The 101,794-nt window shown below is 43.2% G+C and carries 94 protein-coding genes and 1 tRNA gene (1 of these 95 running past the window's edge); 80 read left to right on the top strand and 15 right to left on the bottom strand.

The features are described from left to right. Nucleotides 1–17: 17 nt before the first annotated feature. Nucleotides 18–1,352, bottom strand: a complete 1,335-nt coding sequence (xseA, locus tag GCHA_RS16130) for an exodeoxyribonuclease VII large subunit (RefSeq protein WP_007990110.1) — start codon at nucleotides 1,350–1,352, stop codon at nucleotides 18–20. Between the two features lie 103 nt (nucleotides 1,353–1,455). Between xseA and guaB the strand changes: the two genes are divergently transcribed. From guaB to GCHA_RS16110, 4 genes are all read left to right on the top strand, one after another. Then, nucleotides 1,456–2,925 (top strand): IMP dehydrogenase, encoded by a 1,470-nt coding sequence (guaB, locus tag GCHA_RS16125; protein WP_007990108.1) that lies wholly within the window; start codon nucleotides 1,456–1,458, stop codon nucleotides 2,923–2,925. Between the two features lie 77 nt (nucleotides 2,926–3,002). Continuing rightward, a complete protein-coding gene (gene guaA, locus GCHA_RS16120; RefSeq protein ID WP_007990106.1) occupies nucleotides 3,003–4,580 on the top strand; it encodes a glutamine-hydrolyzing GMP synthase in 1,578 nt (525 codons plus the stop codon). Nucleotides 4,581–4,657: 77 nt separating this feature from the next. Further along, a complete protein-coding gene (locus GCHA_RS16115; RefSeq protein WP_007990104.1) occupies nucleotides 4,658–5,191 on the top strand; it encodes a YaeQ family protein in 534 nt (177 codons plus the stop codon). A gap of 170 nt (nucleotides 5,192–5,361) precedes the next feature. Continuing rightward, on the top strand, nucleotides 5,362–6,504 hold the full coding sequence (locus tag GCHA_RS16110; protein WP_007990102.1) for a 1-acyl-sn-glycerol-3-phosphate acyltransferase: 1,143 nt from the start codon (nucleotides 5,362–5,364) through the stop codon (nucleotides 6,502–6,504). A gap of 124 nt (nucleotides 6,505–6,628) precedes the next feature. On the opposite strand, the gene GCHA_RS16105 is transcribed toward GCHA_RS16110, so the two are convergent. Continuing rightward, a complete protein-coding gene (locus GCHA_RS16105; protein WP_007990100.1) occupies nucleotides 6,629–6,862 on the bottom strand; it encodes a hypothetical protein in 234 nt (77 codons plus the stop codon). Between the two features lie 205 nt (nucleotides 6,863–7,067). Here GCHA_RS16105 and tadA point away from each other — a divergent pair, with 205 nt between their 5' ends. After that, complete coding sequence (tadA, locus tag GCHA_RS16100; RefSeq protein ID WP_007990099.1) at nucleotides 7,068–7,556, top strand: tRNA adenosine(34) deaminase TadA; 489 nt, start codon at nucleotides 7,068–7,070, stop codon at nucleotides 7,554–7,556. Here the strand turns inward: tadA and GCHA_RS23055 are convergent. Together GCHA_RS23055 and mltF are read right to left on the bottom strand one after the other, a co-directional pair. Beyond that, a complete protein-coding gene (locus GCHA_RS23055) occupies nucleotides 7,553–7,711 on the bottom strand; it encodes a hypothetical protein (protein ID WP_007990098.1) in 159 nt (52 codons plus the stop codon). The genes tadA and GCHA_RS23055 overlap by 4 nt on opposite strands. Before the next feature lie 257 nt (nucleotides 7,712–7,968). Then, on the bottom strand, nucleotides 7,969–9,678 hold the full coding sequence (mltF, locus tag GCHA_RS16095; RefSeq protein WP_272998325.1) for a membrane-bound lytic murein transglycosylase MltF: 1,710 nt from the start codon (nucleotides 9,676–9,678) through the stop codon (nucleotides 7,969–7,971). 262 nt (nucleotides 9,679–9,940) lie between these two features. Between mltF and purL the strand changes: the two genes are divergently transcribed. Further along, nucleotides 9,941–13,828, top strand: a complete 3,888-nt coding sequence (gene purL, locus GCHA_RS16090; RefSeq protein ID WP_007990096.1) for a phosphoribosylformylglycinamidine synthase — start codon at nucleotides 9,941–9,943, stop codon at nucleotides 13,826–13,828. A gap of 374 nt (nucleotides 13,829–14,202) precedes the next feature. After that, complete coding sequence (locus GCHA_RS23050; protein WP_007990095.1) at nucleotides 14,203–14,364, top strand: hypothetical protein; 162 nt, start codon at nucleotides 14,203–14,205, stop codon at nucleotides 14,362–14,364. An 88-nt stretch (nucleotides 14,365–14,452) separates the two neighbouring features. Here the strand turns inward: GCHA_RS23050 and smrA are convergent, their stop codons facing one another. Continuing rightward, a complete protein-coding gene (smrA, locus tag GCHA_RS16085; protein ID WP_007990094.1) occupies nucleotides 14,453–15,037 on the bottom strand; it encodes a DNA endonuclease SmrA in 585 nt (194 codons plus the stop codon). Between the two features lie 171 nt (nucleotides 15,038–15,208). Between smrA and GCHA_RS16080 the strand changes: the two genes are divergently transcribed. After that, nucleotides 15,209–17,110, top strand: a complete 1,902-nt coding sequence (locus GCHA_RS16080) for a M1 family metallopeptidase (RefSeq protein ID WP_007990093.1) — start codon at nucleotides 15,209–15,211, stop codon at nucleotides 17,108–17,110. 129 nt (nucleotides 17,111–17,239) lie between these two features. Here the strand turns inward: GCHA_RS16080 and GCHA_RS16075 are convergent, their stop codons facing one another. The 4 genes from GCHA_RS16075 to GCHA_RS16060 all read right to left on the bottom strand — a co-directional run bounded on the left by GCHA_RS16075 (nucleotide 17,240) and on the right by GCHA_RS16060 (nucleotide 22,460). After that, nucleotides 17,240–18,010, bottom strand: coding sequence for a coiled-coil domain-containing protein (locus GCHA_RS16075; RefSeq protein ID WP_007990091.1), 771 nt, complete (start codon nucleotides 18,008–18,010; stop codon nucleotides 17,240–17,242). A gap of 299 nt (nucleotides 18,011–18,309) precedes the next feature. Next, complete coding sequence (locus GCHA_RS16070) at nucleotides 18,310–20,526, bottom strand: TonB-dependent receptor family protein (RefSeq protein WP_007990088.1); 2,217 nt, start codon at nucleotides 20,524–20,526, stop codon at nucleotides 18,310–18,312. A 624-nt stretch (nucleotides 20,527–21,150) separates the two neighbouring features. Beyond that, nucleotides 21,151–21,225 (bottom strand) — tRNA-Arg (locus GCHA_RS16065). A 65-nt stretch (nucleotides 21,226–21,290) separates the two neighbouring features. Beyond that, entirely contained in the window at nucleotides 21,291–22,460 is a 1,170-nt protein-coding gene (locus tag GCHA_RS16060) for a flagella assembly protein FlgT (RefSeq protein WP_007990087.1), read from the bottom strand. Between the two features lie 269 nt (nucleotides 22,461–22,729). Between GCHA_RS16060 and GCHA_RS16055 the strand changes: the two genes are divergently transcribed. Further along, on the top strand, nucleotides 22,730–23,191 hold the full coding sequence (locus GCHA_RS16055) for an LPP20 family lipoprotein (protein ID WP_007990083.1): 462 nt from the start codon (nucleotides 22,730–22,732) through the stop codon (nucleotides 23,189–23,191). Between the two features lie 195 nt (nucleotides 23,192–23,386). On the opposite strand, the gene flgN is transcribed toward GCHA_RS16055, so the two are convergent. The 3 genes from flgN to flgA form a co-directional block, all read right to left on the bottom strand. Then, complete coding sequence (flgN, locus tag GCHA_RS16050; RefSeq protein WP_007990081.1) at nucleotides 23,387–23,815, bottom strand: flagellar export chaperone FlgN; 429 nt, start codon at nucleotides 23,813–23,815, stop codon at nucleotides 23,387–23,389. 44 nt (nucleotides 23,816–23,859) lie between these two features. Continuing rightward, on the bottom strand, nucleotides 23,860–24,186 hold the full coding sequence (gene flgM, locus GCHA_RS16045) for a flagellar biosynthesis anti-sigma factor FlgM (RefSeq protein WP_007990079.1): 327 nt from the start codon (nucleotides 24,184–24,186) through the stop codon (nucleotides 23,860–23,862). Nucleotides 24,187–24,293: 107 nt separating this feature from the next. After that, entirely contained in the window at nucleotides 24,294–25,004 is a 711-nt protein-coding gene (flgA, locus tag GCHA_RS16040; protein ID WP_007990078.1) for a flagellar basal body P-ring formation chaperone FlgA, read from the bottom strand. Nucleotides 25,005–25,156: 152 nt separating this feature from the next. On the opposite strand from flgA, the gene GCHA_RS16035 reads away from it, so the two are divergent. From GCHA_RS16035 to flgL, 13 genes are all read left to right on the top strand, one after another. Beyond that, the gene (locus GCHA_RS16035) at nucleotides 25,157–26,077 is read left to right on the top strand and encodes a chemotaxis protein CheV (RefSeq protein ID WP_007990075.1); all 921 of its coding nucleotides are present in this window, start codon (nucleotides 25,157–25,159) and stop codon (nucleotides 26,075–26,077) included. A gap of 17 nt (nucleotides 26,078–26,094) precedes the next feature. Further along, nucleotides 26,095–26,931 carry a CheR family methyltransferase gene (locus tag GCHA_RS16030; RefSeq protein WP_007990074.1) on the top strand — a complete coding sequence of 279 codons (837 nt, stop codon included), beginning with the start codon at nucleotides 26,095–26,097 and terminating at the stop codon, nucleotides 26,929–26,931. Nucleotides 26,932–27,023: 92 nt separating this feature from the next. Further along, entirely contained in the window at nucleotides 27,024–27,425 is a 402-nt protein-coding gene (flgB, locus tag GCHA_RS16025; RefSeq protein ID WP_007990072.1) for a flagellar basal body rod protein FlgB, read from the top strand. Then, a complete protein-coding gene (gene flgC, locus GCHA_RS16020; protein ID WP_007990070.1) occupies nucleotides 27,425–27,847 on the top strand; it encodes a flagellar basal body rod protein FlgC in 423 nt (140 codons plus the stop codon). Before flgB ends, flgC begins: the two co-directional genes overlap by 1 nt. 33 nt (nucleotides 27,848–27,880) lie before the next feature. Next, nucleotides 27,881–28,567, top strand: a complete 687-nt coding sequence (flgD, locus tag GCHA_RS16015; RefSeq protein WP_007990068.1) for a flagellar hook assembly protein FlgD — start codon at nucleotides 27,881–27,883, stop codon at nucleotides 28,565–28,567. A 14-nt stretch (nucleotides 28,568–28,581) separates the two neighbouring features. Beyond that, a complete protein-coding gene (flgE, locus tag GCHA_RS16010) occupies nucleotides 28,582–29,964 on the top strand; it encodes a flagellar hook protein FlgE (protein ID WP_007990067.1) in 1,383 nt (460 codons plus the stop codon). Nucleotides 29,965–30,142: 178 nt separating this feature from the next. Next, nucleotides 30,143–30,886 (top strand): flagellar basal body rod protein FlgF, encoded by a 744-nt coding sequence (locus GCHA_RS16005; protein ID WP_007990064.1) that lies wholly within the window; start codon nucleotides 30,143–30,145, stop codon nucleotides 30,884–30,886. Nucleotides 30,887–30,949: 63 nt separating this feature from the next. Continuing rightward, entirely contained in the window at nucleotides 30,950–31,738 is a 789-nt protein-coding gene (gene flgG / locus GCHA_RS16000) for a flagellar basal-body rod protein FlgG (protein ID WP_007990062.1), read from the top strand. A gap of 11 nt (nucleotides 31,739–31,749) precedes the next feature. After that, complete coding sequence (gene flgH, locus GCHA_RS15995) at nucleotides 31,750–32,430, top strand: flagellar basal body L-ring protein FlgH (protein WP_007990061.1); 681 nt, start codon at nucleotides 31,750–31,752, stop codon at nucleotides 32,428–32,430. 13 nt (nucleotides 32,431–32,443) lie between these two features. Next, complete coding sequence (locus GCHA_RS15990; protein ID WP_007990060.1) at nucleotides 32,444–33,556, top strand: flagellar basal body P-ring protein FlgI; 1,113 nt, start codon at nucleotides 32,444–32,446, stop codon at nucleotides 33,554–33,556. A gap of 28 nt (nucleotides 33,557–33,584) precedes the next feature. Then, nucleotides 33,585–34,541 carry a flagellar assembly peptidoglycan hydrolase FlgJ gene (gene flgJ, locus GCHA_RS15985; RefSeq protein WP_007990059.1) on the top strand — a complete coding sequence of 319 codons (957 nt, stop codon included), beginning with the start codon at nucleotides 33,585–33,587 and terminating at the stop codon, nucleotides 34,539–34,541. Nucleotides 34,542–34,568: 27 nt separating this feature from the next. Beyond that, nucleotides 34,569–36,698 (top strand): FlgK family flagellar hook-associated protein, encoded by a 2,130-nt coding sequence (locus tag GCHA_RS15980; protein WP_007990058.1) that lies wholly within the window; start codon nucleotides 34,569–34,571, stop codon nucleotides 36,696–36,698. A gap of 22 nt (nucleotides 36,699–36,720) precedes the next feature. Further along, the gene (gene flgL / locus GCHA_RS15975; RefSeq protein WP_007990057.1) at nucleotides 36,721–37,947 is read left to right on the top strand and encodes a flagellar hook-associated protein FlgL; all 1,227 of its coding nucleotides are present in this window, start codon (nucleotides 36,721–36,723) and stop codon (nucleotides 37,945–37,947) included. A 60-nt stretch (nucleotides 37,948–38,007) separates the two neighbouring features. Here the strand turns inward: flgL and GCHA_RS15970 are convergent, their stop codons facing one another. Beyond that, nucleotides 38,008–38,946, bottom strand: coding sequence for a hypothetical protein (locus tag GCHA_RS15970; protein ID WP_007990056.1), 939 nt, complete (start codon nucleotides 38,944–38,946; stop codon nucleotides 38,008–38,010). A 256-nt stretch (nucleotides 38,947–39,202) separates the two neighbouring features. Between GCHA_RS15970 and GCHA_RS15965 the strand changes: the two genes are divergently transcribed. From GCHA_RS15965 to rffA, 32 genes are all read left to right on the top strand, one after another. Beyond that, nucleotides 39,203–40,027 carry a flagellin N-terminal helical domain-containing protein gene (locus GCHA_RS15965; RefSeq protein ID WP_007990055.1) on the top strand — a complete coding sequence of 275 codons (825 nt, stop codon included), beginning with the start codon at nucleotides 39,203–39,205 and terminating at the stop codon, nucleotides 40,025–40,027. Between the two features lie 398 nt (nucleotides 40,028–40,425). Next, nucleotides 40,426–41,256, top strand: a complete 831-nt coding sequence (locus GCHA_RS15960) for a flagellin N-terminal helical domain-containing protein (RefSeq protein ID WP_007990054.1) — start codon at nucleotides 40,426–40,428, stop codon at nucleotides 41,254–41,256. 1,307 nt (nucleotides 41,257–42,563) lie between these two features. Beyond that, nucleotides 42,564–43,388 (top strand): flagellin N-terminal helical domain-containing protein, encoded by an 825-nt coding sequence (locus GCHA_RS15955; protein ID WP_007990053.1) that lies wholly within the window; start codon nucleotides 42,564–42,566, stop codon nucleotides 43,386–43,388. A gap of 127 nt (nucleotides 43,389–43,515) precedes the next feature. Next, a complete protein-coding gene (locus GCHA_RS15950; protein WP_007990052.1) occupies nucleotides 43,516–43,956 on the top strand; it encodes a flagellar protein FlaG in 441 nt (146 codons plus the stop codon). A gap of 28 nt (nucleotides 43,957–43,984) precedes the next feature. After that, nucleotides 43,985–45,466, top strand: coding sequence for a flagellar filament capping protein FliD (gene fliD, locus GCHA_RS15945; RefSeq protein WP_007990051.1), 1,482 nt, complete (start codon nucleotides 43,985–43,987; stop codon nucleotides 45,464–45,466). 19 nt (nucleotides 45,467–45,485) lie between these two features. Then, nucleotides 45,486–45,917: a flagellar export chaperone FliS gene (gene fliS / locus GCHA_RS15940; RefSeq protein WP_007990050.1), complete on the top strand. Its 432-nt coding sequence runs from the start codon at nucleotides 45,486–45,488 to the stop codon at nucleotides 45,915–45,917. After that, a complete protein-coding gene (locus GCHA_RS15935; RefSeq protein WP_007990048.1) occupies nucleotides 45,914–46,222 on the top strand; it encodes a hypothetical protein in 309 nt (102 codons plus the stop codon). Before fliS ends, GCHA_RS15935 begins: the two co-directional genes overlap by 4 nt. A 129-nt stretch (nucleotides 46,223–46,351) precedes the next feature. Next, nucleotides 46,352–47,350: a UDP-N-acetylglucosamine 4,6-dehydratase (inverting) gene (pseB, locus tag GCHA_RS15930; protein WP_007990046.1), complete on the top strand. Its 999-nt coding sequence runs from the start codon at nucleotides 46,352–46,354 to the stop codon at nucleotides 47,348–47,350. A gap of 8 nt (nucleotides 47,351–47,358) precedes the next feature. After that, a complete protein-coding gene (gene pseC, locus GCHA_RS15925; RefSeq protein ID WP_007990044.1) occupies nucleotides 47,359–48,495 on the top strand; it encodes a UDP-4-amino-4,6-dideoxy-N-acetyl-beta-L-altrosamine transaminase in 1,137 nt (378 codons plus the stop codon). Nucleotides 48,496–48,505: 10 nt separating this feature from the next. Beyond that, complete coding sequence (gene pseF / locus GCHA_RS15920; protein WP_007990042.1) at nucleotides 48,506–49,207, top strand: pseudaminic acid cytidylyltransferase; 702 nt, start codon at nucleotides 48,506–48,508, stop codon at nucleotides 49,205–49,207. A gap of 1 nt (nucleotide 49,208) precedes the next feature. Further along, complete coding sequence (locus tag GCHA_RS15915) at nucleotides 49,209–50,294, top strand: glycosyltransferase family 9 protein (RefSeq protein ID WP_007990040.1); 1,086 nt, start codon at nucleotides 49,209–49,211, stop codon at nucleotides 50,292–50,294. Between the two features lie 39 nt (nucleotides 50,295–50,333). Next, the gene (gene pseI, locus GCHA_RS15910; RefSeq protein WP_007990039.1) at nucleotides 50,334–51,407 is read left to right on the top strand and encodes a pseudaminic acid synthase; all 1,074 of its coding nucleotides are present in this window, start codon (nucleotides 50,334–50,336) and stop codon (nucleotides 51,405–51,407) included. Continuing rightward, nucleotides 51,391–52,533, top strand: coding sequence for a UDP-2,4-diacetamido-2,4,6-trideoxy-beta-L-altropyranose hydrolase (pseG, locus tag GCHA_RS15905; RefSeq protein ID WP_052018002.1), 1,143 nt, complete (start codon nucleotides 51,391–51,393; stop codon nucleotides 52,531–52,533). Before pseI ends, pseG begins: the two co-directional genes overlap by 17 nt. Then, nucleotides 52,526–53,137 carry a UDP-4-amino-4,6-dideoxy-N-acetyl-beta-L-altrosamine N-acetyltransferase gene (pseH, locus tag GCHA_RS15900; RefSeq protein ID WP_007990034.1) on the top strand — a complete coding sequence of 204 codons (612 nt, stop codon included), beginning with the start codon at nucleotides 52,526–52,528 and terminating at the stop codon, nucleotides 53,135–53,137. Before pseG ends, pseH begins: the two co-directional genes overlap by 8 nt. Then, nucleotides 53,134–53,394: an acyl carrier protein gene (locus GCHA_RS15895; protein ID WP_007990032.1), complete on the top strand. Its 261-nt coding sequence runs from the start codon at nucleotides 53,134–53,136 to the stop codon at nucleotides 53,392–53,394. Before pseH ends, GCHA_RS15895 begins: the two co-directional genes overlap by 4 nt. Then, nucleotides 53,394–54,764, top strand: coding sequence for an AMP-binding protein (locus GCHA_RS15890; RefSeq protein ID WP_007990031.1), 1,371 nt, complete (start codon nucleotides 53,394–53,396; stop codon nucleotides 54,762–54,764). The genes GCHA_RS15895 and GCHA_RS15890 overlap by 1 nt, the downstream gene beginning before the upstream one ends. Next, the gene (locus GCHA_RS15885) at nucleotides 54,757–55,482 is read left to right on the top strand and encodes an SDR family NAD(P)-dependent oxidoreductase (protein WP_007990029.1); all 726 of its coding nucleotides are present in this window, start codon (nucleotides 54,757–54,759) and stop codon (nucleotides 55,480–55,482) included. Before GCHA_RS15890 ends, GCHA_RS15885 begins: the two co-directional genes overlap by 8 nt. A gap of 84 nt (nucleotides 55,483–55,566) precedes the next feature. Beyond that, nucleotides 55,567–56,520, top strand: a complete 954-nt coding sequence (locus GCHA_RS15880) for a glycosyltransferase family 2 protein (protein WP_007990027.1) — start codon at nucleotides 55,567–55,569, stop codon at nucleotides 56,518–56,520. Further along, nucleotides 56,521–57,678, top strand: coding sequence for a UDP-galactopyranose mutase (glf, locus tag GCHA_RS15875; RefSeq protein WP_007990025.1), 1,158 nt, complete (start codon nucleotides 56,521–56,523; stop codon nucleotides 57,676–57,678). A 5-nt stretch (nucleotides 57,679–57,683) separates the two neighbouring features. Further along, on the top strand, nucleotides 57,684–58,979 hold the full coding sequence (locus GCHA_RS15870) for a capsular polysaccharide export protein, LipB/KpsS family (RefSeq protein ID WP_007990024.1): 1,296 nt from the start codon (nucleotides 57,684–57,686) through the stop codon (nucleotides 58,977–58,979). Beyond that, nucleotides 58,976–60,085: a class I SAM-dependent methyltransferase gene (locus tag GCHA_RS15865; protein ID WP_007990022.1), complete on the top strand. Its 1,110-nt coding sequence runs from the start codon at nucleotides 58,976–58,978 to the stop codon at nucleotides 60,083–60,085. Before GCHA_RS15870 ends, GCHA_RS15865 begins: the two co-directional genes overlap by 4 nt. Before the next feature lies 1 nt (nucleotide 60,086). Beyond that, entirely contained in the window at nucleotides 60,087–61,295 is a 1,209-nt protein-coding gene (locus tag GCHA_RS15860; RefSeq protein ID WP_007990020.1) for a glycosyltransferase family 2 protein, read from the top strand. Nucleotides 61,296–61,356: 61 nt separating this feature from the next. Beyond that, a complete protein-coding gene (locus tag GCHA_RS15855) occupies nucleotides 61,357–62,058 on the top strand; it encodes a class I SAM-dependent methyltransferase (RefSeq protein WP_007990018.1) in 702 nt (233 codons plus the stop codon). Nucleotides 62,059–62,156: 98 nt separating this feature from the next. Beyond that, nucleotides 62,157–63,137: a TDP-N-acetylfucosamine:lipid II N-acetylfucosaminyltransferase family protein gene (locus GCHA_RS15850; RefSeq protein WP_007990015.1), complete on the top strand. Its 981-nt coding sequence runs from the start codon at nucleotides 62,157–62,159 to the stop codon at nucleotides 63,135–63,137. A gap of 17 nt (nucleotides 63,138–63,154) precedes the next feature. Further along, nucleotides 63,155–63,883 (top strand): WbqC family protein, encoded by a 729-nt coding sequence (locus GCHA_RS15845; RefSeq protein WP_007990014.1) that lies wholly within the window; start codon nucleotides 63,155–63,157, stop codon nucleotides 63,881–63,883. Further along, a complete protein-coding gene (locus GCHA_RS15840; RefSeq protein WP_007990011.1) occupies nucleotides 63,880–64,422 on the top strand; it encodes a hypothetical protein in 543 nt (180 codons plus the stop codon). Before GCHA_RS15845 ends, GCHA_RS15840 begins: the two co-directional genes overlap by 4 nt. Nucleotides 64,423–64,457: 35 nt before the next feature. Further along, nucleotides 64,458–64,649, top strand: coding sequence for a hypothetical protein (locus tag GCHA_RS22920; protein ID WP_153810716.1), 192 nt, complete (start codon nucleotides 64,458–64,460; stop codon nucleotides 64,647–64,649). Then, nucleotides 64,650–65,360: an FkbM family methyltransferase gene (locus tag GCHA_RS15835; protein ID WP_007990008.1), complete on the top strand. Its 711-nt coding sequence runs from the start codon at nucleotides 64,650–64,652 to the stop codon at nucleotides 65,358–65,360. Then, the gene (locus GCHA_RS15830; protein WP_229816467.1) at nucleotides 65,345–66,031 is read left to right on the top strand and encodes a class I SAM-dependent methyltransferase; all 687 of its coding nucleotides are present in this window, start codon (nucleotides 65,345–65,347) and stop codon (nucleotides 66,029–66,031) included. The genes GCHA_RS15835 and GCHA_RS15830 overlap by 16 nt, the downstream gene beginning before the upstream one ends. Before the next feature lies 1 nt (nucleotide 66,032). Then, entirely contained in the window at nucleotides 66,033–66,698 is a 666-nt protein-coding gene (locus GCHA_RS15825) for an acetyltransferase (protein WP_007990005.1), read from the top strand. After that, the gene (locus GCHA_RS15820) at nucleotides 66,695–67,621 is read left to right on the top strand and encodes a glycoside hydrolase family protein (RefSeq protein ID WP_007990003.1); all 927 of its coding nucleotides are present in this window, start codon (nucleotides 66,695–66,697) and stop codon (nucleotides 67,619–67,621) included. The genes GCHA_RS15825 and GCHA_RS15820 overlap by 4 nt, the downstream gene beginning before the upstream one ends. Then, on the top strand, nucleotides 67,618–68,754 hold the full coding sequence (rffA, locus tag GCHA_RS15815; RefSeq protein ID WP_007990000.1) for a dTDP-4-amino-4,6-dideoxygalactose transaminase: 1,137 nt from the start codon (nucleotides 67,618–67,620) through the stop codon (nucleotides 68,752–68,754). Before GCHA_RS15820 ends, rffA begins: the two co-directional genes overlap by 4 nt. A gap of 11 nt (nucleotides 68,755–68,765) precedes the next feature. Here the strand turns inward: rffA and GCHA_RS23230 are convergent, their stop codons facing one another. Beyond that, nucleotides 68,766–69,677, bottom strand: coding sequence for a class I SAM-dependent methyltransferase (locus GCHA_RS23230; protein WP_007989998.1), 912 nt, complete (start codon nucleotides 69,675–69,677; stop codon nucleotides 68,766–68,768). 55 nt (nucleotides 69,678–69,732) lie between these two features. Further along, nucleotides 69,733–73,260 carry a 6-hydroxymethylpterin diphosphokinase MptE-like protein gene (locus GCHA_RS15805; RefSeq protein ID WP_007989996.1) on the bottom strand — a complete coding sequence of 1,176 codons (3,528 nt, stop codon included), beginning with the start codon at nucleotides 73,258–73,260 and terminating at the stop codon, nucleotides 69,733–69,735. A 377-nt stretch (nucleotides 73,261–73,637) separates the two neighbouring features. Between GCHA_RS15805 and GCHA_RS15800 the strand changes: the two genes are divergently transcribed. The 26 genes from GCHA_RS15800 to GCHA_RS15675 all read left to right on the top strand — a co-directional run. Further along, a complete protein-coding gene (locus GCHA_RS15800) occupies nucleotides 73,638–74,441 on the top strand; it encodes a flagellin N-terminal helical domain-containing protein (protein ID WP_007989994.1) in 804 nt (267 codons plus the stop codon). Nucleotides 74,442–74,855: 414 nt separating this feature from the next. Next, the gene (locus tag GCHA_RS15795) at nucleotides 74,856–76,286 is read left to right on the top strand and encodes a sigma-54 dependent transcriptional regulator (RefSeq protein ID WP_007989992.1); all 1,431 of its coding nucleotides are present in this window, start codon (nucleotides 74,856–74,858) and stop codon (nucleotides 76,284–76,286) included. A gap of 144 nt (nucleotides 76,287–76,430) precedes the next feature. Beyond that, nucleotides 76,431–77,618 carry a sensor histidine kinase gene (locus GCHA_RS15790; RefSeq protein WP_007989990.1) on the top strand — a complete coding sequence of 396 codons (1,188 nt, stop codon included), beginning with the start codon at nucleotides 76,431–76,433 and terminating at the stop codon, nucleotides 77,616–77,618. 16 nt (nucleotides 77,619–77,634) lie between these two features. Then, entirely contained in the window at nucleotides 77,635–78,978 is a 1,344-nt protein-coding gene (locus GCHA_RS15785) for a sigma-54-dependent transcriptional regulator (protein ID WP_007989988.1), read from the top strand. 349 nt (nucleotides 78,979–79,327) lie between these two features. Then, a complete protein-coding gene (fliE, locus tag GCHA_RS15780; protein ID WP_007989986.1) occupies nucleotides 79,328–79,669 on the top strand; it encodes a flagellar hook-basal body complex protein FliE in 342 nt (113 codons plus the stop codon). 10 nt (nucleotides 79,670–79,679) lie between these two features. Then, nucleotides 79,680–81,386, top strand: a complete 1,707-nt coding sequence (fliF, locus tag GCHA_RS15775) for a flagellar basal-body MS-ring/collar protein FliF (RefSeq protein ID WP_007989984.1) — start codon at nucleotides 79,680–79,682, stop codon at nucleotides 81,384–81,386. A gap of 44 nt (nucleotides 81,387–81,430) precedes the next feature. After that, nucleotides 81,431–82,486, top strand: coding sequence for a flagellar motor switch protein FliG (fliG, locus tag GCHA_RS15770; RefSeq protein ID WP_007989982.1), 1,056 nt, complete (start codon nucleotides 81,431–81,433; stop codon nucleotides 82,484–82,486). A gap of 33 nt (nucleotides 82,487–82,519) precedes the next feature. Further along, nucleotides 82,520–83,323 carry a flagellar assembly protein FliH gene (gene fliH / locus GCHA_RS15765; RefSeq protein ID WP_007989980.1) on the top strand — a complete coding sequence of 268 codons (804 nt, stop codon included), beginning with the start codon at nucleotides 82,520–82,522 and terminating at the stop codon, nucleotides 83,321–83,323. 6 nt (nucleotides 83,324–83,329) lie between these two features. Next, complete coding sequence (fliI, locus tag GCHA_RS15760) at nucleotides 83,330–84,664, top strand: flagellar protein export ATPase FliI (protein WP_007989978.1); 1,335 nt, start codon at nucleotides 83,330–83,332, stop codon at nucleotides 84,662–84,664. Nucleotides 84,665–84,739: 75 nt separating this feature from the next. After that, nucleotides 84,740–85,180, top strand: a complete 441-nt coding sequence (gene fliJ, locus GCHA_RS15755; protein WP_007989976.1) for a flagellar export protein FliJ — start codon at nucleotides 84,740–84,742, stop codon at nucleotides 85,178–85,180. 272 nt (nucleotides 85,181–85,452) lie between these two features. After that, nucleotides 85,453–87,774, top strand: coding sequence for a flagellar hook-length control protein FliK (locus GCHA_RS15750; RefSeq protein ID WP_007989974.1), 2,322 nt, complete (start codon nucleotides 85,453–85,455; stop codon nucleotides 87,772–87,774). Between the two features lie 79 nt (nucleotides 87,775–87,853). Then, nucleotides 87,854–88,381 (top strand): flagellar basal body-associated protein FliL, encoded by a 528-nt coding sequence (gene fliL, locus GCHA_RS15745; RefSeq protein WP_007989973.1) that lies wholly within the window; start codon nucleotides 87,854–87,856, stop codon nucleotides 88,379–88,381. An 18-nt stretch (nucleotides 88,382–88,399) separates the two neighbouring features. Further along, complete coding sequence (fliM, locus tag GCHA_RS15740) at nucleotides 88,400–89,458, top strand: flagellar motor switch protein FliM (protein ID WP_007989971.1); 1,059 nt, start codon at nucleotides 88,400–88,402, stop codon at nucleotides 89,456–89,458. Nucleotides 89,459–89,478: 20 nt separating this feature from the next. Continuing rightward, nucleotides 89,479–89,874 (top strand): flagellar motor switch protein FliN, encoded by a 396-nt coding sequence (gene fliN, locus GCHA_RS15735; protein WP_007989969.1) that lies wholly within the window; start codon nucleotides 89,479–89,481, stop codon nucleotides 89,872–89,874. Continuing rightward, nucleotides 89,834–90,334 carry a flagellar biosynthetic protein FliO gene (gene fliO / locus GCHA_RS15730; protein WP_013753232.1) on the top strand — a complete coding sequence of 167 codons (501 nt, stop codon included), beginning with the start codon at nucleotides 89,834–89,836 and terminating at the stop codon, nucleotides 90,332–90,334. Before fliN ends, fliO begins: the two co-directional genes overlap by 41 nt. Continuing rightward, entirely contained in the window at nucleotides 90,327–91,082 is a 756-nt protein-coding gene (gene fliP, locus GCHA_RS15725; protein ID WP_007989963.1) for a flagellar type III secretion system pore protein FliP, read from the top strand. Before fliO ends, fliP begins: the two co-directional genes overlap by 8 nt. A gap of 2 nt (nucleotides 91,083–91,084) precedes the next feature. After that, nucleotides 91,085–91,354, top strand: a complete 270-nt coding sequence (fliQ, locus tag GCHA_RS15720; protein WP_006993711.1) for a flagellar biosynthesis protein FliQ — start codon at nucleotides 91,085–91,087, stop codon at nucleotides 91,352–91,354. Between the two features lies 1 nt (nucleotide 91,355). Then, entirely contained in the window at nucleotides 91,356–92,135 is a 780-nt protein-coding gene (gene fliR / locus GCHA_RS15715) for a flagellar biosynthetic protein FliR (RefSeq protein ID WP_007989961.1), read from the top strand. Nucleotides 92,136–92,211: 76 nt separating this feature from the next. Further along, the gene (flhB, locus tag GCHA_RS15710; RefSeq protein ID WP_007989959.1) at nucleotides 92,212–93,336 is read left to right on the top strand and encodes a flagellar biosynthesis protein FlhB; all 1,125 of its coding nucleotides are present in this window, start codon (nucleotides 92,212–92,214) and stop codon (nucleotides 93,334–93,336) included. Between the two features lie 121 nt (nucleotides 93,337–93,457). Beyond that, the gene (gene flhA / locus GCHA_RS15705; RefSeq protein ID WP_039992633.1) at nucleotides 93,458–95,560 is read left to right on the top strand and encodes a flagellar biosynthesis protein FlhA; all 2,103 of its coding nucleotides are present in this window, start codon (nucleotides 93,458–93,460) and stop codon (nucleotides 95,558–95,560) included. A gap of 34 nt (nucleotides 95,561–95,594) precedes the next feature. After that, entirely contained in the window at nucleotides 95,595–96,923 is a 1,329-nt protein-coding gene (gene flhF, locus GCHA_RS15700; protein ID WP_007989956.1) for a flagellar biosynthesis GTPase FlhF, read from the top strand. After that, nucleotides 96,920–97,786 carry a MinD/ParA family ATP-binding protein gene (locus GCHA_RS15695; RefSeq protein ID WP_013753233.1) on the top strand — a complete coding sequence of 289 codons (867 nt, stop codon included), beginning with the start codon at nucleotides 96,920–96,922 and terminating at the stop codon, nucleotides 97,784–97,786. The genes flhF and GCHA_RS15695 overlap by 4 nt, the downstream gene beginning before the upstream one ends. Then, nucleotides 97,783–98,511, top strand: a complete 729-nt coding sequence (locus GCHA_RS15690) for an RNA polymerase sigma factor FliA (protein WP_007989951.1) — start codon at nucleotides 97,783–97,785, stop codon at nucleotides 98,509–98,511. Before GCHA_RS15695 ends, GCHA_RS15690 begins: the two co-directional genes overlap by 4 nt. 47 nt (nucleotides 98,512–98,558) lie before the next feature. After that, nucleotides 98,559–98,942 (top strand): chemotaxis response regulator CheY, encoded by a 384-nt coding sequence (gene cheY / locus GCHA_RS15685; protein WP_011575779.1) that lies wholly within the window; start codon nucleotides 98,559–98,561, stop codon nucleotides 98,940–98,942. A gap of 30 nt (nucleotides 98,943–98,972) precedes the next feature. Next, nucleotides 98,973–99,716 carry a protein phosphatase CheZ gene (locus GCHA_RS15680; RefSeq protein WP_007989948.1) on the top strand — a complete coding sequence of 248 codons (744 nt, stop codon included), beginning with the start codon at nucleotides 98,973–98,975 and terminating at the stop codon, nucleotides 99,714–99,716. Between the two features lie 12 nt (nucleotides 99,717–99,728). Then, nucleotides 99,729–101,794: the 5' portion of a chemotaxis protein CheA gene (locus tag GCHA_RS15675; protein ID WP_007989946.1), read on the top strand. Its footprint extends 190 nt past the window's final position; 2,066 of the gene's 2,256 nt are visible here — the first part of the coding sequence; it begins with the start codon at nucleotides 99,729–99,731; its stop codon lies beyond the right edge, outside the window.

Here is a 101,794-nt window from a genome sequence, read left to right as displayed (position 1 = left end):
ATTAACGTGGAATGGTATTACTTCACCGTGCTTTTTACTTCCCCGTCCGCAAAACGGTTGGTGATCACGTCGCCTTCAATGAGAGCTTTTTGGCTTTTCACCACCTTATCGTCTTTAAAGGTAATACTGTACCCTCGTGCTAACGTCGATAATGGGCTGACGGTGTCCAGTAAATGGCTTGCGTTGGCGAGGGTTAATTGACGCTGCTCTAAGCCGCGCTGCCAAGCTTGGGTGAGGCGCTGAGATAACATGCTATGTGTTTGTTGTTTTTCTTTTAATAAAGCTTTAGGCGAAAACTGCGACAGTTTACTGCTGAGATTAATGCTCGACTGCTTAGCACGCATCAAGCGAGTTGACATGTTATGGGTGATCGCAGTGAGTTGGTTATCAACCCGTTGCATATGTTGGCGAAGTTGGTTCTTCGGATGATAAGCATGAAGTTCTTGGCTGAGGGATTGTTGTTGATATTGCAGCTCTTTAATCAAAGTCCGCGCATTTTTATATAAGCGATCGCGTTTCGCTAAAAGTGTGTTGAGCATCTCTACTTGTGACTGGCTAACGAGCTCTGCAGCTGCTGATGGGGTAGGGGCGCGCAAGTCCGCGACAAAGTCAGCGATGGTAACATCTACTTCATGGCCTACGGCACTGACAATGGGTAACACGCTGTTATGAATAGCCCATGCAACATTTTCTTCGTTGAAGCACCATAAGTCTTCCAACGAGCCGCCACCACGGCCAACAATGAGAACGTCTACCTCTTTGCGCTGGTTGGCAATCCCTATCGCGCGGCAAATCTGCCGACTGGCGCTAACACCCTGCACCTGAGTGGGATAAATAACGACCTCTACCGCCGGATTACGGCGTTTCAACACGGTGAGAATATCATGCAGCGCAGCGCCTGTAGCTGAAGTGACTACGCCAATACGACTAATATGATTAGGGAGCGGTTGTTTGTTTTGACTGGCAAACAATCCCTGTGCAGACAGCGCTTGCTTTAAGGCTTCGAATTGGCGTTTGAGTTGACCTTCGCCCTCAGGCTCAAGATGTTCAACAATTAGTTGATAGTCGCCTCTAGGCTCGTAAATACTTAAATTTGCCCGCACCAACACCTTGTCGCCCTCTTTAGGGCGAGTCATCACCTTACGGTTAGCACCTTTAAACATAGCGCTCTTGATTTGAGCTCGGTTATCTTTGAGGGTGAAATACCAATGCCCTGAGCTAGCAGCCACGAAATTTGATATTTCAGCGCTCAACCAAACTTGGCCAATTTCAGATTCTAAAACTGAGCGAGCTAGATGATTAAGCTTACTAACAGTAAAGATATTTCGGTTTGCGGGTGACGCACTAAACATAAGGCACAAAATCTTTAATAAATAATAGGAATGCAGTTTACCTGATAAGGTAAAGCCGCTACAATTGCGCCGCAATAAAAACCCATTTAACAGGTGTTGTTGCATGTTACGGATCGCTAAAGAAGCTCTTACGTTTGATGATGTGTTGTTAGTGCCCGGGCACTCAACCGTTCTCCCCCATACCGCAGATTTGAAAACCAAATTGACACGCGGTGTGACCTTAAATATTCCTCTAATTTCAGCCGCTATGGATACAGTATCCGAAGCGCGTTTAGCCATTGCCTTAGCGCAAGAAGGCGGAATTGGTTTTATTCATAAAAATATGCCAGCAGAGGCTCAGGCCGATCACGTTCGTATGGTGAAAAAATATGAAAGTGGTGTGGTGTCAGATCCCGTTACTGTATCGCCAAATGCGACTATCGGTGAAATTAATACACTGAGTAAGCATCATGGTTTTTCAGGGTTCCCTGTAGTAGATAAAGACAATGCCTTGGTCGGAATTGTAACAGGCCGCGATTTACGCTTTGAAAGTCGCTTAGACCAACCTATTTCATCTGTGATGACTGGCAAAGACGATTTAGTCACTGTAAAAGAAGGCGCTGATTCAGACCTAGTGCTTGAATTGATGCACGAACACCGAATCGAAAAAATCTTAGTGGTTGATGACGCATTTCGATTGACCGGTTTGATTACCGTTAAAGATTTCCAAAAAGCGGAAAGTAAGCCTAATGCCTGTAAAGACGAATTAGGTCGTTTACGTGTTGGCGCTGCAGTAAGCGTGGGCGCCGGTACTGACGAGCGCATTAAATTGCTAGTTGAAGCCGGCGTTGATGTTTTGTTGATTGATACTTCACACGGCCATTCACAAGGCGTTATCGACAGAGTGAAGAAGGTGCGTGCTGACTTTCCTGATGTACAACTAATTGCCGGTAACGTAGCCACAGGCGCAGGAGCGAAAGCATTAGCTGATGCTGGTGTTGATGCAGTGAAAGTAGGCATTGGTCCAGGGTCAATCTGTACTACGCGTATTGTGACTGGCTGCGGTGTTCCGCAAATTACCGCCGTTTCAGATGCGGTAGAAGCGCTTAAAGACACTGATGTGCCAGTCATTGCCGATGGTGGAATTCGATTCTCTGGTGATATCGCCAAAGCGATTGCCGCTGGTGCAAGTTCAGTTATGGTCGGCAGTATGCTAGCCGGTACTGAAGAAGCACCTGGTGAAGTTGAGTTATATCAAGGTCGCTACTATAAGTCATACCGCGGCATGGGCTCACTTGGCGCGATGGATCAAAACAACGGTTCTTCAGATCGTTACTTTCAAGACAGTAATAGTGCTGAAAAGCTTGTACCTGAAGGTATTGAAGGTCGCGTTGCATACAAAGGCCCAATCTCAACCATTATTCATCAGCAAATGGGCGGCCTGCGCTCTGCAATGGGCTTAACCGGTTCTGCTACTATTGACGATATGCGCACAAAAGCCATGTTCGTTAAAGTGACTGCAGCGGGCATGGGCGAGTCTCATGTGCACGACGTGAGTATCACCAAAGAAGCACCAAACTACCGCTTAGGTTAATGATTAATCCCGAATATTGGGCTGGTTTTTAACCAGCCTTTTTTTATCGCCATTGCGCTAATAACACGAGTACCAAGATGACAACAAACATTCACGATCAACGCATACTTATTCTCGACTTCGGCTCACAGTACACCCAACTTATTGCACGTAGAGTGCGTGAAATAGGTGTGTACTGTGAATTATGGGCATCGGATGTGACCGAAGAGCAAATTCGTGAATTTAATCCTAACGGTATTATTTTATCCGGTGGGCCGGAATCTGTTCACGCGATAGATTCGCCACGAGCACCGCAATATGTATTTGAAGCCGGTGTGCCTGTATTTGGCATTTGTTACGGCATGCAAACCATGGCCGAGCAACTAGGTGGTGCAGTGCTAGGGTCAGATATGCGTGAGTTTGGTTATGCGCAAGTTGAAGTGGTTGAGCAAATGGCGTTACTGGATAACATTGAGGATCATGTTAGTCCAAATGGTAACGCATTACTTGATGTGTGGATGAGTCACGGCGACAAAGTCGCAGCGGTGCCAGAAGGGTTTATCACCGCGGCGAAAACAGATAGTTGTCCGTTTGCGGCAATTGTTCACCCTGAAAAGCAATTCTACGGTGTGCAATTTCACCCAGAAGTCACCCACACACGCCAAGGGCAGCGCATGTTGTCGCATTTCGTATTAGACATATGTCAATGCGAAAAGCTTTGGACTCCGGGCGCGATCATCGAAGATGCGGTTGAACGCATGAAAGAACAAATCGGTGATGATGAAGTGATCCTAGGTTTATCTGGTGGGGTTGATTCCTCCGTGGTGGCCATGTTGTTGCACCGAGCGATAGGCAAGAACTTAACGTGCGTATTTGTAGACAACGGTTTACTTCGGTTAAACGAAGGTCAACAAGTCATGGACATGTTTGGCGATCATTTTGGTTTAAATATCATCAAAATTGACGCAGAAGAACGTTTCTTATCTGCATTAGCCGGTACTGACGAACCTGAAGCGAAACGTAAAATCATTGGCCGTGTCTTTGTCGAAGTGTTCGATGAAGAATCGAAGAAACTAAAAAATGCTAAGTGGTTAGCTCAGGGCACCATTTACCCAGATGTCATCGAATCTGCTGGTTCTGCGACCGGCAAAGCGCATGTGATTAAATCTCACCATAATGTTGGCGGCCTACCTGCAGATATGCAAATGGGTTTGGTTGAGCCTTTACGTGAGTTATTCAAAGATGAAGTGCGTAAAATTGGTCTCGAACTCGGTTTACCCTATGACATGCTTTATCGCCACCCTTTCCCTGGTCCAGGTTTAGGTGTGCGCGTATTGGGTGAAATTAAGAAAGAATATTGCGATCTATTGCGCAAAGCAGATGCCATATTTATCGACGAGCTACACAAACATGACTTGTACAACAAGGTTAGCCAAGCATTTACCGTATTCTTGCCGGTCAAATCAGTTGGGGTTATGGGTGATGCACGCAAATACGATTGGGTTGTTTCGTTACGAGCAGTAGAAACTATTGATTTCATGACAGCACATTGGGCACATTTACCTTATGAGTTTTTAGGTAAGGTTTCGAATCGCATTATCAATGAAATTGACGGCATTTCTCGTGTTGTATATGACATTTCTGGAAAGCCACCCGCAACCATAGAGTGGGAATAAGCTAAAACAATTCCTAAATTTAGGCCAGTTTCACTGGCCTTTTTTATTTTCTCACCTATTCATTTTGAGTGACTCCTATGGCTATTAAGCCCACTATTTATAAATTTAAAATATCATTGTCAGACCTAAATCGCGATTATTACACTGCCCTGAACCTGACAGTTGCACAGCATCCGTCGGAAACGGTTGAACGAATGATGAGCCGGGTTTTAGCGTATTGCTTAAACGCTGATGAACAGCTTAGTTTTACCAAAGGCTTAAGTTCAGTCGATGAGCCCGACATTTGGTTGCGTGGTTTGGATGATCAATTGCATCTTTGGATTGATGTGGGAGAGCCAGCTCAAGAGAGAGTGAAGAAAGCCAGTCGTATGGCGAAAGCCACTAAAATATATAGTTTTAACAGTAAATCAGATACATGGTGGAAGCAAAGTCACAGTGGCTTTGCTTCTTTATCAGTCAAGGTTTATCAGTTTGAGTGGCAAGATATACAAAGGTTGGCCCAGTTGGTTTCGCGCACGTGTGATATGTCATTTACTATCACTGGAGATTCAACGTACATCACAGCGGATAACGGCGAAGTGGAAATTATTTGCCGCGAACTTCAAGGGTAAGCCATGGTCTGTGATAGTGTTAGGTTAAAAGTGCAATCTAATGCAGAAGAGTTTGCTAGTGGTATGAACAGAACCGTTGGTAGCCTATTTACGCTAAATTAGGATTGCTGATTGTTTCTTTCGCAGGCAAAATGCGCCCCCTTTTTATTTTCTTTGAGTAGCTTTTTTTCATGAATGCAAAATTTGACTCAATTCGTCCGTTTAACGATTGTGATTTACCTCAGGTATTGTCGCGCCTGATCCGCAATCGGCAGCTGATGGATAGCTTAGTCGCTTTTCGCTTTTCAACTTGGCCGCGTTTTACTTATCCTTTGTTGAGAGGGATTACGCGTTTGTATTTGTCTAAACGACGCTCCAGTATCAAAAGCTTACGCGATTTTCAGGTTTTAGTTGAGCCTTACATGGAGCGCATGATTGAGCAAACGACAGATAGCTTTAGCGTATCTGGGCTCGAGGATTTAGATTTAAGCCAACCCTGTATTTTTGTGAGCAATCACAGGGACATTGCACTAGACCCAGCGTTTGTAAATTGGTCTTTGCATCAAAATGGTCAGGACACGGTTCGAATAGCGGTTGGGGATAACCTACTGAAACAGGATTGGGTAGCTGATTTAATTCGCCTAAATAAGTGCTTTATCGTAAACCGCAGTGCCAAAGATAGACGACAGAAGCTGGCTGATGCCAAACTCCTCAGTGAATATATTTTTCATACCTTAAAGAATGATGCCCAGCATATTTGGATTGCGCAAAGGGAAGGGCGGGCGAAAGACGGGGTGGATGCTACCAACCCTGCGATTATTTCTATGCTCAGTCTGAACAAGCCTAAAGCGCAGTCGCTGACAGATTACGTTCGTAGCTTACGTATCGTGCCTGTGTCTATTTCTTATGAGTTCGACCCCTGCGATTTAAGTAAAGCAAAGGAGCTGCATACAACAGAAGTCGAAGGCAGCTATGATAAAGCCGATAGCGAAGATATTCGTAGCATAGTAGATGGAATAGTGGGTTATAAGGGCAATGTTCACGTCGCATTTGGCAAAATATTAGATGACGAGTTTGACAGTGCTAAAGCGGTCGCCGAGCAAATTGATGTACAGATAAAACAAAACTATAAACAGTTTCCTAGTGCAGATGCCGCGGTTCAATTAATGGGGCGTGATAATTGCGCAAATTCCGATTCTTATAGCCAAACTAAAATTGATGAAGCAAAATTGCATTTGTCGTCTCGTTTATGTGATGAATCAGAAGAGATTAAACATAAAGTGTTGTCTATGTATGCGGTGCCTATCACCCATAATGCTCATTCCAATAAATAATTAACCGCTCAGTGAAAATTTAATGGCAATGGCGTAAGTAATTTGTGAGCGCGGCAAAGCAATAAAAAAGGGCCAAACTCGGTGTGAGATGGCCCTTTTTTTTAGGATTTTGCTCTTGTTGGCTTTAAGCCACTTTATCTTTTTTTAGATCATCGAACTGACGGTGCAAGTCATACTTTTCATCGGTTACAATTTTTTCTAATGTTTCGACGCGCTCTTTTAATTCTGTGACCTGTTGTTCAAGTTCAGTTTCTTTTTGTTGGCTAACTTTGCTTTTTTTCTTGGTTTTTGCGCCATTGGTTAATTCAACAATAGCCCAACAAATGATAGCGACAATGGCGATGGCAGTGATGTTCATGTCTATTCCTCAAATCTATGTGTTAAAATAGTATCCATATTTGAATAGTATTAAGCAATTCGTTGACCATAATTAAAAAGTTAATTTAATCAAAGAGTTAGTTGTTGGTAGGTAATGCCTTTCGTAATGAGGTTGGTTAATTTGACGAAATAATTAATCTATTTCACCAATTTCATGACCAGCAAACCGTTAATTAAAGAGTAAGATGACTTTAGAACAAGATCAACTTTGGATGCGCCACGCATTAGCCTTGGCCACTAAAGCCGCTGACGCTGGCGAAATCCCAGTAGGAGCAGTGTTGGTAAAAGACCAACAGGTAATAGGTGAAGGTTGGAACCAATCAATCATGCTTAACGACCCATCAGCCCACGCTGAAATGCAGGCGATTCGTCAAGCTGGAGAGTTTATTCAGAATTATCGCCTGATTGGCACCACTTTGTATGTCACGCTAGAACCATGCACTATGTGTGCTGGATTGCTGGTTCATAGTCGGATAGAACGCTTGGTATTTGGCGCTCACGATGCGAAAACAGGGGCAGCAGGAAGCATAATGGACGTGCTCAGAGATACTCGCCTTAATCATCAAGTCGAAGTAGTAGGAGGCGTATTGGGTGAGCAGTGCGGTGAAACAATATCAGCTTTTTTTCGCAAGCGACGTGCGCAAATTAAAGCCAATAAGCAAAAAAAAGCTTAGTTGGCTATTGCGCTGGCCCACTCTTGTGCTAACTCTGTCATTTGGTATTGCTGACGTCGACTGATGACTTTGCTGTGCACACGTTTTAAAAGTTGACGGCGTCTGCTGGTATTCGCAACTCTGCTGCGATTGTTAATAGTGGCTCTCTTTTTCATTCATTTTTCCTTCTGTCTTTTCAGTATTTTGCGCAAACATATTCTCGTTAAAACTAAGATATCAACTTTATACTGTCAAATCGCTCGATAGGATTTATAGTCGACACCTTAAAGAGTCGTTATGTTCACTAAAATATAATCTAACAGTTTGTTATGAATGAAAAATGACAAGCGATTTAACTAAAAAGCGTAATCGTAAATCAAACTTTACTGTGGGTTTTCATTAGTGCTTTTCATTAGTATTGGGGCGTTAAAAGTTAACGCTCTTGATTGGTTTCATCTTGCAGTAAATCTGCGCTTTCTTCAGGCTGACTGTCGCTATCAGCTTGTTTCTCTGCGTCTGGGGTATCGGATGCGTTGTTCTTGCTGGCTCCGTTCTTACCTGCTTTGTCTTGCTCGGGGCCGGTCTCTGGGGCTTGGCTCTGAGCGGTTTCATTCTTGCTAGTTTGTTTCTGGCTAGGCGCGTTCTGGCTCGTTTGGTTCTCGACTGTATCGCCCCCGTCAGCTTTGTCTTCGATAGTTTCGCTCTTTGTGCCATTAATTTTTGGAGCGTCTGGCGTAGACGTGCGTTCATTGATGTCATTCTCAGTTTCGTCGTCACCGCTTACATCGCCCAGCTGAACATCGCTTTGTTCCTCTTGCAGCTCTACTGGCATTAGCTCAGGCTGCTGCTCTTTAAGCCACACTAAGGTGTCGTAGTATCGACGAATATTATCCACATAGATAACCGCTTCGTTGCCTCGGGCGTAACCGTAACGTGTGGTTTTGTAATATCGTTTTTGTCTTAATTGCGGCAAGCGCTTTTTCACGTCAACCCACATGTCTGGGTTTCCACCTTGGCGCTCTGTTAATACACGTGCATCTTCTAAATGCCCTAAACCTACATTATACGCGGCTAGTGCGAACCATAGTCTGTCAGGATGAGGTATGCGCTCGGGAATACGCGTTAGTAACGTCGCTAGATATTCTGAACCACCGCGAATGCTTTGTTCTGGGTCAAGGCGCGAAGTAACACCTAAGTCTTTTGCGGTATTCAAGGTTAACATCATCAAACCACGCACCCCAGTAACGGATTTTGCCTTAGGGTTCCAGTGACTTTCTTGATAACTCAGGGCTGCCAATAAACGCCAGTCGAGTTCATTCGCATATTGTTCAAACAAGGGTTGATACTGCGGCAATTTTTCGGCTGCTGAGCGAATAAAATCTCGTGTATCCACGTAGTTAAATTGGCGTACATGGCCAAAATGTTTGTCTTCTAATGCCGCTAACGTGCCGTTTTGATGGATTTTGCCGAAGTACTCAATCAAGGCCGCGCGTAATGCGTCATCGCCTTTTTTGCTGGTGGCCCAAGCGATACCCTGTGATTGACTCAAGGAAAAGCCGATGCTCAGTTCTGGATAGCGGCGACGCATTAACGCTAAAATATTTGAATCTACTACTGTGTAGTCAAGCTCGTCAGCCAATACTGCCTCAAGTAGTTCTTCTGAGTCTTTATCATTGGTTTCTTGCCAGCTTAGGTCAGGATGTTCGGCTTTAAAATTACGTAAGGTTTCACTGTGTCCGCTGCCTGCAACCACCATAAAGTTGCCGGTGAGATCTTCTAACTCTCTTGGTCTCACGTCTCCTTGTTTAAAAACCAATTTTTGACTGACGTTTTGATAAGCAGGCCCGAAGCGGAATTGGGAATAACGTTCAGGGCTGACATTGATACCCGCGGCAATCACGTCAAAATGGGCATTGTCTAGTTGAGGAAAGAGTTCATTAACAGTGTAGTAGGGGAAGATCTCAAGCTTAACACCTAAGTAATCTGCAAAACCTGCGGCTAATTCGTATTCGAATCCTTCGGGGCCGTTGGGACCATTATAATAGGTGGTTAAGCCGTAAATAGTGCCCACTCGCAATATGCCAGTATCAAGCACCTGCTGAAGGCTATCCTGCTTTTTGGGTTCATCACATGCGCTGAGTATAAGAGAAACAGCAAGTACAAAACCATAACGAAAAGACCAACGAAAAAAAATACTACACCCCTTAAAAAACCATCAATGGATATTGTGACCAAAAGTAATGAATTCATCCAGATATTTATCATTTAATAAAAGTCTTTCTTCAGGTGGTTTATCGCTTATCAATTGCACGAAAATCAGTATATAATCCTGCGCTTAAAATTTTCCCGAAAATCGGTTTGCCATCACGAAAGTGGGTGAGCCCTGCAACTTGGTGATTACCTTTATGCTTGTCCTTCGCGGCGCTCCAGCCCTTTCTGAATTTCGTACTAAAAAACTCATGCAGTCTATTGAGGCCCTTAATATCCCCGTTCATGCTTTGTTTGCTGAATTTGTGCATTTTGCTCAAGTGAGTCAACCGTTAAGCGAGAGTGATACACAGGTATTAGATAAACTTCTTACCTACGGGCCTAAAATTGAAGAAAAACAGCACAAAGGGCTGTTATTACTTGTTATTCCGCGTGCGGGAACGATTTCACCCTGGTCTTCAAAGGCCACTGATATTGCGCATAATTGTGGGCTGACGTCGGTTGAACGTTTAGAGCGGGGTTGCGCATTTTATGTTGATGCTGATCCGTTAAATGTTACTCAGTTAGCGCAGCTAAAGAATGTATTACACGATCGCATGACACAAAGTGTGGTCAGTGAACTGCAAGATGCCAGTGTTTTGTTTAAGCATGAAGCACCTAAGCCGTTAACCTCTATAGATATTTTAGCTGGTGGGCGTGAAGAGCTTGTCAGTGCTAATGTGCGCTTAGGGTTGGCCTTAGCCGAAGATGAAGTGGATTACTTAGTCAGCAGTTTTGAAAAGCTAGGGCGTAATCCTAATGATATTGAGCTTTATATGTTTGCCCAAGCAAACTCAGAGCATTGTCGACATAAAATTTTCAATGCAGATTGGACAATAGACGGGCAAGTGCAACCTAAGTCTTTGTTCAAAATGATAAAAAACACCTACGAAAAATGTCCTGATTTCGTACATTCAGCGTACGCTGATAACGCCGCAGTGATGGAAGGCAGTTTTGCCGGACGCTTTTTCCCTGAAGCAGACAACAACCAGTATCGCTATCATCATGAAGATATCGATATTCTGATGAAAGTCGAAACTCACAATCACCCCACTGCCATTGCCCCTTTTAGCGGTGCAGCAACTGGCTCTGGTGGTGAAATTCGTGATGAAGGCGCAACGGGCCGCGGGTCTAAACCCAAAGCGGGATTAGTTGGTTTTTCAGTGTCTAACTTACGTATTCCTGGATTTGAGCAGCCTTGGGAGAGCGAATACGGTAAACCAGAACGTATTGTTTCTGCTTTCGATATTATGCTTGATGGTCCACTTGGCGGTGCAGCCTTTAACAATGAATTTGGCCGTCCGAATATTCTTGGTTACTTCCGTACTTACGAGCAACAAGTGGTAAGTTTTAACGGGGAAGAAGTACGTGGTTATCACAAGCCTATTATGCTTGCCGGTGGTTTAGGTAATATTCGTAAGCAGCATACGCAAAAAGGTGAGATCACCGTTGGGGCTAAACTAATTGCCTTAGGCGGCCCTGCCATGAACATAGGCTTGGGGGGCGGTGCAGCATCCTCAATGACATCGGGTGAGTCTAATGAAGATTTAGACTTTGCTTCCGTGCAGCGAGACAACCCAGAAATGGAGCGCCGTTGCCAAGAAGTGATCGACAAATGCTGGCAATTGGGTGAAAACAACCCTATCCAATTTATTCATGATGTAGGTGCTGGCGGTTTATCAAATGCATTTCCTGAGCTGGTGAATGACGGTGGGCGTGGCGCCAACTTTTCATTACGCAATGTACCAAACGATGAACCAGGTATGACGCCCTTAGAGGTGTGGTGTAATGAATCGCAAGAGCGTTACGTGATGTCGGTAGCGCCTGAAAACTTAGCCACCTTTGCAGATATTTGTGCGCGTGAAAGAGCACCGTTCGCTGTGGTTGGTGAAGCAACCGAAGCACGCCATTTAACCTTGGATGACAGTCACTTCAACAACAAACCGATTGATATGCCATTGGACGTATTGTTAGGAAAAGCACCTAAAATGCACCGTGATGTACAATCAAAGTCGCTCACGGGAAGCGCATTTGACCTGGCGCAAATTGATTTAGATGAAGCGGCGTTACGCTTATTGCATTTACCCGCGGTTGCTGAAAAAACCTTTTTGATCACCATAGGCGATCGCTCTGTTACTGGCTTGGTTAATCGGGATCAAATGGTTGGCCCTTGGCAAATTCCTGTGGCTGATGTCGCGGTCACCGCTGCTGCTTTCGACTCCTATCAAGGTGAAGCAATGTCGTTAGGTGAACGCACACCTGCGGCATTATTAAATTATGGCGCGTCGGCGCGCTTGGCTGTAGGCGAAGCGTTAACCAATATTGCTGCTGCAGATATTGGTGATTTGAAACGCATTAAGTTATCAGCTAATTGGATGGCGGCAGCGGGTCACCCAGGAGAAGATGCGGGTCTTTATGAAGCGGTGAAAGCCGTAGGCGAAGAGCTATGCCCGGCTCTAGGGCTCACCATTCCGGTGGGTAAAGATTCGATGTCGATGAAAACACAATGGCAAGATGCGCAAGGTGATAAAGCCGTTACGTCGCCGATGTCATTAGTGATCACGGCTTTTGGTGCGGTACAAGACGTACGTAAAACCCTCACCCCTGAATTGAGTACCGAAGGTGATACTCGCCTGATGTTAATTGACCTAGGAGCAGGTCAAAACCGTATGGGCGCTTCTTGTTTAGCGCAGGTTTATCAGCAGCTTGGTGATAAAACGCCAGACGTTGATTCCGCTGAATTGCTCAAAGGTTTCTTCGTGGCCATACAACAACTTGTACATGAAAAAGCACTGCATGCTTATCATGACCGCTCAGATGGCGGCTTGTTCACAACATTAGTGGAAATGGCGTTTGCCGGAAATACCGGTTTGAAGATTGAACTTGATAAACTTGCTGGTGACAACGCCAGTGCCTTGTTTAACGAAGAGTTAGGCGCAGTTATCCAGTTCGATGCCGATAAGTTAAGTCACGTAGAGTCGGTATTGGCGAACAATGGTTTAACGAATGTGAGCCATGTGATTGGCACACTATCAAACGATGACCAGATTAGTTTTTCTCGTAATGGTCAACCTGTATTGCAAAGCAGTCGTGGGGTTTATCGCAACGCATGGGCACAAACCACACACCACATGCAAAGACTGCGCGACAACCCTGAGTGTGCGGAGCAAGAACTGGCGACTAAAAATGATCTGAGTAATCCAGGTTTGCACTCAGCGTTGACATTTGATGTGACTGAAGATGTTGCTGCACCTTATATAGCCAAAGGCGTTGCGCCTAAAATGGCTATTTTGCGAGAGCAAGGCGTGAACTCACATGTTGAAATGGCTGCTGCCTTTGACCGTGCAGGTTTTGCCTCTGTCGACGTTCATATGAGCGATATACTGGCAGGTCGGGTTTCGTTAAGTGAGTTTCAAGGTCTTGTCGCCTGTGGTGGTTTCTCCTACGGTGACGTGCTCGGTGCTGGCGAAGGGTGGGCTAAATCAATATTGTTCAACGCAATGGCGCGTGATGAGTTTTCAGCTTTCTTTGCGCGCAAAGAAACCTTCAGTTTGGGTGTGTGTAACGGCTGCCAGATGCTATCTAACCTCAAGTCACTAATTCCTGGTGCGGAACATTGGCCGCATTTTGTGACCAATCAATCAGAGCGTTTCGAAGCACGGGTGGCCATGCTTGAGGTGAAAGATTCACCATCAATATTCTTCAAGGGTATGCAAGGCTCCAAAATGCCGATTGCGGTATCTCATGGTGAAGGTCGCGCTGAATTTGCCCAAGCGTCTGGGCTAGATACCACACTGAATAACAATACAGTTGCACTTCAGTACATCGATAACTACGGGAAGGTGACTCAACAGTATCCAGCTAATCCGAATGGTTCTCCTGCTGGAATTTCAGGTTTAACCAGTCTTGATGGCCGTGCAACAATCATGATGCCGCACCCAGAACGGGTATTTAGAACGGTTGCCAACTCTTGGCACCCTGATGATTGGCAAGAAGACAGCCCGTGGATGCGTATGTTTAGAAATGCACGGGTTTATTTAGGATAAACCGTAATAGGCAGTCGACTTGTCGATTACGTTATCTTGTTGAATTTTAGTGGTAAATAAAGTTCACGACTGAAAAAGCCCCGTTTCCGGGGCTTTTTTAAATTTCTTTTTAGGTATTAATAAGTTACGACTTTTACTCAGTTGCAAAATACTAAAAATCAGCTAGTGTTTAAAAAACAAACAAAAAGTTCCCCGATTTATAAAAAAAAATTCACCCTCAATTCTTTGATTTTCCTTAATAAAAACTTGTAACCTTGGATGAATCTGATTATTATTCGTTCGTTTCTTGACAGAAGTTTACAATTCTGCTTGTAAAAAGGATGTTAAGATTTTAGGGCAGGATGCAAGTACCCATAAAATAATAAGAGACTGATATGAATCGTTCATCTAAAGGTTTTGGTTTGGCAGGCGTTTTGGCTACTGTCGTATTTCTCATTGTTGCCGCAATTTTTAGCGCATCAGCAAAATCACAACCGATTCCGACGAATATGGCAACGTACGCAACAGGCGACGCCATCGCGCTAGCTGAAAAATAAGTCGTTCAATTGCACAAATATTGTTGTCTTAGATAGCAAGCACATCCCGCTGTATATATTGCGCATTACAATTTCGCCTAAAGAACGCCTATTTTTTACGATGTAATTCTCTGTTATGCGTTTTTTGCTGTTCGCTTTTCTTCAGTAAGGCATATACAGAGGCGCTACCACCATGATGAAGCTGGGCGCTGTGAAAGGCGATCACTTGGGGTAACTGCACTAACCATTGGTTGACAGCACTTTTCAAATAACCCGCAATGGGTTTACTTTGCTCGCCACGTCCGTGCTTTATTAGCATGCATCGAATGCCTTTTTCTTGATTCAGCCTGATCCTATCAAACAGTGACTGGCGAGATTTTTCGAAACCACCTTGTTGTACATTAAGTACATCGTCTATTGGGTATTTCCCCAAGCGCAAGTTTTTATACACACCCTCTTGTACGCCGTCTTGTTTAAAGCCAATTATGTCATTAGGCGCCACCAAGTGCGTAATTTCAGTGGACAAGAAATTATTTGCTTTGTTTAGTTGTTGCTCTAAGGCTTTTCGTTTTAATTGCTGGGCAAGCGTTTTTTGCGTTTGGGTTGTATTGACCTTGTCGTCAGGGCCTAACGGAGTGACATCACTCATGGCAGATAAAAAATCTTCACCTAGATATTTTTCGTCAAATGACATACTTCTCTCCATTCGATTATGAGCGGGATGCATGGAGCTCACTAATACCAATATAAGGGTTAGCGAAGAAATTTCAATTTACAAAATTCTGTATACCTAGCAAAGGGTAATAGTTCTGTTCTTGGGTTGTCTATGCCACAATTTGTAACGGACTAACCATTAGGACTAACAATGAAGTCAGCAATTTTAGCAACAACCATATCGGCCATTTTTGCGCTAGGCGGATGTGCAGGACAGAGTAATAGCAGCCAACCAAGTCAGCCCGGCTCTTCTAAGGCTTTGAGCAATACAGCAGTGAATATCGAGGCAGGTAAAGATTACCACTCTTTTTCTAACCCAGAACAAATCAGTGTGACGCATTTGGCACTGGATTTAGATGTCAACTTCGATAAAAAAATCATCTCAGGGGATGTGGAATTATCTGTAAAGCGCAAGCAAGAGGGCAACAACACTTTAATTCTTGATACCCGTGACTTAACAATAAAGGCAGTGACGGCCAATGGTATGCCTGTTCCGTACTCCTTAGGCAAAGCGGATTCTTTTCTAGGTGCGCCGCTGACAATCACTATTCCTGAGGGAGCAAATAAGGTCACTGTGTCGTATCACACTTCACCTCAAGCCTCAGGTGTACAGTGGTTGACGCCAGCACAAACGGCAGGTAAACAGCATCCCTTCCTGTTTACTCAGTCTCAGGCAATTCATGCGCGCAGTTTTATACCGGTGCAAGATTCACCTCAAGTACGAGTGACTTACAGTGCAACTGTACATACGCCGAAAGAGCTATTGGCGGTCATGAGTGCCTCGAACGACCCTGAGACAGCCCGCGATGGTGTGTATGAGTTTAATATGCCCCAGGCAATACCTGCCTATTTGATTGCCTTGGCTGTGGGGGATTTAAAGTTTAAATCCATGGGTAAACGCACTGGTGTGTATGCTGAGCCCGCATTGCTTGATGCGGCAGCAGATGAGTTTGCCGATACGGAGTCTATGCTTGAGGTGACGGAAAAAACCTATGGCCCGTATCGCTGGGATCGTTACGATTTGTTGATTCTACCTCCGTCATTTCCGTTTGGCGGCATGGAAAACCCGCGCTTGTCGTTTATTACGCCGACCGTAATCGCAGGTGATAAAAGTCTCGTGTCTTTGATTGCGCATGAATTAGCGCATTCTTGGTCAGGGAATACTGTCACTAATGCTACGTGGCGCGACCTATGGTTGAACGAAGGTTTTACTACTTATTTGACCTACCGCATCATGCAAATGGTTTACGGTGATGACAGATACAACATGGAAGCCGTACTTGGTCGCCAAGACTTGCAAGCTGATATAGAGAGTTTACCGCCGGAGGATCAGATCTTGGCTATCGATCTTCGCGGACGTGATCCCGATGCTGTATTCAGTAATATTCCTTATGAGAAGGGCGCCCTGTTTTTGCGTGAGCTTGAGCAAAAAGTAGGACGTGAAAACTTCGATAAATTTTTGCTAAATTATTTTGAGCACTTTGCGTTTCAAAGTATCACCACTGATCAGTTCATGGCTTACTTAAACGCTACTTTATTAACGGATTATGCTGATGCGTTGTCTGCAGAGCGAATTCACCAATGGATATTTGAACCAGGGATCCCTAAAGGTGCACCTGCTGCGCACTCAAACGCATTTAAAATTGTCGATGAGGCCCGTAACCAATGGCTAAATGGCGAAATACATGCCAAGGATATCGATGCAGATGATTGGGTAGTACATCAGTGGCTGTACTTCTTGAATAATATGCCAGACAGTTTGACCCAGCAGCAACTGACTGAATTGGATGCCGCATTTGATTTAACCCAGAGTAAAAATAACGAAATAGCGCATAGCTGGTTGCTAATGGCGGTAGAAAATTGGTATGAACCTGCATTACCTCGCGTGCATAGCTACTTGGTTAGCATTGGTCGTAACAAGCTGGTTAAACCCATTTACAAAGCGTTGTCGCAAACACCAAAAGGCAAGATGTTGGCGCAAAAAGCCTTCGCAGAAGCCAAGCCTGGTTATCACCCACTAACGGTAAAAGCCAATGAAGGGTTCGTTGAGTAACCTGTTGTCGTAATTGATAGCACTATGATTGAAAAAGGAGACCACGGTCTCCTTTTTTGTCTTTATCTAGCGGGGCGCTAACGGCCTATAGCCTTATCGGCTTGCAGGCTCCGGCTGTTTGAACAGGCGCTATGGTGTTGTGTTTACTGGTTGGCTCGCCGCTTTTAATTGATCCTCAGCGCGTTTACGCCATTTCTCAAGTTCAGCTAAACGACCAGTCAAGCCATTGCTTGCTATCGCGGTAGACATGAGTTTTTCCTGCAAGCTGTTGACCTGCTGTTCAGTATCTATGCCTGTTTGTTCAACTTTATTCAACAGTTCAGCCAAACGATTAGCGGTATTATTGGTGCTGTCTAATTGTTCCTGTAAAAGGCCAACGGTGGTTGCATTAACATCGGTTTCCCCTTTCACCGCGCTGATAGATTGCTCAAGAGCGCTTTTTTGGGACTTCATGCTCGCTTCTAAATCTTTGATCTCAGATTGATTTCTGCGCCATGCTGATGCCCAAAGCTTGTCCATTTGTTCCCACAGTTCTTGGGTTTTGGCACTTAGTTCCGTCACTTTAACTTGCAACGCAACAGCCGACTGGTCCATTTCCTCACCTGTGGCCGAAAGTCGATTCTCTAAATCTCCAATTCGTTTTTGCGCTTCAATAATCACCAACTTTTGTTGTTCAATGGTGTAAGCGGTGTAGCCAATGCCTGCTGCTAAAATAATGATGAAAAAAAGCATGGATAACCAAGAAGGACCCGAACCTTTGCTTTTTGGCTCTTTTGTCTTGGTGGTAGATGACTTGCTCTTGTTCGACGGGGCAGGGCCGCGATTACGACGATAAGAATCGAGATCGTCTTTATCCAATACCATGGATGGCATTTCATCTTTTGTATTATCATTCGACATAAACTGGTATTCATCCTCTAGCGAATTACAACTGGCCCGATTATAACGTTGATCGAATGGAAATTACCAAGTCAGTATCGATTATGACTTTGATTTAACAAATATTTGGGTTCAACGACATCGTTCGAGCAGTATGTGGTAGCAAAGCGTCATTCCTTCGATGGAAGGTGTTGCTAAAAGTACTGATAGGGAAAATACAGATAAGTGGATAACAAAGAAACAAAAAATCGCCCTAATGCAGTACTAACTGTATTTAGGGCGATAATTTTACTTAAATCGCTGTTGGCAACTCTCGCAATTTAGAAGCTGTACGTGATACCCACAGATGCAGTACGGGATTTGTTAGGGCGTGCACCATAAGGCTGACGGCTGACAATATCTTCTTCATCGGTTAGGTTTTCAATACGAGCAAAAACACGTAAGTCTGCATTCACATTATACGAGCCTGACAAGTCGAGGATAAATGAGCTGTCAGTGGCTTCAAATGCATCGCATGAGGCGCGGGTACATACGCTATCAACGAAAACTGCATTAAGGTACGTCGCCCACTTATCGCCTTCTAAGCCTAGAGTCACTTGACCCTGACTTTCTGGAATGTATGGGATACTGTCGCCAGCCGAGACATCGCCAAAGAAGTCAGTACCTGAAATATCGGTATCAAATTCACTATCGATGTAGCTATACGTTAAGTTGAACGGGATGCGAATACCGTTGAATTGGCCGAGCTCGGTTTTCAGTAAGAACTCAATACCTTGCACAGTAGCCGCGTCACCGTTGAACGCATCGCCGATTTCACAATCACTGCCTGAAGAGGCGGTACATACTCCCACTATGTTGTCGTAATCACTGAGGAAATAAACAAGTTCGGCGTTAAAAGCGTCATTGTTGTAGCGAAAACCAAGTTCATAGTTAACCGCTTCTTCTTCTTTTGCACCAGGGGAGTTACTTGGGGCAGTGAAGCCTTTATGGGCGCCTGCGATAAGGTTTAGATTGCTATCGATTTTATACAACACACCTAAACCGGGTAACAAGACTGTGGTGTCGTTTTCTCTATCATCTCTAAACACGCGATCAGCGCCATTGGTGTAGCGGGTGCGGCTTTGGCTGATATCTTCAAACCGTAAACCTGGGGTGAATACCCAATCACCCAATTCAATGCGATCGTAAACATGTACTGCTAATGCATCAGCGTCTTGTACACGGTTCCCCGCGTTACCAAGCTCGCCTAAATCACTTAACAGCAACTGACCGTCTACCTGCTGGTAAGTACTGTTGCGCTGAAGGCGATCTTCTTCATCTTCATGCAGGCGTACACCGAATTCAATGTGGTGTTTCGCGTCTCCAAATTGTTTATTCCAATTCAATCCGAATTGAATACCACGCGAATAGTACTCACGGCTATTCGAGCGCAATTGAATACTGCCTGCCTCGGTATCTATGGTCCCATCTAAAATGCCTTGCAGCATGGCTACGCTCGTTTCGCCGATTGCTTCATTATTGTTGATAGCTGAAATAACATTTGACCAACTGGTACGTGAGTAGTCTTGAGCGTTGTCGCTTCCATCTAAGTCAATGCCTTCGGTTTTAAACCAATCGCGCTCATGCGTATTGTTATAAGCAACTGCGGTAAAATTCAGCTCTTTATTGATTTGAAATGCGTAGTTCAGCATGACTTGTGTATGTTCAGTGCTGATATTATCCAGCGCTGACAAACCATAGCGACGCTGGGCATCGTTGGCAAAATCAGCATCTGTTAAACCTAAGTAGCTTTGCTCGGAATCTTGATCTGTGTATTGCAATTTAAGTTCAACGCTATGGCGCGAATTCTTCGGTGCATAGGCTAATTTCATCGTAAGATCCGTTACATCTAAACCTGTGTCGTTGCTGCTACGGTCAATGTCCTGAAATCCGTCCGATTGCCATTGGTGTGCCTCAAGCAAGTAACCAAACCCATTATCATTTTTCCCGCCTATCGTGGCGTGCGCTCGATAGGTTGCATCTTGGCCGGCTTCTAAAGTGACCTGCCCACTTTGAGTATTTGGAATTGGGGTGGAGAGCATATTGATTGCACCACCTATGGTATAAGGCCCCTGTGTAATGGCCGCTGGGCCTTTGACCACTTCAAAAGCACTCATGCGCCCAGCAGTAGGGAAGTAATAAGCCGATGGCGCAGAGTAAGGGGCTGGGGCAATCAACACGTTATCTTCGAGTAATGTTATACGACCGCTACGTTCTGTGGCGACACCACGAATACTAATATTAGGGCGAAGACCATAACCATCTTCTACTTGCAGAGATACACCTGGTGCTTGCCTAATAATGCGCTGAATATCTGTATAAGCGAATTTTTCTAGGTCTTGCTCTCCTATGTACTGAGCTGCTCCTGTCGCTTCCTGCGCCTTGAGTTGATTACCGTAAATTGTAACGGTTTCAATGGCTTTATTATTAGGTGTTTCTTGTGCAATGGCAGAGAACATTGTCAGTGCAATAGACGTAGCGAGTAGCGATCTTTTCATTTTAATTTAGGTATCCGTTACTTTTGTGTTGATAGTGTGTCAAGCATGTTAAAAAGCGCAGGGATAATATGTAAAGACAAAGGGTAATGCAAACTATTATCAATAACTTAGATAATGCTGGTAGGTCTTTATTTTCCATCGCTTAGAGGAATATTTTGCTGATTGATATATAGGGTGCAAAAAATATCGCCAATTAGGTTAAAGCTAGTGAGTTGGTAGTGTTTTGTGATGTTTTCGTTATTTATGAAAATAAAAAATTAAGTGTACAAAAATACTGAAGATAATAGGCAAGGCTGAACTTTTGCGTCTGTGATATACCACTCACCTAGTACGTGATGAAGCATCAAACGAGCATGTTTGTAGATAAAAGCTTAAAGAAATAAGCCAAAAAGGACATGACATGCAGGGTGAGGTAGCCCAAGCAGCGCTGGATTGCCTAGCAATAACACGTTATTACGTTAGGCAATCGGTCTTGCTATCCACGAAAATTTCGTCACCGAGTGAGAATTCAGATTAGGTATTTGGATAATCGTGATTAAGCTATTGAATTATATTGTTAAAACATAGCTTGAAGGATATTTCTTATCCAGAAATTAGGTTAAGTTGATTGTTCATAATGCAATTTGGTATCCCCACCTGGAATCGAACCAAGATCTAGCCCTTAGGAGGGGCTCGTTTTATCCATTAAACTACGGGGACAGCCTAAGCATTATCATTTTTGCTACCCCCGCTATTATTGCTTAGCCCCACTAAGAATGAAAGCGCTACTGGCGTGCAACGAAGTCGTTTGCTTGAACATTCGCCAATGGTGCGCCAGATATTGATCCTAGCAAGGCTGTGTCGTTAAATACGCGTATCACCTTTAGCTGATTTGGGTGAAGCTGTAATTGTTGATGAAGGTTGCCTATCGGGTCAACGAATTGTGCATGTTTAAACAGAGTGACTTCGTCGCCTACTTGCACACCATCTTGCTTGCCAATGTTTATCGTAACCTGTTCATTATCTACCCGTAAAACGCGTGCGTATGTAGGTAAGCAGTTTAATGCTTCATCTACTAATGTCGCTTGTTCTGCTATCGCCGCTGTCACCGCTTTACCATATTGCGATTGCCATAACTGTTGACTAGTAGGACTAACTTGCTGGTGTAATTCGAACTCCCATGGGCTATGGATTGCGATGTTTTCTTGTTTAAGTAAAGCGGCGGTATTGCCATCAAAGAGGAATAACTCTAAACGAAAGTTTCTGGTCAATGGCGCGTCTTGCCAAAAGAGTAGGGCATTTCGTGAAGTGCGCTCTACTGATAGCTCGGTAATCTCTCCAATTAACACATATTGGCTGTCAGTGCGCCGTGCAAGCGTGATGATGTCGTTTGTGATGTCAGGGCTTTGCGTTGACAAATAGTAGGGCTTGCGGTGAGTTATGCGGGCGAATCGACTCGTTTGATTGAATTGACGTTCAAAGCGCTCGCTAATGGTTTGGCCAAATTCTGTTAGCCCGCCGGTAAGACCTTGTTGGCGATCGCGAATAGGAAACCATGTGCTGACCAAGCGTTTTTTGTATTGTGCTGCTGCACATTGGTTCTGGTGCGCGAATATGTCCGCTCGAATGGTAATCGTCACATAGTCATCGTGGTAGGTTTCGCTGATAAGCGCTAAATCATTTACTTCACCACCGCTTCGCACTTCGAAGCGGTCATTTTCTAATAACCCGTTCGACATTTCTTGAACACTGGTGATAGAAGCCCCTGCAAACATCAACGCTTGCTTAACGGCTTCTTGTGTTGCTTGTTTTTTGGCTAAAGCTTTATTGCCATTATTAATTATTGCTTGCCCCGTCGCTTTAAACCACGCTGCATTCGCCAGCATAGGTAAAGAAGTCGCTGCCAACACCATTAAAGTGACAGCAGTAGCTAGAGATTGACGTAACTTAGGCATAAAGAGTTTACTCGCATATGGTGTTGGCAGTAGGTCCTTTTGTGCCCAGTACTGGTGGTGCAGGGGACAAAACTAGACATTAGGCGCCTTTGTGTAATTCCATTGGTTAAGCATTTTTCATACCTATACCGAGCCTTTAAGCAGAATTTTTATTGGTTGCTGTAAAACGGCTAAATAAAGGTGCGGTTCTTGCTATACCCGATACCATACACATGATAATGGCCACAAAGCGGCAATAGCTTGCTCGGCCTGTTAGCACTGGAATCAATATGAAAAGATTATATTTTACCTTAATGAGCTTAAGCTTGGTGCTTGGCGGATGTTCCTCTGTGTTCGATAAACAGGTTGAGTGGGAGGTGGTAGAGCCACAAGAGTACCCTGTGTTATCCGCTATTGGCTATGCACCCATCAAAGGGCAACGGGGCAATACAGACTCAACTAAAATGCTAATGGCGATTAAAGCCTCAAAGCTCGATGCATATCGTGAACTTACTGAGCAGGTGTATGGCCAAAAAGTTGACGGTAGCCAGACATTATCTAATTTTTTACTATCTGATGAGCGTTTATCGAGTTCAGTACAAGGGGTTATTCGTGGCGCGAGGGTAATCAAAAGTTACCCAGTGGGGGACGACTTATATGCCACTGAATTAGAGTTAGATTTCAAACGTGTGTACGACATATATCTTTCTACGGCTCGGCCTAAACGCGTAAAGGACGTTCATTACTACTAACGTTAATATACGCTCGCGGCAGGTTTCCTTTTACAGCCTAGCAGTATTGTCATTTATGGTGTTTTGCGGCAAGAGCTTGCCGCCATTAGGCTGATTCAACATCATCGAAACAATGAATACGCTTAGCGTGCATCATTGTGGTTAAACAAAGAAGAATGCAATAAAGGAAGGTTTAAAGGCCTCAGTCTTTGTAGACTAAGCGCTGATCCCTCGACCGCTCTTACCGCCACGTGCTTTTCCGCTCTTGTCATAGGTCATGGACTCTTTAGCGCGAGACTCAAGTAACAAGGTGCGTAAATGCTCAAGTCGAAGTTGACCTTGTTCAACAGCGGTTTGATTTATTTTGGTACGGTATTCACACTCTGAGACTAGCTTTTTCGCTTGTTCAAATAGCGCAGTAACTTCTTCGCTTGTGCGCTCTTGCTCAGTGGCGGCATTGAATGCTTGGCTTATGGCGTCGTCTTGCTGTTGAATATTCGTCAGCAATTCTTCTTTATTTTTGAGCAGGTTTATCAGGGCTTCTGCATCTCTGGTGCTAATAAGATGCAGCTCAGCGTCAAGCGCTTGAATGAGGTTTTCGAGATGGTCGAACTGTATTTTTATTGCTTTTATTAATTCTGACATTCGCTTTGCCTGTTGTTTAGTAGGCAATCATTATGCTGCCGATACTAGTTTCTGCCAAATATATCTGATTCTTGCAATGCAATATTCTTCGCAAGGTTCTCAGGATTTACACTGTATTCACCGCTTTGAATCGCTTTTTTCAATCTATCAACCTTTTCTTGATTGACTGGTGCTTCAGTACTCTTTTTCTGTACTTGCGCTAGTTGCTGTGCAGATTGCGTTAACGACACAGAATCTTGACGTACAGGTTGCGCTGAAGTGCTCTTTGCAGCGGCTTCACTCGCTTGATGGTTTTGCGACTGTTGTTGATTAACTTTTTGGTTATCAATAACTTGCTTTTGACCATTGTTGTTAACATTGTTAATAGACATAATGACTACCTGACCTTAATAAACTTTCCTCAAATATTGTATCGGCATCCTAGAACAAATCTTTAGGGCGACTTACACAATTTTTGTATGCTGTACGGGTGTTTCACCTATATATTAACAACGACTTCGCTGGTACTGGCAACGCGTGCATTAATTTGCTTTTTAGAACGGCTGTTGGTGACGCTGATCGTGTCTCCAATATTACCATCTTGCATTGCAACTCCCGTCGCTTTGACTTGCATCATTGGATTTGAAGCATTGATGACAATTGTATCACCCTTGCAGACAAAACATAAATTATTCGGTGTAATGGGTTGGCCAGGTCGTACGCGTCTTTTGATCCTAGCGCCTAGGACATCATCCAGTGTTGAGAATGTCGTGCGCCTCAATAGTGCCCGGTTCATATCGACCAACTTAATGTTACTCTGGTTTAATATTGTACCTGGGCTTACCGCGTTTGATATCACCACCACTGGCTGCATTTGTTTTACGTTTACCATTAAATACATATACCAATTTGTTTGCTGGCATAGCGCCTTGACCGCTATATTACTCTGCTGTAAAGAGTCGGCATTGACACTATACACAATTGGCGTGGGGCAAATAGGTAGGTTTACCCGCTGATCAATGTCAGCCGTGCTAATGTTTAAGTGAGCATCTGCCGATGTATTGATTTGTGATGCCACGTATTGCTCTGCACCAGTAATTAACTGTGCTGAGCGCGTTTTATGACTGCTTGTGCTTGCAAAGCCCACTGAATGGGTAAAAGCCAGTAGGGTGATTGCTACAAGCACTTTATAAATAACATTATTATTCATTTTCACTTGAGACCGATTTGTCTATGCTTAGGCAAATACAGGCTGAGCATAGCGTCAAAAATTAGACGATTTAGCGTAATGAGCGAAGTATTTGCCGCGATATTAAGGTCAAAGCAACTATTAAGCCGATTTTAATTTTCACGGAGTTTTACATGTCTGAAATTATGAATTCAGTTAACCAGCGTACCCAGTTAGTGGGGCAGAATCGCTTAGAGTTATTATTATTCAGATTGAACGGTCGGCAAAAATTTGGCATTAACGTGTTTAAGGTACGAGAAGTACTGCAATGTCCAAAATTGACCTCTATTCCAAAGTTAAATTCCTATATTCGCGGAATCGCTCATATCCGAGGGCAAACCATTTCTGTTATCGACATGAGCATGGCGACCGGTGGCAAACCAATTCACGATTTAAACTCTGCTTTTGTTGTTATCGCTGAATACAATAGTTCAGTGCAGGGGTTTTTAGTCGGCGCCGTTGAACGGATCATCAATACCAATTGGGAGGCGATTATGCCGCCGCCTAAAGGCAGTGGGCGGGCGAGTTACTTAACGGCAGTCACCGAGTTTGAAAAAGAACTTATTGAAATATTAGATGTTGAAAAGATTTTAAATGAGATTTCACCCATTAGCACTGATGTCAGTGAAGACGTATCGAGCATCTCGGTTGAAAACAAACGTGAAAAGATTATTTTTATTGCTGATGACTCCTCTGTAGCGCGCAATCAGGTTAAGAAAGCCTTGTCTACGCTAGGGTTAGAAATTGAGATGGCTAAAAATGGCCTTGAGGCGTTGAACCGCTTAAAAGCATTAGCTGAAGAGACCGGCAATATTACAGATAAGGTTGGTATTCTGGTATCTGACATTGAAATGCCTGAAATGGACGGCTATACCCTTACTGCCGAGATTAAAAATAATCCAGCGTTACAGGATTTGCACGTGGTGTTACATACATCTTTAAGCGGTGTCTTTAATCAGGCCATGGTTCAAAAGGTGGGAGCAGATGATTTTATTGCTAAATTCCACCCAGATGAACTGGTGACCTCAGTGCAAAAGTGGTTCGACAGTAAATAACCATCAAGGAAAATCTATTGAGCCGTCAAACACTTGATGAGCAGGAATACAGAGTATTTTGCCGTTATCTAGAAAATCGATGCGGCATTGTTTTAGGGGACAACAAGCAATATTTAGTGATCAGCCGTCTTTCGCCTTTAGTGTTAAAGTTTAATCATCCATCTTTATCTGAATTGATTAAACGGACGACTTCAGGCTATGACGTGACATTAATGAATGCAGTTGTTAACGCCATGACCACAAATGAAACCCTGTGGTTTAGAGATGGCTACCCGTTTGAAATTCTACAAAATACCTTATTGCCTTCACTAGCCAAAGCTAAAAAACCGGTCAAAGTATGGAGTGCCGCCTGCTCTTCAGGGCAGGAGCCATATTCTATTGCTATGGCAGTGCTTGAATACAAGGCCCGGAACCCAGGCGCATTTTCTGCTGGTATTGAAATTATCGCAACGGATATATCCAGTGACATGTTGAGTTTGGCGAAGGAAGCTAAGTACGACAACTTATCCCTTTCAAGAGGGTTATCGGCTGAGCGATTAGCACGGTTTTTTGACACCCCACCGGGGGCGAACAGTAGCATATTGAAGCAAAGCGTACGTAGTTTGGTTACTTTTAGACCTATTAACTTGCTAACGCCGTTTTCTACTGCGGTTCGCTATGATGTGGTATTTTGCCGTAACGTACTGATTTATTTTTCGGCAAGTGCCAAGGCATCCATACTGCAAAAAGTTGCCGCTTGCCTGCAACCGCAAGGGGTTCTTTTTGTTGGCGCCTCGGAGTCGCTGACCGGAATTTCCACCGATTTCGACATGAATCGTAGTGGTAGTGGTCTTTATTACGTTAAAAAAACTTAATAATTTCAAACTCTTAATTAAAATTCTCACCACCGCCAAATATTTTGTGGCATAGCTATTGCTTTACTCCCGACGAATGAGGAGTAAAGCAAATGGCAATCAGTTTAGATAAATTAATGGGATTCACTCACAAGGCTGTGCAAGTTCGCACTGAGCGTATGGAAGTGTTAGCTGGCAATTTGGCCAACGCCAATACACCCGGATACAAGGCACGTGACATTAATTTTCAAGATGCTATGCGCAGTGCACAAAGTGGGCGTAGCCAAAATCTTACCCGCACTCATGAAAACCATATTAAAGGCAACATGCAAGGCTCAGGTGAAATGCAATTTCGCATAAGCAATCAACCTGATACAGGCGATGGCAACAACGTTGATGTACAAGTTGAACGTAACGCATTTCTGGACAATGGCTTGCGTTACCAAGCGAGCGTAGAGTTTCTCAACGGTAAAATTAAAGGCATGAAAAAAGCCATCAGCGGAGGTCAAAGCTAATGAGTTTATTTAACGTAATGGATATCGCCAGCACGGGCATGAGTGCGCAAAGTGTGCGCTTAAATACCACAGCAAGTAACGTGGCGAATGCGAACTCTGTCAGTAGCAGTTATGACCAAACTTACAAGGCTCGTCATCCTGTTTTTGCCGCTGAATTGCAACGTGCTTCTCAAGATCAAAATGCAGGTACAGGTGTACAAGTGTTAGGCGTCGTCGAGAGCCAAGCACCATTGCAAATCGAGTATAGCCCTGGTCACCCGATGGCGGATGAAAACGGCTATATCTATAAACCAAACGTGAACATAGTTGAAGAAATGGCCGACATGATGTCTGCGTCAAAAGCCTATGAAACCAATGTTCAAGTAGCGGATACGACTAAACGTTTGTTTAGAAACGTATTGCGTTTAGGCCAAGGCAGCTAAGCGCTCGCACACCGGATAATTTGAGGTACAGACGTGGATACATTAGTTAAAAACGGCTTAAACAGCGACCTATACTGGCAACCAGAAACGGTGCCGGTGGCTGACGATAGCAATCAGAATTTGTCACAAGAGGATTTTTTCTCATTATTGACCGAGCAACTGGCGAATCAGGACCCGAGTAAGCCGGTGGACAATGATCAGATGGTGGCTCAGATGACCAGTTTCACAATGGCAGACGGCATTAGCCAGCTTAATGAAAAATTTGAGACGTTTGCTACTTCCATGACATCAAATCAAGCGCTGCAAGCGTCTAGTTTGATAGGTCAGCAAGTTTTACTACAAGGTGATGTGGCTCATATGGCCAGCGAAGGGCAAGGTGTTTCAGGCGTTGTTATTAACGACACCACGACACTTAATACCAAAATTACCATTGAAAATGAATCGGGCAGCATAGTTAAAACTATTGATATAGGCACGCAACCTGCGGGCAATATTCAGTTTAATTGGGATGGTAAAGATGCAAGCGGTAATTTTATGCCCCCTGGCAATTATGTAGTGAAAGCACAAGGTAATGTTTCAGGCGAACCCCAACAGCTTGTTACAGCGGTCAATCGGCATGTTGATAGCGTCAGCCTCGCTGGCAGCAGCCAAGGTGTCATTTTAAATCTAGATGGTGATGTCAGTGTCAAACTCGACGACGTCATTCAACTTGGTGGTTAACAGGAGAAAATAACATGTCTTTTAATATTGCATTGAGTGGCGTTTCCGCTGCGCAAAGAGACTTAGATACAACGGCTAACAACATTGCTAACGTCAATACTGTAGGTTTTAAAGAGTCACGTGCAGAGTTCGGTGATGTTTATGCATCATCCCTGTTAGCAGGCGGTAAAACCAAGGTAGGTGACGGCGTAATAACGCAAGAAGTTGCTCAACAATTCTCGCAAGGTAGCTTGCAATTTACCAATAACTCACTGGATCTTGCGGTAACAGGTAATGGTTTCTTTGCCACGATCCCTGAAATTGATTCACGTGAATTTTCTTTTACCCGTGCAGGTATGTTCAAGCTTGATGCTGAAAATTTTGTGGTTAACTCTAACGGTGACAACTTACTTGGTTTCCCTGTTAACCCAGATGGAACCTCTTCGTCTGTTGCATTAAGCACCACTCAGCCTGTACGTATCCCTGACTCGTCAGGTTCACCTCAGCCAACGTCTGAAGTATCACTGAAAATGAACTTGCCAGCGGGGGATGATGCGGTCAACTTGGATCTTTTCGACCCATCAGATCCACTTACTTATAATGCTGCAACCTCTGTTACCGTGTTTGATTCACTCGGTGATAGCCACGTTATGACGTATTACTTTATGAAAGATTCGGCTGCTGCCAGTAATGAGTGGGTCGTTGCAACTTACATGGACGAACAACCGCTTAACACAGAAGGGGACACGATTGGTAACCCACCAGCCACAGGGCCAAATGTAGTGGGGGAAACGTCTCTTGGTACAGGTGTTGCTGGATATCGTATGACCTTTAGCGCAGGGGGGGATTTTACTGAAATTCAAAATGCTGATGGTACCCCAAGTCCAACAGGCGATATTACATCCGTTGCATTAGGCGGAACTATTCTAGCCAATGGTTCAGATCCATCTCAAACAATATCAACCAACTTTGCCTTTGATCCCAATGTGGCAACGGCAGATGAGCCGACCCAATTTGCCTCTGCTTTTGAAGTCACTTCATTGGAGCAAGATGGTTTAGCAGTAGGCCGGTTAACAGGTATTGATATTGGTGCTGATGGTCTAGTAAGAGCAACCTACTCTAATGGTACATCAGAGCCGATTATCCGAGTGGCCTTGGTACGCTTTGCCAATGATCAAGGGTTGACGCAACAAAGTAATACCCAGTGGCAAGAAAGTATCTTATCCGGTGAAGCACTTGCCGGTGAGGCAACCACTGGTACGTTTGGGGATATTAACTCTTCAGCGTTAGAACAAGCAAACGTGAATTTGACCACTGAATTGATTGATTTGATCATCGCTCAGCGGAACTTCCAAGCGAACTCACGTGCCCTTGAAGTTAACAACCAACTTAACCAGACTATCTTGAATATTCGTTAATAATTTCAAACATTTATTATCCTAAGGCCACGTTATGTGGCCTTTTTTATAGGTTGAATTTAACTGGGTTTAAACTAGGGCCTTCATTCAACCACTGCTTAATTAATATGCTGTTTGCTATGAATGGCACTTTATTTGCACAGTTCTTAGTAAATTCACTTTTCGTCAAGAAGTTGTCATGGATAAATTGCTTTATATTGCCGCCAGCGGGGCTAAACAAGATCTCCTTGGGACCGCTGTTCGCGCAAATAATCTTGCCAATACGCAAACTACGGGTTTTCGAGCTCAGCTAGAGCAGGCGCGCAGTATGCCAGCGTTTGGTGACGGCTTACCGACTCGGGTTTTTTCCATGACAGAGAACCCTGCCAACAACTTTGAAGGCGGGGCTATGATTCAAACCGAACGAAACTTAGACGTCGCTATTCAAGGTGAAGGTTGGTTATCCGTACTAGATGCTAATGGCGCTGAAGCGTATAGCCGTAATGGTAGTTTGCAGATAAGTGCCGATGGGCAATTACAAGATTCATCTGGAAATTCTATTGTCGGCGAGTTTGGCCCAGTATTTCTGCCAATACCACTATCGAACATCAACATTGCAGGTGATGGAACCATTTCAGTTAGGCCACAAGGTGCGCCTGAAACCGTGCTTGAAGAAGTGGGTAGATTGAAATTAGTCAATCCAGATTTAGACAACGTTGAGCGGGGCAACGATGGTTTGTTCCGTCAAAAAGACGGCGAGTTAGCGCAATTTGACCCTACGGTCAGCATTCGCAACGGCATGCTAGAAGGCAGCAACGTGAACCCAGTGGAAGAAATGGTCGATATGATCAGCTTACAGCGCCACTACGAAATGCAAGTGAAATTCATGAAAGAAGCCAGTGATTTAGATTCCAGAGCGAATCAGCTACTGCGCATTGTTTAGTTCTAGTTGAACAACTGATTATTAGCGACAGGCTTAAAATAAATTTAATAGAGGAGGTGTCCTATGCACCCAGCATTATGGATTAGCAAAACCGGACTCGATGCAGCACAGACTGATGTGGCTGTTATTTCAAATAACCTGGCAAACGCCAGTACTGTTGGCTTTAAAAAAGATAGAGCGATTTTCGAAGACTTGCTTTATCAAAATATTAACCAGCCGGGTGGTCGTTCATCAGCGGATACTGAGTTACCGTCGGGTTTGATGTTAGGTGCAGGTAGTAAAGTGGTCGCCACACAAAAAGCCCATACCCAAGGCAATATGCTGACCACAGAAAATGCGCTGGACATGTCCATCCAAGGGCGTGGGTTTTTCGAAATTCAGCAACCAGATGGCACAATTGCGTATACACGTAATGGTCAATTTACCCTTAATGACGAAGGGCAGATTGTTACGCCTGGTGCGGGCTTTTTACTTCAGCCCAACATTACTGTGCCTGAAGACGCCCAGCAAATTACGATTTCTCAAGACGGCGAGGTATCGGCCTCCATTCGTGGTCAAGCAGACCCACAAGTGTTAGGCCAAATCAGCTTATCTGATTTCGTTAACATGACAGGTTTACAACCTATTGGTCAAAACCTGTATGTGGAAACTGCTACTAGTGGCGCGCCTATCCAAGGGGTTCCAGGCCTTGAAGGATTAGGCACTGTTGTTCAGGGAGCGCTGGAAACATCCAACGTTAATGTTACTGAAGAACTGGTCAATCTGATTGAAAGTCAGCGACTTTACGAAATGAATTCCAAAGTGATTTCAGCTGTGGATTCAATGTTGGGTCAGGTTATTCAACAACTTTAATGGTTAATATTATGAAAGCCTTATATGTCATTGGATTAAGTGGATTACTCAGCGCCTGTCAAAGCACGCCTGAGCCGGATATCATGCCGAACGACCCTTACTATGCACCTATTACGGCAGAGTTACCGCGGCAGAAAATTGCCGAGGATGGCTCAATCTTTCAGGCCGATATGGCAAATAGCTTGTATTCCGACGTCAAAGCGCGTCGAGTAGGCGACATCATTACGGTGAGCTTACAAGAAAATACCAGTGCCACGAAATCGGCAGGTACTACCACCTCTAAAGAATCGGCACTCGATGTGAATCCAATTATTGGGTTAGGCGGCAATGCGCTCAATATTGGCTCACAATCTGTGCAGCTCGGTGTCGACAGTTCAAATGAATTCACCGGCGATGCGTCAGCCAATCAAAGCAATAATTTAAGTGGTGATATCTCTGTCACCGTGATGAAAGTATTCCCTAATCAGAATTTATTAGTGCGCGGAGAAAAATGGCTCACGTTAAATAATGGCAATGAATATATTCGTTTAACGGGAGTTGTGCGTCCTGCGGATATCAGCCCAACCAATGAAGTTATATCAACTAAAATTGCCAATGCTCGCATTCAGTATAGTGGTACAGGCACCTTTGCATCTGCACAGAAAGAAGGCTGGCTCACACAATTCTTTTCTTCCGAGTACTGGCCTTTTTAGGCAGGAGTCACAAATGAAATTTCTGTTATTCATACTAATTATCTCAGCTGTAGTGATTGCCCCTATAGGCCAAGCTCAGCGGATAAAAGACTTAGCAAGCGTGCAAGGAGTGAGAAGTAACCAATTGGTAGGCTATGGTCTGGTGGTCGGTTTGCCGGGTACAGGTGAGCAAAGCCCTTTTACCGAACAAAGCTTTCGTACCATGTTAACCAATTTTGGTATCAGTTTAGATAGCAGCTTAAAACCGAAAATAAAAAACGTAGCCGCAGTGGCGGTTCATGCCGAACTACCGCCTTTTTTAAAGCCGGGGCAAACAATCGATGTGACTGTAAGCTCTGTGGGTGAGGCGGCAAGTTTACGTGGTGGAACGCTATTGCAAACCTTTTTAAAAGGGCTTGATGGGAAAGTATATGCCGTTGCTCAAGGGAGTTTGGTTGTCAGTGGTTTTGGTGCTCAAGGCGCCGATGGCTCTAGAATAGTTGCTAACACACCAACGGTCGGACGTATCGCTAATGGCGCGTTAATCGAACGGGCCGTTCCCAGTGGTTTTATGCAAAACGACTTTTTGACGTTGAATCTAAATTACCCTGATTTTTCAACGGCAAAAATCCTAGCTGACACGATTAACCAGCGTTTAGGGGCAGATCCAGATAAAGGATATATTATTGCCACTCCAGTTGATGCGGCGTCGGTTCGGGTTTCTGCACCTAGGGATGTGGGCCAGCGTGTAGGGTTTCTAGCCACCCTTGAGAATTTTGAGTTTATGCCGGCCAAAGCGCCCGCACGCATCGTTATTAATAGCCGAACCGGCACGATTGTGATTGGTCAAGATGTGCGTTTATTGCCTGCGGCCATTACCCATGGTGGCTTGACCGTGACAATCAGTGAAAACCAACAAGTCTCTCAACCTAACCCTTTGGCAGAAGGTGAGACGGTAGTAACGGATCAGTCGATCATCGATGTTAATTTAGATGATACGCGCATGTTTAAATTTGACCCTGGGGTGACCTTAGACCAATTAGTTCGCGCAGTGAATGAAGTGGGCGCAGCGCCTGGCGATTTAATGGCGATCCTTGAAGCGCTTAGTGAAGCAGGCGCTTTACAAGGTGAGTTGGTGGTGATTTAACATGATTGACTGGGTTGAGGCGTAGCCGATGGATAGCATAGACAACAGCATTAAGTTTCAAGGTCAGTTTGATATGTCGCGCAATGCGAATGACATTCAGGGCCTAGACAAACTGCGCCGTGCGGCACAAAGCGGCGATGACGCTGCATTACAAGAAGCGGCGAAGCAATTCGAAGCGATTTTTGTACAAATGATGCTCAAGTCTATGCGTAAAGCACAAGATGTTATGGCCGACAAAGACAGCCCATTTAATTCAGAGCAGGTAAAGTTTTACCGCGACATGCATGATCAACAATTAGCCACCGACATGTCGAATAACGGCAGTATCGGTTTAGCTGACATCATAGTTAAACAATTGAGTAAAGGTGGCAATGGATTTACGCCTTCTAGTGTTATTCGTAACGATGCAAATCTGTCAGATATTAATCGTCATAGCGCACAAAGTATTGAACAGGCGCAACAGCTTGTGTTACCAGAAAGTGTATCGTCAAATGCGGGCTACAAAGACGCAGCCTTTCGTGATCAAAATGAATTTTTAGATACGCTTTATCCTGTAGCGCAGCAAGTGGCTAAAGAACTCGGTATCGATCCTAAAGCGTTGTTAGCGCAAGCCGCAGTAGAGACTGGCTGGGGGCAATACATGATGCACACTGATAAGGGAAATACTCACAACTTATTTGGAATAAAAGCCGGTAATGGTTGGCAGGGCGACACCGCAAATGTGAGTACAATCGAGTTTGAGCAAGGATTGGCCGCCCCGAAAAAAGCCAAATTTAGAGCATACAACTCTTTTAACGATGCGATGCAAGATTATGCATCGTTCGTAAAAGACAACCCGCGCTACCAGCAAGCACTGGAGCATACCGGCGACCCTAAAAATTATTTTAACGAATTACAACAAGCGGGTTATGCCACCGATCCTGCTTATGCTGACAAAATACTGTCTGTATTGAACAGCGGTTCGTTGCGGCAGTATCAACCATGAACAGCATCAGTTTGCGGAGTATAAAAAATGATTAGAACGGCGGATTTAGTATCCATTGCCCGCTCTGGTGTTGAGGCAAGTAACCAATTACTTAGTACCACAGGTAACAATATTGCCAATGTGAACACTGACGGTTATGTGCGGGAACGTACAAGCTTTGTTGCTCAGTTAACGGGTGGGGTTGGGCAATACACGACAGAGCGGGTCATGAATACCTTTGCGCAAAACCAATTGCGCCGTGACACGACTAACCTTGCTGAGCACGAAGCTTATTGGACTAAAACCGCTGTTTTAGATAATGTGTTTGCGAGTGAAGCAAACAGTATTTCAGCGAGTATGAGTCGCTTCTTCGCTTCCCTACAAACCGCAAATGATGACCCAACGAATATGTCAGCGCGTCAACTTGTGCTAGGTGATGCTGAGTCCATGCTTGGGCAAATGGGAACCTTATCAACGTTTTTGACGAACAAAGAGCGCGAGATTAACTTTGAATTCACTGATTCCTTAAATAAGGTCAACTCGTTAGTTGAATCGATTGCATCGTTTAACGAGTCTATTCGTATCGCCCAGGCGAATAACCGTCATGATGTGCCTGGCGCACTAATGAACGAGCGAGATGCCGCAGTCTTAGAATTGAGTAGTTTAGTATCGATTGAAACGCGTGAGAGCTCCAATAACGATGGCTCCATTATGATTAACCTCACCTCAGGTGAATCATTGGTGATGCAAGATGGTACTTTTAGCGTATTTGAAGTCAACAATAGCGCCGATCTTAGCTACAAATCATTGCAGCTAACCAGTAATGGCAAACCCACTTCATTAAATTTAAGTGAGACTGAGCTGGGGGGCACTATCGGCGGCTTGTTTCGGTATCGCGATGAGGTTTTAGAGCCAAGTCGTCGAGAGCTCGGTCAGATAGCGCTGGCAGTAACTGAAGCGGTGAACACGCAAAACCGAGCAGGTATGGATTTTGACCAGCAATTAGGGGGAGAAATTTTTACGCGCCCCATTACCACAGGTTTAAATTACCCTACTAATACCGATAACACGTCTATCGTCAATGGTCGTATCTCTCAAGGCGGGGCGAGCGATATTACCAGTGCAGATTATCATGTCACTATTGATGGCGTGACAGCGGGCGTTCCGCCCACTATAGATGTAACGGTGGCCTTGCTAAACATTGATGGTTCACCGGTAACGGATGTTGATGGTGTACCGATTTCTCAAAGTTACCCAGGTCTAACGGCCCAAAGCGGTGTGTTTAGTGAGGTGCTTGGGGGCATGGAGTTAGAGTTCTCTAAAGGAACGGGGTATGCAGTCGGCGATCAATTTTTGCTACAGCCGACTAAAGACGTGGCTGACAAAATCGAAGTGTTTACAACCCGTCCCGAAGATTTAGCACTTGCCAGTCCAATTAGGGTGGAAGCCGGTGATGACAATCTGGGCGGAGCGGAATTAGTATCAACAACCGTGACCAACACCTTTGTAGATACTTCGCCTTTTGATGCGCGCTCTTCAGGTTTTGATGGTGCTGGTGGAATTCATGCTCCAGGAGCGGCGCCAGGCGGTAGTGTAGGCGCACCAGCATCGGTGCGTTTTAATTCAGCCACTGAATATGAAGTACTTGATAGCGCAGGCACTATTATTACAACGGTCAGCGGTATTTCCTCTTTAGACAATTTGCTGGCACAAGCAGCAGATACCCCAGGTTGGCCAGCTGCATTTGATGCGCTAGACAATTACCCTGGTTATGACTTTACGTTACAGGGAGAACCTAAAGCTGGGGATACCTTTGCAATTGGCTACAATGCAAATGGCTTAAATGATAACCGCAACGGTTTGATTATGGCTAATTTACAAAATGTAAACGGAATGCAATTGAATAATGCTGGCTCAGGCGATCCGGTGAGTTTTCATGAAGCGTATGCAAACATTGTTGGCGATATAGGGCAAAAGTCTGCGAATGCCGATATTGCTGTTAAGGCGGGAGAGGCATTAAAGCTTCAATCTCAAGACTGGTTTGATTCGGTATCAGGGGTAAGTTTAGATGAAGAAGCTGCTAACTTGGTGCGATTTCAGCAATCGTATGCAGCATCAGCGCGTTTGTTAAATACTGCGCAAGAAATGTTCGATACCATTTTGAGTATGGTGAGATAATGAAACACGTGAGAGGTTTATAATGCGAATTTCCACTGGTCAGTTATACGATAGAAGCATTCGTGCTGTACTGGATAATCAAGACGATTTATCTGATGTTCAGCAACAGCTATCGACAGGTAAAAAATTACTTCGACCGTCGGATGATCCGGTCGGATCAGCTCAAGTTATTCGCTTAACGGAAGAAATCGACTTAATCAATCAATACAACAAAAACAACAATTTGTTGACCAATAGTATTGAGCAGGAAGAAACCATACTCGGCAATGTTACGGATAATATTCAGCGAGCTCGTCAGCTTATGATCCAGGCTGGCAACGGTATTCTTGATGTTGACGACCGAAAAGCCATTGCGATTGAAATTGGTCAAATTCGAGATCAAATCTTTGACGCCATGAATAGCCAAAGTGCAAATGGCGAGTATATTTTTGCTGGGTATCAATCTGCTACCCCTGCGTTTAGCTATACTGCCGGGGCTTCGGGTAACAAATATGCGTTTGAAGGAGATGAAGGCTTAAACGAAATTCGAATCTCGAATACGTTTTCTCTTGCCATGAATAATTCTGGACAGACTGTATTTGAAGACGTTTACGCGCGCCTAGATAGCCAAATCACTTCTTCAAGTGGTGTAGCGTCTGCGTCGACGCGGATCAGCACACAAAATGAATTCGATCAGTTTCATTCACAAAATTATGATCCTGTCGTCGCCGCAAACAACGAGTTTCAAATCAGTATTAGCGCGGCTGATCAAGTCACGATTACCAATGTTGGCACGGGAGCTGTGGTCGGTACCCAGCCTTTCATAAGTGGTGAGCCGTTTGAATTTAAAGGACAAGAGTTCACCATCGAAGGGGTGGTAGGTGATACGGTTAATTATGCTCTACAAAAGCCAGAAAAGAAGAATATTGCCGAAACGCTGAACGATTTTTATAACAGTCTTAACGATGAAAATATATCGGATCAAGATTATGCTCAGGCTATTAGTGATGCATTGATTGGCGTTGACAACAGCTTAACCAGCATAGCGGACTCTATTTCATTGCTGGGCGGGAAACTCAATGTCGCTCAGTCGGTGTTTGCTTCAAATTTAGATCTCGAAATATCGAACAAAACAGCCAGAGCAAATATCGAAGAAGTCGATTATGCCGAGGCTGTGTCTGAATTAAGCAAACAAGAGGCTGCTCTGCAAGCTGCCCAAGCCACATTCGCGAAAGTGACAGGGCTTTCGCTTTTTGATTACATCAGTTAGGGGGATTTAGCTATCTCAGGATAAGTCGTTGTATATAGCGTAGTGGTGCGTTTTCGACGCCTAAAGCGTTAACTCCGCTAAATATATGTGGGCCTGCTGGTCTTGATGAGCTGAATAATAGCTAACGAATAAGGTATTTCCGCGCCTAACCATGCCAGGGTAGCTGTTATCGCCTGACGATGGCAGTATTTTGAGCGGTGTCACTCTGGCACTTTTGAATTCTATCTTCAGCACTGCTGTAACCAGCTTATTTTTGTACAAAACTCTTCCCGCTAGCAACGCGCTTTGCTCATCAAGCTTGAGCATGTTTGGCCCACCTAAGTAAAAGCCTAAATCTGTCCAGTGCCATTGCGTGTAAGGCGCTTGGCTTACTCCAAGTTGTGCGCTGTATGTATCACTGTCTCTGCGCAAAATAACATAAGCGGTTCCGTTATCTGTAAAGCACATATCACTTTCGTTGGGGTAGCCCCTGTTATGCGTTTGCAAACTAAATACATTGCTTTTAACACGATGAAAACTTTGTTTAGGTTGGCCTGAGTACAAATGCACTGCATTTGCTGAGCGGTTGTATGCCAAACCATAGGCGCTATTGTTATGCCAACGTAAACGCCACAGCCACCAATGTTTCTCACCTATGTTTGTCGGACTAGACCAGCTGAGACCATCTTGTGATGTCCAGATGACGGGGGTATTTTCTCCCAACAGCCCTAAACGGTGGGAAGATGCCGATCTACGCGCATAAGCTAACAGCATCAACTCACCCTTTGGGGTAATACTTAACTTAGGGTCCCGCAGATCTGTGCTGGGAAGACTAATACGCTGTGTATATTTCACCTCAGTATTCGTGGTTAAAGTGACGATATTTATTACACCATCACCACTTACATGGTTGCTTGCCACTCGATAGCAGCAATATAGCGCCCCCCTAAAGTCGCATAAATCGGTAAATGCATGATGCTTGTGAGCGTAAGTTAGGCGCTTAATATTTTTAATTTGCATTATTTTTAATCATTTTGGTTCAATAAAACCATTGAAACTCAATTGGTTAGCAATTGCAAAGCGGCAATAGTTTGCCGTTTTCTTAAAAAACGGCAAATTTTTGTTAAAGAGAATTTTCCTACCGTCGATAACATTTCTGAGAGAGCCAGTAATGATGATTTATTTAACAAGTCATCATACTAATTAGTGTTATTTAACCACCGATTTAGATTTTCGGTTGCCAGTGAAAACTGGACTGAGAGTGTAGGAGAAAACCATGGGTTTATTCGTAAATACCAACGTGTCGTCTTTGAACGCACAACGCCAATTATTCAATTCAGCTTCTAGCTTGAATACTTCTTTTGAACGTCTTTCATCAGGATTTCGTATTAACCGTGCAGCAGATGACGCTGCAGGTCTTCAAATCACTGACCGTTTGACCACGCAGATACAGGGCTTAGACCAAGCAGCAAGAAACGCTAACGATGCGATTTCATTGACGCAAACCGCTGAAGGTGCATTGGGTGAAGTTACTTCTTCACTACAACGTATTCGTCAGTTGGCGGTTCAATCTCAGAATGGGATTAACTCATCTGCGGACCGTGTTGCTTTGCAAAAAGAAGTGTCTGCGCTTAAATCTGAAATTACACGTATTTCAACTGATTCACAGTTCGGTACAACGGATATTCTAGATGGAACCTTTTCCGCTAAATTCCTTGTTGGTGCGAACGGTGGACAAAACATTTCAGTAAACTTGTCTCGCCCCGATGGTTTTGGTGCTGCAGGATTGAACATTGACGATTTAAACATCGACACTGTTGAAGGTGCATCAGCTGCGTTGACGGCAATATCAGAAGCCATATCTTCAGTTGGTGGCGTTAGAGCTGATTTGGGTGCGCTGCAAAACCGTTTCCAATCAACTATTCGTAACTTATCAAATATTTCTGAGAACGTATCAGGTGCACGTTCACGAATTCGTGACACTGATTTCGCCTCAGAAACTGCAGAATTGACGCGTAACCAAATCATTCAGCAGGCAAGTTTAACCGTACTGAGCCAGGCTAATCAGCGTCCTCAGTCAGCTTTATCTTTACTAGGTTAATTGGTTAGTTAACCTAGGTTTCGAGACCCTACTGCTTGGGGCTTTGAAGCCAGGAGGTAGTGCACCAGGTTAAAAAGAACCAATCAGTTGAGAGTCCGCTCACTCTCTCCTAACGTAAGAGCGTTAAGCCGAAGGTTATCCTTCGGCTTTTTTTGCAATTATTTTTACTCGTAACCTAATGAATTAAAAAAGAAAAAATATTTAGTCATTTTTTTTGCTAAAGGATTTTCTGTGTCCGTTCGATAACTTAAACATAGTCGCTAGGTAACTCATAAAAATAATAAGCCAGCGCTAGAACAGAGACCAATAATAATTAAAGCAAGGTCCTGTGTTCACCACGACAATAATAAAATCAATAGTCGGGTGATGGTTTAAAAAAAATCGTTAGGAGAAAGAAAATGAGCTTATTCGTTAATACGAATGTGTCGTCGTTGAATGCTACCCGTCAATTATTCACGTCGAACAACAACTTAAATACGTCGTTTGAAAGATTGTCATCTGGTTTTAGAATTAATAGCGCCAAAGATGACGCGGCAGGATTGCAAATATCTAACCGACTCACTACTCAAGTTTTAGGTCTTAATATGGCTGTCCGAAACGCCAACGATGGCATTTCCTTAGCGCAAACCGCTGAAGGCGCGTTAGGCGAAGTGACTACAGCGTTACAGCGTATTCGAGTGCTTGCAGTACAGGCCCAAAATGGGATCAATGCATCCGCAGATCGTTTAGCTCTGCAAAAAGAAGTCGACGCGTTGAAATTTGAAATGAGCCGTATTGCCGCTACCACGCAGTTTGGTGGGGTAAATATCTTGGGTGGTGATTACTCGTCGGCTTTTCTAGTCGGAGCAAACCCAGGTCAAACTATCAGTATAAACATATCGCGTACCAACGGTTTTGGTGCTGCAGGTTTATTTGACGGGGAAGACATATCCGTGGCAACAGTCGCTGATGCTTCAAGGGCCATGGTTGCAGTATTAGAAGCCATTTCTATCATCGATGCAAAGCGCGCTGATCTCGGTGCAATACAAAATAGATTCCAGTCTACAATACGTAACTTAAGTAATATTTCTGAGAATGTTTCAGCAGCACGTAGTCGAATTAGAGATACTGATTTTGCCGTAGAAACCGCAGAGCTTACGCGTTGGCAGATTATCCAACAGGCGAGTATCACTGTGTTAGGCCAGGCGAACCAAAGACCTCAGTCAGCACTGCAATTGTTGCAAGGATAAAGCTAAATGGTGCTGCTTACTCTATGGTGTAGGTGGCATTTGATGATGAAAATGAAGTAACTTAGAAATGGCTGACAGACAAGGAAGACGCCAGGAGGTAGTGAGGTTTTGAGGTTTAGGCCATCAAACCTGCCTGTCAGCTAGAGCTTTCGCTCGATACATTTTGCTGTGTGGTAACACAGACAAAACATGCCAACCAGGGTACCAGTTGGCGATATAGTAAAGCAGGTTGTGTGCCAAAACGAGTTTCAGGAAAATTTGCTCTACGTGATAATTGGTTAGAGCCACCTTGTTTTAGCACTATGGATTAATTAATGAAATTCAGTTTAGAGCAAGCTGTTGTTAGGAATGTACCGAAACACTATTTATAAAATGTAGGACCGTTGCTTCCTTTATAAGAGTTTGCCAGAAAATTGATACCGAATACTCTTCGTACTAGCGTTTCAATGAAGCAATGAAACGTAAGTCTTAGGTAGTCACTATAAAGATGATTGAAATAGGCCGTATGAACTGATGAGTGAATATAATTTAATCATCAGGGGAGTTTCATAAACGCCCCGTTCGTTCTCAATAAGTGGCGATGAGCGGCAAAGTTTGGCAACTTATTTTACAAAATTTGCCGTCTAACCGGCAGTATTGACCTGTTAGGTGCTGCGATACTCTCATTATCGCTGACATGCACGATGTACAGTTAACCTATTAGTTAAATGTCATTTGCTAAAGAATTACTCAGAGGGTAGGAAATGAGAGGCCACCCTGAAAGTAACCAAGGACGGTTGCTTCATTTTGTCAGGGAAGATGCGTGACTGGAGTTGCGCAAAAACGCCGACCAACAGAACTGAGAGTGTAGAAGTTTGGTTGAGAGGCCAGTATTCATTCTCTGATCTGCCAGTCGGACAGAAACTTTTTTGCTCGTTCTCCTAACGTGAGCAATTTGGTCGGGTCATTTGGCCCGGCCTTTTTTATTTCCCCGCCAAGTTCTTGGCGTTTCTCAATTTTTTATTGCATCACCCTTCTGGATAAGCACTTTGCGTGCCAATAAGTTTCTATTGCGTTGTTTTATATATTCCGATCTGGCAGAAATTTTTTTCAAAAAAAGTCGTATAAAAATTAAAGTTGCTGAAGTTGTGGTCGATAACATTAGTTGAGGGGTGATCTAACTAATCACTTGTAGCGTTTTTGTGAGGTAGAGGTACCAAGCAAAAACGTAGTGAGGCGGTTTCAATGAGGAGGCTCATTGCAACTGAATTTTGAGGCGGGCTTACTGAGCTTAATAGGCTAAAGGTAGGTTTCCAGGAGGTTTTATCATGGCATTATTCGTAAATACTAACGTACCGTCATTGAATGCTCAGCGTCAGTTGTTCAATTCAGGCGCGTCACTCAATACGTCGTTTGAGCGTTTATCATCAGGGTTTCGTATTAACCGAGCGGCAGATGATGCAGCAGGGTTACAAATATCCGATCGTTTAACAACCCAAATACAAGGGCTAGATCAAGCAGCAAGAAACGCAAACGACGCTATTTCGTTAGCGCAAACCGCTGAGGGCGCCTTAGGAGAAGTAACGTCTTCTCTACAACGTATTCGTCAGCTAGCTGTGCAATCTCAGAACGGCATTAACTCAGATGCCGATAGAGCTGCCCTGCAAAAAGAAGTGTCCGCTCTTAAGTCTGAAATTACACGTATTTCAACCGACACACAGTTCGGAACGACGGATATTTTGGTAGGTACCTTCTCAGCTAGCTTTTTGGTGGGCGCAAACGGTAACCAAAATATTTCAGTGAATCTGTCACGCAATGATGGTTTTGGGGCTACAGGTTTAAATATCGATGATTTAAACGTGGATACGGTTGATGGTGCGTCAGCCGCATTGCAGGCTATTTCCGAAGCGATTTCGGTTGTTGGTGGGGTTCGTGCTGACTTAGGTGCGTTGCAAAATCGCTTCCAATCGACCATTCGTAACTTAAGCAATATATCTGAGAATATATCCAGTGCACGCTCACGTATACGCGATACGGATTTTGCTGCAGAGACCGCTGAATTGACTCGTAATCAAATTATTCAGCAAGCATCACTTTCGGTTTTGAGTCAAGCAAATCAGGCTCCCCAAACCGCCTTAAGCCTCTTAGGATAATTGCCTTACTCAGTGGTCATTTAAAAATAGTTTATACTGAATAATAGTGTTCGGTTGATAGGATTTATGAAGAGGGAACATAGGATATTAACATGCCATGTTCCCTTCCTTGTTTTAGGGGGACATTATGGATATTAATCTTTCACAAGTTGGCAAGAATGTTGCTATTTTTGCAGACGATACAAACTCTGAAAACGTAGCTGCTTCTCGGCAAACCAGTGCAACTTTATTTGAATCGAATTCAGTAAAGGAAGCCAATATCGAGCAAGCTAAAGAGATTTTGCTAACCGCCGATAAAGAACTAGATGAGGCGTTGCAACCAAATCAGCAAAACTTGGAAGAAGCGATTTCAGAGGTGATTGAGTTTGTTCAAACGAGAAATAAGCAGTTGAATTTTTCGGTGGATGACGATAGTGGTAAACAAGTGGTTAAGGTGACCGACTCTGATAGTGGGGATATTATTAGACAAATCCCGACTGAAGAGGTGTTGAGTTTATCACGGCGTATCAAAGAGTTGCAGATGGATGTTGGTTCAGCAGTAGGTATGTTTTTTGATAAGCAGGCATAACGCATGTGTATCTAAATAAGAGGTAATTATGTCAATTCAATCGCTAGGAGTCGGCTCAGGACTTGATTTAGAGGCTTTAGTGAGTCAATTGTTAGAGGCAGAACGTGCCCCTAAGCAAGAACGACTAGATTCACAAGAAGAGTCTTATGACGCTGAAATTTCGAGTATTGGCACGCTAAAATCTAAAATGAAAGAGTTTTTGGATAGCGTGGACGAACTGCGAAGCGATGCGAACTTAAAAGGTCGCGAACCGACTATTAAAAACCCTAGCGAAAATATAGAGCCGTTTACCGCGGATGCTTCAAATAGTGCCGTTGAAGCAACCTATGCTATCGCTGTGACACAAATAGCCAGTGGTAGTCGTATTGAAACTGACAATGCCGCTGACGGTGGTTTTTCCAGTACCAGCGATCCTGTTTATACCCAACCCACTTTACTTGACCCGCCTTCTGGAAGTTTAACATTTAAGATTGGCGCGACCAGCGATAGTTTCTCCATTGATGTGAATGCAGGAATGACATTGCAGCAACTTAGCTCAGCTATTAACAGCGCTGATGATAATTTCGGCGTGCGCTCGAGTATTATCGATACCGGTACTGCATCTGGTGGCGCTAAGCTAGTATTTACCTCCTCTGTTGAAGGGGAAGGGAATGATTTGGTTATCGTCAACGACAATGATTTGGCAGAGCTCAATAGAGTGGCTACTACCAACTCTACTGAAACCGTTGACTATCTATCTCCCGTCAAAAATGCACAAAATTCTAAGGCGACCATCGATGGGATCGCAGTTGAAAGTAGCACCACTGTATTTGAGAATGTGATTGAGAACGTATCATTTACTGTTTCTCAGCTATCAGAATTGGGAGAGGATGGTGTCACACCTCTCACATCTAGCTTAAAAATCGGTTTTGATTCAGAAGGTCTAGAGGGAAAAATACGTGATTTTGTAGACAACTTTAATGCGTTGAATACCCAAATTACTGCACTTACTCGTTATGGCCTTTCAGATTTAGAAGAAGATGGCGCCCTTGCCGGCGACTCGATGATTCGGGGAATTCAGCAGGGACTGTCGAACATGATTAGCTCTAGTGTCTCTTCGTCTGGTTTAGGGACACTATTCCAATTGGGAATCGAGTTTAATGACGACGGAGACTTAGAAATTGGTTCGTCAGATAAGTATGGTTTTGGTAGCGGTGAGGACAGACTGCGCGACGCCCTTGAAGATAATTTTGATGATATAGCTGCATTATTCGCTGATGAAGAGCAAGGTGTTGCTGTTCGCATGTACGAATATGTGGAGCAATATACGAATTTTAGTGGTCTGCTGTCGTCTAGGGAACGCTCCGTTCGAGATCAGAAAGACCAGTTAGCGAATGAAAGAGAGCAATTCGAATTACGAATGGCCTCATCAGAACAGATTTTACGCGACAAATATTTGAATCTAGATCAGACTGTGGCACAGCTTAACCAAACGGGTTCAGCGTTGGTCGCTGCTTTGGGTTCAGCTTAGAGTTTAAAGGATAATTAACATGGCTTTAAAAGGTATCAATGCTTATAAAAAAGGTAATTTAAAACAAGAAATTGCCCAGGCAGATCCACACAAATTAACCTTGATGCTAATGCAAGGCGCGCTTGAGCGTATGGCTTACGCGAAAGGCTGTATAGAACGGCAAGAGTATGCGGAGAAGGCGCAGCACATTGGTAGATGTACAGCAATATTGATTAATCTTCGTGACACGCTCGATTTAAGCAATGATGCAGAAGTCGCTGAAAATTTATTCTCATTGTATGATTACATGGCGCAAAGATTAACTGACGCGACCGTACAAAACAGTGTGCAAATAATGGACGAAGTCATTAATTTGATGTTACCGATTAAAACAGCTTGGGCGCAGATCCCTGAAGCGGCTAAGCAAGAAGCTTATGACGCCCAGCGACAAAAGCGTCAATCCGTAGTGTGAATAAAATTAACCTTGAACACCCATTTACTCCGCCTGAATTATCTGTGCTTAATCAGGAAATTACCGCCTTGCTTAACAGTGAAGCATTGGATGAGCAATCATTTCACTCTCTGTCAGTTAAGCGTGACCGGTGTATTAACAATTATTTAAGCACATTAGATCAAGCACAAAAGGCCCAATTTTGCGAAGCAGAAATTAAAGTGAATGATGCATTGGTCGATTGCGCGCAACGGCTATTTAATCAATCGTTAAAGGAATTGAGTGGGTTAATTCGAGGGCGCAAAGCAGTAAAGAAATATTATTAACAATCACCAAATAGTTAGTACCAATATTCGTATATTATTGAATTAGTCGTATCTTGTTAATATCCTTAATATTCATAGTCATATACACTAAGATAAACCCCAATCAGCTTAACCCTTGGTGATGGAAAAATGTTCAACAATAAATCAATTCTTATTACCGGCGGTACCGGCTCATTTGGTAAGCGCTTTGTTTCTTTCCTTTTAAAGCACTTTCAACCGCAAAAACTTATCATTTATTCACGCGATGAACTTAAGCAATTTGAAATGCAGCAGGTGTTTGATGCGCCTTGTATGCGTTATTTTATTGGTGATGTACGTGACAAAGATCGGATGATTTCGGCCATGCGAGACGTTGATTTTGTCGTGCATGCTGCCGCGTTAAAACAGGTCCCTGCAGCGGAATATAATCCAAACGAATGTATTAAAACCAATATCAATGGCGCGCAAAATGTCATTGATGCGGCTATAGCGACGAATGTGAGTCGCGTGATTGCCTTATCAACCGACAAGGCCGCAAATCCGGTCAACCTCTACGGCGCTACCAAGCTCGCTTCAGATAAGCTGTTTGTGGCAGCAAATAACATTTCTGGAGCCAAAGGGCCGCGCTTCTCAGTGGTACGTTATGGCAATGTTGTTGGTTCTCGTGGCTCGGTTGTGCCCTTTTATCGCTCTTTATTGGAGCAAGGTAAAACAAGTTTACCTGTCACTCATGCGGAAATGACCCGCTTTTGGATCACATTAGATGAAGGTGTTGAATTTGTTGTTAGGAATTTTCAACGAATGCAAGGCGGGGAGATTTTCGTGCCGAAAATTCCTTCAGTATCAATCCTTGATTTAGTGGAGTCTATGAGCGGCACACGCGATCATGATCTTGTAGGTATTCGCCCAGGCGAGAAGCTACACGAAGTGATGGTGCCTGAAGAAATGGCACATCATTCGTTAGAGTTTGATGACCACTATGTCATCACACCCGCTATTTTATTTTTTGAAAAGAACATAAACTACAAACGCAATAAACTTGGGGAAATCGGTAAACCTGTAGAAGAGAAATTTGAGTATCATTCTGGCACTAATCCTCATTTTTTATCGGTTGAAGAACTTCGCAAGTTAGATAAAGTCACGGAATAGCTTTGAATATGTTGCCATATGGGCGCCATGCTGTAGATCAAGAGGATATTGATGCGGTAGTTAACGTCCTCCAAAATCAGTTCCTCACTCAGGGGATAGCAGTACCTGCATTTGAAAAGGCCCTGTGTGAGTACACACATGCCCAGTTTGCGTTGGCTGTAAACAGCGGTACCTCTGGTCTTCATGTTGCCTGTTTAGCGGCGGGGGTGGGGCCGACTGATCTCGTTTGGACAGTTCCAAATTCATTTGTTGCTTCAGCAAATTGCGCGCGTTATTGCGCAGCTGAGGTTGATTTTGTCGATATAAACCCTCTGACACGCAATATCTGTGTAGAACAATTAGAGAGCAAACTTGCTCGTTGCAAGAAAATCCCTAAGGTATTGATTGTTGTGCACTTTTCAGGCGCTAGTTGTGATATGCAAGCTATTGCAGCGCTGACAGAAAAATACAATATTACGCTAATTGAAGATGCAGCTCACGCGCTTGGGGCGACGTATCAAGGTAAACCTGTGGGTTGTTGTCAATACAGCGATATGACGGTGCTAAGTTTTCATCCCGTGAAATCGATAACGTCGGCAGAAGGCGGCGCAATAACAACAAACGATAACAACTTACTAGAACGCTTAACCTTGTTTGCTAAGCATGGTATCACTCGCGAGCCATCCTTACTTGATGATAAAGAGCAAGGTGCTTGGTACTACGAGCAGCACGAATTAGGCTATAACTACCGGATGAGCGACCTGCATGGGGCTTTGGGGTTATCGCAGTTGAACAAATTAGATGAGTTTATTCAGCACAGACGTGAGAAAGCTATTGTTTATGTAAATGCATTGCGTGCATTGCCTGTAAAGCTACCTAATGAGGAAGCGCTTGCTAGCAGTGCGTGGCATCTTTTTATGATTGAGCTGTTGGAACATGATCGCAAGCAGGTGTTTGACGAACTAAGGGCCCGAGGGATTGGCGTTAACGTCCACTACATCCCTATTCATCAACAACCTTATTATCAGAAGTTAGGTTTTCAGACAGGGGACTTCCCTCATGCTGAACAGTTTTATCAAGGTGCTATAACCCTGCCGTTATTTCCAGCTATGACGGAGTCTGAGCAGCGGCATGTAATTGATAGCCTGCATGAAGTGTTACAGTGAGTCTCGTTAAATGAACCTTGCCGTTATCCCCGCTAGGGGCGGAAGTAAGCGTATCCCAGGTAAAAACAGTAAAATGTTCTGTGGGAAACCTTTAATTGCTTATTCTATTGAAGCGGCACAGAATTCTGGATTGTTTGACAAGATTATTGTATCTACCGACAGTGAACAAATAGCACAAATAGCGAAGGACTATGGCGCGGAAATACCGTTTTTGAGACCGGGCGATCTGTCTGATGATTTTACCGGAACAACGCCTGTTGTTCAGCATGCGATTAAGGAAATGCAAGCACGAGGAACAAACCCACGTTATACATGCTGCATTTACGCAACAGCGCCGTTTATCCAAATCTCGGCATTACAAGAAGGGCTCCAAAGGCTAACTTCTGATAGTTTAAAACATTTTGCCTTTTCCGTGACTAGTTTTCCTTTCCCTATACAGCGGGCACTTAAAATGCAAAACGGCGGTGTGTTTCCTTTTTTTCCTCAAGACATTCCAAAACGCTCTCAGGATTTAGCAGAGGCCTATCATGATGCAGGGCAATTTTACTGGGGAACAAGCGAAGCTTTTTTAAAAGGAATTCCTACTTTCAGTGAAACCAGTATTCCTATTGTGTTGCCCCGCCACCTAGTGCAAGACATCGACACGCTTGAGGATTGGGTTCGCGCTGAGCTAATGTATAAAGCGTTTATCCAATTCAACAAGGGGGAATAGAATGAACGAGTCAGCATCGCTAAAGTCCGAGCGTATATTGCTTATCCGTATGTTGAGTGTAAAAGATGCTGCCACAATCGGCGTAGCGGCGTTTCGGCATTTTCGCCAAGCATTCCCAGACAGCCATATTGATTTTCTCACCTTTGGTGATGGTGTTGATATCATCAAGCTGATTGACCCAGATATTACAACATTTAGCCTACCTGCTCATGCGTGGCCAAATGATTTATTGGTCGCAATTGAAGCCTTTCTGGGATTGGCAGAAAAGATCATTCCCAATCAATATAGCCAAATAGTGAACCTTGATACGGCATTTATGCCGTGTTTTTTAGCACGTTTTCTTCACGATGCAGGCGAAAATGTCGCTGGCGATATGTTGAATATTTCAGTGCAAAGTTTATTCAGTCAATTTAAAGAGCAAAGCCTGAAACCTGAATTTGTGCAGTCAACAGAGTATTACATGCAAAGCACATTCAGTGGTATGAGTCGTTTACATAGTCGCTGGTGGGATACCCAGCAACAGTTTGACGCTGGCTTTACTGAGTTTTATTTACGGGAATGCTGTGGCTTTAAAAATATCGACATTGATGTACGCATACCGACTGAGCATCTTCCTGCGGCTAAGTCTCCTATTTTTTTAAATGACAAAGGAAATTCGGGTGTTCAAGACTCGATTGAACACCCGAAGACAATTGCCTTGTGCCTAACCGATGCCCATGACGGATATGCTTATCCATATGTCTTAGAGTTGAAACACGTGCTTGAAGCCAAAGGGTATAGGGTTTGGACAAATGCCCAGAGTAAATTGCCACTACTGGAAATGTTAAGTAAAGTTTCTGCTGCCGACTTGGTGGTGACAAAGCCCGGGGAATCACAATGGTATGGTACAGCCGTAGGCTGTTTAACCTTGTTAATCAGCGCTAGCGAATCTCCGTTATTGAGTATGCCAGACTACGCAACTGAGCAAACCGAGCGCTGTCCGGTTCATTGCCCCTTTACTCAAAGTAACCACGAGCAATGTTGTTGTGATAAACCTGAAGAGCTCGCTGATGGCATAGAATCAATTTTTACCGAGCTAAGTCGATAACCTAAACGTTAGAACGAATCACAAGCTAAGAACGAATTTATGTCGATAGATAAACACCACACTATATTCATTGGAAATACAGCTGTAGGAGCTGAGCATCCTCCTTTTATTATTGCAGAGCTTAGCGGTAATCATAATCAGCAGATTGATTTGGCGCTTGCCATGGTGGATGCTGCGGCGGCGGCGGGTGCTCATGCAATTAAACTTCAGACGTTTACCGCTGATAGCATGACTTTAGACGTTAATTCAGCTGACTTCGTTATTCAGGAAAAGAACAATTTATGGCATGGCGCTTCATTACATGGGTTATATGCTAAAGCGGCCACTCCATACGAATGGCACAGTGTGTTATTCGAACGAGCAAAGGCGCAAGGCATGCTGGCATTTAGCTCGCCTTTTGATGCCTCGGCTGTTGATTTTCTCGCTGAATTAGACGTGCCTTGCTACAAAATAGCGTCGTTTGAGTTGACAGATATTCCGCTGATAACTAAAGCCGCATCGATGGGTAAACCCCTGATTATGTCTACAGGGATGGCATCCTTGAGCGAAATTGAGTTAGCTGTAAATACAGCTAAATCTGCGGGTTGCCAAGACATTATTTTACTTAAATGTACGAGCACTTATCCGGCGCAACCTTCAAATACAAATTTATTCACTCTTCCTCATCTTCGTGAAGCATTTAATTGTCAAGTGGGGTTGTCTGATCACACTGCTGGGGTTGGTGTATCGGTCGCATCGGTAGCATTAGGTGCGAATGTTATCGAAAAACACTTCGTGCTGGATAGGCAAGCCGGTGGGGTTGATGCAGCCTTTTCCTTAGAGCCTGCTGAGTTTAAAATGCTGGTGGATGAAACCGAACGGGCATGGCAAGCGCTTGGTGAGGTCAAGTACGGAGGGAGTGACGTTGAGCAAGAGTCAAAGCAGTATAGGCGCTCAATTTATGCCTGCGAAAATATACAAGCCGGAGAGTTATTCACTGAGCAAAACCTTCGAGTGGTTCGCCCCGCATTTGGCCTAGCCCCTAAGTACTGGCAAGCGGTGCAGGGTAAGCACGCTAAGCAAGATATCCCCAAAGGAACAGCGTTAAATTGGACTCATGTCGATTATTCCTAACCCTATGCGATGTGTTGTTATTCGAGTCGAAGCGAGTGTTGATATTGGCTTAGGGCACCTTATGCGCTGTCTCGCGTTAGCGCAAGGGCTAGTTAAATGCCAAGTACGAGTGATATTCGCTCTTAGTAATACGAGTTTAGAGCATTGCCAAAAGCGTGATGATTGGGTAGGGGAAATATACTTACTTTCAAGTCGCACCGCGGCGAACGAACAACAGGAATTAAAGCAACTATGTAGTGATGAGCAAGCAAATTGGCTTATTCTAGACGGTTATCAATTCGATTTTGATTATCGAAGATTTCTGGATTTGAAGGGGTGTAGACTTGCGATGTTTGATGATGGTCAGCTTTTGGATGCAAAGCGCCAAGATAGCAAATTGGCTATGGTTATTAATTGGGCAAATGGAGCGGATAGCTTGGCCTATGATAGGCTTTTGCCCAATGCGCTGCATTGCACTGGGGCTAAGTATCGCGTATTGCGACGAGAGTTTTATCAAGTCACAGAGATACCGTTTGAAATGCGAACGAGGTTAATTATAACTTTCGGCGGCAGTGACCCCAGTGAACTCACATTACCTTTGTTGCAGCACTTTGAGGCTTCGGCTATTCGGTTGCCAATTACTGTAATCACCGGGAGTGGTTATCAACAATTAGATGAGCTAGAAAGGTTTTTAAACGTTAGCCGTCTCTCGATTGAGCATATTCATGACTGCCACAAGATGGCCGAAGTTTACCAGCAGGGGCGTTTGGCTGTTTCTGCGGCGGGTGGGAGTCAGTTTGAGTTACTGCATTGTGCTGCGCCATCAATATTGGTGGTTTCGGCTGAGAATCAGTTGTTTGCGAGTGAGCAAGCAAGTACGCAAGGGTGGTGCTATGTTAGTCATGCTATTGCTCTTGCTCTTGCTCAGTTGCGACAACCGCAAAAGGACGCTGTTAGGGAAGCAAAAGAGCAGCTTCTTGAACAGTTACTGCAAAAAACATTGGCGCTGTGGCACCAACCAGAGCAACTTCAAAACATGCATAGCAAAGCAAAAGATGTTCGTCAGCAAAACGGATTGGAGCATATTTACACTGCGCTTTATCCGGAATCACCCAATCACTCCCCTGAGGCAAGCATCGATGAATAGAGTTGCCGTAGAACATGATTTTATACCTATTGATGCATCGCATTTATTGACTGTTTGGCAGTGGCGAAATAGCGATAGAGTGCGAGAAAATATGCACTACGACAAGCTAATCACTTGGGATGAGCATGAGCATTGGTTCGAGGCTTTGTTGCAAGATGTCAACCGTGAATGCTGGATTTACCGCCAGCACTTACGCCCGGTTGGTGTGCTAAATTTTAGTGATACTCAGCAGGCTACAATGCAGTGGGGGTGCTACTTAGGTGAGGTGAATTGTGCGCCTGGTAGTGGGCTTATTCTCGAATGGGCTGCACTAGAATACGCATTGCAACACGTAGGTTGTGAAGCGCTAGAAGCCCAAGTATTGTCCTTTAACACATCGGCTTTAAAACTGCATAAGCTATTTGATTACGAACGAATAAAAATTGAAGCGGGTGGTCTGCGTCACCGCACAGACCAAACCGCTGTATCAGAATACAAAATTCATTTTTTTTATTATGCAATGCGAAAGTGGCAAGCGCACAGAGAAAAGGTGCTAGCCAAATTACCAAAACCCATTCAAAGAGGGTGTCAGCAAGTGACATTTTTGAGCAAGGAAACAGTGTGAATATAGAACAAACCGTTAAACGGGCGATGCATGATGTTGCCGAGCTAAGCGACTGTCAGCTAATCGAACCAATTAAATCTGATACCTTATTGCTTCAATCAGGGCTTGATTCTTTGGGGTATGCGATGTTGGTTGCTCAGTTGGAAGAAGAACTAGGTATTGATCCTTTCACGGAGTTAGCGATAACGGTATATCCTGCTACATTTGCTGAGTTTGTTGCCGTATATGCTAAAGGGTTAGAGCAACAGAGTCAGTAATGAATAATCTTGTTGGACTGCTCGGCGAGCATGGTGCGAACGCCAATATCGTTGGCGCAGTTGAAACCTATACTGTTCACCAATTGATGGTCTACGCGAACGCGTATCGCCAAACCTATTCACACCTTAGCAAACAACCTGCAGCATTGATTTACACCAACGCAGCTTCTTTCGTTGTAGGCATGCTGGCTTTTGATGGTCACTGCAGTCGCCTCTATTTATGCTCAGCCGTGTTGGCTAAAGACCTTGATGCAAGTATCACGCGTATTACTATCGATCTAGCAGATGCTTCTGCAACGAAAAGCCCAAATACTGAGTCTGTAGTTCAAAGCTCTATTGATGAAGACCAAAAGCAAGAGCGACTAAGCGGGCGGGTGACAACAGATAGCCAATGCTCAAATGTAGTGACGCAATGGTATTTAGCCACATCAGGTACTACGGGCAAACCTAAGTGGTTTGCCCATACGCTGGCTTCACTTACCCGTAACAGTAAGGCATCGCTCACGCTTGGGGACTTATGTTGGGCAAACCTCTATCAAGCATACAGATATGCTGGTTTGCAGGTTTTGCTGCAAGTGCTTATCAGTGGCGCGACACTGGTAGATGACGATAGCGATGATTTGCTGTTAAAAATACAATGCTGGGTCAACACTAACGTTAATGCTATTTCGGCTACGCCGAGTATGTGGCGGCAAATGCTGATGAGTAACCACTTACACAATGTACCTTTGCAACGCATTACGCTTGGTGGCGAAATTGTTGATCAACCCCTATTAGACAAATTAGCTAAGTTACATCCCACCGCCAGCATTGCTCATATATACGCCTCTACTGAAGCGGGAGTTGGGTTTGTAGTAAAAGATCAATTAGCCGGATTTCCTGCTAGTTGGTTACAGCAAGGTGTAAGCAACGCACAGTTAGCCGTAGATGAAAAACAACACTTACGCATAAAACCCAAGCATGAGCTAGATGCGCAACTTGATACACTTATCGATGACAAAGGGTATCTTGATACGCAGGACATCGTGCGCTTAGAGGGGGATAGAGTGATCTTTCTTGGCCGGGCAAGCGGGGTTATCAATGTGGGTGGAAATAAAGTACCGCCAGAAAAAGTCGAATCAGTCATTTTGTCGGTTGAAGGTGTGTCTCAGGCAAAAGTGTATGGGCAGCCCAATAGCGTGCTAGGTAATCTTGTGGTGGCTGATATCGTTATTGAACCTAATCTTGAGTGGGTGAATATCAGCCAAACTATTCGCTCTCAGTGCAAATTATTTCTGCAACGCTTTGAAATTCCTGTAAAATTGCGCAAAATTGACAGTTTAGTGATGAGCCCAACAGGCAAACTAAACAGGAGCGATGATCATGTCTAACTACGTTGTGGTAACAGGGGCGAGCAGGGGACTAGGCTTAGCCATTTGCCGAGATATTCTTAACTCTGGAATGGCAGTGGTTGCCGTCGCTCGCACGTATAGTACTGAACTGCAAGATTTAGTAGCCTCATTTCCTGAGCTTTGCCACTTTATCCAGGCCGACTTGGCAGAACTGGACGCTATACCTGCAGTGTGTAAAAGCATAGTGAAAGAGTTTGGTCGTCCATACGGTTTGGTAAACAATGCGGCGGCGGGGCATGATGGCGTATTGGCCACTATGCCAAATGGGGAAATTGACAGTTTAATGCGGTTGAATGTGCAGTCTCCCATGTTGTTAAGTAAGTACTTGCTACGCTCTATGCTGCTAAATAAAAAAGGCCGCATTGTAAACATATCTTCGATCATCGCCAAAACGGGCTTCAATGGTTTGAGTGTTTATGCTGCTAGTAAAGCCGCGTTAGAGGGTTTTAGTAAATCGCTCGCCAGAGAAGTGGGAAAAGCAGGCATTACCGTGAATTGTGTGGCACCCGGTTATATGCAAACTGACATGACCGGCGATTTACAGGGTGAGAAGCTTGCTTCGATACAACGCAGAAGCCCATTAGGCAAACTAGCCAGTGTAGAAGACGCTGCTGCTATGGTGAGCTTCTTGTTAAGTGAAAAAGCTAGCGCCATCACCGGGGCTGTGATGACGGTGGATGCGGGCAGTACTGCTTAGTTAAGTTTCGCTTAAAAAGGCCGATAAGATAAGTATAAATATTAAAAACTAATTTAGTGAATAGACGTTTAAGGTATAGCCTGTATGAAACTTTCAGTTCTTGTTCCTGCATATAATTTGCAAAGTTTTATTGCTGAATGTTTACTGTCAGTGCTTGAACAAGAGACCGATTTTGATTTTGAAGTCATTGTTTGTGACGACGCATCTACAGACAAGACTCCGGCGCTTATAGCAACCCTTGAAACATTGTTTCCAAACAAACTAAACGCTATATACAAGCCTGAAAACCAAGGCTTAGCGGCTAACATGCGCACCTTGCTTGCAGCGGCTAAAGGCAAATATATTGCCTATATAGATGGAGATGATATTGCGTTGCCTTCTAAATTACAGCGCCAAGTGGATTATTTAGATACACACAACGATTGTCATATGGTCTATCACGAATCCGATATGTTTGATTCGGTTACAGACAGAACAATTAAACTATATTCGAAAGAGTTTTATAATTGGTCATATATTCCAGCACGTTCAACAATTGAGCATATGATTAAATACGGCACCTACATGCAAGCCAGTAGCGTGATGTTTAAAAATCATTCAAACCTTATCACTACAGTTTCGCCCGATTGTAAAATTATTTTTGATTATGCTTTTTATATTAATAACGCTGGTTATTTATCAGCAAATGTTGATTTTATCCCAGAAGTGTTAGGCCGTTATCGGATCCATGAAAACAGTTTTGGCCAGCAAACCAGCCGTTCTTATGCCAGACGCGAACAATCATTGATGGATATTGAATTAGCCTGCCAACAAGCTGCGCAGTTTGGTGTTAGTCAAACAATCATCGATGCAGGTATTGCTCATCATAGATTTGCTGCAGCATTATATTTTCTGACCAGAGGAGCGAACGAGCTCTTTATTAAATACATAGAACTAGCCTCTAAAAAAGATTGTTTTTTTAATGACAAACATCGCGCAGTGTTTGAAAGTAGACATGATGCTGAGCAACTAAAACTGCTGTTAAGTGAAGCTGCTTAAATGTCTGATTTTGATGTCATAGTTGTTGGCGCTGGTTTTTCTGGTGCGGTAATGGCCGAACGTTTTGCCAGCCAGCAAAATAAAAAGGTTTTAGTGTTAGAACAGCGACCTCATATTGCCGGTAATTGTTATGACTACACCGATGACTCGGGTATTACTGTACATCATTATGGGCCTCATTTGTTTCACACCAATAAAGAGCATGTGTGGCAATATCTGAGTCAGTTTGCCAAATGGACGCCATACGAGCATAAAGTATTGGGCTCTATTGATGGTAAATTGGTGCCCATCCCGTTTAATTTGAATACTTTGCATCAACTCTTTCCAAATGTTCAAGCTCAGGAAATCGAAAGCTTGTTAATTGAACATTATGGGGCTGGGGGCAAAGTACCCATTCTAGAGCTAAGAAAAAGCCCCTATACGACACTGCAACAACTAGCAGAATTAGTTTATGAAAAATTTTTTGTAAATTATACGACTAAGCAATGGGGTTGTTCACCTGAAGATATTTCACCTGAGGTCACTGCCAGAGTACCGATTGTCATCTCCCGAGATGACCGCTATTTTCATGATAAATATCAAGCTATTCCTAGTCAGGGTTATACTCAGCTTATCGCCAATATATTAAATCATGACAATATAGAGGTGCGACTAAATACCGACGCAACTAGTTTAATTCGCTTAATTGATGCAACTAAATCAGTGGAATTTAAGGGGCAAGAATTCAATGGTAAATTGGTTTTTACTGGCATGTTAGATCAATTATTTGACTACTCTGATGGCGAATTACCCTACAGATCACTACAGTTTGATTTTCAAACCTTGGATACACCAGAGTTTCAACCTAATACCACAGTCAATTACCCCAACGAACACGCTTATACGCGGATCACCGAGTTTAAACATATTCTTAAACAAGGATCAGATCAAACTGTGATTGTAAAAGAATACCCCCAATATTATGACCGGAATGATCCCACAAAAAACGTGCCTTATTACCCGATTTTTAATCAGGATAATCAACAAAAATTTGATCAATATAAAAAGCGCTTGGCATATTTTAAAAACATTATCAGTGCTGGGCGATTAGCTGATTATAAGTATTACAATATGGATGATGCGGTGGGTAATGTTCTGTCGTATTTTGAGTCAGAATAGTCAGTATGTTAAATAAAGCAAGCGCCCTTGAAGCGGCGGCTAAAAGAACGCAATGTGATTTAGCAGACCTAAATCATTATCATTACATCCTAGTTGGCGGCGGGGCTTATGTGGATGAGTTATTGCGCCAACTTATTGAAATGAAGATAAGGCTGCCGGAATATATTCTTGTGCCAGAAAAGATGACATTAGCTGTTGATATTGAGCAACGAATTGATGACGGTATAAGCCTTATCAATGCATCACATATTCTATTAGGTACAGGCTCTTTTCAGCTAGAAATGGTCAGTAGGTTGGTGTCTAGATGTGAAGGGAATAGCGTTTTCTTAGATGTGATGCAATGTGCACCTAAGGCTTTGAGAACTTTGGGGAGCGCGCAGGATTACATTGTTTATGTGGACTTATACAGTGATATCAATATTCCTAAATATTTAGTCAATTTTTTCAAATTTTTGAACCTAAAGGGTTTCAGAGTGGACATGTTTCATCCTCTAGAGAAATTAACTGATGAATACTTAAGAAATGCCAAAGGAATAATAGTTTGGAACGGCTCTTTGCCAGCCTTTGTCCCGGTTTTATCCCAAGCGAAAAAGTTATCCCAAAAACTCACTTTTGCAGAATGTGGGTTTTTCCCGCAGCATCAGTTTTTTTATTTGGATAAAAAAGGCGTGAATAACCAAAGCCAATTGCAAATAGATGATTTAAGCTGGGTTGGCTCTGAGCAGTTTACGGCACTTGAAATGGTTCGTAGTTCGTTTGATTTAGCTGTCGCACCTTATGCCGATTCAGATTATATTTTTGTGCCCTTACAAGTTCCTAATGATACGAATATTCTTAATCACTCTCGTTTTACTTCAGGCATGCAGGCGTTTATTGATTTTATTGAAGATAAATATTCGAGTGAAAAAATTATTTTTAAGGCGCATCCCAAAGACCGGATGAAGTCCTCATATAGCTTAAAACATGGCGTTTTTTCAGAAGATGATAGCCGCAGTTTAATCATGTCATCAAAACTAGTGCATGGCATAAACACCTCTGTTTTGTACGAAGCGGCACTATTAGGCAAGCCAGTGAAAATAGAGGGCGAATGTTTGCTTAAAAAACACCTCAATCAAATTAATAAATTGTTAGCTGCAATCTGCTATCGCCAATTTAAGGTTATAGACAAACGTTTTGATGCTGCAAAGTTAAAACAATTTAGTTTTCTAGAGCCAGAATTGCTTGAGTATAAACTAGCGACTCGTGCCGAGTACAAAGCAACAACAGAAAACAATTCGCAAGAGTCGGAGAACCTAGAGTGAAAAATTACCAGCTAGTGCGAGATGAGCTGCAATATTGGTTACAAACTGAAAACCGCCAAACACTGTTAGCCAACGCGTGGGAACAATTTAGCGACAAAAATACTATTGATTGCTTAGAAGTGAATAACGTATTGCCTTACTTGAGCAGTATGGAAGCCGATTTAGCCATGTTGACTTGGTTTGATGCGTTGAGTATTGGCGGCAGTATTTTACTAAAGGTGCCTAATACCGATTATTTTATAGAGTTATGGCAAAAAGCTAGTTGGGATAATAATCAACTGTTAAATGCTGAATCAAATGCACGTATTGCCTTCGCAGGATTATGGGGAGGCCAAGAAAATGCTAACCCTAGAGACGACATTTATCAGCCAAGTTTACAAAATGTGTATAAATCTGGCTACAACGCTGCTCGTTTAACTTTACTGCTAGAGCGGGCAGGTTTTTGTGAGTTGCAAGTTACCAGCGATGGCCCAGTTGTGAACGCAATTGCCAAAAAAACCATGAACCGAGGTGAAAGGCAAATTTCCACCCAATATGATCAAATACGTCCCGACCATTTAAATCGTTACGAGTTTGCTTGCCAACAAATTGGGAAACTAACACGGCAAAACAAAATATTGGATTTAGCTTGTGGCATTGGTTATGGCACTTTGTTGTTAGCCAATAAAACCAAAGCACGACTAACAGGCGTAGACATTGAACAAGCCGCAATAGCTCACGCCAAACAGCATTTTAGTAATGACCATACCCAGTTTATATGTCAAGACGCAAAGTTATTAGACATTAGCGCTAATTCGCAAGATGCCGTAGTGTCGTTTGAAACCATAGAGCATGTGAATTTTGATCAGCAACTACTGGAGATATTTTTTAAAGTGTTAAAGCCAGGTGGTCATTTAATTTGCTCTACGCCTAATCAAGACGTGATGCCCTTTGATCCTGATAAATTTGAATACCACTTAAAGCATTATACCAACGACGAATTAACTGATTTGTTACAAAACGCTGGGTTTCAGCAAATACAACTGTATGCTCAACATGATCCCGTAGCAGGAAGTGTAGTAGCCGGAACAGATGGATGTTTTACAATAGCTGTTGCCATTAAATAAAATGTTGTTATTTAGCATAATCATACCTGTTTTTAATCGTGAAAAAGCCTTAAGAAGTGCGCTTGAATCTGTGTTATCTCAAACTATGCAAAATTATGAAGTGTTGATTATTGATGATGGTTCGACTCCGGCAATAGCTGCGCAAATTCAACACCTAGTGGATAGCTTCGAAGACACAAGATTTAAGTTGTTGCGACATAAAATCAATAAAAACGGCGCAGCAGCTAGAAATACGGGTATTCATGCCGCTAGTGGGCAATATATTTGTTTTTTAGATTCAGATGATTATTGGTTACCTAATAAACTTGAGTTGGTATTCAATTGCATAAAAACGAAAATCAGCGACGAGTATTTTTTAATACATCATCAATACCGTAATAGTAGCAATGGGATCTTGGCTGAAGCTTTACCTAAAACGCCTAAAAGAAAAACTCAGTCAGTGGCACATTATTCCTTTGTCATCAACAATGTTGGTGGTATCCAATCTAGTACCATCTGCGTTCCAGTTAAATTAGCTAGACTTTGTCTATTCGATGAAAGGTTTTCGGGCCATCAAGATTGGGATTTTGCGATGAAGGTAGGCGTATTAACCCGAAGCTTTCGATTTATTGACCAATCGTTAACTATTCGTTGTAAGGATTCTGACGATAGTGTAGCGGATTGTTTAGGTTGGAAGTATTCACTTTGGTTTTATAGCCAAATGCACCAATACTTTGGCAGTGAATCTGCTCTTTATTTTTTCCGCCGAGTTGTTTTGAGAAAGGCAACATTATCGTCTGGGATTCTACCTGTTTTTTTTAACCAACTATGTCTGAGACTATTGCTAGCCAAACCATATTCAACGCTTAAGCTATTATTTACGTTTATAAGTCAGGTCTTTCGACTAAAAAAGCGATTACGCAAGATAGAACTATTTTGTAAAAAAAATGGTGTTAAAGACGTTATGATTTGGGGCGCTAATGATTATGCAAAATTATTAATACTGCATTTAAATCAACGAATGAGTATCACTAAAATAATTGACTCAAAGACAATATTTAACGATAGCCTACTTTTAGGTGTAAACATTTTACCAATTCAGGCGATAACAAGAAATGAATTAGAAAATGTTGATGCCCTAATACTGGCAACTGACAAACATCAAAAGTCGATGAAAGATGAATTGTCTGTAATATCTTCAACACTCTTAGATAAGGTTATCGAGTTCTAAGTAGGTTATTGGTATTTGAGTGTTAAGAATTAAGCAAGTACTTAACTAGTAAGGAGCTTAGATGAAAGATGACTTTAGTGGTGTTTTTTGCCCAATATGTTGCGCTAGTTTTCAAATATTTAATCCTTTTGGCTTAAACAAAAGAGAAAACGCTCAATGTGGTAATTGTGGGTCTTTAGAACGTCATAGGCTGTTATGGCTATATATGAACGAAAAAACTACTATTTTTGATGGTGATGCTCCTAAAAAATTACTTCACTTTGCTCCAGAGAAAATATTCTACGAGCGTTTCTCCGACTTACAATATGTTGAGTATTTTCCATGTGATCTTGACGAAGAGAAATTTGATAAACTTAAAGGCAAAGTTGTAAGTCATGCAGACATCACTAATATTCCATTTGAAGATAACTTCTTCGATTTCATAATGTGTAATCATGTGCTTGAACACATTCCAGACGACGGCTTAGCAATGCGAGAGCTTCGTAGAGTTTTGAAGACCAGTGGTTGCGCAATTCTTCAGGTCCCAATCGACTACAGATTAGAAACAACTTATGAAGACTTCTCCATCAATACACCCGAAGGAAGAACCAAAGCTTTTGGTCAGCATGATCATGTTCGGTGGTACGGCAGAGACTACAAAAGTAAGTTGGAAAACGAAGGATTTAAAGTAGTCGAAGATTCTTTCGTGAAAAAATTTTCAGATGGAGAGCTTTATAAATATGGTATGTTTGACAATGAATTGGTTTATTTTTGTCGAAAATAGCGCTTTTAATACTAGTAGGAATTATCTATTTTGAATCTTTCTATTTACTGCGGTAGTAACTTAGATTGGATACTATTTATCTGATGGTTCTGCACATAATGGTCCTTGATAAATTTATGGTTCCTTTTATCGATTTTATTAGAGCTCGTTTTAATGTGGATGATCATAAGTTTGTTTTTGTGACTAGTGAGAAGTATTTATTCGGACTTACACCTACACATGAAGCCGAGTTTCTACATACTGACAACGATATCCAATTACTTGAAAGTTATATATATCAAAGTAAAAAAGTCATTTTACATGGGCTTTGGAGAGACAAAGTTGATGCTTTGCTAGTTAAAAACAAAGAGATATTAGGTAAATGTTATTGGGTATTGTGGGGAGGGGATTTTTATTTCCCTGCGAAACATAGTGAAGCGCGTAAAGCCGTCATTCAAGGTGTAGGTTTTTTGGTTACTGCTAATACTGGTGACGTAGAATATGTAAGGCAGAATTACAATGCAAGCGGGCAACATGTTAATTGTATTAGCTATCTGAGTAACGTTTTTTATGATGTGGAAATCGAAGGAAACTCAACACAATTTATAAATGTTCAAGTTGGAAATTCAGCTGCTATAAATAATAACCATAAGCAAGTATTCGAATCTTTAGCGCAACTTAATAATAATAAAATTAAAGTATTTTGTCCTCTTTCTTATGGTAGCAGAACTAACGCGGAAGAGGTCTCTAGAATTGGTAAAAAAATATTTGGCAGCCGATTTGTACCATTAATGGATTTTTGGGACTTTAATGAATACCAGAAGTTTTTAGCGACTATGGATTACGCTATTTTTGATGCCAAAAGACAACAGGGATTTAGTAACTCTCTTTATTTAGTAGGTATGGGTAAAAAAGTATTTATTAATGAATGCTCTAACATTCATCAATATTTCTCAGGGTTTGGTATTCAAGTTTATAATAGTGCTCATATCGATATTTCTCCTTTAGACAATGACGTTAAGTGTCAAAATATGAAACTGGTCCGTAAGTACTTTGGCGAACAACGCTTGTTAGAATCGCTATCAGAGTGGATCAACTAAATGGATATATATTAGAGATGAAAAAAGTGGCTATTTCACAATCAAACTATATTCCTTGGAGAGGATATTTCGATTTAATTAATTCCGTTGATGAGTTTATATTATATGATGACATGCAATATACTCGGCGCGATTGGCGTAATCGAAATAAAATAAAAACCTCGCAAGGAGTAAAATGGCTTACCGTCCCAGTGCAAGTGAAGGGGAAATTTGAGCAAAAGATAAAAGATACTTTGCTCGATGGACATGACTGGCAACAAACTCATTTCAAAACACTTCAACAATTTTATAAGAGCTCGCAGTATTTCGATGAGGTTTTAGAATTATTGTCGCCCTTGTATTGTGATAACACCTACACCTCTTTATCACACATGAACTTTAGCTTCTTGGCGAAAGTATGTCAGTATCTTAATATTAATACAAAAATCACGCATTCAATGGATTATCAATTGGTAGAGGGAAAATCTGAGCGCTTAGTGAGTATTTGCCAACAAAGCGGTGCGAACGAATATATCTCTGGCCCGTCAGCTAAAAACTATATGGATACTGAATTATTTCAAGCAAGCAATATATCGGTGACTTGGTTTGACTATAGTGGTTATATTAGTTATCCCCAGCTCTGGGGAGCGTTTGTCTCAGAGGTCTCGATTTTAGACTTGTTATTTAATTGTGGACCAACCTCTTCAAATTACTTATCAAAAAATAATGTGACAGAACCTCTAGGTTTAAGAGGGGGTGTAGTATGATAAAAATACATCTGGTGAATAAGCCAGAATTTAATAACTTGGTCAATTCAGCGCAATTCATCAAAGATATTAATGAAAATATATACATTGTAAAAGGTTATTACAGTGTTCGAGAAATTGACAAAATTAAACAAATTTGTCTCGAATTTTCAAACGAAATTGAGCCAGCTTGGTACCCATGCGTCGATGATTGTCCAGATTACCATAGACTGCACAATAATTATCCTAAGGCTCATGTGCAATCTATTCAACACGCTTATTATTTTCATCGGTGGAATGGCAACCACAGCTTATTTAATTTTTTCTCAAATATCTTCAATATGAAATCTGTGTTGGTCGATTCTAATAACATTGATATGGATTTTTTGAATAACATACCGTCCACAGGTCCAATTGCAAGGGTATTAGTACATCAATACCCTCGAGGGGGGGGGGGCAGAAAGAGCATATTGATCCTGTTAGTCCTTATGCCAAGATTCAAACAATTATTCAAGCAAGTGTCCCTAATAAAGATTATCGCTCAGGCGGTTTATATATAAATACAAGTGAAACTGGCAAAGTCTATTTAGATGGTATGACAAATAAGGGGGATTTAATCGTTATGTCTCCTGGGATAAAGCATGGTGTTGAAGCAATCGATCCTGAGTGTGAGCTAGATTGGTCTAAAGATGACGGCCGTTGGATAATCATGCCAATCATCATTGATTCTGATCTCAAAAAAGACGGTTATGGTAAGCCAATTTCAGTAAATGTAGGTACGCCCTAGATGAATTCAGTAATATTGCCGGATGATCATGAGCAGTCAGTTACTTTGATGTTGCAACAGTTGACTGTAGGTTTGCCTAAAAATTTTTCAGACAGTAAAGCCAAAGTTGTAATCCATGTTGGAGCACACACTGGAGAGGAGGTCCCTTTTTATTTGAAATACGGATTTAATAGGGTATGCCTTATTGAGGCAAACCCAGATTTGGTCGCTAGACTCCGTGTGGATTTTGAAAATGTGCCACAGGTTAGCATTATACATAGAGCGATTAGTAATGTTAAAGGCGTTGCTGAATTCACTATTCATCAGACTGAAAAAGGAAGCGTAGAATCTTCGAGCTTGCTCGAGTTGAAACGACTCGGTGAAATAGTGCCTGTTTTTAATTCAAGTAGAAAAGTTCAGGTTGAAACATCAACATTGGATGAACTGGCTAACGATTTAGCAATTGAACTGAACAACAGTCTGCTCTGTCTTGATATTCAAGGTGCTGAGCTAATGGCTCTAGAAGGTGCGACACTTCTATTGGAGCAGGTAAATGCGGTAATTTGTGAAGTTAATCTAATTGAAAATTATAAAGGTGGTGCGTTAGAGCATGAGATTGAAGCACTACTGACTGATAGGGGGTTTTTCCGACACTTCACAATATATCATGAACTTTATGAAGACGATCGCTGTTTTCCTGCGTGGGGAGAAGGCTTGTGGATAAAGAAATAATGAGAAAAACTAACGACTCAGTCGATGTTGGTCAGGATAAAATAGCGTCAGTTATTAAGAAAGAGCTAAATGAGATCGTCACCTATTATGATGAAAAGATAGCTTTGCATGGTGAGTCACCATTAGGTGTAGATTGGAATGGTTCTGAAAGTCAACTTCTGAGGTTTGAACAACTCTCAAAGTTAATGTCTGGGCAAACCGCTTTCTCTATTGCTGATTTAGGTTGTGGTTATGGAGCATTAAATACTTATCTAAAAGAGAACTTCAAGGGGGTTAAATATTACGGCTATGATATTTCTTCTAATATGTTGAACTCTGCTAGGAAACTACACGGGGATCCAGCAACTGCCAAATTTATTGAATCTTCAGCTCTTCTTGAAAATGTCGATTTTACGGTTGCCAGCGGTATTTTTAATGTTAGGCAAACAAATTCTAGTGCTAAGTGGCGAGAGCATATCATTACAACCTTGGATAATATTAACCAATATAGCAAAAAAGGGTTTGCATTTAATTGCTTAACTACGTTTTCGGATGCACCTAAAATGAAAGCACACTTGTACTATGCCAATCCGTGCTTTTTTTTCGAATATTGTAAAAATAACTACTCTCGAAATGTTGCTCTACTGCATGACTATGAGCTGTATGAATTTACAATAATTGTGAGGAAGTAACATGAAGAAAAACCTTATAATTTTTGGCACAGGTGAGATAGCGCAGCTAGCACATTATTATTTTACAAATGATTCTAATTATGAGATTGCTGCTTTTACTGTTGATGAACAGTTTCTTGAAGAAGACACATTTTGTTCATTGCCTGTAGTTCCTTTTGAAACATTGGAAACTAAATATCCCACTTCAAAATATTCTTTATTTATCGCGCTTAGCTATTCGAAACTAAATCAAATTAGAAAAAATAAGTTTGAAGAGGCACTTGCTAGGGGCTATGAATTAGTCAGTTATGTCAGTTCTCACGCGACTGTTTTGAATGATGGATGTATAGGTAGAAATTGTTTCATTTTGGAAGACAACACTATTCAACCGTTTGTTAAAATTGAAGATAATGTGACGCTTTGGAGTGGTAATCATATTGGTCATCACTCGACGATTGATCGTCATTGTTTCTTAGCGTCTCAAATAGTTGTGTCAGGTGGAGTTAAGATCGAAGAGCAGTGTTTTATTGGTGTCAATGCCACCTTGAGAGACCATATTACGGTAGGTGCTCGGAGTATAATCGGCGCCGGCGTTCTGTTGTTGAATAGTACTGAGGCGCAAAGTGTATACAAAGGGTCAAGAGGTGTTCCGTCTAAAGCAAAAAGTTCTGCAATTCGAAGCATATGAAATCTGCTAATGAATGGCTTAAAATAGGCAGAGTTTACACTCCAAGTTCTGAATATGATTGGGCTACTACCCATGCCTCGGTACCGATTGCTGAACTTATTGAAGGGGATTTATTTAGAATCTATTTCAGTACCAGAGACGCTAAACATAGAAGTGTTACAACTAGTGTTGTGATGAATATCAATTCCCCTAATGCCATTATTGAACAACCTTCAACGATCGTTTTGTCTCCAGGTGCACTCGGAGAGTTTGATGATAGTGGGGCTATGGGGAGTTGGATTACCCATCATGAGGGGAATAAGTACTTTTATTATATTGGTTGGAATTTAGGCTCTAGCGTTCCATTTCGTAACTCTATCGGTTTGTCTATTAACTCTAATAAAGAAGGTTTTAAACGTTATTCGCCCGGCCCAATTGTAGATAGAACACCTTTTGAACCGCACTTTTGCGCGAGTTGTTGTGTATTGAAAAACGCTAATAAGTGGAGAATGTGGTATTTATCCTGTACAGAATGGTTTATGCAATCCAATGGCAAGCCTGAGCATCGATATCATATTAAATATGCTGAATCTAAGGATGGAATTAATTGGGATAGGCAGGGAGTTATTGCGATTGACTATTTAGATCACAATGAAATAGCGATATCTCGTCCTTCAGTAATATTCGATAAAGGAATATGGAAAATGTGGTTTTCTTATCGTAGTGTCGATTTAAGTTATCGAATTGGTTATGCGCAGTCATATGATGGGATCCACTGGGACCGAGCTAAAGGTCCGGTGTTGGAGGTGTCAAATGATGGATGGGATTCGGAGATGGTTGCATACCCATATGTTTTTCAACACAAGGGCCAGCGTTATATGTTGTACAACGGTAATGATTACGGTCGAACAGGATTTGGTTTAGCGCAGGAGGTTTCTTCATGATTCCTTTCAATAAACCATACATGACCGGTAAAGAGCTGGCCTATATTGCTGAAAGTCATGCTAACTGTAAGTTAGCAGGTGATGGTCCATTTACAGATAAATGCCATCTTTGGCTCGAAGAATATACGGGCTGTAAAAGCGCTTTACTCACTCACTCGTGTACCGCTGCTTTAGAAATGTCGGCATTGCTGCTTGGCATTAGCTCAGGTGATGAGGTGATTATGCCTTCATATACTTTTGTTTCAACAGCCAATGCATTTGTTATTAGGGGGGCGATCCCTGTTTTTGTTGATATTCGCCCTGATACTTTGAATTTGAACGAAAAATTGCTCGAGAGTGCTATTACCGCTAAAACAAAAGCTATTGTCCCTGTGCATTACGCTGGGGTGAGTTGCAACATGGATGTAATTAACGATATTGCGAAAAAATACGGAATAGCTGTCGTTGAAGATGCGGCGCAAGGCATATCATCGACGTATAAAGGCCAAGCGCTTGGAACGATAGGCACATTAGGAGCCTATAGTTTTCATGAAACTAAAAATTTGATATCTGGAGAAGGGGGAGCGCTTTTAATTAATCAAGATGAACTTTTGTTAATGGCAGAAATGATTAGAGAGAAAGGAACGGATAGAAGTCGCTTTTTTCGCGGAGAGGTTGATAAATATACGTGGCGCGAGAAAGGGTCTTCATTTTTACCCGGCGAACTAACTGCTGCGTTTTTGTGGGCTCAATTAGAAAATTCTAAATTCATCCAAGACAGTAGAATGGAGAGCTGGCTGAAATATCATGCACTTCTTAGGGCTGCTGAAATAAATAAATTAATCATTCGTCCCACTATTCCAGATTATTGCCAACACAATGCCCATATGTATTATGTAGTTCTAGCTGAGCAATTTGAACGGAATTATGTGCTTAAGGCTTTGTTTGAGCGTGGAATTAATGCAGTGTTCCATTACGTTCCTTTACACTCATCTCCTGCGGGTAAAAAATTTGGACGAGTTGCAACCGATATGTCTGTTACTAATTCTCGTTCTAAGCAACTTATTCGTCTCCCTTTATGGGTAGGACTAGAAGACGAACAGCAAAACTACATTGTTAAAACTCTAGTGAATATATTAGAAGAATCAAAGTAGAAAACATTTAGCTACTTCCCTATTTTTTTTATGGCAAAACTCTGGTTCTCTGACAAGTCCATAGTCAGATATTTAAATTCGTAATTATGTGTAGCGCAAAACTCATGAACTGCCTCAATCACGCCATATTTAAAGGATTTCCCCCAGTTTCCCATAATGTAATCATGTCCAGCTATGATCCCTCCAGACTTTATTTTTGGAGCGTACAGTTCGAGTTCTAATTTTGTTTGTGCATAGCTGTGAGTGGTATCAATATAAACCCAATCAAAAAATTCATCTGGGAAATCTAAAGCGGCGTGATGAGAGAGTTTTCGATGTATAAGTACTTTTTTTGACGAAATTTCTTGAACAAATATCTTTTTAATATTATCTAACAAACCTTCGTTATATCTATCGGAGCCCCAAATGTCGATAAGGTGCAACTGCTTGGGCTTATTATAATTAAGTATGTCTGAAGAAAAACAGCCCGCAGCGACACCAAGTTCTGCGACCATCCCATTTTTTGGTAAAAGCTCAAGCAACTTTTTCCGATCAGTTAACATTTGGCAATTTTCAATATGTTTTGTTGAAAGCGGTATTTTCGGAATTATATTTACTACCTTTTCTCGTAATTTCTGCCGATAATCTTCTATCTCCGCAGCATTTTCTTGTACATTGGAAATGTCGTCTGAATTTATAAAATTAGTGATGCCCAACGACTTTAAAGTTTGTTCTATTTCTAAAGAAAATTCGCTACAAATTATAATTAGTTCAAAATCGAGATTCTGTATGTCATTGAAATGATAGATAGGTAATCCAAATAGTTTTCTACGTTGTTTTTGGATGTCGCTGTCTACAAAACCTATTAAGGTGTATGACATTAATATCGCCGGCAACTCACGGAGCGCCTTATTTGATGTTCCATAAATAAGAATATTTTTCATGCTATGCTCTTTTATTTTACCATTTGAAATGAAATCGTATTTTTAGTCATACGATTTATTGGTTTAGAGAGGTAGTGTTATTTAATACTCTTCTTTGAGTCTCAATTAAGCTTTCAAGCTCTATTTGCGTTTTGACATTGAGTAATATATTTTTCATTTTTATATTATCCAATATTACTCGACCTCTAGTACCAGTGTTATTAGCTAAAACTTCAACGTTTTTATTGTGAAAAATACATAAAAAGTGCTGGTAGTCGTAAGAAAAGTAGCCCTGAGGAATTGTGTAGACAAGGTTATCATTAAATATTGATCTATCCGAGGCTGTTAGCTTAGGTATGATAAAAGATGGCTTTTGTATGCTTACACAGGCGCGGATTGCCATGTACACTGTGGAGGGTAAGTTGTTGATCACGCTTAAGCTTTTTATTTTTGGAATCGTAAAGTAACTTATATCATGCGCTTGTTCTATAATAGAAACATCATTAGAGTCAATGATGCACAACGTGCAGCTGATCCCATTCACTAAATGTTCTTTTTCATATTCATGATAGAGAACATAATCAAACGGTATTGCCGATATAGCCTTGGTTATTTTATCCGTTATCTTGATATCCTTAATAAACGGAAAGTAGTTTTCTAAAACCCAAGCCGCATATTTTCTAAACTTTTCATTTTTAGAAACAAGTAACATAGAGCGGTTTTTTATTTTATCAGATAAAAAAGCCTCTTCTCTTATATGAACATTAAAGGCGGAAGAATCATAGTTTTGTAAGTTATATTTATTTGCAAGAAATATTTTAATATTTTTAAGTGTGACTAGCCATTTACTTATGGATTCTATTGCAAGGCCATTAGCAGAGACGTTTTCTGGGTTTGAGTTAGAAAGTTTTGTAAACACAGCATTCGCATAATTCACAGTCCCATACATGTAATAAAACAGCAGTGAGCGGCCCGACTGATATGAGTCAAACAACAACTCCTTCTGACTATTAATTAAGTTACTAATATCTTCAGGTGCCGAAATTTCCTGTTCGACTAAGTTCTGCAACTGCTGCATTTCTTCAAGCAGTAAATCATGTGAAAACTGCTTTTCGTATTTTTCAATAAAGTGTGTACTGTGTTTGGTTGAAAACGCCTTGTTTTTTAAACTCGCTAACGCTTGGTCGCGCTCACCATTGCTCGCCATGATGAGTAGATTATCGATCTCAAGTGGGGTTGTTCCTTTGATTCTCGCCCCGTCGCTACAATTGTAGAACGTTTGTTCCTTCGGCTTTCGGTGGGTGACTTGCTCAATGATCTGCCGTGATACTTTAAACTCATGCTTAGTATTTACCCTAGGCCTAAAATTACCAGGAACAACGAGAGAGGTGATATTAGCGGTCGAGTAGTCGTAGGTTTCTTTGCCATCTTCTTGGTAATAGCCAGAAGACTTCGAGTGATGATGGTTTACATCAACAAAGCCTAAATCAACTCCCATCAGGTAAATATGGTTAAAGCCCAGAACGCTAATAATATTGGTAACGAAATTACTAACAGTGGGGAAGGATTGCTGAAGCACTTCAAAGTGCTGTTTACCTAATACGCTAAGGGCTGAAACTGTTGATGATTCACCTTCTTTAAATGCAACGAGTACATCTTTGTATAGTTCGCAGGTATCTGGGTGAATCCCGTTACAGGAAATAAGCGTTATTTCTTTTAAATAGCCCAAATCACCAATTAGCACAGGCCAATCATAGGTGCTGCGATTTTGTTCTATTTCGGCATGGAAATCTGGCGTGATACCGTTTTTATACAAGGCTTGAAGGGCAGTGCCGCAGCTAATAACTATCACTTGCTCGCGCCATTCTTTAATGGCTTCGATCGACATATCTAAAGACGGGCCATTCCCTATGATAAACACAGGTACTTCTTTATCCTTATAGTTTAGGTATTGCGACGGGTTATTCATTAATACCGGGTAATCGCGCCTGAACCCTTCTTTCATATGCTCGATCCCATAGTAGGCGTGATCGAAGTACTCCCCCATAGAGATAACCACTTGTAGTTGTTCTCTAAGCTGCGCTATGGCGCTATTAAGTGAGGCGTTGTAGTAGCTTTGATAGAAGTAGGTATTATTTAAAATGTAGGGGCCAATGGAGTGAAACTGATTTAATAAGTCGTTAAATAAGTGCGTACCGTCATCACCTACGTTTAGGTAAATTCGCGTGTCACTGGCTTCTATTTTTTCGAAAATTGTTTGCCAATCTATGGCGAATAAGGATGCGTAAAAGAAGTCAGGGTTTGGCTCACACACAAATAGTTTTTCTACCGTATGTTCGTCCAGTAGCTTTTCGAGCTGATAGCCAACCCCCAACCCAAACATAATGATAGAGGCTATTGTATCTGGTAGTTCACCGACGTCTTCTTCTGCTTCTTTTAGCAACTCTTGGGTTTCATTGACGAACTGGTAATGAAGGTAATGAGCGAGTTTGGTTCCCTTATAGCCAAGCACAAGACCGTCTTTGTTCGGTTGTTCATTAAAATTTTCAAAGTTCCATTCACAATCTTGCTTTGGTGAACTGCCGTACCACGGGTGCAGCCCGACACTTTTTACAACACTGATTTCTTGGTTTTGGTTTTGGATCGGTAGCCAAATCTGCGGTGTATAATCTTTATATTGCTGATAAATATTTGGGAAATACTTTTTGAAAGCCAACAAGTTTTGTTCAAATAAACTATTTTGAGTGGACACATTTTTATGCGCATTAAAGTCTAATTTAGGTGCCCAAGACGGCACAAATTCTAAGTGGCTTTTATGTTGGCTAATACCGAAGCCACTATTGCTAATATCATCCCAGCTGCGATGACAGATATCATGGTATATCGAGTCAAACACCTCTTGGTTATAATGTTTATAGAGATGGAAACTGTCGATCGAAATGTGTTCCCTTAACTCCTTGATGTCAGTTAGTAAATCTCGTCCATCCTTCTCAATTTGTAAAAATAGCGCCGTGCCTTTTGCTTTGGCTAACGCAAAGATATCCGCCCAAGATACGGCCATCGTTGAGCACTGAAAATACTGAAGTTCAGGTTCGTAAACTATCAGGTTTTTAATCGTTCTCGCTTCAAGCAACTGAATAATATGCAAACCAAGACCACACCCTAATACAACAAGACATTCCACTTCGTCTGGCATTGGGGAAAGGGCTTGCTCGGTTTTAAAACTTTTTAGTTGTTTAAAATCTAACGGGTCTTCCGAGTTTTCAACTAAATTTGTTTTCTTTTTAGTGTCAGTAAAATCAACACAGGGGCAATGGTCCAGGGTTTGTGCAACCTGTTGCTGTATCTCTTCGCTTGGATGAAAGCCGTAAAAGGTTCTGCCTATCCCATAATCAACTATATTCGTTTCGCCCCATTTATTCATGAATAAAGATAGATTAGAAAGTTGTGAATCTTTGATCAGAGGAAGAAGTGAAGGGATGTTCCGCAAAAATGCGTTAAAGCTGTCGTTGCGGTTTTTAACAATACTTTTTGCCAATTGGTCATCAAGTAAGGCTTGTTTTTCTTCATCTTTTTCTAAATGCAGGCGAATATTTTTTAACATGGTTCACTTAATTTTACAGTTACTGTGATGATTACGGGCATATGACTTAAGCGTAACCCTAAATCTAAACTTCTTCATGCTACAAAGTGTTGATTGGGTAGTGAAGAGTTATAGGCTTTGTTTTCGCAAAAGCAATAATCAGGCCGCTTTACCGCTAATAATTTGACACAAAGCTTACATAAGCAACTGAAGAAAAGACAGAAACCTTGCACAAGCCTAAATATGAGTAAGCTTGAGCCATTGACACATACAGTATTGAATATTGCTAAGGCGTATCACACAACATACTTTGGTGTGCTTACTTTTTGACCCGAACTTTGCTACGCTCACCTAGGGTTTTGAGAGATGGTAGAGGTACGGTCTCTAGGAGAAAAAATATGATTAATTTAAATACAGAGTCCAATTCATCTTTGTTGCAACAAGTGCAGCAAAAACAAGAATCAATCTTTGAAAAATTAGCATCAGGCAAGAAAGTAAACAGCGCCGCAGATGGTGCAGCCGCGCAGCAAATTATTGATAGGCTAACGACTCAAGTAGAAGGTAATCGTCAGTCTGTGGCTAACGCTTATGATGGCGTGTCATTAACCCAAGTCGCTGAGGGTGGTTTGTCGGGAATCAACGATGATGTGAGCCGTATTCGTGAATTATCGGTTCAGGCCGGCAATGGCATTTTAAGTGATTCTGACCGCCAGGCAATTCAAGCCGAGGTAACGCAATTACAAGAAAACATCTCACAAACAATCGAGCAAACTGAGTTTGGTGGGCAATCGCTTTTAACGAATAATGACAGCATTGAGTTTCAAGTAGGCGCAAATGCAGGGCAGAAAATTGGGGTAGCTACCCAAGATGTAGCTGCTAGCTTAACTGACGTATTAAATGTTGATCTGTCCACCGCGCAAGGCGCAGAAGAAGCCCTGGCCGTGGCCGATGAAGCTGCAGAATTTGTAGGGGCAGCCAGAGCTGACCTAGGAGCAACGCAGAATCAGTTTGAAAGCGCTGCGCGTAACCTTACGCAGTCTAATGTGAATATTGCAGCGGCCCGTAGTCGTATTCAAGATACTGATTATGCACAAGCTACAGCGGATAGTGCGGCTGCGAATATCCTAGGCCAAGCGAGTACTTCAGTGCAGGCGCAAGCTAATCAGCAGCAAGGACAAGTTCTAAGCTTACTTAATGGATAATAACTAGGGCGTGTTGACCTTTGTTGTATATTTTTGCAGGGGTCGACATGGCAGTATTTTACTCTTTGATCCAGTCCTATGACTTAGCCCATTAGGCCCTCAAGACTGCTCCGCGATTAAAACGCTTCCATTTAGATCAAAATTCGTACAGTAAAGATCAACACGCCCAGGCATATAAAAATAAAAGACGGTTACAGCCTTTTTTAGTTGATTTTTTGTACATTTAAACCCGCCATAGATATTAACCATTAGTGGTATGATACTTTTTTAACTTATTGTTATTAAACGATTTTTATTTTAAATTCCGCAAGCGTTACATTTAGGTCTCATTCCTCTATTGCTATCCACCAATGAATGGTTAAAATTAAAACCAGAAGTAAAACAGTCAATTAACAAGATTATATTGAGGGATGCATGAGTAATATTCTGATTATCAGTGGGCGACCCACGCTCGGGCATAATCTGAACACAATATTGACCTTTCTCGGTGAAAGCAGCACTGCTATCGCATTTGAGCAAGCCGTCAGTACGCTAAAATCTCATCCTGTTTTTGATGCTGTTTTAATCGATGCATTAGACATGGAGCTGGCGGGGGAATTGTGTGATAAATTTCCCCAACAGCCATTTATTCTGGTTGATAGCAAAGATGCCAATTTTACCTCTGGCGCCAACCGAGTTGGAGCCGTTGATGAAGCGGTAACTTACCCTTTATTAACGCAAATGCTGCATCGATGCCAAGAACATCGTCGTATGCAACCCAACCGCAACACTACGCCGCAGAATAAAACCAAACTATTTCGCAGTTTGGTGGGCAAAAGTAATCAAATTCAAAACGTACGCCATCTTATTGAACAAGTCGCGCCAACTGACGCCAATGTACTTATTTTAGGGGAATCCGGAACGGGTAAAGAGGTGATAGCGCGAAATGTGCATTACCTATCTAAGCGAGGAACTAACCCCTTTATTCCGGTCAACTGTGGTGCTATTCCTGGTGAGCTTTTGGAAAGTGAATTATTCGGCCATGAGAAAGGCGCATTTACCGGGGCGATAGGGGCGCGAAAAGGCCGTTTTGAATTAGCTGAAGGTGGCACACTGTTTCTTGACGAAATAGGTGACATGCCACTGCAAATGCAAGTCAAATTACTGCGCGTTTTGCAGGAACGCACGTATGAGCGGGTCGGTGGAATGAAACCCATTCGTTGTGATGTACGGGTAGTTGCAGCGACTCACCGCAACCTCGAAGAGATGATCGAACAAGGGCGTTTTCGCGAAGATTTATATTATCGTTTAAACGTGTTTCCTATTGATAGCCCCGCGTTGCGTGAACGCCATGAAGATATTCCTCTACTCTTGCAAGAGCTTGTTTCCCGTATGGAGCGTGAAAACGCACAGATCAAGTTTACCGAAAACGCCATGAAGTCGTTGATGGAACACAGCTGGGCGGGCAACGTCCGCGAACTGTCAAACTTGGTTGAGCGGTTAATGATTTTGTATCCTAATCAACTTATTGATGTGGGTGATTTACCGCATAAATATCGTCATTTAGATGTAGACGACTACGAACCTGATTACCCAGAAGAGTTACTTGAGCGCGAAGCGCTTAATGCTTTGTTTTCAGCTGATGCAGACTCTGAAGATGACAGCTTCGATGAGAACACCACTTCTACCGAATTACCCCCAGAGGGCATTAATCTCAAGGAGTATATTTCAGAGATGGAAGTTAGCTTGATATCCCAAGCGCTCGAGCAGCAAGACTGGGTGGTTGCTCGCTCAGCTGAGGTGCTTGGCATGCGTCGCACTACGTTAGTGGAAAAGATGCGTAAGTACGATATAAGCAAAGCGTAACATCCATCCTTTCCCCTCGCTTCGACAAAAAAATGACACGTAAATCAATCTAACTATCTGATTAATAATAAATAATTTTGTGGCACAGGATGTGCTTATCTAAAGGCTATATTCAATCTGTCTAAGTTTTGACGTGAGGACCATATGGCATTTAGTAATTTACAGACCCTAACGGCTAGTCAGGCACCAGTTTCAACTGGGGCTGTCATATCCTTTTCAAACGCTGTTGATGCCAATTGCGTTTCTGATGCCAATAGTACAATTGAATCCACTCAAGACATTCAAGCGCTGCGTCAACAAGCCACTAGGCTGGAACATCTATTACAAGTAATGCCCGCAGGCGTAGTTGTACTTGATGGAAAGGGCCACGTGAAACAGGCAAATCAGCTCGCCAAATCACTGCTAGGGGAGCCATTAGAGGGGCAAGTGTGGCGTAATATCATCAAGCGCTCCTTTAAACCCCAAGCTGACGATGGTCACGAAGTGTCTTTGTTTGATGGTAGAAAAGTAAAATTATCTATTACGCCACTGGTGAATGAACCTGGTCAATTAATTGTTCTTACGGATCTTACCGAAACACGTCAACTTCAACAGCGTATTGGTCATCTACAAAAGTTATCTTCCCTAGGGAAGATGGTTGCTTCATTGGCTCATCAAATTCGTACTCCTCTATCTGCTGCGATGCTATATGCGGCTAATCTATCCAGTGGGGATTTAGCCAAGGAGTCACTTCAGCGTTTCAGTGACAAATTACTATCGCGTTTACGTGACCTAGAAGCGCAGGTTAATGACATGCTACTTTTCGCCAAAAGTGGAAATGAGCAAGTACTAGCTGATATTTCTCTCGAAGAAATGATGTTAGAGGTAAAAGCGGCCAGCGAGGCCATGCTCAATAAGAGCAATGGTAGCTTAGATGTCATTCTACCAGAGCCAAATATTCACTTTATCGGCAATAAAACTGCCCTCAGTGGCGCCTTACAAAACTTAATTCACAATGCGCTGATCGCACGGCCAGAAGGTGCGCATATTGTTTTCAGTGCAGAGCGAGACGAGCAAAAGCCCGATTGTATGCGTTTAACGGTTACCGACAACGGGCCTGGGATCCCAGCAGACAAAATTAAGCATATTTTTGAACCCTTTTTCACTACGCGCAGCCAAGGTACCGGCTTGGGGTTGGCGGTGGTAAAAACGGTCGTTCAGTCTCATCAAGGTGAAGTGCAGGCGACCAATTTAGTATCTGGCGGCGCATGTTTCTCTATCGTATTGCCCATTTTAACGCGAACCGCAGATGAGAAAATATCTGCTGGTAATGCCAATATTCACGCTCAATAGGCGAGGAGTTAAATTTATGTCTCAAACAACGATTTTAATTGTCGAAGATGATGCTGGTTTGCGTGAAGCCTTGGTAGACACTCTTTTGCTCGGTGGATATAAGGTCCTAGAAGCTGACTGCGCCGAGCGTGGCTTGATGATGATGAATCAAGAATCTATTGATTTAGTCGTTAGCGATATCCAAATGGGCGAAATGAGTGGCCTGTCTTTACTGCGTAGCTTGAAAAACAAGTATCCGAATGTCCCCGTTTTGTTGATGACCGCTTATGCCACAATTGATGATGCGGTTTCGGCTATGCGCGACGGGGCAACAGATTATATGTCAAAGCCATTTGCACCTGAAGTGCTGCTTAACTTAGTGGGTCGCTATGCACCTGCTCAGAAAGTGCTTTCATACGACCCCATAGTCGCTGACCCCAGTAGCGTCAAATTATTGCAATTGGCGCAACGTGTTGCGCGTTCAGATGCAACCGTTATGGTACTTGGCCCAAGCGGTTCAGGAAAAGAGGTACTGGCGCGTTATATTCATGATCAATCTGATCGCGCAGAACAGCCTTTTGTCGCAATTAATTGCGCAGCTATCCCAGAAAATATGCTTGAGGCGACCTTATTTGGCTATGAAAAAGGGGCCTTTACTGGCGCCATTCAAGCCTGCCCAGGAAAATTTGAGCAAGCACAAGGCGGTACTATTTTACTTGATGAAATAAGTGAAATGGACTTAGGTTTACAGGCAAAACTATTGCGCGTGCTTCAAGAGAAAGAAGTAGAGCGATTAGGTAGCCGCAAAATGATCCCGCTAGATGTGCGGGTGGTTGCAACAAGTAACCGCAATATTCGCCAAACCGTTGACGATGGCTTATTCAGAGAAGATTTATACTATCGCTTAAATGTGTTTCCGCTAACTTGGGCACCTCTTGACAAACGTCCTGGTGACATCGTTCCACTGGCTGAACATTTGGTGGCACGCCACCGTGGTAAGCAGGGTGCAGCTACACTTGGCTTCTCTTCATCTGCGCGCAGTAAAATGCTACAACACAACTGGCCTGGCAATGTACGAGAGCTAGAAAACGTTGTGCAACGAGCCCTTATTTTATGTGACGGAGAAAAGATTGAGGCAGATGATCTTATGCTTGAGTCTATTGAAAATGATTTGAGCCATACTCAGGAGTCTGTGATAGAAGAAGACGAAAGCAAGCTAGGCTCAGAACTTCGTCAGCAAGAGCATCAAATTATTCTTGATACATTACAGTCTTGCCAAGGCCGCAGAAAAGACGTTGCGGAGCGCCTAGGAATAAGTCCACGTACACTACGCTACAAGCTAGCGAAAATGCGCGAAGTGGGTATCGAGTTGCCCGCTTAATCGCACAAGCACGATGCTAGCGCGTTAGTATTGCGCTTGCTCAACTAAATTGCTATTTAATCGGCCGCCCACCCTAAAAAGGCGGTCGTGTTTTCAGCTCCTTCAATATTCCTCTTTTGTTACAAAAACTTACCCTAATACCATTTTACCTATTAATGCACTTTGGTATTAGCTATAAAAACAAAATTGTTCAATTCTCTCATCACGTCAAGAAACCGTCATACCAGTACATCTCATTTATATTGATGTAAGCTGTTGATATATATGGTGTAGTTTTGTTGGCATTAACTTTGCTTTTAACTGGTTAAGTCTGAATACCGTCATCTCATTAATTCGCCAGGAGCACATCATGGACATTAAGGCACAATCACTTTACCAAGACATGCAAAGCATGGCTTTACAAAGCAAAGCTGGGTTAGGTGAAATCAACCCTGCTAGTTTACAGGGTGTGCAAGTCAATCCGTCAGGTGAGAATTTTGCTGACATGCTTGGCCACGCGATTGAGTCGGTTAATAGCATGCAGTTGGATGCGAAGAGCCAAGCTGAGCGTTTTGAGATGGGTGATAAAAGTCTCAGTTTAGCGGATGTGATGGTCGCCAAAGAAAAATCTAGTATCGCATTTGAGGCAACAGTACAAGTACGTAATAAAGTGCTTGAAGCCTACAAAACCATTATGAATATGCCGGTTTAGGAGCTGACACGTGGCAGAAGCAACAGGTACAGAGTTGGCAATGAGCAATGCTAGCGCAGACCCATACTCAGGTGGTTCAGAAGCTGAACAAAAATCTGGCTTTATGGATTCACTTGGCTCCACCGACATGGTGCGTCAACTTATGCTTGTTGTGGCTTTAGTGATATGCGTAGCTATCGCAGTATTTATTATGATATGGGCACAAGAGCCTGATTATCGCCCGCTAGCTAAGATGCAAACCCAAGAATTGATCGAAGCGTTAGATTATTTTGATCAGAATCAAATAGACTACCGCCTTGAAGGCAATACAGTTTATGTAAGTTCAGATCAATATCAAGATATCAAGCTGGGCATGGCCCGCCAAGGCTTGAGTCAAGGCGTATCTGAAGGCACCGATATTATCATGCAAGACATGGGATTTGGAGTCAGTCAACGCGTTGAAAAAGTGCGTTTAAAGCACGCTCGTGAACAACAACTGGCTCGCACACTTGAAGAAATGAGTGCTGTTACCCGCGCTAAAGTACTACTTGCTCTGCCAAAAGAAAACGTGTTCGCAAGACGTGAGAAAAAGGCCAGTGCCACAGTGGTCATCACCGCGCGACGCGGCGCAATTATGGGCAGTGAAGAAGTAAGCTCAATTGTTGATATAGTCGCATCTGCAGTGCAAGGCTTAGAGCCAGAGCGCGTTACAGTAACCGACAGTAACGGGCGTTTGCTTAATTCTGGTTCACAAGACAGTGAAGCGGCCAGAAGTAAAAAAGAATTTGAAATGGAGCGTAAACGCGAAAGTGAATACCTTCAAAAAATAGATTCCATACTGATACCCGTTCTAGGTTTGGGGAATTATACCGCGCAAGCTGATGTTACTATGGATTTCACCGCGGTCGAGCAGACTAAGCGTAGTTACAATCCGGATTTACCCGCGGTACGTAGCGAAATGACCGTCGAGGACAACAGCGTGGGTGGCGTTTTAGGCGGCATTCCAGGGGCGTTAACCAATCAGCCTCCACTTGATTCTAATATTCCAGAAGAAGCGATTGCGAGTAATACACAAACGACTATGCCGGGGCGCAATCATAAAGAAGAAACCAGAAACTATGAGCTAGATACCACCATTAGTCATACCAAGCAGCAAACGGGTGTTATTCGTCGTTTGAGTGTTTCTGTCGCATTAGACCATATAGCCACAACAGGTGAAGATGGTACTACCACATTCTCACCTCGCTCTCAGGCAGAGCTACTCGATATTCGCCGTTTATTGCAAGGTGGTCTCGGTTTTGATGTTACCCGCGGCGACTCACTTGAAGTCGTTAGCATTCCATTTAGCCGAGAGGGTGAGGTGGCGCTAGAAGAAGTACCGATTTGGGAAGATCCTAAGTTCATGCCTATCTTAAAGTTAGTGATTGGCGGTTTGGTAATTATCGTGCTTCTGCTAGCGGTTGTACGCCCAATGCTACGTAAACTTATTTACCCAGAAGAGACCACGTCAAAAGATGAGTTTGATGCGGATGAAGGGCTAGACTTAGGCGATGAAACCATCAGCATGTTGTCGCAAGAATTCGATGACTCACAAGTCGGCTTCGCCGCTGATGGTAGCTTTATGTTGCCGGATCTACACAAGGACGAAGACGTACTCAAAGCGGTTCGTGCCTTGGTAGCCAATGAGCCTGAGTTGTCTTCACAAGTGGTTAAAAACTGGTTATTACAAGACGAATAACCTAAGCAACGCGCAGACTAAGTGACGAGTAAGAGATAAACATCATGCCAGAAGAAAATACAGCACCAGCAACCACGGCCCCTGCAGAAAGCGGTTATGATGTTGGTAAATTAGAAGGTGTTGAAAAAGCGGCTATTTTGCTTCTGAGTTTAACGGAAGAAGATGCAGCACAAATTCTAAAGCACTTAGAGCCTAAACAAGTTCAAAGGCTAGGCCAAGCTATGGCACAAATCGATGATATGACGCAGCCCAAGATTACCGCCGTGCATAAACACTTCATTGATGAAATCCAAAAATACAGCACCATAGGTTTCCAAAGTCAAGACTTCGTGAAACGGGCGTTAACGTCAGCCTTAGGCGAAGATAAAGCGGCCAACCTTATTGATCAAATTTTGATGGGCACAGGTGCTAAGGGACTTGACTCCCTCAAATGGATGGACTCAAAACAAGTGGCCAGCATTATTCGCAACGAGCATCCGCAAATTCAAACCATTGTTATGTCTTATTTAGATGCTGAACAATCTGCTGAGATCCTCGCCCAGTTCCCAGAAAAAGTACGTTTAGATTTAATGATGCGGGTTGCAAACCTAGAGGAAGTACAGCCGGCCGCTTTGCAAGAATTAAACGAAATCATGGAAAAACAATTTGCAGGCCAAGCGGGTACGCAAGCAGCCAAAATGGGCGGCTTGAAATCTGCGGCAGATATCATGAACTACCTCGACACCAATATCGAAGGACAATTGATGGATGCCATTCGCGAACAGGACGAAGAGATGAGTCAACAGATACAAGACTTAATGTTCGTGTTTGATAACTTAGCTGAAGTCGATGATCGAGCGATCCAAGCTATTCTGCGTGAAGTTCAGCAAGACGCCTTACTCAAAGCAATTAAAGGCGCAGATGAAGCCCTTAAAACGAAGATCACCGCAAATATGTCTAAACGTGCGGCGGATATGCTACTGGACGATCTAGAAGCACTTGGGCCAGTACGCTTAAGCGAAGTAGAAGCCGCGCAAAAAGAAATTTTGTCTGTGGCTCGACGGTTAGCTGATGCGGGCGAAATCATGCTCGGTGGCGGAGGCGGTGATGAATTCCTATAGCCTTTGGGCACTAAGTGGCAGTAGCACGGCGTCATGAATAAGTATAATGATAATGAACAGGATAAAGACATCAGCGCCTGGGATCTCCCTTTTGTTGAGGATCAGAGCAAAGCCGATAGCACGACAACCAATGCGATAAATCGCCGCTCGAATTGGAAATACGAACCCCCAGAAAATCAAACCGATGAAGAAGAGGAGTTTAGCCCCCCTACGGCCCAAGAAATTGAATCAATTCGAGAAGCAGCTCAAGGTGAAGGGTTTGATGCGGGTAAACAAGAGGGCCTTGAAAAAGGACATCAAGAGGGATTTGAGCAGGGCAAAGAGCAGGGGTTTACCCAAGGGCTTGAAGAGGGTAGAGCGCAAGGGCTAGCTGAAGCGCAAGAAACCATTCAACAGCAACTTGAAAGCTGGCAGAGTTTGCTATCAACGCTGCATCACCCTGTGGCTTTAGTGGAAGATGCCTTACAAAAAGAACTCGTATCTTTAGCCGTGTCGTTGGCAAAGTCAGTGATAAGAGCTGAAGTGAAAACCAACTCAGATATTATTTTCAATGCCCTAAGCGAAGGGCTAAAAGCGCTACCCATCAATGAAAACCAGTATCAAATTCACTTGCACCCAGAGGATTTAGCGTTAGTCACTGAGCACTTTAGTGAACAAGAAATTGAAAAGCATGGTTGGCAGTTAGTGGAAGCGCCTAATTTGTCTCAAGGTGGCTGCGATATCGTTACTCAAAGTAATGCGGTTGATGTCAGTATTGAGCGCCGGGTTAAAGACGTATTGGACAAGTTTTTGTTAGAGCAAGGGTTAGACACCATTGCGCCTGACGAAGATGAGTAGCCGATTATGTCACTTTCGCTATTAGAAAATATTAAAGCACTGCAACAACAGGTACCTCAAGCGCCGGTCGTTGCAGCCGGCAAGCTGGTGCGCGGAATTGGTTTAACATTAGAAGCTGTCGGCTGCCAAATGCCAGTGGGTAGCCAATGTTTGATTCAAACAGTAGATGGTGAAATTGAAGCTGAAGTGGTTGGATTTGCTGAGCATATTACCTATTTGATGCCTACTCAGGCAGTTAAAGGCATAGTGCCAGGCTCGCGCGTTCAGCCACTTAACCGTGAACAAGGGCTACCCGTAGGTATGTCTCTTTTAGGGCGAGTGGTAGACGGCAATGGTCAACCTCTAGATGGTCTTGGGGCCATCAAAGCAGAAAAGCGCGTGCCGTTAACCCGCCCACCTATGAACCCACTTTCCAGAAAGCCAATTCGCGAACCTCTAGATGTAGGCGTGCGAGCTATTAATAGCATGATTACAGTAGGCAGCGGCCAACGCATGGGGTTGTTTGCAGGCAGTGGTGTGGGTAAAAGTGTATTGCTAGGCATGATGACCCGAGGCACGAGTGCCGATGTGGTAGTGGTGGGCTTGGTCGGTGAACGTGGGCGAGAAGTAAAAGAGTTTATTCAAGATATTTTAGGCGATGAAGAGCGTCAAAAAGCCGTTGTCGTGGCGGCACCTGCCGATACATCCCCGTTAATGCGTTTAAAAGGATGTGAAACCGCCGTTACGATTGCCGAGTACTTTCGCGATAAAGGGATGAATGTTCTATTACTTGTTGATTCGCTGACCCGCTACGCGATGGCCCAGCGTGAAATTGCTCTGGCGGTCGGTGAACCACCTGCAACCAAAGGCTACCCGCCTTCTGTATTTGCACGCTTGCCTGCATTAGTTGAGCGGGCTGGAAATGGCGGGGAGAACCAAGGCTCTATCACCGCATTTTACACCGTGCTAACCGAAGGGGATGATTTACAAGATCCAATCGCTGACTCGGCACGAGCTATACTAGACGGGCATATCGTACTCTCGCGTCAACTAGCAGATTCAGGACATTACCCCGCCATTGATATTGAAGCTTCTATTAGCCGAGTGATGCCTATGGTTGTTAGCCCTGAGCATGTTCAAGTTGCTCGGCGCATACGGCAAGTGTATTCAACTTACCAACAAAACCGCGATCTCATTAGCATTGGTGCATACACCAGAGGTAACGATCCGCGCATTGATTTATCTATTAAAGCTGAGCCTGCTATCAATGCTTTTTTACAACAAGGTATGCAGCAAATACTGACTTTTGAAGAAAGTGTCGAAACTATGGTTAAGCTTGGTACTGGCTTAGGGCCCGCATGATGATTGTGGTTAAATTTCTACGCATAGAGCAACTTGCCTATTCCGTTCATTTTTCACTTCAGACAGGAGCGCGATATGCCGGTCAGTAAGCAATTGCAAATGGTGGCAGATTGGGAACGTCGTAAAGAGCAAAAAATGGCCACAGACTACCAGTTAGCACAGCAAAACGTAGTAGATAATCAAAATAAACTCACTGGATTAGAGCAATATCGAGTTAACTATTTAAAAGAAGGGATCCGTAAGGGCCAGCTTGGTTTAGCTGCGAAAAATTATGGGCAGCACCAGTCCTTCGTGGGTAAAATTGATGCCGCATGTGAACAACAAACGAAACAAGTCAGCAATGCACTTGTGGTGGCCGAGCAGCGCAAAACACAGTGGCTTGCTCAGCAGCGCAAGCGAAAAGCTGTGGAAATGTTACTCGATAAACAAGCCCTTAAGATTCAACAAAAGCAGGATAGAGCAGAACAGCAAATGCTTGACGAACTTGCATTACAAAAGTTTCTGCGCAGCAAATAGTATTAGTCTAATCACTGGCTACCCTCTCAACGGGTAAAAAACTCTAAGTGCTTCTACGCGTCCTCTTGTTTTAGTCTGCTTTGTGTATATTCATTTATGTTGGAATGAACATTGCTCTTATTCATTCAAGAGACAATTTAAGAACTAAAAACCAAGAGATTGAATCGTGAAAAGAGCGCCGTTAGTGCCTTCTACTATTCAACAACTATTATTAAGTTTTTGTTTTTAAATAGAATAATTATTTTTTCACACTTGGGTGTAGAGGATTTTAAATGCTGCAACAAATTGCCACTGCTAAATCAGACGTTGCCGCTTACGCGGTTGATGTGAGTGATAAAAGCGCCTCTAAACTGCAAAATGCAGATGAATTTGCCTTTATGTTAGCTAAGGAGAATAAATCTCATCAGTCAGCTAAGGCAACACCTGAGACTAAAGCTGACGTACAGCCACGCACCAGTAAAAAAGATAAGCAAGCTGCACAAAAAAGTGTTGTCGCATCAGAAAAAGCGACCCAAGACGCGCTATCAAATACTTCCCCTAGCGAAGAATCAAATGCGTTGGGCAAACAAGCGCAGCCTTTTGCTGCAGAGCGAGGTAACACGGTTGCAACTGATAAGAATGGTCTTGCAAGTAAAAGTACAGCGCAAAACGAATCGGACGGTAAAAATATCGACATATCGGCGCAAGTTCAGATGGGCACAGCCGAGGCTAACGTGACGTCATCAGAACAGGTTGATACCTTGGTTACCACAAAGGTTAAAGATGATGCACAGGGCAATCATTGGTTATCGATAGTTGAACAGCTTGTGGCAAACGCTCAGAGCAAAGGTAACAGCGAAGCGCAAGGTAATAGTCAAAAAGCGGGTGTGGCCGATGAAAGCTCGCTTAAAGGAATTATTGATAGTGCAGGTTTTCCCATCAATGCCGAGGACGCTATCGAAACAGTTTCTGGCTCAAACGCAAGTGACGATATTGCTGGTATGCCAGAAAGTGACCAGTTGGCACTGGTAGCAGCTTTGCTGAACAAAATGAATAATACCCAGCTCGATAGCAGATCAGCGCAAGGCGCAAATGAGCATAGCGTTGAAGGTAAAATAGCTGAAGGCAAAATACCCGCTGATGATGTGAGTAAAATGATGGCTGCGCTTGAGGGGCAACCAGAACTAATGAGTGCGTTAAAGCAATTACTCACAACACAAGAGCAAATAAGTGAAGAGTCAAAAGTAGCGCTCGTTGATGCCGGTACTGAAGGGACACTTGAAACTCAGACCAGCGAAGTTTCAGATACGCTAATACAATCTGCAGAAGAAGAGTTAGTACTTAATGAGCAAGAACTAGTCGAGCTTGCTCAAGCTGTTTTCAGTTTAATGGATGCAAAAGCTGCCACCACAAAAGAAACAGCCAAAGGTGATGTAGCGATACAAACACTTGGGGTAAAGGGGAGTGAGCCACAAGCGGGCAGTAGCGAAACAGTGTCGCAACTTATTGAACAAGCAACTGAGCAAAGCGCTCTTGTCTCTGGGCTTGACGCTGGTGCCTCTGAATTAGACGCTGAGCTAACGCAACAACAGCTTGTCTTGTTAGAAAGTACACCTGAATTAAAAAAGCTTCTACAGTTGCCCCCAGAAAAACTTGAGAGTGCCTTAGCAATATTAGCCAAGCAATTACAGCAAGGAGGCACGGCAAGTACAAGCTCCGTGAGTGAATCCTCTATTGGCACAGTGGTGACAAATACAGGTCAGATAGAGAGTGACTTAACGCCCCCCGCAAGCCTTGATTTGAGTAACCTTTTGAGCAAAGTTGACACCAAAGCAGACGTCAGCGGTACCACTGATTTTATTTCTGCTTTAAAAACAGGCTTGGCCGAAGTTAAAGCTCAGCTTGAAAAAGGCCGTGAGCCCGGCATTGATTTAAAGGCCTTGGTGAATGACGCCATAAAATCGTCACCAGAGTTGGCAAGCAATATGCTTTCAACTAAGCCTGAGCAGGTAGAATTGGCTACGCGGTCAATGATGCAGGTAGTAGACGTGGCCCAATTGATGAGTAGCGCGCTAGAACAGGTTTCGCATCAGCAATCGGTTAATGCTACCTATCGTGAGCAGGGCATCAATATGGTTGAACAAACTAAGGCAAGCCAGTTGCAGCAAGGGCAATTTGATAAAGCATTGAATTTAGCCAAACCTGAAGCGCACCAGCAATTAGCTGAAAAAGTACGTTTTATGGTTAATGCCAATCAATTGGTAGCAGACATACGCTTAGACCCAGCTGAATTAGGTTCAATGCACGTAAAGGTGTCGGTAAGTGGGGAGTCAGCGAACGTGAGTTTCGTGGTGCAAACCTTACATGCTAAAGAAGCGATTGATAATGCTGCTCCTAAGTTAAAAGAGATGTTGGCTGAAAAGGGCATTGAGCTGGGGCAATCATCCGTCGAACAAGGGTCGCAAGACGAAGGTGACGAGCAGCAAATGGCCGGAAATGGCAATGGTCATGGCCATAGTGCAGAGCAAGGTCTGGCTGAAGGCGAAGTACCTGAAGGTGTATTACAGCAGCCAATCGTGAATGGAGCTTTAGGCGGTATAGATTACTTTGTTTAACGTTATCTAAGGTGCTTATCGATTGCGATTTTCTGAGTAAGAACGATAATAGCAGCAATTTATTATTTAAGGCGTGCTCATGGCTGAAGAAGAATTACAAATGGAAGAAGGCGGTAAAAAAAGTAAACTTATGATGATTATCATCATTGTGGTTGTTTTACTGTTAGGGGGCTCAGCTGCCGCTTATTTTTTACTGGGTGGTGAAGATGACGCGGCTATGGAGGCGGGTGCTGAGCAAACACAAGGCAGCAGCGACGGAGCGTCCATGTCAGCACCAGTTAAAACGGGCACAGCATTGTACGTAGCGATACCTAACCCAATCACGTTTAATGTGCCAGGCACCACTAGGGACAGATTAGTTGAGATAAAAGTACAACTTATGGTGCGCGGTAGTGACGCCGAAGAACAAGTGAAAATGCATATACCGTCTATTCAAGGGGCATTAAATCGCGCATTTAGCCAAGCGAATGCTGATGATTTAATCACTGAGGCAGGTAAAGCAACGATACGTGATAATGCGTTAAAAGAAGTGCAGAAAACGTTGAAAGACGTATCAGGTAATGAATTGGTTGAGCAGGTATTGTTCACTGGTTTTGTGATGCAATAAGCATAAGCGAGAAAGAGATTGAGCGACTTATTATCCCAAGATGAAATCGATGCGCTACTTCACGGAGTAGACGAAGTCGAAGAAGAAGACGTTGAAGAAACGCAAGGCGATGGCTCTGCGCTTGAATACGACTTCTCTTCGCAGGATCGAATCGTTAGGGGAAGAATGCCAACACTGGAAATCGTAAACGAACGGTTTGCCAGACATATGCGGGTTAGCTTGTTTAATATGATGCGCCGCTCGGCTGAAGTATCAATTAACGGTATCCAAATGATTAAGTTTGGAGAATATATTCATACTTTGTTCGTTCCTACTAGCTTAAATATGGTGCGCTTTCGTCCTTTAAAGGGCACAGGTTTGATCACCATGGAAGCTCGCTTAGTATTTATTTTAGTGGATAACTTCTTCGGTGGCGATGGACGTTACCATGCCAAAATTGAAGGTCGAGAATTTACCCCCACTGAGCGACGCATTATTCAAATGTTGCTTAAACTCATTTTTGAAGATTACAAAGAAGCATGGGCCCCAGTGATGGATGTATCTTTTGAGTATTTAGACTCGGAAGTAAACCCAGCTATGGCGAACATTGTGAGCCCTACCGAAGTGGTGGTGATCAGTTCTTTTCATATTGAACTTGATGGTGGCGGCGGTGATTTTCACGTGTCTTTGCCTTATTCCATGCTTGAGCCAATTCGAGAATTACTTGATGCGGGCGTGCAAAGTGATAAAGAAGATACCGATCTGCGTTGGAGTAAAGCGTTACGGGATGAAATCATGGACGTAAAAGTTGAGCTATCAACCCACATGATGGATTTAACCCTTAGCTTGCAAAAAATTATGGACATGAAAGCCGGAGATATTATCCCGATCGATATGCCCGAGCACATTACCGTCATGATTGAAGAATTACCTACTTTCAGAGCCAAGCTTGGTCGTTCTCGTGACAACCTAGCGCTCAAAATTACCGATAAAATTCCGCGTCCCACATCAGTGAAATCGGAGTTACAACTATTAACCAAAGGCGGTCGCAGAATTGACAGCGACGCCGAGTTACAAACCCTTGAAGATGATTTGTAGCCAATCAAGAGGCAAATATTATGAGTGAAGAAGAAGGTTTAGACGATTGGGCAGCAGCCATGGCTGAACAAGCAGACGAAGAAAATAAAGACGCAGCGGCGACCGTTGCAGATTTTGATGAGCTTGAAGAAGATAAAGATATCACGCCAGCGGAAAAACGTAAGTTAGATACGATCCTTGATATCCCTGTGACTATTTCCATGGAAGTAGGGCGCAGTCACATCAGCATTCGTAATCTACTGCAATTAAACCAAGGATCTGTCGTTGAATTAGACCGTGTTGCTGGCGAACCACTCGATGTGTTAGTAAATGGCACGTTGATTGCTCATGGTGAAGTAGTAGTCGTCAACGATAAATTTGGTATTCGCTTAACTGATGTTATTAGTCAACTGGAAAGAATCAAAAAACTCCGCTAACCAAACTCCTTTTAAAACAAGGGTTTGGTTGCTTCTGAGCCCTCTGTTTTTAGCCTCAAATACAGCACTTGCTGAGGCCAAAACCCTCTCTGATCCCACATCTATAGTGTCAATTTTTCTATCCCTTTTATTGGTTATCGCCGTGGTTTTCATGTTGGCGTTCATCATGCGACGGTTTAACGTCACTGGTGGTAGCTCGGGTCAACTTAAAGTAGTGGCCTCTCTAGCTGCAGGAACGAAAGAGCGGGTATTGGTTATTGAAGTGGGAGACGAACAGCACCTGATTGGTGTTACGGCTCAGAATATTAATCATCTCGCTAAACTTGATACGCCCATTGCAAATGATAAGCCCCCAAGCGGCGAGAATTTCAAAGATAAACTTAACTTGTTTATGGCTGGCAAGTTACAGCCCAACGCCAATCCTGGCAGTAAGCGCAACGCGGGAGAGCGCGATGAATAAACTATTTTTCTGGCTATTGGCCGCCGTGCTGTTGGCTGCGCCGAGTTGGGCGATTGCAGAGCCGGGGATCCCCGCTTTGACCATGACCGAGAACGCAGACGGTTCGCAAGATTACACCATGACATTGCAAGTCGTGGCTATTATGACAGCACTTAGTTTGCTTCCCGCGTTCATTATGATGATGACTTCATTTACACGGATCATCATTGTGTTATCTATTCTGCGTCAAGCTATTGGTTTGCAGCAGTCTCCGTCGAACCAAATTCTTATTGGTGTGAGCTTATTTTTATCGATGTTTATCATGGCACCTGTGTTTGAAAAAATTAACGAAACGGCGCTTCAACCTTATTTAAATGAGCAAATTACCTCAATACAAGCCTATGAGTTAGCCAAGGAGCCATTGCGCGGTTTTATGCTTGCTCAAACGCGCGTAAAAGATTTAGAAACCTTCGTGGAAATCGGTGGTTACGAAGATCAGTTCCAAGAGCCTGCTGATGTCCCAATGAATATACTGATCCCAGCGTTTGTTACCAGTGAACTGAAAACAGCGTTCCAGATTGGTTTTATGCTATTTATTCCTTTTCTTATTTTAGATTTGGTTGTGGCGTCTATCCTGATGGCGATGGGTATGATGATGTTATCGCCGATGATTGTCTCCTTGCCCTTCAAATTAATGCTATTTGTGCTAGTCGACGGCTGGAACTTAATTTTCGGTACGCTAGCAAACAGCTTCGGAATGGGGACCTAGTCATGGCACCTGAGGTCTTTGTTGATATCCTAAAAGAAGCGTTGAACATGGTGATTTTATTGGTATCCGCCATTATTTTGCCGAGTTTATTTGTAGGGCTAATTGTAGCGGTATTCCAAGCGGCCACCTCGATCAACGAGCAAACCATGAGTTTCTTACCGCGTTTAATTGTGACCTTACTGGCCTTGAGCTGGGGAGGACATTGGTTAGTGCAACAATTAATGGACTTCACCTTTACTATGGTGGAGCGTATCCCGGAAGTCGTTGGTTAAAATGGAGTTTTCAGCTGACGTCATTACGCAATTTATGGGCGATATGTTACTACCGTTTATGCGTATCTCCGGCATGTTAGCGACTATGGTTGGCCTTAGCGCGAAAACCGTTCCTACTACCGTTCGTGCTTTACTCACTTTGTTTATTACCCTGATCATTCTACCTGTGATACCACCGGTACAGGTTGATGAGGTGTTTTCAGTGGGTACCTTTATGTTAGTGATCCAGCAATTGATTATTGGCATCTCACTGGGGTTCATTTCCACTATGGTGCTCAACACTTTTGTATTAGCAGGGCAAGTGGTTGCTATGCAGACAGGTCTTGGCTTTGCGTCTATTGTTGATCCGGTCAACGGAATTAACGTACCGGCAGTTGGTCAATTTTATCTCATATTGGCAACCTTGCTCTTTTGGGCGTTAGATGGCCATTTAGCAATGATCCGCATGGTGGTGATGAGTTTTACCGCGTTTCCTGTAGGTGAAGCTTGGTTGCAGCCAGAACAATTCAGAGAAATTGCCCATTGGGCAGGGTGGATGTTTATCTCAGCGGTAACCTTGTCTCTCGCGCCTATTGTATCTCTGTTGATAGTAAATTTAGCGTTTGGCGTTATGACCAAGGCAGCACCGCAGTTAAACATTTTTAGTTTGGGTTTCAGTATTGCTCAAATTATGGGCTTGGTGATTATCTGGATCACCATGGACAACTTTACTTATCACTTTGAAGTACAGTGGGACAGGGCGCAGCAAATGATGTGTCAGCTCGTTAGGGTGTGTCCTTGAAGACTTTCATCAAAACAGTCCTGACAACACTCCTCAAAGGAGCCCAGAAACAAGCCCTTAAAGGAGGCGGTTAGTCATGTCTGACGCGAATGAAAAAACAGAAGACCCCACATCCAAAAAGATCACCGACTCCAGAAAAAAGGGCCAAGTCGCGCGATCTAAAGAGCTATCAACGGCCTTAGTGCTCGTCTTCAGTGCGGCGGCTTTTATCATGATGGGTGGGCAAATTGCCAAAGCTATCTATTTGGTAACCCAGCGCACATTCACTTTATCTCGTGATGAAACCTACGACTTTACGCATATGTTTCAAGCATGGGGCTCAGCGATTGAAACTGTCGCAGGGCCCGTTATGTTATATATGGTGATCATTACTGCCGCGGGAATTTACGGCAATATAGCGCTTGGTGGCTATAACTTTACTTGGCAAGGGGCGGCCCCAAAAGCGAATAAACTCAATCCACTTGCTGGCTTCAAACGAATGTTTGGCATGAACGGTTTAGTAGAGCTGCTTAAAGCGATTGCGAAGGTGATCGTCGTCATGGGAATGGCATATATAGCCATGCTGGTCTTTAAAGATGAAGCCCTGCATTTAGATTTGGAGTTGTATCCGCAAAATTTATTTCATGCCATGGATTTAATTTCTTGGGCGTTTTTAATGATGTGTTGTGCGCTTATTCCTATCGCGGCGTTTGATGTGCCGTATCAAAGCTATAAGCACAACAAGGAAATGAAAATGTCTAAACAGGAAGTTAAAGATGAAAATAAAAATGCTGAAGGTGACCCACAAGTTAAAAACCGCATTCGCCGTTTACAATTTCAAGCTGCGGCAAATCGGATGATGCAAGAAGTGCCAACAGCTGATGTGGTAGTGACTAACCCAACGCATTACTCCATTGCCTTAAAATACGATCAGCAAGGAACGCGAGCCCCAGTGCTGGTGGCTAAAGGGGTGGACGAAATGGCCATGCATATTCGTAAAATCGCTGATGCCCATGAGGTTCCGATTGTTGCTTCTCCTATGTTGGCTAGGGCAATTTACTACTCCACTGAGGTAGAATCAGAGATCCCGACTCAATTGTTTATGGCTGTGGCGCAAATTTTGGCTTATGTCTTCCAATTAAAAGCGTATAAAAAAGGCAAAGGCAAGCGTCCGAAGTCAGTACCGACCAACCTGCCAATCCCTTATGAGCTAAGGCGTTAACTGATCTTTAACGCTTAGCATTAGACTAAAGATTAAAACGTATTATTAGGTGGATAACCTAATTTGGCGCGGTAGTTGCTTTACTAGGTAAAACGTCCGCCAGGTGTCAAAAATACGCGCTATGCAACTAACTGCTTATCTTAATCGTTTCGACAAAAATCAATTTCAGTCTGTTATGTCTGGACTTGGTGCGCCTCTTGTTTTGTTGGCAATCATGGGAATGGTTATTTTACCCATGCCAGCGTTTCTTCTCGACGTGCTCTTTAGCTTTAATATTGCTTTATCATTGGTCATTATCTTAGTGTCTGTTTTCACTAAGAAGCCCGTCGACTTCGGTATTTTCCCTCTCGTTTTGTTAATTGCCACAGTACTGCGTCTAGCGCTGAATGTCGCGTCAACACGAATTGTATTGCTTGAAGGGCATGAAGGTGGCGATGCAGCAGGTAAAGTGATTCAAGCATTTGGTGAAGTCGTTATCGGCGGTAATTATGCTGTGGGTATTGTGGTGTTCGCCATTCTTTTGATTATCAACTTTAAAGTGGTGACAGCGGGCGCTGGGCGTATTTCTGAAGTAAGTGCACGATTTACCCTAGATGCTATGCCTGGTAAACAGATGGCAATTGATGCCGATCTGAACGCTGGGTTTATCGATCAAGATGAAGCGCGTAAACGCCGTTTTGAAGTGACCAGTGAGGCAGATTTCTATGGCTCAATGGACGGTGCATCTAAGTTTGTAAAAGGAGATGCAGTGGCAGGCTTATTTATTATGTTGATTAACATAGTAGGTGGCTTGTTTATTGGCATTTTTCAGCATGATTTGGCCTTTGGCCAAGCTGTCGAAATCTACACCTTGCTGACCATAGGTGATGGGTTAGTGGCACAAATTCCTTCGTTACTATTATCCGTAGCAACGGCGATTATTGTCACTCGTGAAAACGACTCCCAAGAGATGGGGCAAGAGCTCACTCGTCAGCTCGGCAACCGTCAAGCGCTATACATTACCAGCGGTATTTTGTTTGTAATGGGCATTGTTCCGGGCATGCCTCACATGGCGTTCTTAGGGTTCAGTGCGTTAATTGGTGGTTATGCATATTTCCAATATTGGAACGAAAAGAAAATGGCAGAGCAGCCTGAAGTGTTAGCGCCCACACCGGATCGTGGTAACGCGAAACCCGCTGAGATAAAAGAACTTGGTTGGGACGATGTGCAGCATGTCGATACCATCGGACTAGAAGTCGGGTATAGATTAATTCCCTTGGTTGATAAGTCTCAAGGCGGCGAATTATTGACGCGTATTAAAGGTGTGCGTAAGAAGTTATCTCAAGAATTAGGCTTTCTTATTCCTCCTGTGCATATTCGCGATAACTTAGACTTGAGCCCAAATAATTACACTATATCTATGTTAGGTGTATCTGTCGGTGAAGCTGAAATTAGCCACGACGATGAACTGGCAATTAACCCAGGCCAAGTATTTGGCAAGCTAGACGGCACAGTGACAAAAGACCCAGCCTTTGGCTTAGATGCCGTGTGGATCCGCTCCAACCAGCGCGAGCATGCTCAGACATTGGGTTACACCGTGGTTGACAGCGCTACCGTGGTTGCAACGCATTTAAGCCAATTGCTTACCAACAATGCCTACCAGTTGCTCGGTCACGAAGAAGTTCAACAACTGCTCGACATGCTTGCCAAGCAAAGCCCTAAACTGGTAGAAGGTTTGGTGCCGGATATTCTATCGCTTAGCACTGTGGTTAAGGTTTTGCAGACCTTATTGTACGAGGGAGTGCCTATCCGAGACTTGCGCACTATCGTGCAAACCTTGTGCGAGTATGGGCCGAAGAGTCAAGATCCAGACGTGTTGGTATCCGCTTTGCGTATCGCACTGAAGCGCTTAATCATTCAAGAAATCAACGGCGGCCAAGCCGAACTACCAGTCATAACTTTGGCGCCAGAGTTGGAACAGATGTTGCACCAGTCTTTACAAGCCGGTGGTGGAGATGGCGCAGGCATAGAGCCAGGTTTAGCGGAACGCTTACAGAAGTCGCTAAATGACGCATCTCAACAACAAGAATTGGCGGGTGAGCCTGCGGTATTACTGACCTCAGGCATGTTACGCCCAGTGCTATCTAGGTTCCTGAAGCACGCAGTACAAGGTTTGCATGTGTTGTCTTATCAAGAAATTCCAGATGACAAACAAATCAAAATAGTCAGTTCGGTGGGTCAATAGTCCGTCACCAGATGCAAGTAGCAAGGGGTAAATTGTGAAAATTAGACGCTTTTATGGCAAAGATATGCGAGAAGCATTGAAACAGGTCAAAGATGAGTTAGGCGATGACGCGGTTATTATGTCTAATAAGAAACTGAGTGATGGCGTAGAGATTGTCGCAGCTTATGATAAAGAGCCTGTGCATGCGCCTAAGCGCCAACAAGCTCCAACAACACCTGAGCCAAAACGCCGAGTGGATGCTACCCCTACGCTTAGCGAAATTATTGGTGATAGTGGGCCTGATAGCCTAAGAGCATTGCTGGAAAAACAGATTCAGGCGAAAGAGTCAGCGGTACAGGCCAATTCCAACGTACAACCTAGCCCAATTGCGCCACAACGAACAACCACCCAAAGCGAAGCACGTCAACCGCAAGCACGTACGGTTAATGAGCCCCAACAGGATGCATTGAATGAGATGCGTCAAGAGTTGGCTTCACTGCGTAATGTACTGCAATTTCAAGTGGCGGGTTTAATACAGCAAGATAAAGGGCGTAATCACCCATTACACGGATACTTGACCAGCAAGCTTCAAAGTATGGGGATCAGCCAAGCTCTCGCCAATGAAGTGGTGTCTTATACGCCAGCTGACACTGATGAGCGCCAAGCGTGGTTGTTTCTACTTAAGTTGTTAGCTAATCGTATTCAAACAGAAGAAAGTAACTTGCTGACGAAAGGGGGGGTTGCGGTATTAATGGGCCCAACTGGCACAGGTAAAACGACTACCGTGGCAAAGCTTGCAGCGCAAGCCGCGCAAAAATACGGGGCAGAAAATGTCGGTTTGATCACCCTAGATAGCTATCGAATTGCCGCCTATGAGCAAATATCCACATATGCGCGGATAATTGGTTGTTCGGTCAAAAAAGCTCAAAACGCTGAAGAATTGTCCGATCTGTTATTTCAGTTTAGAAATAAACGCCTTATTCTAATTGATACTGCAGGATTTGGACAAAGAGATGTTAGACTGATCAAACAGTTAGAAACGCTAAAGCAAAGTACAACAGCAAATATCAACAGTTATTTGGTGATGCAAGCCAATAGCCAATATCAAGTCATGCAGCAAACTATCGCTGCGTACAAACAGATTTCTTTACAGGGTTGTATTTTCACCAAAATAGATGAATGCTACAGTCTTGGAGAAGCGATTAGTGCGGCCATCGAGCACAAATTGCCCGTGAGTTTTATAACCGATGGTCAAAAGGTTCCGGAAGACTTAAAAGTGGCAGATGCAAAATTTTTAATAACCAGCGCCGCCAAGCTTTATAAAAAGCATGTATTAATTCATACTAGTGATAATTCACTAAATAACGCAGCAGTGGCAGTATGATTGAGGACCAGGCAAGTAGCTTAAGAAGAATGAATCAATCGCGATTAATTAAAGTTATCGCCGTGACCGGTGGTAAGGGCGGAGTGGGTAAAACCAACGTCACATTAAATACCGCAATCTCTATGGCCCAGCAGGGTAAGCGAGTGATGGTATTAGATGCAGACTTGGGGTTAGCCAACGTTGATGTGTTACTTGGTTTGCGCGTGGTTAAAAACCTTTCCCACGTACTTTCTGGTGAATGCACCTTAGATGAAGTACTCGTAGAAGGCCCTTGTGGAATAAAAATAGCGCCAGCAACCTCTGGTAGCCAATCCATGACAGAGCTCACACCGACAGAACACGCAGGTTTGATCCGTGCATTTAGCGAACTACGTTCGCAAATCGATGTGCTGATTGTGGACACTGCCGCGGGTATTTCTGACATGGTGTTAAGTTTCTCGCGAGCGTCTCAAGACATTTTGGTGGTGGTGTGTGATGAACCCACGTCACTGACTGATGCCTACGCGTTGATTAAAATTCTTAATAAAGAGCATGGTGTTTTTCGCTTTAAAATTGTCGCCAACATGGTGCGCAATATGCGAGAAGGCCAAGAGTTATTTAATAAATTAACTAAGGTTACAAATCGTTTTCTTGATGTCGCTTTAGAGCTAGTGGCTACGGTACCGTTTGACGAAAATATCCGTAAATCGGTGCGTAAGCAAAAAGCCATAGTAGAAGCGTACCCGAATTCTCCTGCTGCTGTGGCGATTAAAAAATTAGCTCAGCAAGCGTCCGGCTGGCCAGTACCTTCGCAGCCGGGGGGGCACTTAGAATTTTTCCTTGAACAGCTTATCGTTAAAAAAGCTGTGGGCGATGTTCGGTGAATAGTAAAGCCGCTGCATATCAGCAGTTAGATGACAGAAATGCGTTAGTGGAGCGTCATGCGCCATTAGTTAAACGCATTGCCCATCATTTAATTGCTCGTTTGCCAGCCAGTGTGCTGGTAGACGATTTAATTCAAGCCGGCATGATCGGTCTGCTTGAGGCCTCACGTAATTTCGATGGTTCTAAAGGCGCGAGCTTTGAGACATTCGCCGGTATTCGAATTCGTGGCTCTATGCTCGATGAAATTCGAAAAGGCGATTGGACACCGCGTTCTGTACACAAAAATGGCCGGGCAATAACCGATGCCATTAATAAAGTAGAACGTGAGACTGGCCGAGATGCCAGAGATGTCGATATTGCTAAAAAACTAGAGGTGAGTATTGAGCAATACCATCAAATGCTTAGCGAAGTAAATGCGGGCAAAATTATTGGTATGGAAGATTTAGGGGTGACAGAGGATGTTGTTACCACGGAACAGACCAAAGGTTCAGATACCCCCTTTGAAGATTTACTTCAAGGGTCCTTTCAAAAAGCGTTGGCCCATGCCATTACCACCTTGCCAGAGCGTGAAGCTATTGTGTTGTCATTGTATTATGACGAAGAATTGAACTTACGCGAAATCGGTGAGGTATTAGATGTGAGTGAATCACGTGTTAGCCAAATACACAGTCAAGCGATGCTAAAACTAAAAAGTAAAATGCAAACTTGGCGTATTGAAGAATAAACCAATAATATACAAATATTGTGATTTTGCCCTGAGCGGAGATTATTTTGGATAAGAATATGAAAATTTTGGTTGTTGATGACTTCTCGACTATGCGTCGAATCATCAAAAACCTATTGAAAGATTTAGGCTTTACCAACATTCAAGAAGCAGATGATGGAAGTACAGCACTGCCTATGTTGCAACAAGGCGATTTCGATTTTGTGGTAACTGATTGGAATATGCCTGGTATGCAAGGTATTGACTTATTGCGTGCTATTCGTGCCGATGAAAATCTGAAACATACCCCAGTGTTAATGGTCACCGCTGAAGCGAAAAAAGAGCAAATAGTTGCAGCTGCGCAAGCAGGTGTGAACGGTTACGTGATCAAACCTTTTACCGCGGCAACCCTTAAAGAGAAGTTGGCGAAAATATTTGAACGTTTAGGTTAATCAGGCTTTTTCAACAATAAGGAAGACCTTATGACCTTTCACGCAGCCCCCATGTCGATAGAAGACGCAAAGCAACTGGTTGCTTTGCTTGAAAGCGGTGATAATCAAGGTGCTCAACAACTTCTCGATAGTACTAACGACACCAACTCAGTTGAGCTGTTCGAGGAAGTAGGCAAGTTAACTCGTCAGCTTCACGACTCTTTAAACAACTTTCAGCTTGATGAGCGTATAGCTAATCTTGCAAATGAAGAGATCCCTGACGCAAAAACGCGATTAACCTACGTTATTGAAACCACGGAACAAGCTGCAAATCGCACCATGGATTTAGTCGATGACTGCATGCCTATTGCTGAAAAGCTGAACTCTGAAATTAACGCTATTCTTCCTGAATGGAAAAAACTCTTCAGCCGTCAATTGGAATTGGGCGAGTTTAATACCTTGTGCCGACGTCTCGATAGTTTTTTAGAAGATGGCAAAGTTGAATCTGCGAAACTCAATGAGTTTTTAACTGAAATGTTGCTTGCCCAAGGGTATCAAGATATCACTGGGCAAATTATCCGCCGCGTTATAGAGCTTGTAAAAGAAGTGGAAGATAGCTTAGTGCATATGCTGACGATGTTTGGTGGAATAGAATCTGCGGAAAATCCTCATATATCTGATAAACAAGCCGATAGTGTAAAAGCGGAAGGCCCAATACTTGATGCTGCTAACCGCGATGACGTCGCATCGGACCAAGATGATGTTGATGACTTACTCTCAAGTTTAGGATTTTAGAGGCGTTAGGATATGGGGTTTGATGTTGACGAGGAAATTCTTCAAGATTTTTTAGTTGAAGCTGGAGAAATTTTAGAGCAGCTACAAGAACAACTCGTCGAATTAGAAAATAATCCACAAGATTCAGATCTATTGAATGCGATCTTTCGTGGCTATCACACGGTCAAGGGCGGGGCAGGGTTCCTGTCGTTAACCGAACTGGTGGATATTTGCCACGGCGCTGAAAATGTATTTGATGTGATGCGTAATGGCCAGCGCACGTTAACCCCCGCATTAATGGACATTATTCTGCAAGCAACCGATGAAGTGGTTGCTATGTTTGAAGACGTCAAAGCGAATAAGCCGCTTGTTGCTGCAGAGCAAACCCTTCTTGATACTCTTCATCGCCTAAGTAAACCAGAAACCGCAGATGAAGCAGTCGAGGCGCCGCCTGAGGCTCCTCCTGTCGTTGAAGAGCACCAAGAAACGATTAACGAGCCGTCTACGTCAGCTAAAACAGAATCGGATGACTTTGACGAGTCTGAATTTGAAGCTTTGCTTGATGAGCTTCATGGCAAAGGGAACCCTGTTGGTGGCGCAGCGCAAGCCACTGCTACGCAGGCTCCAAGTACCGCCGATACCTCGAATGACGATGATATCAGTGACGACGAATTTGAAGCATTGCTCGACCAGCTCCACGGTGAAGGTCAATTTGGTGGCGCACAAGTCCCACCTGTTGAGCCGCCCAAGGCGCCAGCGGTGAATACTTCTTCTGATGAAGAAGATATTAGCGATGATGAATTTGAAGCGCTGCTTGATCAATTGCATGGCAAAGGCCAAGGCCCAGCAGGTAAAAAAGACCAAAGCTCAACACCCAGCGCAGCATCGGCCGCCCCAGCGACGCCTGCTTCAGTTGAAAGTGCGGCATCCCAGCCTAAAAATCAAAACGGCGCGAGCAATCAGAGCAAGCCGCAAACACCGAGTATCGCCCCCACACAGGCTAGTGCTGCTTCTAAACATTCTGAACCACAAGCGAAAACACCAGCACCTGCGGCTAAGCGGGATGAAAAGCGCCCCGCACCTCCGCAAGCAGAAACGACTGTGCGTGTTGATACTAAACGCTTGGATCAGATTATGAATATGGTGGGGGAGTTAGTACTGGTACGTAATAGGCTACTGAGTTTAGGTTTATCGGTGAACGATGAAAGTATGTCTAAAGCGATAGCGAATTTAGATGTTGTGACCGGTGACCTTCAAGGTGCCGTGATGAAAACGCGCATGCAGCCAATTAAAAAGGTATTTGGGCGCTTTCCACGAGTGGTTCGCGATTTAGCCCGCACGTTGAAAAAAGAAATTACCTTAGAGCTTGAAGGTGAAGACACCGATTTAGATAAAAACCTGGTAGAAGCACTAGCAGATCCCTTGGTGCATTTGGTGCGTAACTCAGTCGATCACGGTATTGAAATGCCAGCCGATCGGATTGCCGCCGGTAAGCCGTCACTAGGTACGGTAAAATTGTCAGCCTCGCAAGAAGGGGATCATATCTTATTGAGCATTGTCGATGACGGCAAGGGGATGGATCCTGACAAGCTCAAAGAGATCGCTATTTCTCGAGGTGTGCTAGACGCAGATGCGGCTGCAAGAATGTCTGACGAAGAAGCCTTTAATCTCATTTTTGCACCTGGTTTTTCAACTAAAACTGAGATTTCTGAAGTATCTGGCCGTGGTGTTGGTATGGACGTTGTGAAAACGAAAATCAACCAACTGAACGGTAGCGTTAATATCGACTCCGTTTTAGGCAAAGGCACAACGTTAGAAATCAAAGTACCGCTTACATTGGCGATATTGCCCACCTTAATGATAGTGGTCGGCGATCAAACATTTGCTTTGCCCTTAGGCTCAGTCAATGAAATTATTAACATGGATATGAGCAAAACCAACATGGTAGATGGCCAGTTGACAAAAATTGTTCGTTCCAAAGCCATTCCATTATTCTATTTGCGAGAATGGTTAGTGCGTAAAAGCGCAAAACCAATCCCGTTAGATCGCTCCAAAGGACATGTAGTTGTTGTACAAATTGGTACTCAGCAGCTCGGTTT

This window comes from Paraglaciecola chathamensis S18K6, from assembly GCA_000314955.1.
Lineage (GTDB): Bacteria > Pseudomonadota > Gammaproteobacteria > Enterobacterales > Alteromonadaceae > Paraglaciecola > Paraglaciecola chathamensis.
This window is presented reverse-complemented; position numbering and strand designations above follow the sequence as displayed.

What these genes read in the sequence shown, in the direction of transcription:
- xseA (WP_007990110.1), bottom strand. Translation starts at nt 1,352, where the DNA reads ATGTTTAGTGCGTCACCCGCAAACCGAAATATCTTTACTGTTAGTAAG.
- guaB (WP_007990108.1), top strand. Translation starts at nt 1,456, where the DNA reads ATGTTACGGATCGCTAAAGAAGCTCTTACGTTTGATGATGTGTTGTTA.
- guaA (WP_007990106.1), top strand. Translation starts at nt 3,003, where the DNA reads ATGACAACAAACATTCACGATCAACGCATACTTATTCTCGACTTCGGC.
- GCHA_RS16115 (WP_007990104.1), top strand. Translation starts at nt 4,658, where the DNA reads ATGGCTATTAAGCCCACTATTTATAAATTTAAAATATCATTGTCAGAC.
- GCHA_RS16110 (WP_007990102.1), top strand. Translation starts at nt 5,362, where the DNA reads ATGAATGCAAAATTTGACTCAATTCGTCCGTTTAACGATTGTGATTTA.
- GCHA_RS16105 (WP_007990100.1), bottom strand. Translation starts at nt 6,862, where the DNA reads ATGAACATCACTGCCATCGCCATTGTCGCTATCATTTGTTGGGCTATT.
- tadA (WP_007990099.1), top strand. Translation starts at nt 7,068, where the DNA reads ATGACTTTAGAACAAGATCAACTTTGGATGCGCCACGCATTAGCCTTG.
- GCHA_RS23055 (WP_007990098.1), bottom strand. Translation starts at nt 7,711, where the DNA reads ATGAAAAAGAGAGCCACTATTAACAATCGCAGCAGAGTTGCGAATACC.
- purL (WP_007990096.1), top strand. Translation starts at nt 9,941, where the DNA reads ATGCTTGTCCTTCGCGGCGCTCCAGCCCTTTCTGAATTTCGTACTAAA.
- GCHA_RS23050 (WP_007990095.1), top strand. Translation starts at nt 14,203, where the DNA reads ATGAATCGTTCATCTAAAGGTTTTGGTTTGGCAGGCGTTTTGGCTACT.
- smrA (WP_007990094.1), bottom strand. Translation starts at nt 15,037, where the DNA reads ATGTCATTTGACGAAAAATATCTAGGTGAAGATTTTTTATCTGCCATG.
- GCHA_RS16080 (WP_007990093.1), top strand. Translation starts at nt 15,209, where the DNA reads ATGAAGTCAGCAATTTTAGCAACAACCATATCGGCCATTTTTGCGCTA.
- GCHA_RS16075 (WP_007990091.1), bottom strand. Translation starts at nt 18,010, where the DNA reads ATGTCGAATGATAATACAAAAGATGAAATGCCATCCATGGTATTGGAT.
- GCHA_RS16070 (WP_007990088.1), bottom strand. Translation starts at nt 20,526, where the DNA reads ATGAAAAGATCGCTACTCGCTACGTCTATTGCACTGACAATGTTCTCT.
- GCHA_RS16060 (WP_007990087.1), bottom strand. Translation starts at nt 22,460, where the DNA reads ATGCCTAAGTTACGTCAATCTCTAGCTACTGCTGTCACTTTAATGGTG.
- GCHA_RS16055 (WP_007990083.1), top strand. Translation starts at nt 22,730, where the DNA reads ATGAAAAGATTATATTTTACCTTAATGAGCTTAAGCTTGGTGCTTGGC.
- flgN (WP_007990081.1), bottom strand. Translation starts at nt 23,815, where the DNA reads ATGTCAGAATTAATAAAAGCAATAAAAATACAGTTCGACCATCTCGAA.
- flgM (WP_007990079.1), bottom strand. Translation starts at nt 24,186, where the DNA reads ATGTCTATTAACAATGTTAACAACAATGGTCAAAAGCAAGTTATTGAT.
- flgA (WP_007990078.1), bottom strand. Translation starts at nt 25,004, where the DNA reads ATGAATAATAATGTTATTTATAAAGTGCTTGTAGCAATCACCCTACTG.
- GCHA_RS16035 (WP_007990075.1), top strand. Translation starts at nt 25,157, where the DNA reads ATGTCTGAAATTATGAATTCAGTTAACCAGCGTACCCAGTTAGTGGGG.
- flgB (WP_007990072.1), top strand. Translation starts at nt 27,024, where the DNA reads ATGGCAATCAGTTTAGATAAATTAATGGGATTCACTCACAAGGCTGTG.
- flgC (WP_007990070.1), top strand. Translation starts at nt 27,425, where the DNA reads ATGAGTTTATTTAACGTAATGGATATCGCCAGCACGGGCATGAGTGCG.
- flgE (WP_007990067.1), top strand. Translation starts at nt 28,582, where the DNA reads ATGTCTTTTAATATTGCATTGAGTGGCGTTTCCGCTGCGCAAAGAGAC.
- GCHA_RS16005 (WP_007990064.1), top strand. Translation starts at nt 30,143, where the DNA reads ATGGATAAATTGCTTTATATTGCCGCCAGCGGGGCTAAACAAGATCTC.
- flgG (WP_007990062.1), top strand. Translation starts at nt 30,950, where the DNA reads ATGCACCCAGCATTATGGATTAGCAAAACCGGACTCGATGCAGCACAG.
- flgH (WP_007990061.1), top strand. Translation starts at nt 31,750, where the DNA reads ATGAAAGCCTTATATGTCATTGGATTAAGTGGATTACTCAGCGCCTGT.
- GCHA_RS15990 (WP_007990060.1), top strand. Translation starts at nt 32,444, where the DNA reads ATGAAATTTCTGTTATTCATACTAATTATCTCAGCTGTAGTGATTGCC.
- flgJ (WP_007990059.1), top strand. Translation starts at nt 33,585, where the DNA reads ATGGATAGCATAGACAACAGCATTAAGTTTCAAGGTCAGTTTGATATG.
- GCHA_RS15980 (WP_007990058.1), top strand. Translation starts at nt 34,569, where the DNA reads ATGATTAGAACGGCGGATTTAGTATCCATTGCCCGCTCTGGTGTTGAG.
- flgL (WP_007990057.1), top strand. Translation starts at nt 36,721, where the DNA reads ATGCGAATTTCCACTGGTCAGTTATACGATAGAAGCATTCGTGCTGTA.
- GCHA_RS15970 (WP_007990056.1), bottom strand. Translation starts at nt 38,946, where the DNA reads ATGCAAATTAAAAATATTAAGCGCCTAACTTACGCTCACAAGCATCAT.
- GCHA_RS15965 (WP_007990055.1), top strand. Translation starts at nt 39,203, where the DNA reads ATGGGTTTATTCGTAAATACCAACGTGTCGTCTTTGAACGCACAACGC.
- GCHA_RS15960 (WP_007990054.1), top strand. Translation starts at nt 40,426, where the DNA reads ATGAGCTTATTCGTTAATACGAATGTGTCGTCGTTGAATGCTACCCGT.
- GCHA_RS15955 (WP_007990053.1), top strand. Translation starts at nt 42,564, where the DNA reads ATGGCATTATTCGTAAATACTAACGTACCGTCATTGAATGCTCAGCGT.
- GCHA_RS15950 (WP_007990052.1), top strand. Translation starts at nt 43,516, where the DNA reads ATGGATATTAATCTTTCACAAGTTGGCAAGAATGTTGCTATTTTTGCA.
- fliD (WP_007990051.1), top strand. Translation starts at nt 43,985, where the DNA reads ATGTCAATTCAATCGCTAGGAGTCGGCTCAGGACTTGATTTAGAGGCT.
- fliS (WP_007990050.1), top strand. Translation starts at nt 45,486, where the DNA reads ATGGCTTTAAAAGGTATCAATGCTTATAAAAAAGGTAATTTAAAACAA.
- pseB (WP_007990046.1), top strand. Translation starts at nt 46,352, where the DNA reads ATGTTCAACAATAAATCAATTCTTATTACCGGCGGTACCGGCTCATTT.
- pseC (WP_007990044.1), top strand. Translation starts at nt 47,359, where the DNA reads ATGTTGCCATATGGGCGCCATGCTGTAGATCAAGAGGATATTGATGCG.
- pseF (WP_007990042.1), top strand. Translation starts at nt 48,506, where the DNA reads ATGAACCTTGCCGTTATCCCCGCTAGGGGCGGAAGTAAGCGTATCCCA.
- GCHA_RS15915 (WP_007990040.1), top strand. Translation starts at nt 49,209, where the DNA reads ATGAACGAGTCAGCATCGCTAAAGTCCGAGCGTATATTGCTTATCCGT.
- pseI (WP_007990039.1), top strand. Translation starts at nt 50,334, where the DNA reads ATGTCGATAGATAAACACCACACTATATTCATTGGAAATACAGCTGTA.
- pseG (WP_052018002.1), top strand. Translation starts at nt 51,391, where the DNA reads ATGTCGATTATTCCTAACCCTATGCGATGTGTTGTTATTCGAGTCGAA.
- pseH (WP_007990034.1), top strand. Translation starts at nt 52,526, where the DNA reads ATGAATAGAGTTGCCGTAGAACATGATTTTATACCTATTGATGCATCG.
- GCHA_RS15890 (WP_007990031.1), top strand. Translation starts at nt 53,394, where the DNA reads ATGAATAATCTTGTTGGACTGCTCGGCGAGCATGGTGCGAACGCCAAT.
- GCHA_RS15885 (WP_007990029.1), top strand. Translation starts at nt 54,757, where the DNA reads ATGTCTAACTACGTTGTGGTAACAGGGGCGAGCAGGGGACTAGGCTTA.
- GCHA_RS15880 (WP_007990027.1), top strand. Translation starts at nt 55,567, where the DNA reads ATGAAACTTTCAGTTCTTGTTCCTGCATATAATTTGCAAAGTTTTATT.
- glf (WP_007990025.1), top strand. Translation starts at nt 56,521, where the DNA reads ATGTCTGATTTTGATGTCATAGTTGTTGGCGCTGGTTTTTCTGGTGCG.
- GCHA_RS15870 (WP_007990024.1), top strand. Translation starts at nt 57,684, where the DNA reads ATGTTAAATAAAGCAAGCGCCCTTGAAGCGGCGGCTAAAAGAACGCAA.
- GCHA_RS15860 (WP_007990020.1), top strand. Translation starts at nt 60,087, where the DNA reads ATGTTGTTATTTAGCATAATCATACCTGTTTTTAATCGTGAAAAAGCC.
- GCHA_RS15855 (WP_007990018.1), top strand. Translation starts at nt 61,357, where the DNA reads ATGAAAGATGACTTTAGTGGTGTTTTTTGCCCAATATGTTGCGCTAGT.
- GCHA_RS15850 (WP_007990015.1), top strand. Translation starts at nt 62,157, where the DNA reads ATGGTCCTTGATAAATTTATGGTTCCTTTTATCGATTTTATTAGAGCT.
- GCHA_RS15845 (WP_007990014.1), top strand. Translation starts at nt 63,155, where the DNA reads ATGAAAAAAGTGGCTATTTCACAATCAAACTATATTCCTTGGAGAGGA.
- GCHA_RS15840 (WP_007990011.1), top strand. Translation starts at nt 63,880, where the DNA reads ATGATAAAAATACATCTGGTGAATAAGCCAGAATTTAATAACTTGGTC.
- GCHA_RS22920 (WP_153810716.1), top strand. Translation starts at nt 64,458, where the DNA reads ATGACAAATAAGGGGGATTTAATCGTTATGTCTCCTGGGATAAAGCAT.
- GCHA_RS15835 (WP_007990008.1), top strand. Translation starts at nt 64,650, where the DNA reads ATGAATTCAGTAATATTGCCGGATGATCATGAGCAGTCAGTTACTTTG.
- GCHA_RS15825 (WP_007990005.1), top strand. Translation starts at nt 66,033, where the DNA reads ATGAAGAAAAACCTTATAATTTTTGGCACAGGTGAGATAGCGCAGCTA.
- GCHA_RS15820 (WP_007990003.1), top strand. Translation starts at nt 66,695, where the DNA reads ATGAAATCTGCTAATGAATGGCTTAAAATAGGCAGAGTTTACACTCCA.
- rffA (WP_007990000.1), top strand. Translation starts at nt 67,618, where the DNA reads ATGATTCCTTTCAATAAACCATACATGACCGGTAAAGAGCTGGCCTAT.
- GCHA_RS23230 (WP_007989998.1), bottom strand. Translation starts at nt 69,677, where the DNA reads ATGAAAAATATTCTTATTTATGGAACATCAAATAAGGCGCTCCGTGAG.
- GCHA_RS15805 (WP_007989996.1), bottom strand. Translation starts at nt 73,260, where the DNA reads ATGTTAAAAAATATTCGCCTGCATTTAGAAAAAGATGAAGAAAAACAA.
- GCHA_RS15800 (WP_007989994.1), top strand. Translation starts at nt 73,638, where the DNA reads ATGATTAATTTAAATACAGAGTCCAATTCATCTTTGTTGCAACAAGTG.
- GCHA_RS15795 (WP_007989992.1), top strand. Translation starts at nt 74,856, where the DNA reads ATGAGTAATATTCTGATTATCAGTGGGCGACCCACGCTCGGGCATAAT.
- GCHA_RS15790 (WP_007989990.1), top strand. Translation starts at nt 76,431, where the DNA reads ATGGCATTTAGTAATTTACAGACCCTAACGGCTAGTCAGGCACCAGTT.
- GCHA_RS15785 (WP_007989988.1), top strand. Translation starts at nt 77,635, where the DNA reads ATGTCTCAAACAACGATTTTAATTGTCGAAGATGATGCTGGTTTGCGT.
- fliE (WP_007989986.1), top strand. Translation starts at nt 79,328, where the DNA reads ATGGACATTAAGGCACAATCACTTTACCAAGACATGCAAAGCATGGCT.
- fliG (WP_007989982.1), top strand. Translation starts at nt 81,431, where the DNA reads ATGCCAGAAGAAAATACAGCACCAGCAACCACGGCCCCTGCAGAAAGC.
- fliH (WP_007989980.1), top strand. Translation starts at nt 82,520, where the DNA reads ATGAATAAGTATAATGATAATGAACAGGATAAAGACATCAGCGCCTGG.
- fliI (WP_007989978.1), top strand. Translation starts at nt 83,330, where the DNA reads ATGTCACTTTCGCTATTAGAAAATATTAAAGCACTGCAACAACAGGTA.
- fliJ (WP_007989976.1), top strand. Translation starts at nt 84,740, where the DNA reads ATGCCGGTCAGTAAGCAATTGCAAATGGTGGCAGATTGGGAACGTCGT.
- GCHA_RS15750 (WP_007989974.1), top strand. Translation starts at nt 85,453, where the DNA reads ATGCTGCAACAAATTGCCACTGCTAAATCAGACGTTGCCGCTTACGCG.
- fliL (WP_007989973.1), top strand. Translation starts at nt 87,854, where the DNA reads ATGGCTGAAGAAGAATTACAAATGGAAGAAGGCGGTAAAAAAAGTAAA.
- fliN (WP_007989969.1), top strand. Translation starts at nt 89,479, where the DNA reads ATGAGTGAAGAAGAAGGTTTAGACGATTGGGCAGCAGCCATGGCTGAA.
- fliO (WP_013753232.1), top strand. Translation starts at nt 89,834, where the DNA reads ATGTTATTAGTCAACTGGAAAGAATCAAAAAACTCCGCTAACCAAACT.
- fliP (WP_007989963.1), top strand. Translation starts at nt 90,327, where the DNA reads ATGAATAAACTATTTTTCTGGCTATTGGCCGCCGTGCTGTTGGCTGCG.
- fliQ (WP_006993711.1), top strand. Translation starts at nt 91,085, where the DNA reads ATGGCACCTGAGGTCTTTGTTGATATCCTAAAAGAAGCGTTGAACATG.
- fliR (WP_007989961.1), top strand. Translation starts at nt 91,356, where the DNA reads ATGGAGTTTTCAGCTGACGTCATTACGCAATTTATGGGCGATATGTTA.
- flhB (WP_007989959.1), top strand. Translation starts at nt 92,212, where the DNA reads ATGTCTGACGCGAATGAAAAAACAGAAGACCCCACATCCAAAAAGATC.
- flhA (WP_039992633.1), top strand. Translation starts at nt 93,458, where the DNA reads ATGCAACTAACTGCTTATCTTAATCGTTTCGACAAAAATCAATTTCAG.
- GCHA_RS15695 (WP_013753233.1), top strand. Translation starts at nt 96,920, where the DNA reads ATGATTGAGGACCAGGCAAGTAGCTTAAGAAGAATGAATCAATCGCGA.
- GCHA_RS15680 (WP_007989948.1), top strand. Translation starts at nt 98,973, where the DNA reads ATGACCTTTCACGCAGCCCCCATGTCGATAGAAGACGCAAAGCAACTG.